This is a genomic window from Actinoplanes sp. NPDC051494 (assembly GCF_044454705.1).
GTDB lineage: Bacteria > Actinomycetota > Actinomycetes > Mycobacteriales > Micromonosporaceae > Actinoplanes.
The window spans coordinates 699499-812978 of sequence record NZ_JBITDZ010000002.1 but is presented as its reverse complement, the minus strand read 5'-3'; the positions used below and the strand labels follow the sequence as shown (position 1 = coordinate 812978).

The window sequence follows — 113480 nt, the reverse complement described above, 5'->3', positions numbered from 1 at the left end:
TGCCGTTCCCAACCTCATCGAATCATGCCCGCACTCCGCATAACCGGAGGCCATCGGTGGCACCACCACGACAAAGAGGAAGCGCGGAACCTGAAAACCTGGTCCGGCGATCTTGTTGTAGCTCTCCAGAGCCAACCGAACACGATACTTACCCCCTCTCAGATCAGGCTGGGATTTGGACTTGACCTGGCAGTCCAGCCTGGGTGACCGGTAGGTCCCGGTCGGGCCGGAGGCGGAGATCTGCCAGTCGACGCCGTCCAGATCGAGATTCGGCCGGCTCGCCGTCAGACCGGCTGCGCTGGCAAGCGCATAGATGAATCCCTCACCGTGCAGACCCTGGTGCACGTTCGCGTTCAAAGCTCGAGCCGCCTTCCCCACCGACCAGAGTTCGCTGCCGACGTGAGCTTGCGCCATGACGTCTAGGCATAGGTCAAGCATGCCATGCCTTCACGGCATCGTCCACCCCGCGACGACGGTGCGGCGATCGGCAGCGCACGTCCTGCTCTGCTTGAGTTCTACGACGGGGATGAGGTGGGCCTCGCGGCTGAGCGTTCCCGGGCGGAAGGCTTGGATCAGCGCGTTTCGGTCAGCGGCTGATCGTCGAGGAGCACGGTGAGGGTGTGGCGGGCGGTTTCGGCCATGGCTGGGTTGGTGTCGACGTAATACGGCAGCGCGGTGATGGCCTGGGACAGGGCCCAGCCCCGGCCTCGGCGCCAGGTGGCGTCGTCTGTCCCCAAGGCTTTTCGGTACGTGGCCCTGGCCGCCGCCGGCAGTAGGTTCCAGGCCGGCATCAGGTCCACTGCCGGGTCACCGAGGCAGACCGCTCCCAGATCGATCACCGCGGCCAGCCGGCCCTCGTGGATGAGCAGGTTGCCGGGCATCAGGTCGGCGTGCAGCCAGACGTCCGGGCCGTCATGAACGTCCGCGGCCAGGCAGTCGGCCCAGATGGTGGCCAGGCCGGCCGTGTCGGTGAGGTGGGTGCTCCCGGCCAGGGCGCCTCGGACGTCCTCGTCCCTCGTGTGCAGCGGGCCGCCCCGGGAGCGGCCGTTCCATGCTCCACCCTCGGTGTCCATGGCTTGCAGGGCCAGGACGAAGGCGGCCAGGTCGGTGGCCACGTCGTCGGCCGGGGTGGCGGGGCGGCCGGGGATCCAGCGGTAGGCGGCCCACCAGCCGGGGTAGCCGGGACCGGGTTCGCCCAGGGCCAGCGGTTCCGGGACCCGGCTCGGGACGTGGGGTGCGAGCAGCCTGGCGTGGTCCTGTTCGCGTCGCAGGTCGTCGGGGCCCTCGGGTAGGAGCGGGAAGCGGAGCACGAGGTCGTCGCCGAGGCGGAAGAGGGCGTTGACCGTGCCGGTGGACGCGACCGGGTGGACCGGGAGGGATGCCCAGGCCGGGAACTGGGCGGCGACCAGGGCGGTAACAGCGTCGGGGGTGAGGTCGACCTGACCGGCGTGCATCGTCATGCGCAGATGACCTCGAGCCCGGCGTCGCGGAAGGGCTGGAGGGTGCGGTTGTCGGCGCCGGAGTCGGTGACCAGGGTCTCGACCTTGCCGATGGGGCAGATGCGGGCGAACGCGTGGCCGCCGAGCTTGGAGGAGTCGGCGATGACCACGACGCGTTTGGCCCGGGCCACCATGAGGCTGTTCATGGCCGCCTCGCCCTCGTGGTGGGCGGCCGCGCCGAGTTCCACGTCGAGGGCGTCGACGCCGAGCAGGACGATGTCGAGGGTGACCTCTTTGAGCAGTGCCCCGCCGAGCGGGCCGACCAGCTCGAAGGACTGGGGGCGGACCACGCCGCCGGCCACCACGATTTTCATCCGGGAGCGGACCAGCAGCTCGTTGGCGATGTTGAGGGCGTTGGTGACGACGGTGAGCTGTGCGCCCTCGCCGCTGGTGTTGAGGTCGGGGCGCACGGCCAGGGCCCGGGCGACCTCGGTCATGGTGGTGCCGCCGTTGAGGCCGACCACCGTGCCGGGGGTGACGAGGGTCGCCGCGGCCTCGCCGATGCGTTGTTTCTCGGCCGAGTGCTTGGCGCTCTTGTAGCGCAGCGGCAGGTCGTAGGAGACGCCGTTGGCGACCGCGCCACCCCGGGTCCGGGTGATCATCTGCTGCTGGGCGAGCTGGTCGAAGTCGCGGCGGATGGTGGCCTGGGAGACGTCCAGGCGGGCGGCGGCGTCCTCCACCGTGACGCGGCCGCTCTCGGCCAGGAGCTCGAGCAGGGCATTCCAGCGCGCATACCGGTCCACCGCGAACTCCCTGCTCGTTTCATGCTAGGTGGGTGCACATTAGTGCGCGAAACCTTGCCTAGCAAAGAGGCTAGCTGCGCGAAGGTTGCGGCCGAGCCGGTGTTCCACGCAGAATGGCGCTCGAAAGACCCGCCTAGCGAGCGCTTATGCGCAGCACGACGCTCTGATGAGGGACCGCATGAGTCACGTCAAGGTGGAGATCGCCAGCCAGCCGGACTGCTGGCGACTGGCCGCCGAGATGGCCGGCGCGGCGGGCCTGCCGGAACGCGGCGAGCGGGTGGCGGTCGCCGGGTGCGGCACGTCGTGGTTCATCGCCCAGGCGTACGCGAACCTGCGCGAGCGCGACGGCCACGGCGAGACCGACGCGTTCCAGGCCTCGGAGTTCCCGGCCGGCCGCGGCTACGACCGGGTCATCGCCATCACCCGCTCCGGCACCACCACCGAGATCCTCGACCTGCTGACCGCGCTCGACGGCCGGGTGCCGACCACGGTGATCACCGCGGACCGCGACGCCCCGGCCCTCCCGCTGGCCGGCGAGTCCATCGTGCTCGACTTCGCCGAGGAACTGTCGGTGGTGCAGACCCGGTTCGCCACCAGCACGCTCGCGCTGCTGCGGGCCCACCTCGGCCACGACATCGAGGCGGTCGCGGAGGACGGGGACGCGGCCGTACGCCTGCCGTTGCCGGTGCATCCCGCGCTGGCCGAGCAGATCACGTTCCTCGGCCGCGGCTGGACCGTCGGCCTGGCCCAGGAGGCCGCGCTCAAGTGCCGGGAGGCGGCCGGCTGGTGGGCCGAGGCGTACCCGGCGATGGAGTACCGGCACGGGCCGATCGCGATCGCCCGGGCCCGGCGGGTCGTCTGGGCGTTCGGCGAGGTTCCGGACGGCCTGTCCGCCGAGGTCGAGGCGACCGGTGCGACATTCGTGCACAGCCAGCACAACGGCGGCTACTGGGGCGCGGGCAAGGACTTCGACCCGATGGCCGACCTGGTGGTCGCGCAGCGCGTGGCGGTGCTGTTCGCGACCAGCCAGGGTCTCGACCCCGACCACCCGAGAGGGGTAACACGATCGGTGGTCCTGCCATGAACACGAACGCCGTCGTGGCCCTCGACGTCGGCGGCACCGGCATGAAGTGCGCGCTGGTCGGCACCGACGGCACGGTGCTGCACACCGAACGGCATCCCACGCTGGCCCAGCGGGGCCCGGAGGCCGTCACGGAGAACATCCTCGAGGTGGCCGCCGGTCTGGCCGCCCGGGCCCGCGCCGACGGGCTGGTACCCGTGGCCGCCGGGGTGGTCGTGCCGGGAGTCGTCGACGAGGACAACGGCATCGCGGTCTGGTCGAGCAACGTGGGCTTCCGCGACGTACCGCTGCGGCGGCTGGTGGAACAACGGCTCGGGCTCCCCGCGGCGCTCGGCCACGACGTACGCGCCGGGGGTCTTGCCGAGGCCCGCCTCGGCGCCGGGCGCGACGAACGGCACGTGCTCTTCATCGCGATCGGCACCGGCATCGCGGCCGCGCACGTCGTCGACGGCAAGGCGGAAGCGGGTGCGCACGGCGCGGCCGGCGAGGTCGGGCACATCGTCGTGCGACCCGGCGGAGCCTCCTGCCCGTGCGGCGGGCGGGGCTGCCTGGAATCGGTGGCGTCGGCGTCCGCGGTCGGCCGGCGCTACGTCGAGCTCTCCGGCGAGGCCGGGGTGACCGCCCACGACGTCGCCACCCGGGCCGCGGCCGGCGAGGAACTCGCCAACCGGGTGTGGACCGAGGCGGTCGAGGCGTTCGCGGACGGCCTGCTCACCGCGCAGGCGCTGTACGACGCCGGCATCGTCGTGCTCGGCGGCGGGCTCGCCGAGGCCGGGGAGGCGCTGCTCGCCCCGCTGCGGGAGGCCCTGAGGTCCCGGGTGACGTTCCACCGGATGCCCGCCATCGTGCGCGCGGGACTCGGCGACACCGCGGGGTGTCTCGGCGCCGCCCTGCTCGCCCTCGACTCCTTGGAGACCGACCTGTGAAGATCCACGGCCGCATCGTCCGGCCCGGCGCGGTGGCGCCCGGGTACGTCGAGGTGGACGGCCCCACGATCCGGTCCGTCGAGGAATCCGGGCACGCCGGTGACGACATCGTCATGCCGGGCTTCGTGGACCTGCACTGCCACGGCGGCGGTGGGCACACCTTCACCCGCGGTGACGTGGACGACGCCGCGAAGGCCGCCCGCTTCCACCTCGGGTACGGCACCACGACCATGCTCGCCAGCCTGGTCAGCTCGCCGTGGGAGCTGATGCGGGACGCGACCGTGGCCTACCTGCCGCTGGTCGAGAAGGGCGCGATCGCGGGCCTGCACTTCGAGGGGCCGTACCTGAGCGCGGTGCGCTGCGGCGCGCAGAACCCGGAATTCCTCCGCGATCCCGCGCTCGAGGAGCTCTCCGCCCTGATCAAGATCGGCGGGCGGGCGATCCGGATGGTCACCATCGCCCCGGAGCTGCCGGGCGCACTGGAGGCCATCCACTACCTGCGCGAGAACGGGGTGGCTCCCGCGATCGGGCACACCGATGCCTCGTACCAGCAGACCCTGGCCGGGGTGGCGGCCGGCGCGACCGTCGGCACCCACGTCTTCAACGGCATGCCCCCGGCCCACCACCGCGAGCCGGGCCCGGTCGTAGCGCTGCTCGACTCCCCCGGCATCGTGTGCGAACTGGTCGCCGACGGCATCCACCTGCACGACGGGACGCTGCGGTTCGCCGCGCACGCCACCGGGCCGGGCCGGTCCGCGCTGATCACCGACGCGATGGACGCCGCCGGGATGCCCGACGGCGACTACGAGCTGGGCGGCCAGGCGGTCACCGTGTCCGGGCGGGTCGCGCGGCTGGCCCGCAACGGTTCGATCGCCGGCAGCACGCTGACCATGGACGCCGCGTTCCGGCAGGCGGTCGGCGCCGGACTGGACCTGCCGGCGGCGTCGGCGATGGCCTCGGCGACCCCGGCCCGGGTGCTGGGTCTCGGCGACGAGATCGGCACGCTGGCCGCCGGGATGCGCGCCGACCTGGTGGTTCTTTCGCCGGAGCTGCGGGTCAAGCGAGTGCTTCGGTCCGGCTCCTGGATCTGAGAAAGGCCTCCCACGGTACGCGGGAGAGCAGCCGCGCCAGCAGCAGACCGAGCAGGAGTCCGGCGATCGAGTCGGTGATCCAGTGGAACGCCAGGTACGTCGTCGTGATGAAGACGACGACCGGCGGCACCACCCGCAGCGTCAGATACACGCGGGGCGACAGCGGCGCGAACAACAGCGCGTTGAGCAGCACCGCGATGATGAAGTACCAGGCCAGAGCATTGGCGACGTGGCCCGACGGATAGCTGACCGAATACTGCCCGGACGCCGCCGGGTTGAACAGGATCTCGCGGTCGGGTCCGACGAAACCCGGCGCGGCCCGGTCCAGCCAGATCTTCAGCGGGCCGATGGTGACGTAGGTGAGCACGAACACCGACGCGAACGGCACCAGCGCCCGCCACGAGCGCATCCGCCAGAACAGCAGAGCCGTGAGCACCAGCGCCACCGGCATCAGCACCTGGCCGCCCTGGCCGAGGTAATTCAGCACCCGCAGCGTCCAGTAGAGCGGCGCGGGCCGGTGCGCGGACACCCAGTCGGCGATCGCGACGTCGGTGGCGAGCAGATGCCCCCGGGCCAGCGCGACGGTCAGCGCGACGAAGCCCGCCACCAGCAGGACGTCCGGCCACCACCCACGTAAGCGCATGGGCTCAAGCTACAAGGTCAGAGAAAGTTCTTGAGCTTGCTGTAGAGCAGGTCGGCGCGGACGCCGGAGTTCGGGCAGCCGCCGAAGTGGTGCAGCGCGACCACCTTGTTCGTCCGGCGGGACAGCACCGGGCTGCCACTGGAACCACCCTCGGTGTCGCAGTAGTACGAGACGTCCGAGCCCTTCGCGTAGCCGTCGAACCCGTTGCTGGCGACCGCGCAGGTGCCGGCCTTCTCGCCGAGCCGGCCGGCGATCCGGGTCGGCTCGCCCGCCGGGTGCTGTGGGACGTACAGCTCCTGCCCCTTCGCCGGGCGGGCGGTGTCGAGCGTCAGCGAACCGAACTTCTGGACCTGGTCGAAGTCGTCGACGGTGAACAGCGTGTAGTCGTACACCCGGTTGGTGGCCAGGACCCGGTCGCCCCAGACCTTGGTCGGCCGGAAGACGTCGTACCCGCCGCACTTCGCGCACTGGTAGTTGAACCAGACCTCGGTCTCGTACGCGTCACCCGAGGTCGCGAAGCAGTGATTGTTCGTCACCATGCGGTTCTTCTTGCCGACCCGCCAGCCGGTGCACAGCTCGGTGCCGTTGATCAGGAGCCGGGCGATCGCCTTGGACCGGGTGAACGCCACCGGGTCCACCGACTTGTAACAGACCGCGTCGCGGCTCTCGTCCCCGCCGCAGACCGACTCCTCCCGGCCCGTACGCCCCGGGGGTCGCAGCAGGCCGTCCGGCGCCCGGGTCTGTTCCTGGCGGGTGAAGCCCTTGGCGACCTTGTCGATGTGCACGCCGAGCCGGCCGAGCACGGCGCGGGTCAGGACACCCCCGCCGCGGTGCAGTTCCACCACGGCGGTGTCGCCGGTGACCGACATCGCCCATTTGGCGCTCGGGCCGGTGGCGAGCACGCCGGGCGCGTCGTAGCGGTACGACTCCGTGCCCGAGGTGTCCGAGACGGTCAGGTAGTCGCCTGGGAACATCGTCATGCGGCTGAAGTGCAGCTTGACGTACGACGCCTGCGGGTATCGCAAGACCTGGCGCGCCGGGGCACCGTACCCGAGTGGTCTGTCCAGGCCGAGCACCTCACCGACCCGCTGCTTGCCGTCGTCGGCCGGTTCGGTCTGGGCGGTCCCGGTCTGGGCGGCCTCGGTCTCGGCGTCCGCGGGGCGGGGCAGCAGGGTGGTGTCGACCGGGGCGGCCTCGTGCCAGGTGCCGATCTCGCGTCCCTCGCCGCCGGACCGGGTCCACGCCACCGCGCCGGCGGTGCCGACCAGGGCCAGAGCGGCGACAGCCCCGACGACAATGCTCATCGAGCGGCGCACAATCACTCCCGTCCCTCGAGTTCCTCTGCGTCTCGCTTGTGTGTAACGAGCCACGTGCGGCAGCGACGCGCCGATGGAAGGGGGCACACTGGGGTCCGTGCGCATCACTTCCGCCCTCATCGACCCGGCACTGCTCGAGCTGCCGTGGAACATCCCGCTGGAAGAATGGCCCGCCGACCACCTCGTCGCCCTGCCGCAGGGCATCTCGCGGCACATCGTCCGGTTCGTCAAGCTCAACGAGACCGTCTACGCGCTGAAAGAGACGCGCGAGAAGATCGCCGAGAAGGAATACGACCTGCTGCGCGCGCTGGAGCGGATCGACTTCCCGGCCGTCGAGGCGGTGGGCATCGTCACCGACCGGATCGACGACGCCGGCGAGCCGCTGGAAACCGTGCTGATCACCCGGCACCTGCAGTTCTCGCTGCCCTACCGCGCGCTCTTCTCGCACGTGCTGCGCCCCGAGACGATGAACAGGCTGCTGGACGCGCTCGCCGCACTCGTCGTGCGGATGCACCTCACCGGCTTCTCCTGGGGTGACTGCTCGCTGTCCAACACGCTGTTCCGCCGCGACGCCGGGGCGTTCGCCGCCTACCTGGTCGACGCCGAGACCGGCAACCTGTACCCCAAGCTCTCCGAGGGGCAGCGGTCCGAGGACATCGAGATCCTGCGGCTGAACATCTTCGGCGAGTGCCTCGACCTGGAGGCCGCCGAGCTGCTGCACCCGTCGATCGACCCGGAGTCGGTGGTCGACGACATCATCGCGCGCTACGAGCAGCTGTGGCACGAGGTGACGTATGAGCAGGAGGTCCCGCGCGACGCCCGGGACGCCCGGCACGACATCGAGGGCCGCATCCGCCGGCTCAACGAGCTCGGCTTCGATGTGGCCGAGGTGGCCATGTCCACCGTGGACAGCGGTTACCGGGTCCGGCCCAAGGTCGTCGACGCGGGTTACCACACCCGCCGGCTGATCCGGCTGACCGGCCTCGACGCCGAGGAGAACCAGGCCCGGCAGCTGCTCAACGACCTCGACACGTACCGCGCCGAGAGCGACCTGACCGACGAGCAGCAGGCCGCCCACCGCTGGCTGACCGAGGTGTTCGAGCCGGTGGTCCGCGCGGTCCCGGCCCACCTGCGGCACAAGCTCGAGCCGCAGGAGATCTTCTCGCAGATCATCCAGCACAAGTGGCTGCTCTCCGAGCGCGCCGGACGCGACGTCGGCATGGCCCCCGCGGTGCAGTCCTACCTGACCGACGTCCTCGCCCACAAACCCGACGAGCAGGCCGTCCTCGGCATCGAGATCAACGCCTAGAGCGTCTCGTCCGCGAAGATCAGCGGTTCGCTGGCCTGCTCGACCAGGGCGCGCAGGCCGGCCCGCCGTGCGACGACCACGACCCGGTCGTCCGCGGACAGGATCCGGCGCGGGTCGGGGCTCCAGTCGACCCACTCGCTGCCCGCGGCGGCCAGGCCGATGACGCGTACGCTCACCGCACGCTCGGCCACGCTCAGCGCCGCGCCGTCCAGCGGGGAGCCGGCGACCACCCGTACGTTCGCGATCAGCACCGCGTGCCGGTCGACCGGGATCGTCGCGATCACGTCGCGTTCCAGCATCGCCGCGGCGAACGCGGGCGCGACCATGCGGGACACGCTGCGGGAGATGTCGATGTTGAACGCGGTCTGCACCCGCTGCGCGAAGTCGTCGTCGAACAGCCGCAGCACGACCCGGATGTCGGCCCGGGCCTCCCGCGCGTTCAGGGCCGCCTGCAGGTTGGTGACGTCGTCGGTGGACACCACCACCAGGGCCCGGCTGGTCGCGATCGACGCCTGAGCGAGCGTCTCCTCCGCCGCGCCGTCCCCGATGATCAGCGGGATGCCCAGCTCCTCGGCCACCTTGACGCCGCGCGCCTCCCGGCTGAGGTCGATCGCCACCACCTCGAACCCCAGGTCGTGCAGCTGGCGGATGACCCGGGCGCCGACGTTGCCGAGCCCGACCACCACCACGTGGTCCTCGCGGTGCCCGGCGAACCGCCCGCCCGCGAGCGCGAGCCGGGCGCTGACCACGCCCTCGACCACGGCGGCGGTGATCAGCGGCAACAGCGCCAGGCCGGCGATCGTCAGGACGAGCTGCGCGGCCTGGGCGAGCCCGTCCCGCTTGTCCTCCACGTCGGACGAGCCGACCACGGTCATCAGGGTGACGTAGATGGACGTCCAGAAGCCGTGATAGTCGAGGCTGACGGCCAGCACCGTGCCGGACACCGCGGTCACCACCAGCGTGACCGCGACGGCCACGCCGAGCTTGCGGCTCAGCGCGGCCCGCAGCGCCCGCCCGAGCCCGGACAGCGGACGCCGCCGCCGGGGGCGCCGCAGCGGGGCCGGGGTCTTGCCGCTCGCCTCGGCCAGCACCAGGTCGGACGCACGCTGGGCGGCCGGCGCCGGCTCGGCGGGCAGCACGGCCACATGCCCGACCCCGTCGGCGGCGGTCAGGGTGCAGACGATCCGGTCCGGGTCGACCTGCGCCCGGCGGGCGACATGGACGGTACGGCCGGGAAGCCGCACGTGGGTGGGCATGACCTCGCCCAGCGCGGCCGCCACGAACGCCGGGGCGGCCATCGACGCGTCCGAGAGCACCGCGCAGTCCTCGAACAGGCGCCGCACGCCGTACCCGAGGCCGGAGTTGAACATCCGGATGACCAGCCGCAGCTCCGGCTCGACCGCCTGGGCGCACAGCGCGGCGTGCAGATTCACCACGTCGTCCGGCATGACCAGGGCCAGCGCGGTGGCACCGGCCAGGCCCGCCGCACGGAACGTCCGCTCGTCGAGCCGGTCGGCCCGGATGACGCGGACGCCCCGCAACCCGGCCAGATCCGGCACGTCGCGCCGCAGCCGGGTCGGCACGATGACGGTCAGCCGGACCCGGTGCCCGGCGTTCGACAACTCCTCGGCCAGCGTGTACACCAGCGCGTCGGCGCCGCAGACCACGAAGTGCGGCCGGGGATCACCGTTGCGCGGCAGCAAGCGCGACACCAGCGACCGGCGGATCCCGGCGCGGAGCGGATCGACGGACATGGCCGCATCGTAGCCACCCGCCACCGCTCCGGCGGCCCGTCATGTCCCAGGAGAGGTCACGTCCCAGGAGAGGAGCAGGAACGGCTCCTCGTCGTCGGCGCCGGCCCTGCGGTACGTCCGCTGGGCGGCCTCGTTGTCGATCTCGGTGCCGACCCACATGCCGTAGCAGCCCCGCTCACGGGCGATCGCGGCCAGCGCCTCGACCAGGGCCGTCCCGACGCCCTTGAGCCGGGCGTGCGGTGCGACGCCCAGTTCGTACAAGAACATCTCGGTGCCCTTGTCGGGGTGGGTCATCTCCACCCCGGTGACCATGCCGACCGCCCGGTCGTCCTCGTAGGCGAGCAGCAGGTGATGATCCGGATGCGCGAGGAATTTCTCCGTCGCGGCGACCAGCGGCGGGCCGTCGAACAGATCGGCGGCAGCAAGGACGGCCGCGGCATCCGCGACCCGCTCTATACGCATAGAGCCCCCGGTCGGAATCGAACCGACGACATCCTGTTTACAAGACAGGTGCTCTAGCCAACTGAGCTACAGGGGCGCGCGGACAGCATACCGGGTGGCCCGGGACGTACCGAAACGGTCGTGACCTTGGCAGAACATGAAAAAAGATTTACCGTTGCCAGGCGTGTGGTCTTCCACACGCTGTTCCTCCACTCGGATCGTCCGGCACGTTCCTGCCGGTGGAAAGGAAGTTGTCTCCGCATGGCTACCGTGACTTATGACAAGGCCTCCCGGATCTACCCCGGTTCCGAGCGCCCCGCGGTCAACGAGCTCAACCTCGAGATCAACGACGGCGAGTTCCTCGTCCTCGTCGGCCCCTCCGGTTGTGGTAAGTCGACCAGCCTGCGCATGCTCGCCGGCCTCGAGGACGTCGACAAGGGTCGCATCCTCATCGAGGGCAAGGACGTCACCAACCTGCCCCCGAAGTCCCGCGACATCGCGATGGTCTTCCAGAACTACGCTCTGTACCCGCACATGTCGGTGTACGAGAACATGGCGTTCGCGCTGAAGCTGCGCAAGACCCCGAAGTCGGAGATCGACCGCCGGGTCAAGGAAGCGGCCCAGCTGCTCCAGCTCGACGAGTACCTCTCCCGCAAGCCGAAGGCGCTCTCCGGTGGCCAGCGCCAGCGGGTCGCCATGGGCCGCGCCATCGTACGTGAGCCCCAGGTCTTCCTCATGGACGAGCCGCTGTCGAACCTCGACGCCAAGCTCCGCGTCCAGACCCGCTCGCAGATCGCCACGCTGCAGGCCAAGCTCGGCATCACCACCGTCTACGTGACCCACGACCAGGTCGAGGCCATGACGATGGGCCACCGGGTCGCGGTCATGCTCGACGGCGTGCTGCAGCAGTGCGACACCCCCCGGACGCTGTACGACAAGCCCGGCAATGTCTTCGTCGCCGGCTTCATCGGCTCCCCGGCCATGAACCTGAAGACCGTGACGCTGACCGACACCGGTGCCGACTTCGGCCCGCTGGCCATGCCGCTGACCCGCGAGCAGATCGAGGCCGCGAAGACCGGCGACGGCAAGGTCACCGTCGGCTTCCGCCCCGAGGCCACCGACCTGGTCGCCCCGAGCGAGGGTGGCCTGCCGATCGTCGTCGACCTGGTCGAGGACCTCGGCTCGGACGCCAACGTCTACGGTCACGCGACGCTGGACGGCGTGCAGGAGCGCTTCACGGTCCGCACCGACCGGCGCTCGATGCCGAACATGGGTGAGACCGTGTTCATCAAGCCGCAGGCCGAGCAGGCGCACGTGTTCAACGCCGGTTCCGGCCAGCGCATCTGACAGCTGTAGCAACAAGAAAGGGCGGCCCCTGCCGGGGCCGCCCTTTTACTTGCTGAACGTCTGTATCTGGAAGTCCTTCTCACCGGCGCAGGCCAGATGCCGCTCGTCCCACGCACAGCTCGCCGACCGCACGTCGACAAGCGGCCCGAGCTGCACCGGCCCGTCACCCACGTGCTCCCCGGCCAGCGCGGGGTCGTCGGCCGACCCGGACAGCGCCTTCGAGAACTGCAGGATGTTGCCGGCGTCGATCCGCCCCACCACCCCGGCCCGGATCCACAACTCCTTGCCGTCGCCATCGATCAAGGTCACCTGAGCGGGTGACGTGCTCTGGGTGGCGAGCACCGCCTCCCCGACCGGCACCAGGACCTCGGTCGACGCGACGACCCGGTGCCACAGCTGTCCGCCCTTGGCCGCGTCGATCGCGACCACCTGCGCGGTCTTGGCGTCATACCCGGTCTCCTGCACGGCACAGACCCGGTCGGCCCCGCACGCGGTCAGCCCACTGAGCCGGGTGTTCGTGTCCGGCGGCGTGTACAGCACCCGGGGCTCACCGAGCTTGCCCAGGTCGTACGCCAGCACCCGGCGGGCGTCCCCGGACTCGGCCACGATCAGCCGCCCGTTGTGCGCGATCACCTCGTCGTCCGGCTCGGCGACATTCGACTCCGGCCCGGCCACCACGGCCCCCGACGCCGCGTCGATCACCCGGGCGGACCGGTCCACCCCGATCTGCACGATCCGCCGCTCGTCACCGAACGGCTTCGCGAACGGGAGCCCTTCCACGGATGCCGCCCCGGCAAAATCCTCGACCGTGGACGCGACGACGACCTTGGTGGTGCTCAGGCCGTACTGGGAAACCGGGCTCTTCTTCTCCCACCCGACCTCGCCCTTACCCTTGATCTTGAGCCCGACGACCCGGTTCTCGGTCCGGTCGACGAGCACCGCGGTGTCCCCGGTGAACAGAACCTCGTCATCGGACGCGACCCGCCGCTCCCACATCGTCTCGCCGCTCCCCGGATCGACCAGGACCATGAGCCGGGTGCTGCCCGCCGAGGAATCGACGGCGCTGATGGCGACAAGGGCGTGGGGCAGACTGAAAAAGTAGTCCCACTGGCTGTTGAGCCGCCCGACGACACTCTTCCACTCGGTCTTCCCGCTGTCCGCGTCCGCAGCGACGATCCCGAGCTGCCCGTCCTCCTGAGCGGCGGCAAAATACGCCCGCCCGTCCCGCAGCGCGGCCGACGAGAACGACGACGTCACCACCGACACCGGCGCGACCCGTTTCGGGTCGCTCAACGACTGATACTCCAGCGCCGGATACCCCGGCCAGAACCACGCCACCACCCCAGCGGCGGCCCCGAGCACGACCACGGTCAAGGCAGCGACAATCCAGAGACCCTTCCTTTTGTACGCGGGCAGCGGCGCAACCTTGCTGTCGTCCCCTTCGGTCGAGGCGAGCCATGAGGTCGCAGCCGGAGCCGGAGCCCCCGAAACCGGGAACGACCCACCCCCATGGCCGGCGGCCAGCGCGGCGGCTTCCCCGGTAGCCCACGGGTCGACCGGCTCGGCATACTGCGGCTCCCCCGACAAACTCGGCGCGGAAGCAACAGGACCCTCAAATGGCCTGGTAGCAGCCGGCTTGTCCCCCGAATCCGGCGCAGCCCCAGCCGACCGCCCCACCGCAAACGACGCCGCCCCCGCAGCCTGGCTGGCTGCAACGCCCCCCGGCGCCCGGCTCCCGGCAAGCGGGGCCGTGGCGGTCTGCGCCCCCTCGCCGAACGGGGTGGTAGCAGCCAGGTCCGCTCGACCCGACAAATCGGTCACGGCCGACGGGCCGGACGCCGCCGGATCCCCAAGCGCAGACGATTCGGTCTCGGCGGGTGGGCTGGTCGGGACCGGGCGCGCGGCGGTCAAGGTGGTTGCGGAGGGGTCCGCGATGGCGGGGCTGGAACCCGGATCGGGAGCCATGGCCTCTTCTTGGGCGGCGGCGGGCGCAGGGCCCTCCGGCTGGGTCGCTGTGTCTGCTGCCGGAACGACGACGGCGGCCTGGGAATCGCCCGGCGCCGCCTCCGCCGAGGGCTCGGCGGTCCCCGCGGCCGGCACGGCTCCACCCGCACCCGCGCCCATATCGGATTTGTCCGGCAGGTTTGCGGGCTGGGCTGCAGCGGCCAGGAGGGAGCCTTCCGCTGCCGGGAGTTCGGGCTGCTCGAGGACCGTGGGGGCGATGCCCAGTTCGCTGTGCAGGAGGCGGGCCACCAGCGGCACCCGGGACGAGCCGCCCACCAGGAAGAGGCCGACGAGGTCCGCGGGAGTCGTACCCGCGGCTTCGATGATGGTGTTCGCTTCCGCCACTCCCCGGCGGATGAGCGGCGCCGCGACCATTTCCAGCTCTTCGCGGGTCAGCTGCAGCGCTGTCTCGACCCCGGGGACCGGCACCGGGGCCTGGGCGACGCGGGACAGCATCTCCTTGGCTCCGCGGACGTCGTCCCAGAAGCGGCGGCGGGCTCGCCATTGGGCGAGGGTCGTGGGTTCGGATAGGGCGGCCCAGGCCTGGGGTTCCTCCCGGCGCAGCGTGGTGCCGAGGTGGTCGACCAGGGCCGCGTCCAGGTCCAGGCCGCCGAGGTCGTCGAGACCTCCGGACGCGGCCACCTCGAAGGTTCCGCCACCGGTGTTGCGGACCACGGCGATGTCGAGGGTGCCGCCACCGAAGTCGAAGACCGCCAGCGCTTCGCCGACCGGCACCGGGCGGCGCAGGACCTCGGCGAAGTAGCGGGCCGCCGCGACCGGTTCCGGGACCAGCGGGGTGCCGGGCGGCCAACCGGCCCGGGACAGCGCGGTGACCAGCACTTCCTGGCGTTGGGTGCCCCAGGCCGCGGGGTATGTCACGACCGCCGGCGGGAGGTGGCCGACCGTGGCCACGGCTTCGCGGGCGACGGCGCCGAGCAGGGCCGCGAAGAGGTCGGCGACCGGGACCTCGGCGCCGCCGAGCAGGATCGTGCCGGCGTCGATGTGGCGTTTGGGGTTGGGTTCGAGGCGGGCCGGTTCGGCGTACCCGAGGCGGACCGCGTCCCGGCCGACGTGCAGGCGGCCGGTGGTGTCGAGGTAGACCGCCGACGGGAGCAGGGGCTGGCCGTCGAAGAGCAGCGGCCGCACCCGGCCGTCCGGGCGGCGCACCATCGCGACCGTGTGGGACGTGCCCAGGTCAACACCGAGCATGTAGCTGCCTCTCCGCCCACGGACCGTTCGGCCCGTCACGTTACCCGGCGGCGGCCCCCACCGCTTACCAGCTCAGGCGGTGGGGACCGGGCACATCGCGGCGATCAGCCGTGGGTACGGCGGCGGCTGACCTCGGCGAGGGTCACCGCTGCGGCGACGCTGGCGTTGAGGGACTCCACGTCGGAGGCCATCGGGATACTGACGCGCAGGTCACAGGTCTCGCCGACGAGGCGGGACAGGCCTCGGCCCTCGGAGCCGACGACCACGACCAGCGGGCCGACCGCCGCTTCGAGGCTGTAGAGGTCGGTCTCGCCGTCCGCGTCGAGGCCGATGACGGTGAAGCCGGCCTGCTGGGCGGCCTTGACCGCGCGGGTCAGGTTGACCACCTGGGAGACCGGCACCCGGGCTGCCGCGCCGGCGCTGGTGCGCCAGGCGGTGGCGGTGATGCCCGCGGCTCGGCGTTCCGTCATGAAGACGCCGTGCGCGCCGAACGCGGCCACCGAGCGGATCACCGCGCCCAGGTTGCGGGGGTCGGTGACGCCGTCGAGGGCGACCAGCAGCGGCGCGGTCTGCTCGAGAGCCGCGGCGAGCAGGTCGTTGAAGTCCTCGTACGCGAACGGGGGCACCTGGAGGCCGAGGCCCTGGTGCAGCACGCCGCCGGTCATCCGGTCGAGTTCGACCCGGCTGATCTCCAGGATCGGGATGCCCCGGTCACCGGCGGTGCGGTAGGCCTCGTTGACCCGGTCGTCGACGTCGATGCCCTGCGCTACGTACAGCGCGGTGGCCGGGATGGCGGCCCGCAGTGCCTCGACCACCGGGTTACGGCCGAGCAGCAGCTCGGGGCCTTCCTTGGTCGGGTTGGAGCGGCGCCCGGGGGCGACGCGTGGCCCGCGGCTGGGCATGCGGGCACCGCCGCGCTGGGCCGGGCGGCCGGTGGCGGACGTGCCGCGCCCGCCGCTGCGACCCCAGGTGGTGTCCTTGGAGCCGGGGATGCCGACCTTGGGCGCACGGCCCTCGGCGGCGGCCGCTCGGCGTTCCTTGTCCTGCTTGCGGGCCGTCTTGTCGGGGAGCTTCTCCGTGCCGGAGTAGCCCTTGTGCCACGGACGCTCGTCGGCGGGCAGGGTCTTGCCCCGGCCCTTGAGGCTGCCGGTGCGGTTCTTGCCGCCGGAACCGGCGGTGGCACCCTTCTTGTTGGTCGCGCGCTTGCTCGCGTTTCGGGAATTTCCTGGCATCAGTGCTCTCCTACCGTCCAGCGCGGCCCGGCCGGAGTGTCCTCCACCTGAACTCCCGCGTTCTTGAGCTGGTCGCGGACCGAGTCGGCCGCCGCCCAGTCCTTGCGTCCCCGGGCCGCGGCGCGCTGCTCCAGCGCGAGTGCCACCAGTGAGTCGACGATCGGTTTGAGGTCGCCGCCCGGCTCACCGCCGCCCCAGGTCTCGTCGAGGGGGTCGAGCCCGAGCACCCCGAGCATGGCACGCACCTCGGTGAGCGCCGCCCGGACCCCGGTCTCGTCCTGCGCCGCGAGGGCGGAGTTGCCCTCGCGGATCGTGTCGTGCACGACGGCCAGCGCCGCCGAGGTGTTGAAGTCGTCGTTCATGGCCGCGGCGAATGCCGGCGGCACGGTCTTGGGCCGGCCGTGGCCGACCACCTCGACCGCGCGTTCCACGAAACCTTCGATCCGCTTGTACGCCGTGGCGGCCTCGCCCAGCGCGTCGCCGGAGTAGTCGATCCGGGAACGGTAGTGCGGGACGCCCAGGTAGTAGCGCAGCTCGACCGGGCGGATGCCCATCGCGCGCACCGCCTCGACGTCGATGACGTTGCCCAGCGACTTGCTCATCTTGGCCTCGCCGAGGTTGAGCAGCGCGTTGTGCACCCAGTAGCGGGCGAACGGCAGGCCGGCCGACCTCGACTGGGCGATCTCGTTCTCGTGGTGCGGGAACGTCAGGTCGAGGCCACCGCCGTGGATGTCGAACTCGGCGCCGAGGTAGCGCCGGGCCATCGCGGAGCACTCGATGTGCCAGCCCGGGCGGCCGCGGCCCCACGGTGACGGCCACGACGCGTCGGTGGGTTCGTCCTCCTTGAGGCCTTTCCACAGCGCGAAGTCGGCGGGGTTGCGCTTGCCGTGCTCGGCGGCCTCGCCCGCGGAGAGCATGTCCTCCGGCTTCTGCCCGGAGAGCGAGCCGTAGTCGGCCCACGACGCGACGTCGAAATAGACGTCGCCGTTGCCGGCCGAGGACGCGTACGCGTGACCGCGCTCGATCAGCTCCCCGATCAGCTCGTGCATCTCGGGGATGTGCCCGGTGGCCAGTGGTTCGTACGTCGGGGGCAGCACGTTGAGCGAACGGTAGTCGGCGTCCAGCACGAGCTTGTTCGCGTAGGCGATGGCCCAGAACGGCTGACCGGTCTGCTGCGACTTGACCAGCAGCTTGTCGTCGACGTCGGTGACGTTGCGGATGAACGTGACCTCGTAGCCGGAGTGCAGCAGCCAGCGGCGCATGATGTCGTAGTTGACGCCGCTGCGCAGGTGGCCGATGTGCGGCACGGACTGCACGGTGAGCCCACACACATAGATGCCGATCTGCCCCGGCGACCTCGGGACGAAGTCGCGGACGGATCGGGTCGCGGTGTCATGCAGCCTCAGCGTCACCGTCCAAGGGTACCGACCTCCCCAAAATGGCGACCGCCCCGCCCGAGGGACGGGCGGGGCGGTCATCCACAGGGTTATCCACAGGCTGAGGTTACTTACGGCCACCGACCGCGGCGTACGCGTCGACGATGCCGTGTCCGTAGAAACCGTTGAACGACTTCGAGCCGGAGCAGTACGCGTCGTACGCCGTGGTGTAGCCCTCCTGCACGTAGCTGCGCAGTCGGGGCTCCGGGCACGCGGTCTCGTGGGCACTCCGGAACAGCCGGGCGGCGACCAGGTCGGGGTTCATGGTCAGACCGCCGCGCCACAGGTCCCGGTGGCCGTACTTACTGATGATCAGCGCCGCGACGCCGGCCGCGTGCGGTGAGGCCATCGAGGTGCCCGCGAGGTACGTGTAATACCCGCACTTGCCGGCCGCGGTGCAGTCCTTGAACACGGTGGGGACCGTCGGGTTGCCGTCGGCGTCCACCCGGCCGTTCGCCTGCAGCACCTTGAGCGGGTACGTCGACAGGATGTTGTTCGCGGCCTGGTTGTACTGCGGGGTGCCGAACAGGTCGCGGGTGAATCCGCCCGGGGCGGCGACGTTGATCTGCTCGGTGCCGTAGTTGGAGTAGACCGCCTTGGCCGTGGACGGGCCCACCGACGAGACGGCGATGACGTTCGGGCCCTCGGCCGGCAGCGTGAAGCAGGTGGCGTTGTCGATCGGCCGGTAGTACGGGTCGCTGCCGTAGTCGGGGCTGGTCACGTCCTCGGCCGGGTCGTTCAGGTTGTCGTACTGGTTGCCGGCGGCGGCGACCAGCGTGACGCCGCGCTTGTGGGCGTAGTTCAGCGCCCGGCTGATCCCGGCGATGATGGCCCGCTGTTCGGCCTGGGCCTCGGGGGCGTCGGCCGGGTTGGCCTTGCAGTTGTACAGCCACGGGTCGACGTAGAACGACATGTTGACCACGTCGAGGCCGGCGTCGCCCGCGTAGGTGAGCGCGTTGACCACCGGGTCGAGGAAGAAGTAGCCGGAGTCCTGGCCGCCCTTGAGCTCGACCAGGGTGACGTTCGGCGCGACGCCGGAGACGCCGGTGCCGTTGGCCGCCGCGGCGATGGTGCCGGCCACGTGGGTGCCGTGCCCGCCGTCGTCGGTGCCGGTCGGGTCGACGCAGCTCGCGACCTCGCACGGGCCGTCGATCTCGGCGATGTCCGGGGCGAAGTTGCGGGAGAGCCGGCTGCTGTAGTTGGCCGCGAGGTCCGGGTTGCTCGCGTCGAGGCCGGTGTCGAGGACGCCGACGGTGACGCCGCGTTCGCCCTTCTCGATGGTGCGGGCCTTGTCGGCCCGGACCATCTGGAGGCCCCACAGCTTGTCGTCGAGGGTGTCGGCCTTGGGGACCCCGGGCTTGGAGCCACCGTGCCTACCGTCGGTGACCGGCTGCTCGAGCGGCGAGAGCTTGGGGGCGTACCCGACGGGTTTGCGGGCCGCGGCGCCGATCAGCTTGCCGGAGCTCGCGGCCCGGGCCCGGAAGTCGGCGGCGGCCGACGAGACCCGGAAGGTCCCGACGGCCGCGTTGCCGCTGACGACCGTGCCACCGGCGGCGGTGATCGCCGCGATGGCGTCGTTGACGGAGACCCCGTCTCCGGCGACGACGGTGTAGTCGGTGGTGGCCGTGGACGGTGCGGCGCCGGCCGAGGTGCTCGGCAGCCCGACCAGGAGGGCGAGGCCCGTCGCGGTGGCGACGGCCCCGGCCGTGAGGCGTCTTCTCATCCTCGCATTCGATCGAAGTTCATGATCATCCACAAGGGCCGGTGTGCGGCAGTTTGTTCAGGGGCGCGTCATCCGGAGGACATCAAGCGCCGAATCCAGCTGATCTTCGGTCAAAGTGCCGTTGGCGACATGTCCCCGTTCGATGACTACCGCCCGGATGGTCTTGTCTTCCTTCAGCGCCTGTTTGGCGATCGCGGCCGCCTCGTCGTAACCGAGGACGCGGTTGAGCGGGGTGACGATCGACGGCGAGCCCTCCGCGTACGCCCGGACGACCTCCTCGTTGACCTCCAGCCCGGTGATGCAGCGGTCGGCGAGCATCCGGGCCGCGTTCGCCAGCAGCTTGATCGACTCGAGCACGTTGCGGGCCATCACCGGCAGCATCACGTTGAGCTCGAAGTCGCCCTGGGTGCCGGCGAACGCCACTGCCGCGTCGTTGCCGATGACCTGGGCGGCGACCTGACGCACCGACTCGGGCACCACCGGGTTCACCTTGCCCGGCATGATCGACGAGCCCGGCTGCAGGTCGGGCAGGCGCAGCTCGCGCAGGCCGGCCCGGGGCCCGGAACCCATCCAGCGGATGTCGTTGACGATCTTGTACAGGCCGACCGCGACGACGCGCAGCTGCCCGGACGCCTCGACCAGGGCGTCGCGCGCCCCCTGCGCCTCGAAGTGGTTGCGGGCCTCGCTCAGCGGCAGGCCGGTCGCCTCCCGGAGCCGTTCGATGACGGCCGGGGCGAACCCGGGCGGCGTGTTGACCCCGGTGCCCACCGCGGTGCCACCCAGCGGCAGTTCGCCGAGGCGGGGCAGGGTGGCACCGAGCCGTTCGACGCCGTAGCGCACCTGGGCCTCGTACCCGGAGAATTCCTGGCCCAGGGTGACCGGCGTCGCGTCCATGAGGTGCGTGCGGCCGGATTTGACCACCGCCGACCAGGCGGTGGCCTTAGCGCCCAGCGTGCCCGCCAGGTGTTCGAGCGCCGGGATCAGATCGTTGGTGACCGCCTCGGTCGCGGCCAGGTGGATCGACGAGGGGAACACGTCGTTGCTCGACTGCGACGCGTTGACGTGGTCGTTCGGGTGCACCGGCCGGCCCAGCCCGCTGGTCGCGAGCGTCGCGATGACCTCGTTGGCGTTCATGTTCGACGACGTGCCCGACCCGGTCTGGAACACGTCGATCGGGAACTGGTCGTCGTGCCCGCCGTCCGCGACCTGGGCCGCCGCGGTCACGATCGCCTTGGCGAGATCCTCGTCGAGGACGCCGAGATCCGCGTTGACCTGCGCGGCCGCACCCTTGATCCGGGCCAGCGCCCGGATGTGCGAGGACTCCAGCCCCCGCCCGGAGATCGGGAAGTTCTGCACCGCCCGCTGCGTCTGCGCCCGCCACAGGGCATCGGCCGGCACCCGGACCTCACCCATGGTGTCCCGCTCGATCCGGAAAGAGCCGTTCTCGTCAGTCGTCGTCACGCTTCCATCCTGCCCCCGTCCTGGACGGCCTGCAGTTGATCCATGCCACTTTCCAGCTGCTCGAAGATCACCTCCGCCTGCCGCCGGTAGCGGCCGGCGGCGAGCGGGTCCGCGTCCAGCAGGCAGATGCCCAGGCCACGAAGCGCCCGGGCCTTCTCCACCGCGTAACCCGTCTGCTGGGCCAGTTCGAGGGCGCGGCGATACAGCGCGACGGCACCGTCGAGATTCCCCATCGAGAACAGGACCGCGCCGAGTTCGTTGGAGGCCAGCACCGTGGCCGGCACCTGTCCGAACCGGCGGGAGAGATCGATGGCCGAGAGGTACCACTCGACCGCCTTCTCGTGCTGCCCGCGCCGGTTCTCCAGCAGACCCATGGCCCGCCGGAACTCGATCTCCCGGTACGCCGGCCCGAACCTGCGCAACATCGTCTGCGACGCCCGGAGCAGCCGCTCGGCCATGTCGAACCGGCCCAGGTGCACCCGGATCTCGCCGAGCTGCTGCAGGATGCTGAGGACGAGTTGCGGGAATCGCAGCTCCACCGCGGACTGCAGAGCGATCCGGTTCATCCGGGTGGCCTCTTCGTACCGGCCGAGACCGATCAGGAACAGACCCGACTCGGTGTGCGAACGTGCCACCGCCAGGTTCATCCCGAGCAGCCGCCAGTCCCGGCGGGCGAGCTCGGCATGGTGCAGGCTCTCCCCCGTGCGGCCGAGCCGGTTCAGCACACCGGCATAGTTCGCCCGGGCCCGGGCGACGCCTTCCCGGTTCCCGATCCGCTCCTGATGGCGCAGCATGATCGACATACATTCCAGGGCCTCGGCGGTACGGCCACCGCGGTACAGCGCCGACGCGAGGTAGTTGTTCATCAGGGCCACACCCTGCTCGTCGCCGGCCTCCTCGGCGGCCGTCAGCCCCGCGGTCATCACGGCCTCGACGTCGTCGAGATAGCTGCTGTCGTAGAGATAGCGCCAATTGACCCGGGCCATGAGCCACGCCTGCCCCGGACCGCGGTGGGCGGCCGCGAGCCGGACCAGCGCGACGAGGTCGGGTCGCTGTTCCTCCAGCCACGCCGGTTCGGCCACCGCGGCCGCGACCAGGTCCGGACGCAGCGCGGAGCCCCGCGGGAAGTCGTCCACCGCGGTGCCGGCCGCCTCCCGGCCGATGTTCAGCGCGCTGGCGACGTGCACGTACAGATCCACCAGGGCGGCGACCGCGGTCCGGCGCTCCATCTCGGGCACGCCGTCCGCGAGTGTGACGGCATACTGCCGGACCAGGTCGTGCAGGCGGTAGCGGCCAGGATCGGGCTCCTCGACGAGGTGCACGTCGACCAGCTCGTCGATGATGTCCCGGGCGTCCGCCAGCGGCAGGCCGGTCAGCGCGGCCACCGGGACGTCCCGGAAACGCTCGCCCGGGAACAACCCCAGGAGCCGGAACAGGCGTTGCGCCGCCTCGGGGAGCTGGCCGTAGGACAGCGCGAACGCGTTCGCCACCGTGCGGTCCTCCGCCGCCAGCGCCGGCAGCGCCGATTCCCCCAGTCGCTGGACCAGGTCGGCCACCGCCCACCGGGGCCGGTGCGCCAGCCGGGCACCGGCCAACCGGACGGCCAGTGGCAGGCAGCCGCATCGCCGGACCAGGTCGAGGGCGGCCACGGGCTCGGCCGCCACCCGCGCACCGACGATCCGGCCGAGCAACGCCACCGCCTCCGGCTCGTCCAGCACCTCCAGCGACTCCAGGTGACCGCCGTCGAGGCCGGCCAGCCGGCGCCGGCTGGTGACCACGCAGAGGTTGGTGGGGGAAGCCGGCAGCAGCCGGCGCACCTGGGCACTCGACGCGGCGTTGTCCAGCACCACCAGCGCGCGCCGGTCGGCGAGCTCGGACCGCCACATCCCGGCCCGGTCCTCCAGATCAGCGGGGATCCGATCCGCCTCCACCCCCAACTGCCGCAACAGCGACACCAGCGCCACTCCGGGCTCCAACGGCTCACCCTCGCTGTGACCCTGAAGATCAAGAAAGAGCTGCGCATCCGGGTACGCGTCCCCGACAAGTTCCGCCACCCGCAGAGCCAGCGTCGTCTTACCGCTGCCCGCCATCCCGTCGATACTCAGCACGGTCGTCGTCGCGGCCGCGCCGAGCAGCCGGGCGACCACCTCGTCGCGGCCGGTGAAGTCGCCGACCGAGCGGGGCAGGCGCCGGACCGGCGAGCGGGCCGGGCCGGCCGGGGTGACCTCGCCGGTGAGGATCCGCCGGTGCAGGTCCTGCAGCTCGGAGCCGGGGTCGATGCCGAGCTCGTCACGGAGCAGCTCACGGGCGCGGGCGTACTCGGCCAGCGCGTCGGCCCGGCGGCCGACCCGGTACAGCACGAGCATCAGCTGCACCCGCAGGCGCTCGCGCAACGGATGGCTCTCGACCAGGCCGGCGACGTCGGCGACGATCTCCCGCTCGTGGCCCGCGTCCAGTTCGAGGTCGATCCACTCCTCGACCGCGGTGGTGTACTGCTCGTCCAGGACGGTCGCGGCCCGCCGGATCCCCGGGGCGTCCAGACCGGCCAGCGCGGCCCCCCGCCAGATCCCGAGCGCCTCCCGGAACAGCTTCGTCGCCTGGTCCGGTGGCACGGCCGGCTCCCGGGCCCGGGCGGTCAGCCGGGCGAAGACCGCCGCGTCGAGGTCGCCGTCGCCGGCCACCACGGCGTACCCCGCGGGGTCGGTCCGGATCGTGCCCGGCGCCAGCAACCGGCGCAGCCGCGACACACAGGTCTGCAGCTGGCCCCGGGCGGTCGCCGGCGGATCGTTCTCCCACATCGCGTCGACCAGCTCGTCAGCGCCGACGACCCGGCCGGCGTGCAGCAGCAACATGGCCAGCACGATCCGGTCCCGGCCGGCACTGATCGCCACCTCGTGCCCGTTCTCGGTCACCACGAGCGGGCCCAGGATGCCGAACCGTACCTCTACCACGTACATCTTCCTCTACATTGCTCGGTTCTTCGGCGAGAGCGGCTCGACAGCGGATCGAGAGCGCACCCGCGCACACTGGGCTCGGCCGTTCCGCTCCTGTGAACCCCTCACGCCCCAGCGGAGCGGAGCGGCCGCTCCGGCACCCCGATCCGCTGGAAGATCGCCTCAGCCTGCCGCCGGTGCCGCCGGGCGGTGACCGGGTCCGCCCACGCGACGCAGGCGGCGAGACCGCTCAGCGCCCGCCCCTCCTCGATGAGATGCCCGGTGCGCCGGGCTATGGCGAGCGCCTGCCGGTGCAGCTCGGCCGCGCCCGGGACGTCCCCCATCTCCAGCAGCACCACCCCGAGCTCGTTGGAGACCACCGCGACCGCCGGTTCCTGGCCGTACTCCCGGGCCATGCCCAGCGCCGACAGATACCACTCCACGGCGGGGCCGGGCCGCCCTCGCCGGGCCTCGAGGAGGCCCCTGATCCGCAGCAGGTCGATCTCGCTCGCCCGGACCTCCATCCGGCGGATCATCCGGTGCGCGGCGACGAGCAGGCGTTCCGCGACGGCGAACCGTCCGAGATGGGTCTGGGCCTCGCCGACGTCCTTGAGGCAGTAGGCGACGATCAGCTCGTAGTCCGACTCCAGTGCGGTCTGCAGGCCCAGCCGGGCGTGCCGCAGGGCCAGCTCGTGCTGGCCGATCTCGATCAGATACCCGGCCAGTTCGGTGTGCCGGCCGGCGATCGCCCGCGGGAAGCCGAGCCGCCGCCAGTCCCGCAGCGACTGCCGCACGTACTCCAGGGCCTCGTGCGGACGCCCCAGCCGGTACAGCACCCCGGCGTAGTTCGACCGGGCCCGGGCCGCGGCGGCCACGTCCCCGGTCCGGACGTGGTAATCGAGCATGACCCGGATCAGGACCAGGGCCTCGTCGTGCTGACCGGTGCGGTACAGGCCGGAGGCGAGATAGTTGCTGATCAGGGCGACCCCACGGCCGTCACCGGCCCGCCGCGCCACGTCCAGCGCCAGCCGCATGACCGCGATGAGGTCGTCGAAGTAGCTGCGGTAGAAAAGGAAGTTCCAGTTGACCCGGGCCAGCAACCAGGCCGCTTCGGTCGCCCCGATCGCGTCGGCGGCCTGGATCACCCCGCTCAGCGCCGGGCGCTGTTCCTCCAGCCAGCCGGGCTCGGCGACCGCGATCGCCACCAGGTCCGGGCGTGCGGGCGTGCCGGTGGGGAAGTCGCGCCCCGCGCCCTCGGTCATCCACGAACCGTTCAGCGTCGCTCCGACGTACAGGTAGAAGTCCACCAGGCCGGCCAGCGCGGACCGGCGTTCCGGCCCGGGCAGCGCGTCGGCGAGCATCCCGGCGTACTGCCGGACCAGGTCGTGCAGGCGGTAGCGGTCGGGATCCGGCTCCTCGACGAGGTGCACGTCGACCAGATCGTCCAGCACGTCCTGCGCCCGCGCCGGCGACATCCCGGCGAGCGCGGCCACCGACACCGCCCGGAAGCGTTCCGCCGGATACATGCCGAGCAGCCGGAACAGCCGCTGGGCTGGGGCCGGCAGCTGCCCGTACGACAGGGCGAACGCGCTCGCCACCGTACGGTCCTCGGCCGCCAGCTCCGGCAGCGCGGACTCCCCCAACCGCCGCACCAGATCAGCCACCGCCCACCGCGGACGATGCGCCAACCGCGCCCCCGCCAACCGGATGGCCAACGGCAGGCAACCACACCGCCGCACCAGCTCGAGCGCGGCATCCGGCTCCGCAGCCACCCGCTCACCGGCGATCCGGCCGAGCAGGGCGACCGCCTCGGACTCCGCGAGCATCGGCAGCGATTCGGGATGCCCGCCGTCCAGCCCGGCCAGCCGCCGTCGGCTGGTGACCAGCGTGCGAGCTGTCGGCGAGGCGGGCAGCAGCCGGCGCACCTGGGCACTGGACGCGGCGTTGTCCAGAATGATCAGGGCGCGGCGCCCGGTGAGCTCGGACCGCCACATCCCGGCCCGGTCCTCCAGACCCGCCGGGATCCGGTCTGCCTCCACGCCGAGCTGCCGCAGCAACGACAACAGCGCCACCCCCGGCTCCAACGGCTCACCCTCGCTGTGACCCTGAAGATCAAGAAAAAGCTGAGCATCCGGGTACGCATCCCCGAGCAGCTCCGCCACCCGCAGAGCCAACGTCGTCTTACCGCTGCCCGCCATCCCGTCGATACTCAGCACGGTCGTCGTCGCGGCCGCCCGCACCAGCCGTTGTACCGCCTCCTCGCGACCGGTGAAGTCACCGACCGCCCGCGGCAAATTCCGGACCGGCGGCAGCGGGCCGGCCAAGACCATGGGCGCGGCCACCTCCCCGGTCAGGATGCGCCGGTGCAGATCCTGCAGCTCCGGACCGGGTTCCATGCCGAGTTCCCCACCCAGCAGCCGCCGGGCCCGCCTGAACTCGGCCAGCGCGTCGGCCGGCCGGTGCAACCGGTGCAGGGTGAGCATGAGCTGCCCCCGGAGCCGTTCCCGCAGCGGATACCGCTCGACCAGGCCGGTCAGCTCGGCGACGATCTCGCGTTCGTGGCCCGCCGCCAGCTCGAGATCGATCCAGTCCTCGGCGGCCGCCCCGCGCCGCTCGTCGAGCACCGCGGCGAGCCGGCGGACCGCGGCGGTCTCGATCCCGGACAGCGCCGGGCCCCGCCACAGCGCCAGCGCCTCCCGGAACAGCTTCGCGCCGTCCTCCGGTGCGACGCCCGCGAACCGGGCCCGGTCGCTCAACCGGGTGAAGGTCTCCGCGTCCAGTTCCTCCGGCCCGATCACCAGCCGGTAACCGGCCGGATCGGTCCGGATCACGCCGGGAGGCAGCTGCCGGCGCAGCCGGGAGACACAGGTCTGCAGCTGACCCCGGGCGGTGGCCGGCGGACTGTGCTCCCACACCGCGTCGACCAGCTCCTCCACGCCCACGATCCGGCCGGCGTGCAGCAGCAGTATCGCGAGCACGATTCGGTCCCTACCCGCACTTATCGCCAGTTCACGCCCCTGAACGCGCACGGTGAGCGGTCCCAGAACGCCGAAGAGCACCAACTAACCCGCTTCCGTGTACGGCCGGTGGTGCCGTCGACGATAGCCGGTGACAGCGGCTCGACAGAGACGTGAGAGCGCCCGCGGGCAAGCTCTTTCACCAGGCCGTTCCGTTGCCGCATCAGGGACACGCACCCGCGGCGCGGAGCGGCCGTAACGGGGGGTGTTCAGCTCGTCCACGGCGTGGTGGACGAGCTGATCGCTGTCACGCTGGTTGGACGCCACCCGGCCACGGACGTATGGTCGGCGAGGTTTCAGGACTTCCCCGACGAAGAGGATCTCTCATGCGACGCGCCCTGATCGCCGCGACCCTCGGTGGCCTGCTCCTCAGCGGGACGGCCTGCAGCAGCGGCGACGCGGACACCGCCGCCGACACTCCCCGGATCGTGGTCCCGACCTCGGCGGCCGCCACGACCAGCCCGGCCCCGAACTACGCGGCCAACAGCAAGAAGGTCTGCGGCAACGTCGAGAAGATCTACAACGACGGCATCGAGGACTTCGGTGCGCAGATCGGCCGCATGATCGCGTACAAGGAATCCAAGGCCGACGACAGCGCCAAGGACGCCGCGACCGCCGAGAAGGCCGCCGGCAAGGAGCTCAAGGACACCGCCGCCGGCATCCGCAAGGAAACCGCCGCCGCCGAGGACCCCGAGCTGAAAGAGGCCGGCGCCGTCTCCGCCACCAAGTTCAGCAAGAGCGCCGCCGACAGCGCCCTCTTCGACAAGATCAAGACGACCAAGGACTTCGACAAGGTCCTCCAGGCCAAGACCGCCGACTGGCTCAACCCGGTAGCCGGCTACTGCGCCTCCCGCAGCTGAGAAGCATTGGCCTCAGATTGAATGCTGACCGCCGAGGAAAAACTGCATTCCATAATTGGTGACTGACCAGGCTCGCCGTAACTTCTGCGCACCTAATTTGTCATAAATCCGTCAGAGCGCCTCTATGGCAGTATTTGAGTGTTGCGGCCCGATATTGTTGACACCCCATCAATCGGCGCTCCTCTCATCTGTCCTGAGGTATACATGTCCTCGCTCTCTCCGAAACCTCCGACCAAGAGCCAAGTGAACAAGTGCGGCAAGCTGCTCAAGCGTGTCGCCTACGAAGACTTGGAAGGCATCGACGAGACGGCGATCGATCACGCCATTGAGGTGATCGGCCTTTTTCGCGCTGCACATGCATACCCCATGCTCAAAATTCGGCAGGGCTTGACCAGCATGGTGCGAACGGAGAATGCGGACGAGGCCGTCACTCAGCGGCTGAAGCGCATCCCCCGAATAATTCGCAAGCTTCACCGCATGCCCAATATGCCCTTAGCCAGCCTGGAGGACGTGGGTGGCGTCCGAACGGTTCTCGCCGACGGCCCGGAGTTGGAACGCGTCCGTAACCGCGTCATGCGGAACTGGCGTACGCAGTTGACTCGTGACCCTCGGGACTACATCGCCTTCCCGAAGGATATCGGCTATCGCGCCGTGCACCTCGTCGTGGAGCGGGATGGCCGCGCGATCGAGGTGCAACTTCGCACGCGCGGTCAACAGCAGTGGGCCGACGCCGTGGAAGCCGCGGACGCGCGGCTCGGTTTGACCCTCAAGGACGGAACGGGGCCGCCCGAGATGATGGAGTACTTCTCCGCTACCGGCGAGCTGATCTTTTTGCGCGAGTATGGTAGGGAGGTTCCAGCCGCGCTGGCCGAGCGCTTCAACCTCGCGCGCAGGGCCGTCATCGAAGCCGGGTACTACGCCAGCTAACAGGGAGGACCCAGATGGACAGGCAACAGCACACTGTCTACTTCCTGCTTGTATACAGCTTCGATGAGGGCAGACTCATCGACCAGGAAGAGTTCACCGACAGTAACACCGCAACGGCGGCGTATGGTGACGCTGAGGCCCGACACCGGGGCAAACTGGACAAGTTCGAGATTGTCCTGGTGGGCGCGGACAGCATCGAGACCGTGATGAAAACACACGGTCATTACTTCCACAGCTCGGACCGCAGCCTGTTTTCGGATTTCCTGACCGAGGGACTTGTCGCTTAAATCTTCCCGTCAGCGCCGGCCGATGCTCAGGACGGGTTTGGTGACCTCGGCGAAGAAGTCGTCGCCCTTGTCGTCGACGACGATGAAGGCGGGGAAGTCCTCGACCTCGATGCGCCAGACCGCTTCCATGCCCAGCTCGGGGTATTCCAGCACCTCGACGTGACGGATGCAGTCCTGGGCGAGACGGGCCGCCGGGCCGCCGATGGAGCCTAGGTAGAAGCCTCCGTGCGAGCGACAGGCGTCGGTCACCTGCTGGGAGCGGTTGCCCTTGGCCAGCATGACCAGGGAGCCGCCCGCGGCCTGGAACTTCTCCACGTACGCGTCCATCCGGCCGGCGGTGGTCGGGCCGAACGAGCCGGAGGCGTAGCCCTCGGGGGTCTTGGCCGGGCCCGCGTAGTAGACCGCGTGGTCGCGGAGGTACTGCGGCATGGGCTCGCCGGCGTCGAGGCGTTCGGCGATCTTGGCGTGGGCGATGTCGCGGGCCACGACCAGCGGGCCGGTGAGTGAGAGGCGGGTCTTGACCGGGTATTTCGACAGCTCCGCGCGGATCTCGTCCATCGGGCGGCGCAGGTCGACCCGGACCACCTCGTCGGTCTCCAGGCCCTCGTCGGTGACGTCGGGCAGGAAGCGGGCCGGGTCGGGTTCGAGGCGCTCCAGCCAGACCCCGGACGGCGTGATCTTGGCCAGCGCCTGACGGTCGGCGGAGCAGGACACCGCGATCGCCACCGGGCAGGACGCGCCGTGCCGGGGGAGGCGGATGACGCGGACGTCGTGGCAGAAGTAGCGGCCGCCGAACTGGGCGCCGATGCCGAAGTCGCGGGTCAGCTCGAGGACCGCCGCCTCCAGCTCGACGTCGCGGAAGCCGTGGCCGGTCATCGAGCCGCTGCGGGGCAGGTTGTCGAGGTATTTCGCGGAGGCCAGCTTCGCGGTCTTGAGCGCGTGCTCGCCGCTGGTGCCGCCGATGACCACGGCCAGGTGGTACGGCGGGCAGGCGGACGTGCCGATCAGCCGCAGCTTCTCGTCCAGGAACTCCATCATCCGCGCCGGGTTCAGCAGCGCCTTGGTCTCCTGGTAGAGGTACGACTTGTTGGCCGAGCCGCCGCCCTTGGCCATGAACAGGAATTTGTACGCGTCGGGTTGCCCGCCCGGGTCCTCGGCGAACAGCTCGATCTGGGCCGGCAGGTTGGAGCCGGTGTTCCGCTCGTCCCACATGGTGAGCGGTGCGAGCTGCGAATACCGCAGGTTCAGCCGGGTGTAGGCCTCGTAGACGCCACGGGCGATGGCCTCCTCGTCCGTACCGTCGGTCAGCACGTGCCGTCCGCGTTTGCCCATGACGATCGCGGTGCCGGTGTCCTGGCACATCGGCAGCACGCCACCGGCCGCGATGTTGGCGTTGCGCAGCAGGTCGAGCGCCACGAACCGGTCGTTGGGCGAGGCTTTGGGGTCGTCGATGATGGACCGCAGCTGGGCGAGGTGGGCGGGGCGCAGGAAGTGCGCGATGTCGTGCATGGCCTCGGCGGTCAGCAGCGTCAGCAGCTCGGGCTCGACGGTCAGGAACCGCCGGCCTCCGGGCCCCTCGACGACGTCCACGCCCTCGTCCGCGAGCAGTCGGTACTCGGTGGTGTCGTCGCCCGTGGGCAACAGTGGCGAGTACGAGAAAGCGGCGGCTCTGCTCATGACCGGAAAGCCTAGGCCAGCACCCGCCGTCGCCGCGAACCAGCTCGGGTCATCTGGCGGTTGCCGTCCGGTATGCGAGGTATGCCATGTCCCGGCCGGACACCAGGATCAACCCCTGCGGGCCGGCCGCGAAGACCTTCGCGTCCGTCTTCGCCTCGGTCAGAACCTCTCCGGTGCGCGGGCTGAGCGCGGTGACGCGGGCCGGTTCCGGGTCGGCCACGAGGGCCGCGTACGGCGTGAGCGCGGCCGACGCCCCGTCCTTGAGCCCGCGCTTCCACGCCGTCCTGCCCCGGCTGAAGGACCGGGAGGTGAGCGTCTTGCGGTCCACACTGCGGATCAGCGCGTAGGAATTGTTCACCGCCAGCACGGCCTGCCCGTCGTCGCCGTGCCACAGATCGCGGCCGTCATGGGCGGCGATCAGCTCGGGCCGCCCGTACGGATCGACGCCCAGCACCACGTCGGAGCCACCGACCGGGTCCCGTTCCTGGGCGCAGTCAGAGCCGTTGTCGGCGGTCCGCAGATTGAGCCCGTCGCGCTCCCACACCGCCCGCCCGCTCGGCGGGTCGTGGGCGACCACGCTGTAATAGCAGGTGCCGTCGCGGGCCACCCCGGTCACCGTGAGCACCCGGCTGCCGACCACCGAGACCCGCTGGTCCCGGGCCGGGGTCCGGGTCTGCACCACCCGGCCCTGGGCGGTGTCGACGATCTGGACCTTGCCGTCGCCGGGCAGCCCGATCAGGTTCGGCAGCGCCCGCGGGCCGGCCGCGTGCGCGTCGACCCCGGCGGCGGCGAGCGGCTGGGTGTCCGGCAGGTCCGGGTTCGAGGCGTTCAGCACGAAACCGATGCCGGGCGTGGGCACGATCCACATCGGCTTGCTGCCGTGCGGCTCCCACGCGCTGAGCTCGCATTCGCCCCCCTTCGGGCAGCGCAGGTCGAGGATCGCGTCCGCGTACGTCCAGACCGCCGTCGCCGCGGTGTCCCGGCGCCGGACCACGCCGGTGGCCGGGTCGAGCACCTCGTAACCCTTGGTCAGCAGCCGCCCGGTCACCACCACCGCGTCGCCGTCACCACCGGCCACCCCGGCCCAGTCGGCGTCGGACTTCCAGAGCTGCACCCCGGCGGTGATGCCGTACGCCTCCACGGACGTGCGGTACTCGACCACGACCGTCCCGCCGGTGATCGTGACGCTCTGCGGGGAGCCGCCGATCGGGGTCTGCCAGGTGGCCGCGTCCGGGGCGATCGGATCGCTCTCGGTGATCCAGGACCAGACGTTCGGCCAGGGATTCCACACACCGGTGGTGGCCAGCACGACGACGGTCACGACGCCGATCAGGCCCCACGTCTTCGCACTCGGACCCCCAGCCACGCGGACACGGTAACGAGATCGGCACGGCGAGGGAATCAGCCCGATTAGAGCGTGTTGATCTCTTATGCCCCGCTCGCCGCCCTGACCAGGGGCATCGTCCGGTACGGGATCTGCTCGGCGAGAGCCACGATCGTGGAGGCGCGGACGATGCCCGGATAGCCGACGATGTGGTCGATCACCCGCTGCAGGTCGGGGTTGGAGCGGGCCACCACCCGGCACATCAGGTCGCCGCTGCCGGTGATCGTGTGCGCCTCGAGCACCTCGGGGATGTCGGCGAGATGCGCGGTGACCGCCGCGTGGCCGTACCGCTGGGAGATCTCCAGGGTCACGAAGCTCAGCACCCCGAAGCCGATGACCGCGGGCGAGACCTCCGGGCCGAACCCCCGGATCGCTCCGCGGGCGAGCAATTTGTCCAGCCGGGCCTGCACGGTCCCGCGGGCGACCGCGAGACGCCGCGACATTTCGAGTACGCCGATCCGGGGCTCGTCGGCGAGCAGGGTCAGCAGCCGGCCGTCGAGCTCGTCGAGATGGACATCCTGTACAGCCATAGTGCTCCGGGACTCTACCGAATGCGCATACTGATCAGCCGAAATTCGGACTGTTGCCCAACGCTGTGACCTGGGTCAACCATCCTGGAATGACGCAGACAACTCCCGACGTCTTCCCCGTCAAGGGCGTCGACCACCTCCAGTTCCTCGTGGGCAACGCCAAGCAGGCCGCCCACTACTACTCGACGGCGTTCGGGATGACCTGCGTGGCCTACCGCGGCCCCGAGCACGGATACCGCGACCACGCCGAATACGTCCTGGTCAGCGGCTCGGCCCGATTCCTGATCACCGGCGCGGTGCACGCCGGCGCCCCCGGCAGCGAGCACGTGGTCAAACACGGCGACGGGATCCGCGACATCGCCCTGGCCGTGCCGGACGTCGACCGGGCCTACGCGCACGCGATCGCAGCCGGCGCCCGCGGTGTCACCGAACCCCACGACCTCAAAGATGAGCACGGTACGGTCCGGATCGCGGCCATTGCCACGTACGGCGACACCCTGCACACGCTGATCGACCGCTCTGGATACGACGGCCCGTTCCTGCCCGGCTTCGTCACCCGCGGCCCGATCGTCGACCGGCAGCCCGCCATCGAGGCCGGCCTGCAGCCCAAGCGCTACTTCCAGACGGTCGACCACGTCGTCGGCAACGTCGAACTCGGCCGGATGGACGAATGGGTCGAGTTCTACGGCCGTGTGATGGGATTCACCAACATGGCCGAGTTCATCGGCGACGACATCGCCACGGACTACTCGGCGCTGATGAGCAAGGTCGTCGCCGACGGCACCCGTAAGGTGAAATTCCCGCTCAACGAGCCGGCCGTCTCCCAGCGCAAATCCCAGATCGACGAATACCTCGAGTTCTACGGCGGCCCCGGCGCCCAGCACGTGGCCGTGGCCACCAACGACATCCTGGCCAGCGTCGACGCCATGCGCGCGGCCGGCCTGGAATTCCTCGACACCCCGGACTCGTACTACGACGACCCGGAGCTCAGGGCCCGGATCGGCGAGGTCAGGGTCCCGATCGAGGAGCTGAAGTCCCGCTCGATCCTGGTCGACCGCGACGAGGACGGCTACCTCCTGCAGATCTTCACCAGGCCGGTCCAGGACCGCCCGACGGTATTCTTCGAGCTGATCGAGCGACACGGGTCACTGGGCTTCGGCAAGGGAAATTTCAAAGCCCTGTTCGAGGCCATCGAGCGGGAGCAGGAGCTGCGCGGGAACCTGTAACACTGTTCGGGTGACCGCAGCCTTCCACAGACCGCCGCCCCCGCTCCACGGCCCGATGCAGCCCTTGAACGCCAAGGCCACGGGGACAGTCGTGATAAAGGTTGCGCCATGAGCTCCCTCCCCGCCGGTTGGTACAAGGACCCGGCCGACCCGTCCACCCAGCGCTGGTGGGACGGCGAGGGCTGGCTGGGCACCGCGATCCCGGCGGACCAGACCCCACCCGACGGCCCACCCCCGGCCGAGGAACCCCCCGCGGCCGCCCAGCCCACCGCTGCCCAGCCCACCGCTGCCCAGCCCACCCCAGGCCAGCCCACCCCAGGCCAGGGCGGCGCGGGCCAGGGCGGCGCGGGCCAGACCGGTTCCGGTCAGGCATCGGGTGATCAACAGCCCGGGGGAACCCCGAATGCCGGCTGGGGCGCCCCGCCCCCCGGCTGGGTCCCGCCCGGCTGGCAGCCCGGCCAGCCTCCCACCGGGTGGCAGCCACCCGCCGGGCAACCGCCCACGGGTCAGCCGCCCGCCGGTTGGTACCCAGGCCAGCCCGCCGGTGGTCAGCCCTCCGGTGGTCAGCCCTCCGGTGGCCAAGCGCCCGCTGGGCAAACGCCGGCCGGCCAGCCTCCCACCGGGTGGCAGCCACCCGCCGGGCAAACGCCCGCGGGTCAGCCGCCCACGGGCTGGCACCCCGGTCAGCCGCCTGCCGGGCAGGCGCCGGCTGGGTGGCAGCCTCCGGTGGGATATCCCGGTGGGCCCGGGCAGCCGGGTGCACAATCAGGACAATTCGCCCCAGGCCAGTTCCCCCCAGGCCAATTCCCCCCAGGCCAATTCCCCCCAGGCCAGTTCCCCGCAGGGTGGCAGCCGCCGCCCGGGTGGCCGGTGGGGGCCTACCCGTTCCCGTATCCGGTGCACGCCCGGCCGCACGGGTTCGCGCTGGCCGGGCTGGGCCGGCGGCTGATCGCCCGGCTGATCGACATCGTTGTCGTCTTCGTGCTGAACGTGCTGGTCAACGGGTGGCTCGCGTACCAGTGGTGGCAGGAGGTCTCGCCGGTCTTCCGGGCCACGATGGAAGACCCGCTGGCCACCCCCGAGGCCGTGTCCGCCCGGTCCAGCTACATCATGCTGACGATGCTGGTGGTCGCGACCGCGCTGTGGTTCGCCTACGAGGTCCCCGCGCTCGCTAACAGCGGGCAGACGCTCGGCAAGTGGCTGGTCCGGGTCAAGGTCGTGAAGGTGGAGGACACCACGCCGCTCGGGTTCGGGCGGGCGTTCCGGCGCTGGGGGCGGCTCGGCATGTGGACGCCGCTGTGGAGTTGCTACGGCGTCGGATTCCTGGCCCAGCTCATCGACGCCGGGTCGGTGCTCTTCGACCAGAAGCTGCATCAGGCCCTGCACGACAAGTCTGCCGGCACCGTCGTTGTCGAGGCCCCGCCCGGGCCCCGCCGGCCGGTCGCCGAGGTGAAGCCCGAGACCGAGAACGATCCGACCGGAGGACGACGATGACCAGGTTGACGCGCGCGGATCTGGACGCGCTTCCCGCGTACGTGCCGGGGCGCAATGTCGCGGACCTGGCCCGCGAGCTCGGCATCGCCGAGGCGATCAAGCTGGCCAGCAACGAGGTGCCGTTCGGCCCGCTGCCCGGGGTCGCCGAGGCGGTCATGGCGGCGGTCGGCCAGACGCACCGGTATCCCGACCTGGGCGCGGTGGCCCTGCGGGACAAGCTTGCCGGCCGGCTCGGGGTGGACGCGGACCGCCTCGTCACCGGCTGTGGGTCGGTGGCGCTCGCGGAGCTGCTGGCCAAGGCGACCTGCCTGCCGGGCGACGAGATCGTGTACTCGTGGCGGTCGTTCGAGGCGTACCCGATCATCGCTTCGGGGGTCGGCGCGACCAGTGTCCGCGTACCCAATGATGCCGGGCACGGGCACGACCTGACGGCGATGGCAGAGGCTGTCACCGATCGGACCCGTCTGGTCCTGGTCTGCAATCCGAACAACCCGACCGGGACCAGTTCGCGCAAGGCCGACCTGGACCGCTTCCTGGACGCCGTGCCGGATGACACGCTCGTGGTGCTCGACGAGGCGTACCGCGAATTCGTCACCGACGACGACGTGCCGGACGGCCTGCGGACGTATGGTGATCGGCCGAATGTGGTCGTGCTTCGCACCCTGAGCAAGGCCTGGGGACTGGCCGGTCTGCGGATCGGTTATCTGGTCGCCCAGCCGGAGGTGGCCGCGGCGGTCCGCAAGGTGCTCACCCCGTTCTCCACGAGCACGGTCGCCCAGGCCGCCGCGCTGGCCGCCCTGGACGCCGAGGCCGAGGTCGAGCGCCGCTGTGCCGTGGTGATCAGCGAACGGGACCGGGTCACCACCGAGGTCCGCAAGCTGTTCCCGGACGTCCCGTCGAGCCAGGCCAACTTCGTCTGGCTGCCGCTCGGTGACCAGGCCGTGGCGTTCGGCGCCGCGTGCGAGCAGCAGGGCGTGATCGTCCGGCCGTTCGCGGGTGACGGCGTCCGGGTCACCATCGGTACGCCCGAGGAGAACGACGCGTTCCTGGCGGCGGCGGAGTTCGCGGCCAAGTCTCTCTGATCCGTCGCTCGCCGCCCGCGCCGACCGGAGGTCTCAGCCTCCGAGGAGGTCGGCGCGGGCGGCGAGCGCGGCGAGGTCACGCTTCTTGGCCCAGTATTTCCCGGCCGGCTCGGCGAAGACCTGCGTCACGTGGTCGGCGATCCCACCGGTGCGTGGCAGGCCCAGCCGGGACCGGAGCGTCGCCCGGGCGAGCCGCCCACATGGCACCCCGGCGTCGACCGTGGCCGCCACCATCAACGCTTCCGCGGTGAACCGGGTCCGCATGTCCGAGATCTTGGGCACCCGCCCGCCGGCTTCCAGGTCCAGGATCACCACCCGGTCGGGAGCGGTCGCCGCCAGCGCGCGGCGGCACTCGTCCCGGAACGCCTCGACGGCGTAACCGGCCTGGTCCCCGGCGAGCAGTTCGAGACCGGCCGGCTCGGTCTCCAGCGCTCCCCCGTCGTCGACCAGGCAGAACCACAACTTGCCACCGACCGCGTTGACACCCAGCACCTTCGTCATCACGGCCGAGTCTAGGCGGGCACGAGCTCCCGCTCGGGTGCGGCGTGTGCCGGGAACGTGTCGCGGGAGCGCAGGACGACCGCTCCCGCGATCAGCGCGAGCACCGCCGCCATCGCCGGGAGCCAGGCCAGGTGCCCACTGCTGACCAGGCGTTCGCCGACGAAGGCGCCGCCGCCGATGCCGATCTGGAACGCGACCACGTAGACCGCCGAGGCCGCGTCCCGGGTCGTCGGCGCCACCCGCAGGATCGTGGTCTGCAGGACGACGGGCAGGGCGGTGAACGCTCCACCCCAGGCGAGGACCGCGATCACCGTCGGGGCCGGGCCCAGGACCGGCACCAGCAGCGCGAGCGCGACCACGATGACCCCGATCAGTACGGTGACCAGCGGGCGCGGGCGGCTGTCGACGTGCCGGCCGACGAGCCAGTTGCCGATCAGGCCGGCCGCGCCGTAGCCCAGCAGCAGGGCCGTCAGCCCGGCACCCTCGAGACCGGCGTCCCGGCGGACCAGCGGCGCGAGATAGGTGTACGCCGCGAAGTGGCCGATCACGATGGTCATGGTGAGCAGGCAGACGAGCGCCACCGAGCGGTTCCGGAGCACCCGCACGGACGTACGCAGCTGGGCCCCGGCTTTGATCGCAAGGTCTTGCGGCAGTGGGGGAAGCTTGGGCAGCACGAGTATCAGGGCCACGACGCAGCCGGCGCCGATGACGGCCAGCACGACCAGCGCGACCCGCCAGCCGAGCCACTGACCGAGCGCGGTGCCGAGCGGGACCCCGAGGACGAGAGCGAGCGAATTGCCGAGGAAGACCATCGCTGTCGCCTTGCCCGCGCGGCCGGGCGGAGCGAGCCGGGCGGCCACCGGAGCGATCGTGGACCAGAACACGCCGTGTGATACCGCGCAGATCAGGCGGGACAGGGCGAGGATGAGGAAGGTGGGTGCGAAAGCGGCCACCAGCTGGGAGATCGCGAAGATCGCGAGGGCGGTGGCAAGCAGGATGTGCCGCGGGATCCGCATGGCGAGCGCGGTCAGCGGGACGGTGGTCAGGCCGGCGACCAGGGCGTAACTGGTCAGCAGCAGCCCGACGTCCGCTTCGCTGACCGACAGGCCGGAGGCGATCTGCGGGAGCAGCCCCACCGGGATGGTCTCCGCGGTCACGTAGGCAAAGCAGGACGCGGCGAGCACGACGAGTGCACCACGGTGGTTCATCTTCACCACCAGAGAATAAGCTCAAGATACGAGCTTAAGAAGGGGGAACGGTGTGACGACGCGCGCAACCGAGCTGCTCCGGGTGGTCCACGCCCGCCCCGGGGTCACCCGGGCCGACGCCGCCCGGCTGATCGGCGTCGGCACCGGCGCCACCACCGAGCTCGTCGGCCGGCTGGGCCAGGCCGGCCTGCTGGCGGAAGCCCCGGCGGCACCGAGCGGCAGCCGGGGCCGGCCCACCACCGCCCTCATCCCGCACCCGCGCGGACCCCTCATCGCGGCCGCCTCGATCACCCACGAGCAGTGGCGGGTCGACGTGGTCGAGCTGGGCGGCGGCACCCTGGCCACCGCCCAGGAGGACCTGGCCGGCCGCTCCGGTGACGCCGTGGTCGCGGCCGTCGGCGACGCGGTCACCCGGCTCCGGCGCGAATACGGCGACCGCATCCGCGGCATCGGCGTCTCCGCCCCCGGCACGGTCTCCCGCGACCTCATGCTGGACGCCACCAACCTCGGCTGGCGCGACGTCGACCTGGCCGCGGCCTGGCCCAAGGCGGAGATCTTCGTGGCCGGCAACGACGCCACCCTGGCCGCCAGCGCCGAATCCCACCGGGGCACCGCGGTCGGCGCCTCGGTCGCCCTGCACCTGCGGGTCGAGGCCGGCCTCGGCGGCGCGGTCGTCGACGGCGGCAAGGTCCTGGTCGGCGCGCTCGGCGCGGCCGGCGAATTCGGCCACATGCCGTTCGGCGACCCGACGATCGCCTGCCCCTGCGGCGCCTACGGCTGCTGGGGCACGGCCGTCGACGGTTCCGCCCTGGCCCGCCTGCTGGGCCACGATCAACCCCGGGACCCCATCTCGTACGCCCGCCGCGTCATCGCCTCCCCGGACCCAGGACCGGCAGCCGCGACCGCAACGGTGGCAACCGCCCTCGGCCGTGGCATCGCCGGCCTGGTCAACGGCCTCGACCCGGACCTGGTGACCCTCGGCGGCCTCGGCGTCGACCTGCTGGCCGCAGCCCCCGACCGCATCGAGGAGGCATACCGGGCCGGTCTCATGGGCTTCCGCCGGGAATCCCCGCCCCCGGTCCTCGCTTCCAACCTGGGCGACGAAGGCCCCCTGCTGGGCGCGGCCGAGGAGGCCTGGACGGCCTTGCTCACGACCCTGGTCTGAGACCCCACCCTCGCGTACAGTTTTCTGTACGCGGAAGGAGTTTGCAGGATGAAGGTTGTGAGCTTTACCGAGGCCCGACAGAACTTTGCCCGGACGCTCGACGCAGTGGTCGACGACGCCGAGGAGACGGTCATCCACCGATCAGGGCATGATGCCGTCGTGATCATCTCACTGGCCGAATGGAACTCGATCAAGGAGACCGAACACCTGCTGTCGAACCCGGCGAATGCCGCCCGGCTGCGTAAATCACTGGAGCAGGCACGTCGCGATGACAGTTTGGTCGAACACGGCCTGGACGAGCTGGACGACCTGTCCGCCGAGGAGTCCGACGTCGCGTGAAACGAATCGCATGGACGCTCGACGCCTGGGATGAATACCTGTCCTGGATCGCCGACGACAGGCAGATGGCTCGACGCATCAACACGCTGATCAAAGACATCGTGCGAGCCGACGGCGATAGCGGAATCGGCAAGCCGGAGTTACTTCGCGGTGATCTCGCAGGCTGGTCCTCGCGACGGATCAACCAGGAGCACCGACTCGTCTACCAGGTTGTCGACGACGAATTGGTCATCGGCTCCTGCCGATACCACTATCGATAGTCGCGGGCCGTCGTGATCCGCCGGACGCACCCTAGAACGCGGCGAGGATGACCGGGTCGACGGTGTAGAAGTGGTTGGGTTCGTGGGGGTCGGTGCCGGCGTCGATGTGGATGCGTTCGATCGCCAACCAGGTGTCCGTGAGCTGCCAGCCGGTGGGTTTCCACGGTTCGACGCGTTCGTCGTCGACATACAGCGGGAATCTGGCGAGCTGGGCCCCGGTGGTCACGTCGAGGGTCACCAGAGAGAAGTCGGCGGCGAGGAGGGCGACCTTCTGACCCCGTACCCCCAGGATCGTGGCTTCTCCGGGCCAGGTCCAGACGGCCTGGCCCGATGCGGTGACCTTGCCGTCCGCGGTGGTGAGCACCAACCCGCCGCCGGCCGTCGCGGAGGGATCGTCCAGGGCCGGGGTGCGGGTGGGCCGGTTCGTGGCGGTGAGCCAGCCCTGACCGGCCGCGTCGCGCAGGCCGGCGCAGGCGGAGCGGGCCACGTCGCAGCCGACCGGGGTGGACGGGCCGACCGGCCAGGAGCGGGCCGGCTTGCCGGTGGTGGTGTCCCAGGCTCCTTCGCCGCAGACGTAGTTTCCGCCGACGGTGACGAAGCCGTCGACGCAGCCCGCGGGCAGCTCGACGGACCAGAGCTGGGTGCCGGCGGCGGCCTCGTGGGCGGTCAGCGTGCGTCGGCTGTCGACGTCGAGGATCGTGGTGCCCGCGACGTGCAGGCCGGGGGGTGACCAGACCGCGGCCGACCCGGTGCGTCCGTCGAAAGCCTGCGCCGCCGTGCCGGGTGAGCGCCAGCGGATCTTTCCGGTACGCGCGTCGAGCGCGACCAGCTCGGCGTTGTCCCAGCTCGTGACCACCGTGGTGCCGGATGCCACCACGCCGGTCAGTTTCTCCGGCCAGCGGCGGTATGACCAGAGCGGCGTGAACATGGTCTCCGCGTCGACCGGGGCGTCCGCCTTGACAAGGCGTTCCCCGGCGTAGACCCGCAGCCGGCCGTCGACGATCAGCGGAGCCATGGTGATCTTGCCGAGCACCCCGGCGGCGGGCGCGGTGCGGGCCACCGGATAGGGCTCGGTGGCGGTCTCGACGACCTCGGCCGGGCGCAGCACCCGGTACGCGATCAGGGCCGAGACGACGAGCACGACAACCGCGGCCAGCGCGCTGAACAGTTTGCGGGTCACCCAGGGGAGGCTAGTTCAGGCGGCGGCGGCGAGGTCGTCCAGGTCACGGCGGAGAGCGCCTTCGACGGTACGGGCGGCGAGCCCACCGAACACCAGCGCCAGCAACCGGCCGGCGGGGGCGGTGGGGTTGCCGTCCTGCACGACCGTGACCATCGTGCCGCCGCGGTGCCGGCCCTCGATGACCGGCGTGAACGTGTACGACATCCGGTAGTCCGCCCCGATGCCGGGGGACGTGACGATGAAGCGTTCCGGGACGGCGCATTCGCGTACCAGGAATTCCTCGGTGATCTCGCCGCCGTCGGCCATGGTCCGGGTCTCGCGCCAGACCGTGCCGGCCCGGAACGGGCCCCGGGTGAGCATCTCGACGTGGGTGACCGTGGACAGCCAGTCGCGGCGGCGGGGCAGGTCGGTGAAGACGTTCCAGACCGTGACGACCGGTGCCTCGACCAGACGTGTCACCGCAACCGTGGACATTCGTGCCTCCCGCCCTACACCGTACGGGGAGTGGGCTTTCAAGGACAGACAGTTCCGGTGACCGAACCGAGGCCGATCGTGGTGCCGGCCGCCCCGGTCGCGGTGGCGCTGATGGTGACCGTGTCGCCGTCGAGCAGGAACCCGCGCACCGAGCCGTCCGCGAGCTTCACCGGCTCGGTCCCGTTGCTGGTCAGCTCCAGGAAGGAACCGGCTTCACCACGGGACGGCCCGGACACGGTGCCCGACGCGTACAGGTCGCCGGTGCGCACCGACGCGCCGTTGACCGTGAGGTGGGCGAGCTGCTGGGCCGCGGTCCAGTACATCTGCGCGTACGGCGGGGTGCTGACCTCGGTGCCGTTCCACTCGACGCGCAGCTGGACGTCCAGGGCCGGGCCGGGCGGCAGCAGGTACGACACCGGCCGCGGCTCCTGCACGACGGCGGGGAACGTCGCGAACGCGTCCAGCGGCACCACCCAGGGCGACACCGAGGTGGCGAACGACTTGGCGAGGAACGGGCCGAGCGGCTGGTATTCGAACGCCTGGATGTCACGGGCCGACCAGTCGTTGACCAGCACCACCCCGAACACGTGCTCGGCGAAGCGGCCGGTGGGGATCCGGCGCCCGGGCACGCCGACCACGAACCCGACCTCGGCCTCGATGTCGAGGCGCGCGGACGGGCCGAACACGCCTTCCGCGAGCTGGCCGTGCGGGCGCTCGACGGGCGTACCCGAGACGACCACCGTGCCCGACCGGCCGTGGTAACCGATCGGCAGGTGTTTCCAGGCGGCCGGCAGTCCGGGGCGTTGCGGGCGCAGGATCCGGCTGACGTTCGCCGCGTGGTGCTCGGAGGAGTAGAAGTCGGTGTAGTCCGCGACGTCGAACGGCAGGTGCAGGCGGACCTCGGCGAGCGGGATCGCCGGCGACAGCGGGGCCACCTCGGTGATCCGGGAGCGGATCTCCGTCCATCGCGGACGGCCGAGCGCCATCAGGGCGTTCAGCGTCGGCTGTCGCAGGGCGTCGTCGATCGCCGAGACGTCGCGCACGGTGCCACCCAGGCGGACCCCGATCCGGCGTACGCCGTCAGCGGTCGAAAAAACACCGTAGGGCAGGTTCTCGAGCCCGAAGAGGGTCACTCGTAGCCGCCGTTCACCAGGCCGAGCCGGACCAACTCGGTCAGCGGCTCCAGCACGTTGGAGGTGCCGAACCCGACGCAGAGCGGCCGGGGGTGCTCGCGCCGGGACCGGGCCGGTTCGACCAGGGGCACCGGATGGGTGGCCGCCAGGGCCTCGGCGACGTCGGCGACCTCGGCGCCCTCGGCCGCGAGGGCGGACGCGACCAGCACGTTGAGAAAGCCGTGGTGGGTGAAGCCGGTCTCCGGGTCGGTGTGCCGCAGCGCGTGCCGCAGCCCGGCGGCGAGTTTGAACGGCAGGTCCCGGTCCCGGCAGGCGCAGATCACCGCGGCCAGCTCGACCGGGGTGGGGAACAGTTCGGCGGCCAGCCCACCGACCCGGAACTTGGGCCGGACCGGGGACCCGCCGGCGCGTTGGTCGGCGAGCGTGTCGAGGGCGGCGAGCAGGCCCCAGCTGAGCGGGATCTCCGCGTACACCTGGAGGTCCTGGTCCCCGGCGGCGAACTCCCGCAGCGCGGCCAGGCCGGGTTGCGGGTCCTCGCCGCGGCGGGCGACGAGCGCCTCGACCTGGCCGACGACCGCTCCGCTCGCGCGCAGTTTCGAGACCGCGGTGGGCAGCGCCCCGATCGGCCCGTCGTTGACGATGCCGGTCGCCAGGCCCCGGGGCGCCACCTCGAACGCGGCGAGCGAGGCCGGTACCAGCAGCGTGCCCATCATCGGCGCGTACCAGGCGGCCTGGTGTTTGCGGTGCGCGTCGACAGCGTCGGGCACGCTGACGACACCGGGCGGGAGCACGGACGCGTCGTCCATGAACCCGGCGAACAGCGGTGGCACCAGCGTTGACACGAAACTGAACCTAATGGACGCTGCGAGAGCCGGACAACACCGTCCGTAATGTCAGTTTCCCGAGGGTGGTGGCGACGATGCCCTACTACCGCGCTGTTGGGGAGATCCCCCGCAAGCGGCACACCCAGTTCCGCCGGCCGGACGGCGGACTCTATGCCGAGGAGCTCATGGGGCAGGAGGGCTTCTCCTCCGACTCGTCCCTGCTGTATCACCGGCACCCGCCGACCGCGATCACCGCGGCCGAGACGTACACCCCGCCGAGCGGCGGTCAGACCCCGAATCTGCCGCTCAAGCCCCGGCACCTGCGTACCCACAAGCTCGATCCCGGCCCGGCGGACGCGGTCCTGGGCCGCCAGGCGCTGCTCGCCAACAACGACGTCCGGATCGGTTACGCGATCGCGGACCGGCCCTCGCCGCTGTATCGCAACGCGGTCGGCGACGAGTGCCTGTACATCGAGAACGGCCGGGCCACGGTAGAGACGACGTTCGGTTCGCTGGACGTCGGCACCGGCGACTACGTCATCATTCCGACCTCGGTCGTGCACCGGATCGTGCCCGACGGGCAGGTCCGGATTCTCACCGTGGAGGCGACCGGGCACATCGGACCCCCCAAGCGGTACCTCTCGGTCCGCGGCCAGTTCCTGGAGCATTCGCCGTACTGCGAGCGTGACCAGCGCGGCCCGGTCTTCACCGAGGCCGTCGACGGTACGGACGTCGAGGTGTACGTGAAGCACCGCGCGGGCTGGACCCGGCACGTGTACGCCCACCACCCGTTCGACCTGGTCGGCTGGGACGGCGGGTTGTACCCGTGGGCGTTCTCGATCCACGACTTCGAGCCGATCACCGGCCGGGTGCACCAGCCGCCACCGGTGCACCAGACGTTCGAGGGGCCGAACTTCGTGATCTGCTCGTTCGTCCCGCGCAAGGTCGACTACCACCCGCTGTCGATCCCGGTCCCGTACAACCACCACAACGTCGACTCCGACGAGATGCTGTTCTACACCGGCGGCAACTACGAGGCGCGCCGCGGTTCGGGCATCGAGCAGGGGTCGATCTCGCTGCATCCGTCCGGCTTCACCCACGGGCCGCAGCCGGGCGCGGCCGAGCGGTCGATCGGTGCCGACCATTTCGACGAGCTCGCCGTCATGGTCGACACCTTCCGGCCGCTCGACCTCTGCGACGCCGGGCTCTCCGTGGAGGACACCGGCTACGCCTGGACCTGGAACAGGACGGTCTAGTTGATGTGGAACGGCTGCTCGTAGACGGCGAAGTCGAGCGGCGTGTTCAGGTCGAGGTTGCCGTTGCGCAGGAAGACCCGCTGGGCGGTGTCGACCCGTGAGGTGTCCTCGTGCGCCGCTTCCTTCTTCATCTCGATGACCCGCTCGTCCAGGAAGGCGTTGAGCCAGGCCGTCTCCGTGCCACCCTGGGCGGGCGGCTTGGCCTTCTTCAACGCCTGGGTACGAATGGAACGCATCCCCTCGTAGCCGTGCATGACCGCGGCGTCGTAGTAGATGAACTGTCCGAGTGCGCGGATGCCGTCACTCTTGCCGTCGCGGACGGACGGGTTGAAGTAGACCCGGTCCCGTTCGGACTCCTGGGCGGCCCTGAAGACGGAGTCCGCGGCAGCCGTACGCCAATCGGCCTGGTAGTTCGGGTCGAGCCCGGCGTGCGAGTCGGTGCCGTCGACGTTGCGCAGGGCCGGCAGATACTTGGCGAGCACGTTGCCCGGCTTCGTGGCGGTGTACGCCTCGACCAGGTCCAGCATGTCACCGGTGCCGGAGCAGAACCCGATGATCCCGGCGGTGTACCCACGGCCGTCGTTGATGTCCTCGATGTACGCGAACTGGGCCCGCCAGTCCAGCGACGAGTTCTCCGCGGCGGAGACGATCTGCATCGCCACGTCCTTCTTCGCCGCGTTGTCCAGCCCGGCGCCGGTGGTCGGTGGTGTGGTCGGCGTGGTTCCTCCTCCCGGCAGGGTCCACTTCTGGTTCGCGGTGGTGCCGCAGGTCCAGATCTGCAGCCGGGTGCCGTTGGCCGAGCTCTGGCCGGTGGCGTCGAGGCACTTGCCGGAACCGGTGTTCACCAGGGTGCCACCTGTGCCGGCCGTCCACTTCTGGGCAACACTGTTGTTGCAGTCCCACAATTGGATTTTGGCGCCGTTGGCGGTGGACGCGTCGGTCACGTCCATGCACTTGCCGAGCACCTTGAGAGAGTTGTCGGTGTTGCCGGTCGTCCAGGTCTGCGCGTTCGTGCCGTTGCAGTCGTACAGCTGGATCGCGGTGCCGTTGGCGGAGCTCGCCGACGCCACGTCGACACATTTGCCGGCGATGCCGGTGATCGGCCCGGCGGTGGCGGCACTGGCCGGGAGCAGGCCGTACGCGATCGCGGAGGTGGGGATCAGGACCGCGCCCAGGGCATAGGCCAGTCTTCTCTTACGGATCATGGCGCTCCTCGTGGGGGGATAGAGGAATCCATCGATGGGGATGGTTGGTGAACCTAAGACAGTTAAATCGTTTAATCAATAGATGACGGTCTTGACTTAGCCCCGGCCGTCCGCTAATCGTTAAAGAGTTTTTCAATCTCTCTGGGGGCCCGATTGACACGCCTGGCGGGTTCGTCCAAGCTGCTGCGCGCCATGAACGCCAGCACCGCCCTCGCCCACCTGCTGGAGGCCGGCGGACTCACCCGCGCCGACCTGCGCAAGCTCACCGAGCTCTCCACCCCGACCATCTCCGACGTGCTGCGCCGGCTCACCGACGCCGGACTGGTCACCGTCGTCGGGCACAACAGCGGACGCCCCGGACCCAACGCGGAGATCTACGCAGCCGACCCCGACGCTGCGTACGTGGCAGCCGTGTCCGTCCGCGACATAGGCCCCAGCGGAGCGCCCTCGGTGGTCGCCGCACTGTGCGACCTGACCGGCGAGATCCGGGCCCGCATCGAACGCCGCGTCGACTTCCTGCACACCGACCCGAAGACGGCACTCGTCGACGTCGTCGCGGACCTGCGCGCGGAAGCCGGCATCCCCGCCGCGAGCGTCCACCACGTCCAGCTGGGCATCGCCGGCTCGTACGACGCCAGAGCCCACACCATCCGCCACGTCGACGTCCCCGGCTTCAGCCGCCCTGGGCTGGTCCCGGAGATCGCCGATGCCCTGGCCACCCACATCGGCGTCGACAACGACGTCAACCTCGCCGCGGTCGCCGAACGCCGCCGCGGAGTGGGCCGCGACGCCGACGGTTTCGCCCTGCTCTGGCTCGGACAGGAAGGTCTCGGCCTGGCGATCGACATCGGCGGCACACTGATGCGCGGCGCCCGCGGCGGGGCCGGCGAGATCGGCTACATGCCCCTGTACGCCCCCGACTCCACCCACCGCAAAATCGACCTCCAGCACCTGGTCGGCGGCGCAGCCGTCCTGGCCCTCGGCCACGACCACGGTCTGACCGGCCGAACCCCGCTCGACGTGGTGACCACCGCGGCCGCCGACCCGGCCGCCGCCGGCGAGTTCTTCGTCCAGCTCGCGGACCGCATCTCGGTCGGCCTGGCCGCGGTCATCGCGGTGCTCGACCCGTCCCTGGTCGTCCTGGCCGGCCCGATCGCCCGGGCCGGCGGCGAAACACTGCTGACCGCGGTCAACACCGCGGTCGCCCGGGCTGCCCCCTTGGAAAGCACCATCGCCGTAACCACCATCGACGACGACGCGGTCCTGCTCGGCACCCTCGACACCGGCCTGACCGCGGTCCGTGAATCCCTGATAGCCACCATCCGAGACAGCTGACCCACCCAGCCCCCGCCGCGACGCTCCCGCCGGGCCGCTCCCCCAGGCCCCCGGGTCGCTCCCCGCAGCGGCTGGCTCAGCGCGGCTGGCTCAGCGCGGCTGGCTCAGCGCGGCTGGCTCAGCGCGGCTGGCTCAGCGCGGCTGGCTCACGCTCGCTGGGTCAGGATCACCAGTTCGGCGACGGCGGCCACGACCAGGGCCGCGATCAGTGCCACCAGGCCGCCGACCAGTGCGTGGGTCACCAGGAGCAGCGGGGCGATCGCCGCCGCGGTGCCGGCGAACGCCAACCGCCGGTCGGTCCGCCGGACCAGCGTGAGCGCCGCACCGAGCGACCGCGGGCGCACCTGCCGGGCCAGCCAGGCACCGACCGCCACCAGGACGGTCACGCCCATCACACCGGCCCACATCCGGGCCACCCCGGGGCTGGCCAGCGTCATGACCGCACTGAGCACCGCGGCAACCACCACGCCGTTGCTGACATAGAGCGTCGCCTGCCGCACCGCGTGCGCCACAGCTCCCGAGGTATCCAGGACGGAACCGGCCGGCCGGCTGATCGCAAACCCCCCACCTGAAGGCTCAGCCGGAGGCTTCTTCTCGGCCCGGCCCCGCCCCGCCCGCTCGGCGCCCAGCCGCCCGTCACCCGACCGCCCACCACCCGACCGTCCGTCACCCGACCGCCCGCCACCCGACTGCCCGTCACCGCGCCGCGGGTCACCCAACCGCTCGTCGCCAACCCGATCGTCATCCAGCGGCCCATCACCCAGCCGGCCATCACCCAGCCGATCGTCGCCCGGTCGCCCATCGCCGGGCCGCCCATCGCCGGGCCGGCCGTCGCCGAGCTGGTCGTCGGCCTTGTCGCCGGCTGGGAGGCGGTCACCCGGTGCCATCTGGTCGGGGGCCTGCGGGCCGAGGGTGGCCTCGTCCGCCAGCGACTCCAGGGCGAGCGCCCAGCGGCGGCGTTCGAGGCGGACGATACCCACGTCGCGCTGGGCGTCGGCGATGGTGGGTTCGAGTTCGAGCGCTTCGCCGTACGCCCGCTGGGCCAAATCGAAGAGTCGCAGCCGGGCCGCGACCACCGACAGCACCAGGTGCGCCTCGGCCTCTCGCGGCGTCAGGCGTACGCCGTTCCAGGCCGCGTTGAGTGCCTCCTGACCGTTGCGTGACTCGCTGAGCAGGGCCGCGCCGGTCCGCTGGGCGACCGGGTCCTCGGGCCAGCGGGTCAGGATCTCGCCGGCGACCCGGGCCGCCTCGGCGTAGCGCCGGTCGTCGGTGAGCGCCATGGCCCGGACCACCATCGGCTCGATCGCTTCCGGGGCGGACGCGGACGCCCGGTCCGCGGCGGTCAGCGCCTCGACCGGCTGTGCGGCGGCGACGTGCACCCGGGCCAACGTGGTGAGCAGGCGTGGGTCGGCGGGCGCGGCGGTCAACCCGGCCGCGAGCTCACCGGTGGCTTCGTCGTAGCGGCCGAGATCGGCGAGCAGCAGGGCCCGCTGGCGATACTCCTCGGGGGTCGTCTCGGGCTCGGACTGTGAGGTGGGCTCGCTCGACACCTGTCGAGCCTAGCGCCCGGGATCAGCCCCGATGGATCAGCGCGGTGGCGATGGCGGCCAGGCCCTCGCCGCGGCCGGTCAGCCCCAGCCCGTCGGTGGTGGTGCCGGAGACCGTCACCGGGGCGTCCACCGCCGCCGACAGCACCCGCTGGGCCTCGTCCCGGCGCTTCCCGATCTTGGGCTTGTTGCCGATCACCTGGATCGCGATGTTGCCGACCTGCCAGCCCTCGGCGCGCACCCGCCGCACCGTCTCGCCGAGCAGGGCCACGCCGGAGGCTCCCGCCCATTGCGGCTCCGAGGTCCCGAAGTTGCTGCCCAGGTCGCCGAGACCGGCCGCGCTGAACATCGCGTCGCAGGCGGCGTGCGCGGCGACGTCGGCGTCGGAGTGCCCGGCCAGGCCCGGCTCGCCCGGCCACCTGAGCCCGGCCACCCAGCACTCCCGGTCGGGGTCGAAGGCATGCACGTCAGTTCCGATCCCGATGCGCTGATCCACGCCGTCAGGCTAGCGGGAGCAGCGCCTCGGCGATCACCAGGTCCAGCGGGCGGGTGATCTTGAGCGCGAGTTCGGAGCCGGGCACGCAGACCACCGGGATGCCGGCTTTCTCCACCATGCCGGCGTCGTCGGTGTGCGCGGCCGGCGCGGCCCGGTGCGCTGCCGCCAGCACCTCGTGCCGGAACCCCTGCGGCGTCTGGACACCGCGCAGCACGGTGCGGTCGACCGTGCCGAGCACGATCTCGCTGCCGCCGGGGGCGGGGTCGACCTCTTTGATCGTGTCCACGACGGGGAGCGCGGGGATCACCGCGGGGTGCCCGGAACGGACCGCCGCGGCCACGGATTCCACCAGCTCGGGCGGGGCGAGGGCCCGGGCCGCGTCGTGGACCAGCACGATCGCGACGTCCGCGGGGACCACGGCCAGTGCGGCCGCGACGGAATCCTGGCGTTCGGCGCCGCCGGCGACCACGATCACCGGGGCCACGGGGGCGAGGAGCTCCCGGACCGCGGCCAGCTCGGCGGCGGGTGCGGCGACCACGATGGTACGGACGGAAGGTGCCGCCGCCACCCGCCGGACAGCGTGCACGAGCAGGGGCTCACCGGCGAGCAGGCGCAGCGCTTTGGGCGCACCGGGCCCGAGGCGCACCCCGGAGCCGGCCGCCGGGACGAGCACCGCGACGTCGCCGTCGGCGTTGAGCTGGGCGGTCATCCGCGGGTCCCCGTTCCGATGTGAGCACAGAAGGTCCCTGACCTTACCCAGGCACAGCAAAGGACCGCGACGTCACCGCGAGCATTAAGCGTCGCGGTCACGTCGCGGTCCTCGGCCGTTCTGGTGCCGGTGCTGGAGAGGCCGGATCAGGCCTCGGTGAGCACCTTGTCGAGCAGGACCTCAGCCTCGTCCTTCGTGCTCTTCTCAGCGAGGGCCACCTCGCCGACAAGGATGTCGCGGGCCTTGGCGAGCATGCGCTTCTCCCCTGCCGAGAGACCGCGCTCACGCTCGCGGCGCCAGAGGTCGCGGACGACCTCGGCGACCTTGAGCGGGTTGCCGGAGGCAAGCTTCTCAAGGTTGGCCTTGTAACGCCGGGACCAGTTCGTCGGCTCCTCGGTGTGCGGAGCGCGGAGGACGTCGAAGACCTTGCCCAGGCCTTCCTCGCCGACCACTTCGCGCACGCCGACGATCTCGGCGTTCTCAGCGGGCACACGGACCGTCAGGTCGCCTTGGGCGACCCGCAGGACGAGGTATTTCTTCTCCACGCCCTTGATAGTTCTAGTCTCGATTGCCTCGATGAGTGCGGCCCCGTGGTGGGGGTAAACAACGGTCTCGCCGACACTGAAAACCATAGGTTCGAAACCCCTTTCGCTGTGTCTAGGGTAACACGCCAAGACAGCGATGTCCCACCCTGGCCGTAACTGTTAGTGCAGCTCAGGGGGCATGTGAGGCGTCTTTCTACCGCTTGACATGCGGGCCGCGAACTGCCTCTGTAACGGAAAGTGATGAAGCAGTTACCACTCGGCCTAGCGAGTCGGATATTTCGGACCTGGTGTCTTTGTGAGGTCAAGCTTATCGCTAGTGACCGGAACGGCGCACCACTGGCGGTCGGTGCCCCGGTTGGGGGAGGCTGGGTGCAAGGTCCCCGCAGCACGTGAGACTCTGCGGCAGAGGGGAGGGTGAGTCATGGGCAGCCTCAGTGACAATGGCGACAACGGCGGCACCGGCGGCAACTGGCCGGGCGACGGCGGCTCCCCCGAGGGCTTGCCCGACCTCCCCGCCGAGTGGGGCGTCATCGTCGTGCCCGACGACCTCTCGACCCTGTCCGACGAGGTCACCGAGGTCCGCGCCGAGCTGCGCCGCGTGCACCGGCAGGACCGCTGGCGGCGCCTCACCGACCGGCCCGGCCTCCGCACCCTGCGCCGCATCGGGGCGGCCGGCCTCCGCGCCCCGGTGCTGATCATCTCGATGGCGGTCCTGGTCACGGTGGCCAGCCTCTTCGCCTCCGCCTGGCCCGGGCCGGCCCGCTCACCGGCCACCCAACGCACCGCGAACACCACGGACGAGGCCGTCGGCACCCTCCCGGCCCTGGAGCTGCTCGGCATGGACGGCCACACCGCGCCGCTGCGCGGCAGCCTGCCCGCGGTGGTGCTGCTCACCGACGGGTGCGACTGCGACGCCCTGGTGGCGGCCACCATCGCCGCCGTGCGCCCGGAGATCGCCGTCATCACCGTCGTCTCGGGCAAGGCCACGGCATCCACGCCGGTGACCGCACCGACGCCGCCGACCAGCAACACCCCGCAGGCCCAGGGCAAGACCGTGCGCGCCTTGCAGGACCCCACCGGCGAGCTCCGCAAGAACCTGCGACTCGGCGACCCCGACTCCACCGCGGCGGTCGTCCTGGTCGGCAAGAACGGTCAGATCGTGCGCAAGATCCACCACGCCGCGTCCGTCGACGCGTACGCCCCCGATCTCGCCCGGCTCTGATTCACACCTCGCACCATGAGTGAGAAACGACAGGTCAGAACGTGGTCGCCCGGGTCAGGCGCCACCGGAAGGCAACCTCCCGCTCCGACTCCGAGTTGACGGTCAGGAAGAACATGCCCGCCGGGGTGACCGTCAGCTCCACCGGTGCCGGCCGGGCCGCGCACGGGATCACCCGGCCCGGGTCGGTGGTCGTCGTGCTCAACCGCAGCCGCAGCCGGCCCTCGCCGGCGCACGCCACGACCAGCGCGTAGGCGCCGCCCCGGACCGCCGAGCTGCGGTCCGCCATGCTGCCCGGCCCGATGACCAGGGTCTCCGCGTCGGCCTGCAGCGGCAGCTCCGGGATGAGACGTTCCAGGGCCCGGCGCCCGTCGGTGAGTGCCGGGTCCTCGCCGATCCGTGGCACCGCGGTGAAGAACCAGGACGCGCCCGCGGCGAGGAGCAGCACGGCGAGCGCGTACAACGTCACACCCAGGGCGCGGTCCTGCGTCACGCCGACAAGGGTACGGCCGGATCCGGGCTCAGACGTACTCCAGCAGCACCCCGTACAGCGTCAGGCCGGGACCGAACGCGAGCAGGACCGTGCGGCGGGGCGGGACCACCCGGCGGCGCAGCTCCTCGAGAACGAGCAGGACGGTCGGGGACGAGCAGTTCCCGTACGACGAGAGCACCCCGCGGGACGCCCCCAGATCCTCGTCGGTGAGGCCGAGCCGCTCCTGGACCACGTCGAGGATCCGTGGACCGCCGGGATGGACCGCCCAGCCGTCCACGTCCGCGATGCTCAGGGCGTTGCGGCCGAGCAGCTCCTCGACCAGGTCCCGCACGTGCAGCGCGAGGACGTCCGGCACCTGGGGCGACAGGCCCATCCGGAAGCCCAGGTCGGTGACGTCCCACGTCATGTGGCCGGCCGTGGAGGTGTCGGTGAGGGCGGCGACGTCGCTCACCGCGTACCCATGGGCTGGTTGCGGAGTGAGCACGACGGCGGCCGCGGCATCGGAGAAGAGCGCGTGGGAGACGATCTGCTGAATGTCGGTGTGGGTGTCCGGGGGTTGCAGGTGCAGGCTGGTGAGCTCGGCGCAGAGCAGCAGCGCGGGCCGGCCGCGGGCCGCCACGAAGTCCGCCGCCATGCCGATGCCGGGCAGCGCCGCGTAACAGCCCATGTGGCCGACGAACACGCGCTGGACCTGGGGTGACATGCCCAGGTCCCGGGCGAGCAGGATGTCCAGACCGGGAGTGGCGTAACCGGTGCAGGAGCAGACCGCGAACAGACCGAGGTCGTCGGCGGCGAGACCGGCATCGGTGAGGGCCCGGCCGATGGCCTCTTTGCCGAGCGGGATGGCCTCGATCTGGTAGCGGCGCATCCGGCGTTCGGTCGACCACGTGGAGACGTCCTCCAGCAGCGGGCTGACCGCGGCCTGCCGGGTCCGCACGCCGGAGTTCTCGAAGAGGCGTTTTGCCAGCCCACGGCGACCGCCCTGGGCGTAGTGGGCGGCGAAATAGCGATCCCACAACTCGCTCTGCTCCGTCGAGGGCGGCAACGCCACCCCGAGCCCGGCGATCACCGCCCGACTGCTTCCCTGCACTCTGCCTCCCCAGGCCGACCGTTCGTGAACCCGCGCCGGACCGTTACCAGCGTGGGGCGGTGCCTTGCGAGTCGGGATCGCCGCCGAGGGCCTCGACACCGAGCCAGTCGGCGCAGACGTCGGAGGTGGCCGGCTGCAGGGAGCCGGCCCGGGCGTCGCGGTACAGGCGTTCCAGCGGGTGGCCGCGGCGCATCGCCGAGGTGCCGGCCGCTTCCAGCATCGACGCGGCGACCTCGGCGGCCGTGGTGCCGGCCAGCAGTTTCGCCCGCCACACCCAGCGGGTCGTCTCCGCTTCACCGGGCTGCTCGTCGACCCGGCGGGCGGCTTCCATGACGGCCAGGTGGGCGGCGGCGGCCGCCGCGTCGGCCCGCCCGATGCGGGCCCGGACCGCCGGGAGGTGTCCCAGCTTCCGCGCGTTGACGTGCTCGACCGCGGCGTCCACCGCGGCCCGGGCGACTCCGGCGTAGACGGCCGCGTAACTGGCCACCATCCAGTGCGGAGCGATCTGGGCGACCACGAGCGCGAGTCCTTCCATGCCGCCGAGCAGCGCGCCCTCCGGGACCGTCACGTCGACGTGGACGTCGTGCGAACCGGTGGCCCGCATGCCGAGCGCGTCCCAGGTCGGTTCGACGGTCAGGCCGTCACCGGCCGGGACCAGGAAGTGCGAGACCTGCGACGGGTCCGCCGCGCTCCGGGCCGCCACCAGGTACGCGTCCGCGTGCCCCGCCCCCGAGCAGAACGTCTTCGAGCCCTTCAGGTGGAAGCCGCCGTCGACCTTCTCGTACCGGGTGGACATCTCGGAGAGCCGGGAGCCGGCCCCGCGTTCGCTCATCGCCACCGCGTACCAGCTGCCCTCGGCCGCCGCCCGCAGGTAGTCGTCGCGGGCGGTCAGAGCCTCCGGCGGCAGTCCCAGCGCGTCGGCCAGCTCGTCGGTGACGCCGCTGAGCGCGCCGGTGACCGAGGCGTGCATGTTGAAGACCAGCGCGGTCGCGCCGTTGCCGCGGGCCAGCTCGTAGGCGATCGCCGCATAGTCGGCGAAGCCGGCACCCGCGCCGCCGAGCCGGGCCGGCGCCATGAGGCCGAACAGCCCGGACCGCCGCAGGTCGGCGAAGTCCTCGGCCGGGAACGAGCCGTCCCGGTCGTGCCCGGCCGCCCGGGCGGCGAACCGGGGTGCCAGCCGTCTGGCCTCGTCGACGCTCACTGCGTGCCCTCCTTACGGCCGATTCCCTGATAGAGCACCTGTGTCGAGCGGGTCGGGATCATCCGCCCGTGCGCCGGCACCCGCAGGAAGAGCCAGCGGACCAGGCCGGGCACGCTCGGGCGTACCCCACGGACCTTGAGACGTACGCCGTGCGCGGAGCAACAGGTGGTGAGGTCGCCGGGATCGACGAACAACGCTGGGTCATGAATGCCCACCGGTGCCGCGGCAAACCTCTCGCCGACCGTGATCGACACGAACCGGCCCAGCCAGGTGGCATTGATCGTGTCGAGCACGAGCAGGCCGCCGGGTCGCAGCACCCGGCAGAGCTCCGCCACCGTGCCCGGCAGATCGCGGACGTGCTCGAGGATCTCGCCGGCGGCCACGACGTCGGCGGACCCGTCGGCGAACGGCAGCGCGGTCACGTCGCCGTTGACCGCGGTGACCCCTCGCCGCGCCGACTCCGCCAGCCCGGGCCGGCCCAGGTCGACGCCGATGTGCCGGTAGCCGAGGTGAGCGACGTGCGGGGCGAGCAGGCCACCGCCGCATCCCGCGTCGAGCAGCACCGCGCCCGGACGGGTCGCGGGCGGCACCAGCGCGCCGCGGGCCGCCGCCAGCCAGTGCAGCAGCTCGAAACCGCCGCCCGGGCGCCACCACTCGCCGGCCAGGTCCTCGTACTGACGGGGATCGTTGCGGGGTAGCGGCATGTGATCGACTGTGGCACGGTCCGTGCACAACCACCACACTGCTTTCATGTCCGATCCCATCGTTCTGCTCAAGGCCTCGCATCCCGAACCGGGCGGTGCGGTGACGCTCGCCATGGCGCTCCTCGCGATCGGCGTGGGGCACAGCGCGTGGGGTGTGGTGGGGGTGGCCGCCGCGATCGGTGCCACCCAGCTCTCCGTGGGCTGGGTCAACGACTGGCTCGACGCCGATCGGGACAAGGTCACCGGGCGGACCGACAAGCCCGTGGCCTCGGGCGCCGTCTCCCGGCGTACGGTCGGCACCGCGGGTCTGCTCGCGTCCCTGGCCGTGCCCCTGCTGGGCCTGCCGTTCGGGCTCACGGCGACCGTCTGCGTCACCCTGGTCGCGCTGTCCGCGCTCAGCTACGACTGGCCGCTGAAATCGACCCCGCTGTCGGTGCTTCCCTACCTGGTGGCGTTCGGGCTGATGCCGGCGTTCGTGGTGATCGCCCTGCCGGGGCATCCGTGGCCGCCCGCCTGGCTGGTCGCCGCGGGATCGCTGCTCGGCGGCGGCGCGCACTTCGCCAACGTCCTGCCCGACCTCGCCGACGACGCTGCCACCGGCGTGGCCGGGCTGCCGCACCGGCTCGGCGCCACCGGATCCCAGCTGGCCGCGGGCGGATTCCTGCTGGCCGCGACGCTCACCCTGGTCCTCGGACCGTCCGGACCGCCGTCGTGGTCCGGCATCGCGGCCGCCGCTGCCGCCGCCGTGGTCCTGCCCCTGGGCTGGTACGCGGGCCGCGCCGAACTCGCTCGCGGAGCCCGCCGGGTCGCCATGTTCCGGGCGGTGATCGTGGTGGCGCTCATCGACGTGATCCTGCTCGTGTTCAGCGGGGCCGTGGTGTGAATGGACGGGTCGGCGTACGCACCCGATCTCCGCCTACTAGGCTGACCGCGGAGGTTTCTCGACCCGTCGGCTTGACCTGTTGTCTTGGAGGACTGTGATGCGCACGCTGGGATCCCGCCGCGCGATGCTGGCTACGGGAGTTGCAGCGGTGGCCTCGATCGCGCTCGCCGGTTGCAGCGCCGGACAGGTCGCCGAAACCGCTCTGAAGCGACCGTCGACCCCGGGTGTGAACGCCGACAACGCCAACCGCTCGGTCTTCATCCGCAACCTCTCGGTGGCCTACCCGGGCACCAAGGGATACGCGCGTGGGGCGACCGCGACGCTCGAGGTCGGCCTCTACAACCAGACCACCGAGCCGGTCACCGTGCTGATCAGCAGCCAGCCCGCCACCGGGGTCTCCGCCGGTGACGACGTCGTGGCCGCGCGACTGGTCGCGCTGATCGGCGGCGGTTCGGCCTCCCCCGCGGTCCCCGCCGCGGCGCCCTCCTCCTCGGCCACGCCGACCCCTTCCCCGGCGGAATCCTCCGCCGCTCCGTCGGAGTCGGCGTCCCCTGAAGAGTCCGCGTCGCCGTCCGCGTCCCCGTCGCCGTCGGTGCCGGGTCCCAAGGTCGAGCCGGCCCGGATCGAGCTGCCCCCGCTGGGCGGGGCCACGTTCCTGCCCGACGACGTCCAGAAGCTGCAGGCGCTCAACCTCGACGGCAAGCTGGTCCCGGGGGCCGCGCTCAACCTGACGTTCGAGTTCAGCAACGGCACCGACGCGCTGGTCGTGCAGGCCCCGGTCAGCACGCCGCTGGCACCCGCCTCGCGCGGCGCCGCCGACATCGCCGAGGACCACGAGTAAGACCGGTCCGCTGCCGGGCGTCGATGCTCGTTTGTCACACCCGCGGGCTAGCGTTGCGCTGTGACCACATCCCGTACCCGTAGCGAGCCGCGCCCCACCTATCAATGTGATGCGTGCGGGCACCAGCCGCCCAAGTGGCTGGGCCGCTGTCCGGAGTGCAACGAGTGGGGCTCGGTCATCGAGGCCAAGACCGGCCCGCTGATCTCGGGCCGGGTGGTCGCCACCCGCAAACCGTCCGAGCCGGCCCGTCCGATCGCGACGATCAGCGCCGCACCCGCCAAGGCCGTGCCGAGCGGGGTCAGCGAGCTCGACCGGGTGCTCGGCGGCGGCCTGGTCCCCGGCGCCGTGATCCTGCTCGCCGGCGAGCCCGGGGTCGGCAAGTCCACCCTGCTGCTCGACGTCGCCCAGCAGTGGGCGGCCGGCGCGGGCAGCCCGTCGCTCGTGGTCAGCGGCGAGGAGTCGGTCAGCCAGGTGCGGCTGCGCGCCGAACGCCTCGGCGCCCTGCACGAGAAGCTCTACCTCGCGTCCGAGAGCGACCTCGGCGCGGTGATCGCCCACCTCGACGCGGTCAAGCCGGGGCTGCTCATCATCGACTCCGTACAGACCATCTCCGCCCCGGGCACCGAGGGCGTTCCGGGCGGTGTCACCCAGGTCCGCGCGGTCACCGCGGCCCTGGTCAGCGTCGCCAAGGAGCGTGGCGTGGCGACCGTCCTCGTCGGTCACGTCACCAAGGACGGCTCGGTGGCCGGCCCGCGCGTGCTGGAGCACCTGGTCGACGTGGTGCTGCACTTCGAGGGCGACAAGCATTCCTCGCTGCGGCTCGTCCGCGGCGTCAAGAACAGGTATGGAGCGGCGGACGAGGTCGGCTGCTTCGAGATGCACGAGAGCGGCATCATCAGCCTCGCCGACCCGTCCGGGCTGTTCCTCACCCGATACAACGAGCCGGTGCCCGGCACCTGCGTCACGGTCGCGATGGAGGGCCGCCGGGCGATGGTCACCGAAGTGCAGGCGCTGATCGGGGCACAGGTCCAGGGGTCGCCCCGGCGCACGGTCTCCGGCCTCGACAGCGCCCGGCTCGCGATGGTGCTGGCCGTGCTCCAGCGCCGGATGGAGAAGATCAAGCTGCACGACCGTGAGGTGTTCGCCGCGACGGTCGGCGGCATCCGGGTCACCGAGCCCTCGGCCGACCTGGCCATGGCGCTCGCGGTGGCCTCCGGCGCGCTCAACCTGGCGATGGCCCCGCACCTGGTGGCCATCGGCGAGGTCGGGCTGACCGGCGAGGTGCGCCGGGTCGGTGCGGTCGGCCGGCGGCTCGCCGAGGCCGCCCGGCTGGGTTTCAAGGTCGCTCTGGTGCCACCGGGCTGCGGCCCGGCCGAGGGCGACACCCCGCCCAAGGGCATGCGCGTCGTCGAGGTCGGCGACCTGCAGTCCGCCGTGCAGTGGGCCGCCCGGGTGTCGGCGGAATGAGCGCCACCATGACCCGGTTCAACCGTATTCGTCCCACCCGACGATCACCCAGGGTGAGTGATCATTACGCTGCGGAGCATGATTCGCACCGCGGGTCGTTGACCTGGATGACAGTCCGTAGAATGTACAGGTGCCGCACGACCGCGATGCTCCGTCCGACCGCAACGCCCACGGGTCCCCTCACCACGCCAACGGGTCCGACCCCGGCGTCAATGGATCGGCAGCCGGCTCGATGACACCTCCCTCCCCCGGCCTGACCGGCAGCACCCCGACCGGCGACCCGCTGCGCGCCAACCTCGCCCTGATGGCCCCGGGCACCGCGCTGCGCGACGGCCTCGAGCGGATCCTGCGCGGGCGCACCGGCGCACTGATCGTGCTCGGCCACGACGACGTCGTGGAGCACATCTGCACCGGCGGCTTCCCGCTCGACGTCGAGTTCTCCGCCACCCGGTTGCGCGAGCTGTGCAAGATGGACGGCGCCGTGGTCATGTCCAGCGACGGCACCCGTATCGTCCGGGCCAACGTGCACCTCATGCCCGACCCCGGCATCCCCTCCGAGGAATCCGGCACCCGGCACCGCACCGCGGAACGGGTCGCGAAACAGTCCGGCTACCCGGTGATCTCGGTCAGCCAGTCCATGCACATCATCGGCCTCTACGTGAACGGCCAGCGACACGTCCTCGACGACTCCGCGGCCATCCTCTCCCGCGCCAACCAGGCCCTCGCCACCCTCGAGCGCTACAAACTGCGCCTCGACGAGGTCTCCGGCACCCTGTCCGCCCTCGAGATCGAAGACCTGGTCACCGTCCGCGACGCCGTCGCCGTGGTCCAGCGCCTCGAAATGGTCCGCCGGATCGCCGACGAGATCTCCGGCTACGTCGTCGAACTGGGCACCGACGGCCGCCTCCTGGCCCTCCAGCTCGACGAGCTCATGGCCGGCGTCGACGCCGACCGCACCCTGGTCATCCGCGACTACCTCCCCACCGGCCGCAAGGCCCGCACCCTCGACGAGGCCCTGGTCGAGCTCGACCTGCTGACCGCCACCGAAATGATCGACCTGGTAGCGGTAGCCAAAGCCATCGGCTACCCGGGAGCCTCCGACGCCCTGGACGCGGCGGTCAGCCCCCGAGGCTTCCGGCTCCTCGCCAAGGTCCCCAGGCTGCCCACCCCGATCGTCGAACGCCTGGTCAACCATTTCGGCAGCCTCCAACGCCTGCTGGGCGCCACCGTCGAAGACCTACAGGCCGTGGACGGCGTAGGCGACGCCCGAGCCCGAGGCGTCCGGGAGGGCCTGTCCCGCCTGGCCGAGGCCTCCATCCTCGAGCGCTACGTCTGACCCGGAGCCGGGTAACGGGAGCTCAACACGCCAGCCGAGCTCCCACACCCCGGCCATTAGCCTGGCCCATGCCCGAGCGGTCCACCTTCTTCGCCCGGATCACCGAGCGGGCCGCCCAACGAGGTAGACCCGCGCCCGGCGGCGGCAAAACCGGTTACCAAGGTACGACGACCCGGCGGGGGAACCCATTCACCCTGACAGAGCCGGCTGCCCCCCGGAAGTGAAACCGCGCCTGCCCGAGGTCGACCTTGACGGCGGGTGGGGGTGGGGGTCAGGCGCTTACGTTCAGGGTTACCGGGTTGCTGACCTTGTGGTCGAGGCGAGCCCGGACCTGGTACTGACCGGCGGCCGGGGCGGTGCCGGCGGCCAGGCCCGCGGTGCACTTGGTGGACTGGTGCCCGTTCCACGTCACGTTGAACTCGCGTTCGCTGTTCGGCGCCAGCTGCTGGACGTCCGAGCCGCGGACCGTGCTGCAGGTGTCGGAGGACCAGATCTTCTGGGCTCCGCTCTCGATGTAGATCTCCTGCAGGTCGGCGCCCAGGTCGCGCTTGCAGGCGCGGGCTGAGACGTTCTTGATCTTCAGCCGGATCTCGACCGGGGCTCCTCGGCCGACCGTGGTCGAGGCCGGGATCGGGGTCAGGGAGATCTCGGTGTCGCCGCACGAGCCGTCGGCCGGCTGGGTCACGGCGGTGTTCGCGCCGTCCGCTGTGCCAGCACCCGCGCTCGCCGGAACGCCTTCGGCGCCGCCGGTGTCCCCGCCGGGGCCGGCGCTGGCCGCTCCCACCGAGGGGGTGCTGCCGGGGGCGGTGGTCTGCAGGTCCTCGGGGTCGGGCCGCGAGGGGTTGCCCGCGCCCGGCGGCGGGTCCACGAACGACGGGGCGTCCTCCGGGGAAGCGGAGGCCGGAGCCGGGGTGGGTGCCTGCGAGGAAGCACCGGTGCCGCGCTTGCTGTCGTCGTCGCCACCGGAGCAGGAAACGAACAGCACGATGACGCCGAGGAGCAGCGCGCCGAGCACGACCGCACGGCGTCGCCAATACACGGCGGAGGGGAGGGGACCTACCGTCGAACGCATGATGTGAAGAACCGTATCCTCGCGACACCCCGGACACGGGTACGACGCGCCGGTTACGCGATACCGGCTCGTTTACTGATCGTCAGAGATACACCTTGCGCTGGTAGACGGCGTGGGCACCGGCGACACGGTCGAGGAAAAGTTTTCCGGCGCAGTGATCGATCTCGTGTTGCAGCGCGCGCGCCTCGAACGCGTCGGTCACCAGTCGCACCTCGGCGCCCGTACCCGGAAGGACGGCCTCGACCACGACGCGGCCGGCCCGTTTCACGTCTCCGGTCAGATCCGGCACGGACATGCAGCCTTCCCGGCCGGGCCGCCAGCGACTGGCCTCGACCACGCGCGCGTTGCAGAGCACGAACGTCCCGTGCGTGGTGGCGGTCTTCGGGTGCTGGGTGACGTCGAGCGCGAACACCTGCACCCCGACGCCGACCTGCGGGGCGGCCAGTCCGACGCAGCCGGGTGCGACCCGCATGGTGGCCACCAGGTCGGCGGCCAGCCGGACGATCGCCGGGTCGGTGGGGTCGACCTCGGCGCCCGGGGTGCTGAGGACCGTGGCCGGCGCGGTGACCACGGGGAGCACGGTGCCGTCGACGCCCAGGAGTTCGGGCTTCCAGTCGGCCAGTTCCTCGTTCACAGGACGTCCGACTCGGCCCGGCGCAGGGTCACCTCGACCCCCAGGTCCCGGGCGGCCTCGTCCAGCCGTACCGAAAGATCGGCTGCCGCACCCGGCGGCAGGTCGACCTCCGCGACCAGGACGTAGAGCGGCCCGGTGAGCCGGGTCGTGAGGTCGGTGACATTGCCGCCGGCGGCGGCGACCACCCGGGTGACGGCGGCGACGATCCCCAGCCGGTCCGCGCCGTGCACACTGACGAGGTACGGCTCCCCGGGCTCCTCAGCGGCCGACGGCTCGACCGCCCGGACGGTGGCGAGCATCCCACCGAGCGGCAGCAGCGCCTTCTCCACGTCCTCGACGGAGGCTCCGGTGCAGATCAGGGTCATCGCGAAGTGACCGCGCAACCGGGTCATCGTCGAGTCGGAGAGGTTGGCCCCGGCCCCGGCGAGGGCGGTCGTGACCTCCGCGACGATGCCGGTCCGGTCGGGTCCTATGACGGTGATGGCTAGCTCGTTCACCCGGGCATCTTAAGCTTGTCGGCCTATGACTCTCGCCGACTCCGCCATCCAGTGGTACGAGGAAAACGCCCGCGACCTGCCCTGGCGGCAGCCCGGCACCACCGCGTGGGCGGTGCTGGTCAGTGAGGTGATGCTGCAACAGACCCCGGTCGTCCGGGTCGAACCCGCCTGGCGGGCCTGGATGAACCGCTGGCCGACCCCGGCCGACCTGGCCCAGGACCCGCCGTCGGAGGCGATCCGGATGTGGGGCCGGCTCGGTTATCCGCGCCGGGCGATGCGCCTGCACGCGTGCGCGGTGGCCATCGTGGAACGCCACGGCGGTGAGGTGCCCGATGACCTCGACAAACTGCTCGCACTGCCCGGTGTCGGCACCTACACCGGACGGGCGGTGGCGACCTTCGCGTACGGCCAGCGGCACCCGGTCGTGGACACGAACGTGCGCCGGGTGGTCTCCCGCGCGGTCGAGGGCAAGCCGGACGCGGGTCCCACCACGACCGCCGCCGACCTGGTCGCGACCGAGGAACTGCTGCCACCTGACGCGGGGCGCGCGGCGAAGGCCAGCATCGCGTTCATGGAGCTGGGTGCGATCGTCTGTGTCGCTCGCGCCCCACGTTGCACGATCTGCCCGTTCGAGCACGTCTGCGCGTTCCGTCTCTCCGGCGAGGCGGTGCCGGCCGGGCCGAGCCGCAAGCCGCAGAAGTACGCGGGAACCGACCGTCAGGTCCGTGGCCTGCTGCTGGAGGTGCTGCGGCACGCCACCGGCCCGGTGCCCCGGCAGCGGCTCGACGTGGTGTGGGGCGACGAGGTGCAGCGGGCCCGCGCGCTGGCCGGCCTGGTCGAGGACGGCCTGGTGGAGCCGCTGGACTCCGACGCCGACCGGTTCGTGCTGGCCGGCGACCATCCGGCCCGCTATCCCACCGTGGGTTAGGTCGAGACGTGCAGGGCCGCGGCGATCGCGGCGGGCAGTGGGTACGGGCGTTCGTCCGGCAACATCTGCTCGGCCCGGAACTGATCGCCGCGGCGCACCATGTCTCCGATCCGCCGGGCCTCGTGGGTGATGTCGGTGATCCCGACCGTCCATTCCTGCACGTATCTGTCAATCGCGTCCAGGCCGAGGCCCACCTGCAGGGCCCGGTACGGCAGCGGCTTGAGTTCGATGGAACGTTCCGGCTCCCACTGGACCCGCACGGGGCTCTGGCTGAGCATGGCGGTCCAGTGTTCGCGGTCGGGGAAGAACTTCTGGTCATACTGGGCGAGTACCGAGTGGGCCAGCGCCCATTCGAAGCCTTCCCGGGTCATCTCGACCGCGAGCACCCGTTCCTGGTTGTCCGGGCTCGCCCACTGGGAACGGAACATCATCCACAGGAACGACGGCTTCAGCCAGGTCATCCGGTCCCGCTTGAACGGCGGCACGAACCGGCCGGCCTTCGCCGCGGCGAGCGCGATCGGCACCGGATACGCCTGGTACACGGTGACCGTCTCGGGCGTGTAGACCGCCCGTACCTGCCGCGCCGGGACCTGATACACAGCTCGATGATCACGCGGCCGGGCCCTCCGTGGGGCCGTTTCCCGGGTAAGGCCGCTCCACGGGTACCAACTCGGGGTCCCGGCTCGCCGCAACCGCCCGGGCCAGGGCGGTCACATCGGTGATGGAGACGATCCACTCCTCGGTGTAGAGCCGCGCGGCCTCCCCGGCGAGCCCGAGCTGAAGGGAGCGGTACGGCAGCGCGCCGAGCTGCAACGACCGCTCCGGATCCCACTGCACCCGGACCGGGCTGCGCTTGAGCCGCCGTGACCACTCCTGCCGGGTCTCGCCGCTGTGCCGGTCGTAGTCGCTGGGGCAGGCCGCGGCGAGTGCCCGGTCGAAGCCGTCCCGGGTGATCTCGATCGCCAGGATGTGCTCCTGACCGGGCTTGGTGGCCCAGCCCGAGCGGTACATCATCCACAGGAACGACGGCTTGACCCAGGTCATTCGCCCGGGGCCAGCCCATTAACCGGAAACGGCCCGGCGCTTTCGCGCCGGGCCGTTTCCGAAAGGTTCTAGCAGGTCACTCGTCGGCCGCGGCCGCGCCGAGGTCGGCGGGGACGGCATCCGGGACGGTGGCTCCCCGGTCGGCACCGGTGAAGGTCAGCTTGGCCTTCTCGATGTTCTCCGGGTCGCCCTCGCAGTCCACGACCACGATCTGGCCCGGGCGCAGTTCGTTGAAGAGGATCTGCTCGGACAGGGTGTCCTCCAGGTCGCGCTGGATCGTGCGACGCAGCGGACGGGCACCCAGGACCGGGTCGAAGCCCTTCTTCGCGAGGTACTTCTTCGCGTTGTCGGTCAGCTCCAGACCCATGTCCTTGTTCTTCAGCTGGCCTTCGATCCGGGCCGTGAAGATGTCCACGATCTCGAGGATCTCGTTCTGGCGCAGCTGGTGGAACACGATGGTGTCGTCGATCCGGTTCAGGAACTCCGGGCGGAAGTGCTGCTTCAGCTCGTCGTTGACCTTCACCTTCATCCGCTCGTAGTTCGACTCCTCGGCCTCCGAGGCCTGGAAGCCCAGCGACACCGCCTTGGCCACATCCCGCGTGCCCAGGTTGGTGGTCAGGATGATCACCGTGTTCTTGAAGTCGACGATGCGGCCCTGACCGTCGGTCAGGCGACCGTCCTCCAGGATCTGCAGCAACGTGTTGAACACATCCGGGTGAGCCTTCTCGATCTCGTCGAACAGCACCACCGAGAACGGCTTACGACGGACCTTCTCGGTCAGCTGGCCACCCTCGTCGTAACCGACGTAGCCGGGAGGCGCACCGACCAGACGCGACACCGTGTACCGGTCGTGGAACTCCGACATGTCGAGCTGGATCAGGGCGTCCTCGGAGCCGAACAGGAACTCGGCGAGCGCCTTGGAGAGCTCGGTCTTACCGACACCGGACGGACCGGCGAAGATGAACGAGCCCGAGGGGCGCTTCGGGTCCTTGAGGCCGGCCCTGGTACGGCGGATGGCCTTGGACACCGCCTTGACGGCGTCCTCCTGGCCGATGACCCGCTTGTGGAGCTCGTCCTCCATGCGCAGCAGGCGGGACGTCTCCTCCTCGGTGAGCTTGTAGACCGGGATACCGGTCCAGTTACCCAGGACCTCGGCGATCTGCTCGTCATCGACCTCGGACACGACGTCCAGGTCGCCGGCCTTCCACTCCTTCTCCCGCTGCGCCTTCTGGCCCAGCAGTTGCTTCTCCTTGTCGCGGAGCTGCGCGGCGCGCTCGAAGTCCTGCGCGTCGATCGCGGACTCCTTGTCACGACGCACCTGGGCGATGCGCTCGTCGAAGTCACGCAGGTCCGGCGGTGCGGTCATCCGGCGGATCCGCATCCGCGCGCCGGCCTCGTCGATCAGGTCGATCGCCTTGTCCGGCAGGAACCGGTCGGAGATGTAGCGGTCGGCCAGCGTCGCCGCGGCCACGAGCGCCGCGTCGGTGATGCTGATCCGGTGGTGCGCCTCGTAACGGTCGCGCAGGCCCTTCAGGATCTCGATGGTGTGCGCCAGCGACGGCTCACCCACCTGGATCGGCTGAAAGCGGCGCTCGAGTGCGGCGTCCTTCTCGAGGTGCTTGCGATACTCGTCGAGGGTGGTCGCACCGATGGTCTGCAGCTCACCACGGGCGAGCATCGGCTTGAGGATGGAGGCGGCGTCGATCGCGCCCTCGGCGGCACCCGCACCCACCAGGGTGTGGATCTCGTCGATGAACAGGATGATGTCGCCGCGGGTGCGGATCTCCTTGAGCACCTTCTTGAGGCGCTCCTCGAAGTCACCGCGGTAGCGGGAACCGGCGACCAGCGCACCGAGGTCGAGGGTGTACAGCTGCTTGTCCTTCAGCGTCTCGGGCACCTCACCCTTGACGATGGACTGCGACAGCCCTTCCACGACGGCGGTCTTGCCGACGCCCGGCTCACCGATGAGCACCGGGTTGTTCTTGGTGCGACGGGACAGCACCTGCATGACCCGCTCGATTTCCTTCTCCCGGCCGATGACCGGGTCGAGCTTGCCCTCGCGGGCGGCCTGGGTCAGGTTGCGTCCGAACTGGTCGAGCACCAGGGACGTCGACGGGGCGGCCTCGCCCGCGGCGGCACCGGCTGCGGCCGGCTCCTTGCCCTGGTAACCCGAGAGCAGCTGGATGACCTGCTGACGCACCCGGTTGAGGTCGGCACCGAGCTTCACCAGGACCTGGGCGGCGACGCCCTCACCCTCGCGGATCAGGCCGAGCAGGATGTGTTCCGTGCCGATGTAGTTGTGGCCGAGCTGCAGAGCCTCGCGAAGCGACAGCTCCAGCACCTTCTTGGCCCGCGGCGTGAACGGGATGTGCCCGCTCGGCGCCTGCTGGCCCTGGCCGATGATCTCCTCGACCTGCTGCCGGACCCCCTCGAGGGAGATGCCGAGGCTCTCCAGAGCCTTCGCGGCAACGCCTTCGCCCTCGTGGATCAGGCCGAGCAGGATGTGCTCTGTCCCGATGTAGTTGTGGTTGAGCATCCGGGCCTCTTCTTGGGCCAGGACGACAACCCGTCGCGCTCGGTCGGTGAACCGCTCGAACATGCCCTCGTGCTCCTCACGTGCCGTGCGCCAATGAACTGGCGGGGCCAGCGCCCGGGCATCGGTGATACCCGTGCTGTGACTACTCTATCGCCGCTGGAGGACTCTGCCGGGCCCTCGAGCCCGGCCGGGACGTCCCGCACCGATGATTTCCCCAACTTCGCACGCTCAGCGGCTGTTCCCCACCCCCGCGGAGTACGCGCACAGCGAAATCCCGCTTCGTCCACAGCCTGTGGACAACGGCGTCCGCCCCTGTGGATAACTTACGCAACCCGAGCGAAGTACGAGCGAAAAGCAGCAGGGTCCGCCGCACGGGAGTGCGACGGACCCTGTGGAGAACGAGGGGAACGGCTCAGCGGCCGGGACCCTTGGCGTGGAACTCGTCCACGATCTCCTGCGGGATCCGGCCCCGGTCGGAGATCTCCTTGCCACTCTTCTTGGCCCACTCGCGGATGGCCTTGTTCTGCTCGCGGTCGGCGGTCGCGCCGCCACGGCCCCTGGCAGCCCGGCCTCCCACGACCACCCCGCCGCGGGCGACCTTCGCTCCGGACGCCACGTACGGCGCGAAGAGGTCACGCAATTTCGACGCGTTCTTGTCGGACAGGTCGATCTCGTACTGAATGCCGTCGAGCGCGAACTTGACGGTCTCCTCGGCATCACCGCCGTCGAGGTCGTCGACAAGCTTGTGAATGATCTGCTTGGCCACGGGCCGTTATCCTCCCGAACACAGGGTCTCTTGTCAGGCAATCCCCGAGAACAATAACGCTGCGCCCGCGTGATCCGTCAATGCGGGGTTCGATATGGGACCGACGGAGGGTACGAAGGGGAACGGTGGCGTTTCGACGAATGTCCCCGCGGACCGTTTCCATTCCCGGTGCAGAATCCATCCTGGCCTGCCGGATTCACCGCCGGGCGCCGCCCACCGGGTGGACTGTCGCGCGTGTACACGTGTCGGCCGGGAGCCGGGCCGAGAAAGGCGAAGGGTGTGACAGATCGTTACTCCAGCGAGACGGATACCGGGCAATGCCATCGAAGCACGTCGCGCCCGGCACGGGTGGCCACGGCGCGGCGATGACGTTGCCCGGCCCGCGCTCCGGCGATCCGCGGAATCGAATGCGGGTCGCCGGAGAAAAGCCCGCCCACGATAGGCGGATAAAGATCTATGTCCAGCACGTCGCACAGAGTCACAAAATCGTCCGCCGTTTAGCACGCCGGAAAATCAGCCGACATTCCGCTCATAAACCATACGCAACCCGATCAGAGTGATCATGGGCTCGTACGCGGTGATGGTCCGGCAGGCGTCCTTGACCAGCCCCGCGAGCCCGCCGGTGGCGATCACCGCCCGGACCTGCCCGAGCTCCTCGGTCATCAGGTCGACGATCCGGTCCACCTGACCGGCGACGCCGAAATAGAGCCCCGACTGCAGGCACTCGACGGTGTTCTTGCCGATGACCGAACGCGGCCGGGCCGGCTCGACCTTGCGCAACTGGGCGGCCCGGGAGGCCAGCGCATCGAACGAGATCTCGATCCCGGGCGCGAACGCGCCACCGAGGAACTCACCACGTTCGCTGATGACGTCGAAATTGGTGGTCGTGCCGAAGTCCACGACGATCGACGGGCCGCCGTAGAGGGCGTGCGCGGCCAACGTGTTCACCACCCGGTCGGAGCCCACCTCCTTCGGATTGTCGATGGCGAGCTGTACCCCGGTCTTCACGCCGGGCTCGACGACGACATTCGGCAGATCCCGGTAATAACGGCCCAGCATCGTGCGCAACGTCCGCAACGCGGCCGGCACGGTGGAACAGGCCGCCACCCCGGTGATCTCGACGGCATCACCGGCGAGCAACCCCCGCAGAATCAGCCCCAGCTCGTCGGCGGTCGACCGGGCATCGGTCTTGATTCGCCAGTTGTGGACCAGTTTGTCGCCGTCGAACGTGGCGAGAACCGTGTTGGTATTGCCGATGTCGATGCACAAAAGCACGAGCAGCACCTTAAATTCAGGACACCCGGAGGTCCATCGCGATGTCGAGGATCGGGGAGGAGTGGGTCAGGCCGCCCACCGACAGATAGTCGACGCCGGTGGCCGCGTACGCCGCGACGGTCTCCAGGGTCAGGTTGCCGGTCGCCTCGAGCTCGGCCCGGTCGCCGACCGCCGCCACGACCTCGACGAGCAGGCCGGGCGTCATGTTGTCGCAGAGCAGGAAGTCCGCGCCGGCCTCGACCGCCTCGACCGCCTCCGCGACCGTGGTGACCTCGACCTGGACCGCCACGTCGGGGAACTTCTCGCGGACCAGCCGGTAGGCCGCGGTGATGCTGCCGGCCGCGAGCTTGTGGTTGTCCTTGATCATCGCGACGTCGTACAGGCCCATGCGCTTGTTGGTGCCACCGCCGGCCCGGACCGCGTACTTCTCGAGCGCGCGCAGGCCGGGGGTGGTCTTGCGGGTGTCCAGGACCGTCGCCTTGGTCCCGGCCAGCTCGTCGGCCCACCTGCGGGTGTGGGTGGCCACGCCGGACATCCGGCACAGCAGGTTGAGCGCGGTGCGCTCCGCGGTGAGCAGCGACCGGGTCGGCCCGGACACCACGGCCAGCACGTCGCCGCGCACCACCCGGGCACCCTCCGGGACCCGCTGGTCGAACGTCGCGGTGCCACCGGAGGTCGCCGCGAAGACCTGGGCCGCCACCGGCAGCCCGGCCACCACGCCCGGGGCCCGGGCCACCAGCTCGGCGGTGTCCACCTGGTCGCCGGGGATGGTGGCCTCGCTCGTCACGTCCCGGGGCGGGTCACCGAGATCCTCGGCCAGCGCCGTATAGACGATCCGCTCGACCTCGGCGAGATCCAGTCCGTCACTCACGTAGGCATTCCCGTTCACGGTGGAATCGTCGGTCATGGCATCTCCTCGAAGGTCTGGGCGAGGCGGCCACGCTGGTCGATGGAGCCCAGCAGGTGGCCACGCCACTCGTCGGCGGCGTTGGGGTGATCCTCGCGCCAGTGACACCCCCGCGTCTCGCGGCGCTCCGCAGCGGAGGCGACCAGCGCAGCGGCGACCGTGAGCAGGTTCGTCGCCTCCCACGAGGCGTTGCGCGGGGTGCCGTGCTGCTCGCCGAGGCGGGCGAGCTCCTTCGCGGTGGACGCCAGCGAATCCGCCGAGCGCAGGACCCCGGCCCCACGGGTCATCGCACGCTGCAGTTCACCGCGGATCTCCGGGGACACCACCCAGCCGGGCGCGGCGGGTGCACGGCCGGAGGTCAGCGCCGGGGACGGATCGGCCTGCGCGGGCAGATCACGGGCGATGTCGTCGGCGATCCGCCGGGAGAAGACCAGGCCCTCGAGCAGGGAGTTGCTGGCCAGCCGGTTGGCACCGTGCACACCGGTGCAGGCGACCTCGCCGCACGCGTACAGGCCGGGGATCGAGGTGCGGCCGTGCAGGTCGGTGCGGACCCCGCCGGAGGCGTAGTGGGCCGCCGGGGCGACCGGGATCAGGTCGGTCGCCGGGTCGACCCCCGCCGCCCGGGTGGACGCCATGATCGTCGGGAAGCGCTGCTCCAGGAACTCGCGGCCGAGGTGCCGGGCGTCGAGATAGACATGGTCGGCGCCGGTGGCCCGCAGGACCCGGTGGATGCCCTTGGCGACCACGTCGCGCGGGGCCAGCTCGGCGAGCTCGTGCTGACCGACCATGAAACGCGTCCCGGCCTCGTCGACGAGATGGGCGCCCTCACCGCGCAACGCCTCCGAGATGAGCGGCCGCTGCACCGAGGTCACGCTCGCGGTGACGAACGAGGTGGGGTGGAACTGCACGAACTCCACGTCCGTGACGACCGCGCCGGCCCGCAACGCGAGCGCCACACCGTCGCCGGTGGAGACCGCCGGGTTGGTGGTGGACGCGAAGACCTGGCCCATGCCTCCGGTGGCGAGCACGACCGCGCGGGCCAGGATCGCACCGACACCGTCCTCGTCGCCCTCACCGAGCACGTGCAGCGTGATGCCACAGGCCCGGCCGTCGGCCGCGCGCAGCAGGTCGAGCACGAGCGCGTGCTCGACCAGACGGATCCACGGGTCGCGGTGCACCGCCTCGTGCAGGGCGCGCTGCACCTCGGCACCGGTCGCGTCCCCGCCCGCGTGCACGATCCGGTCGGCGCGGTGGCCGCCCTCGCGGGTCAGCATCAGCGACCCGTCGACGTTGCGGTCGAACTCCGCACCGATCCGGATCAACTCACGGATCCGGGCCGGACCCTCTTCGACCAGGACGCGTACGGCGGCCGGGTCGCAGAGCCCGACCCCCGCGATCTCGGTGTCGAACGCATGGGCCTCGGGGGTGTCCAGCGGATCGAGCACGCCGGCGATCCCACCCTGCGCCCAGCGGGTGGACCCGTCATCGATATTGACCTTGGTGACCACGGTGACGTGCAGGCCCTGCTCGCGCAGGTGCAGCGCGGCGGTGAGGCCGGCCACGCCCGAGCCGACCACCAGCACGTCGGTGGACTCGGTCCAGCCCGGCTCGGGGGCGGCCAGGCGGCGGGGGAGCACCGGAAGGTCGGCGAGATGCGACATGGGATCAGTCAACCCCGCGGGTGCGTCTTTTTCACCGTCGGGGCGCCGCAAAGTGCGAAGGGTTACTGGTACTGGACAGGAAGGGCTTTCTGGCCCTTGCCCTTGAGCGACGACGTCAGCGTGGCGGTGTCCACCCACAGGTAGCAGCGCACGCCACGATCACCCATCGCCCAGACGTCCTCACCACCGGGCAACGACACCACGCCGGCCCGGTACTCGAGGTCGGCGTCGTCGGGCACATCCACGTACGTGGCGATCAGCGCGCGGCAGCCGTCATGGAACTCGTCCCAGTCCTTGCTGCTGTCCGGATAGGCCACGTCCGCACCGGTCTCCCAGATCCCGACGAACTCGGCGTTGTGCCCGGCCGCGCACGAACTGGCCGGCATCGAGCTGATCTTGCCGTCCTTGTCCAGCTGCACGCCGTAACAGGTGAGCAGCAGCGGCGACCTCGGCTCCTTCAACGCGTCACGCAGGCTGCCGACCCGCTGCACCAGCCCCGCGTCGTCCTCGACCGAGCTGCTGACCAGCACCTCACAGCGATACCAGCGGGCACCCCCGGCCCACGCGGCCTTGGTCGGCTGGGTCACCCCGATCCACAACCGGGCTGTGCGCCAGGGACCGCCGACATAGGCGGTGGTCTTGCTGTCACAGATCTGGTACGCGGCCCGCTGCCCCGCCGAATCGTTCGCGGGCGGGTCGTCGGCCTCGGCGGCGGGACCCGGGTACTCCCCGACGTAGACGGTCTCGGTGCGGTGCTTGATCTGACAATCGACCTCCTCGTACGAGGAGCGGGCCCCGGACGTCGAGAAGTTCGCCAGATGACAGGTCTCGGCCACCGGGGTGAAGCCGGCGGGGGCGCCGATCGCGGCCCAGCCGTTGGTGAGGTTCCCATCGACGCCGGGCGGGTTGCCGCAGCCCGCGACGAGCAACGTGAGACCCAGCATCGCGGCCATGCCCCACCCGCGGCGGCCGAGGTGACGCCGACTGAAGTGCCGCATGACCTTGCCCTCCGAGATGCCACTGCCGCCCGTTTTGCCCATCGTATGGCAAATGCCCCCGGGCTGGGAGGGAAGCGCAAGGAGGGCGGTGGGTGAGGGAGTGGCTGGTTGCAGCCGTGGGCGTCAGTGGGCCGCAACCGTGAGGTCGCCGCGTACCAGATCGCCGGCCATGCCCGGCACCGCAGCCGCCGGGTCCGTGCCCAGCTCGATGATGGTGTTGGTGGGGTCGACGTGGACCACCCGGGGGCGGAAGGTGCGGGCCTCGGCGTCGTCCATCTGGGCGTAGGCGATGAGGATGACCAGGTCACCGGGGTGGATGAGGTGGGCTGCCGCGCCGTTGATGCCGATCACGCCGGTGCCGGGGGTGCCCTCGATGACGTAGGTCTCGAGGCGGGCCCCGTTGGTCACGTCGACGATCGCCACCTGCTCGCCGGGCAGGAGGTCGGCCGCCTCCATCAGGTCGCGGTCGACCGTCACCGACCCGACGTAGTGCAGGTCCGCCTGCGTGACCGTGGCTCGGTGGATCTTGGATTTGAGCATCGTACGGAACATCAGGCGGTCTCTCCGAGGTGCAGCGGGATGTTGTCGATCAGCCGGGTGGTGCCCACCTTGGCCGCCACCAGCAGCCGGGCCGGGCCGGTGGCCGGGGCGGGGCCGAGCAGCGGGTCGGTGAGGGCGAGGTAGTCGACGCGTACGCCGGGTTCGTCTTCGAGGATCTTGGTGGCGACCTCCAGGACCCGGCCGGGGTCGTTCTGGAGGGCTCCCTCGCGCAGGGCGTGGGAGAGCGCGAGCGCCGCCTGCCGCTGCTCCGGGCCGAGGAAGCGGTTGCGGCTGGACAGGGCCAGACCGTCGGTCTCGCGGACCGTGGGCACACCGATGATCTCCACGCCGAGTTCGAGGTCGTGGACCATGCGCTTGATCAGGGCGAGCTGCTGGAAGTCCTTCTCGCCGAAGAACGAGACGTCGGCGTGGGTGAGCCGGAGCAGCTTGGCGACCACGGTGAGCATGCCGGAGAAGTGGCCGGGGCGGCTGGCGCCCTCGAGGATCTCGCCGAGCGGGCCGGCGTTCATCGTCACCGAGGGGGCGCCGCCCGGGTACATCTCGTCGCGGTCGGGGGCGAACACCACCGCGACGCCCTCGGCGCGACAGGCCTCGAGGTCGGCTTCGAGCGTGCGCGGGTACTTCGCGAAGTCCTCGTTCGGGCCGAACTGCAGCGGGTTGACGAAGATCGTGACGATCACGAACGCGGAACGGGCCCGGGCCTCGCGCATGAGCTGCCGGTGCCCTTCGTGCAGCGCGCCCATGGTCAGCACCACCGCGATCTCTCCCGGTGCGGCGGCGGTCGCGGCGGCCAGCTCGGCCCGGGTGTGGACGAGGTCGGTCATGAGAGGCTCCCCACGGTCGCGTCGGCAAGGACGTCCAGCAACAACACCGCGTCCTGGGGACGCAGCCGCCCGGCGGCAACTGCTCTATCGGCAGTCCGGCGCGCCAGCGCGAGATATGCCGGCGCGGACTCCGGCGTCAGGCGGTCAAGATGCTTGCGTACGGTGCCCGCGTCGCCCCTCGACACCGGCCCGGTCAGAGCGGCGTCCCCGAGCGTGAGCGCGTTGTCCAGCGCCGCGTGCAGCAGGGGCGAGAGCACCGCGTCCGGCCGTTCGACACCCGCCGCCCGCAGCAGGTCGGCGGCCTCGTTGACGAGCGTGACCAGGTGATTCGCGCCGTGGGCGAGCCCCGCGTGGTACAGCGGGCGGGCGTCCTCGGCGATCCACTCGGGGATGCCGCCGAGGTCGGTGACCAGGCGGGCGGCGAACGCCCGGTCCCGCGCGGTCACCCCCCACGCGATGCCGGGCAGCCGGTCCAGGTCGCCGTCGGCGCCGGTGAACGTCATCGCCGGGTGCAACGCGATGCCGTCGACCGCGCCCAGGACAGCGACGCCGTGCGCTCCGGAGGTGTGCGCGACGACGGTACGGGCGGAGAGCGCACCGGTAGCGGAAAGCCCCGCCACGACGGCACGCAGCGAGTCGTCCGGCACGGCCAGCAGGAGAAGGTCGGTGGCGGCCCGGGCCACGTCGTCCGCGGGCAGGATCGCCGCCCGGGGCAGCAGTCGCCGGGCTCGTTCCTGGGAGGCGTCGGAGACCGCCGCGGTGGCGACGACGTCATGCCCGGCGGCGTCGAGGGCGGCACCGACAACGGCACCGACCCGGCCCGCGCCGACAATGCCGACGACCAGGGGGTTCGCACGCAGCATCGCGCTCATGTCCAGATCCAGTCCTCGATCAAGGGGTACCGGTCGAGGCAAAGTATGCGCCCGCGTAACACGCCTGTGACAAGAGCCTGTGACTAGATTGACTCCCATGACGAGGCCGATGTGACGAGGCTGGGCTGGCGGGACGCCATGGGCCGGGCGCTCTACGGGCCGGGCGGGTTCTTCACCGGCGCCGCCGACCGGCCCGCTGATCACTTCCGCACCAGCGTGCACGCCTCACCGCTGTTCGCCGGGGCCCTGCTGCGGCTGATCGACGCGGTCGACGAGGCGCTCGGCCGGCCCGCGGAGCTGCAGATCGTGGACGTCGGCGCCGGGCGTGGGGAGCTGCTGGCCGCGCTGCGGGCCCTCGGCGCGGACCACGGGCGGTTCCGGTTGACCGGGGTCGAGGTGGCGCCCCGGCCGGCCGGGCTGCCCGCCGAGATCGGCTGGCGGCCGGACCTGCCCGAGCCGATCACCGGGGTGCTGCTGGCCACCGAATGGCTCGACAACGTGCCGCTCGACGTGGCCGAGGTCGACGCCGGCGGCCGGATCCGGCGGCTGCTCGTCGACCCCGGCACCGGGCTCGAGTCACCGGGCGCCGACATCGACGCCGCCGACCGGTTCTGGCTGGCCCGCTGGTGGCCGCGCGCCCGTCCCGGCGACCGGGTCGAGATCGGCTGGCCCCGCGACGTGGCCTGGGCGGACGCCGTCGCCACGGTGCACCGGGGGGCGGCGCTCGCGATCGATTACGGACACCTGCGCGGCGATCGGCCGGGGCTGGGGACGCTCACCGGGTTCCGGGACGGGCGGCAGGTTCCGCCGGTGCCGGACGGCAGTCGCGACCTGACGGCGCACGTGGCGTGGGACTCGGTCGCGGCGGGGCCCGGGTACCCGTACCGGATGAGGGGTCAGCGGGAGGCGCTGCGAGCGCTCGGGGTCGACGGCGGACGACCACCGCTCGACCTCGCCCGCACCGACCCGGCGGCCTATCTGCGCGCCCTCGGCGCGGCCGGCGCCGCCGCCGAACTGACCGACCCGGACGGACTCGGCGGACATCGGTGGTTGCTGCACGAGATAGGCGTCGAGCTTCGTGGGACGATCTGAGCCGTGAGTGACGCGCGGGAGATGACCGTCGGTACGGGTGCCGGGCTCGACACCGCCGACATGGTGCTCAACATCGGCCCGCAGCACCCCTCGACCCACGGGGTGCTGCGCCTCAAACTGACCCTCGACGGCGAGCGCGTGACCACCTGCGAACCGATCGTCGGCTACATGCACCGCGGCGCCGAGAAACTGTTCGAGGTCCGCGACTACCGGCAGATCCTCGTGCTGGCCAACCGGCACGACTGGCTCTCCGCGTTCTCCAACGAACTCGGCGTCGCCCTCGCCGTCGAACGTCTCATGGGCATCGAGGTGCCGGAACGCGCCACCTGGCTGCGGATGGCGCTGGCCGAGCTGAACCGGGTGCTCAACCACCTGATGTTCCTCGGCTCGTACCCGCTGGAGATCGGCGCGATCACACCCATGTTCTACGCATTCCGCGAGCGCGAGACGCTGCAGACGGTCATGGAGGAAGTCTCCGGCGGCCGCATCCACTACATGTTCAACCGGGTCGGCGGCCTCAAGGAGGAAGTGCCGGCCGGCTGGACCCGCCGCGCCCGCGAGGCGATCGCGGAGGTCCGCGCCCGGATGCCGGACATCGACAACCTCATCCGCAAGAACGACATCTTCATGGCCCGTACGGTCGGGGTCGGGGTCCTCACCGCCGAACAGGCTGCCGCGTACGGGGCGTCGGGCCCGGTCGCCCGGGCCAGCGGGCTCGACATCGACCTGCGCCGTGACGAGCCGTACCTCGCGTACGACCAGCTCGACGTGCCGGTGGTGACCCGCACCGCCGGCGACTGCCACTCCCGCTTCGAGGTGCTGCTCGACCAGGTCTACGTGTCCCTCGACCTCGCCGAGGAATGCCTCTCCCGGGTCGACCGGATCGGCGGACCGGTCAACGTGCGGCTGCCCAAGGTGGTCAAGGCACCCGAGGGACACACGTACGCGTGGACCGAGAACCCGCTCGGCATCAACGGCTACTACCTGGTGTCCCGCGGCGAGAAGACCCCGTGGCGGCTCAAGTTGCGAACGGCTTCCTACGCGAACGTCCAGGCGCTGGCGACGCTCATCCCGGGCTGCCTCGTGCCGGACCTCATCGCGATCCTGGGCTCGATGTTCTTCGTCGTCGGCGACATCGACAAGTAGGCCGCGCTACCAGCGATTCTGCTCTTCCTGATCGTCCCGCCCGTACCCGTACCCGGTCGGGCCGCCGTAGTCGTAGCTCCCCGCCGACACGAAGTCACTGCTGTCGTAGTCGTCGTTGCCCCCGGCCGCGGAATGCTGTGCCCCCCGGCCGTATGTGTACGTCCCGACCTCGTACGACTGGTTCGCCCCACCGTAGGTGGTCCCCGAGTAGGTCCCGTCCGGCTCGGCCTCGGCGTAGTTCGCGGCGGGCTGCCAGTACTCGGTGCCCTCCGCCTCCTGGCTCGTGGCTTCCGTGCCGTGGTACCCGGGCCGGGGACGGGCCGCATCCCGCGGGATGCCGCCGGTGGTGAGCCCGTAACCATGGTCGCCGAACTGCTCGGCGTCGGCTTCCGGACCGGAGCCGGCCAGGTCGGTGCTGGTGTCCGGAGCGGCATGCCGCCGGCGAGGCCTGGGCTCCGGCTCCACGGCACCCGGCCCCTCGTCCACGATCGGCCGGCCGTACTGCCCGTACCGTGGCGCGGGTGGCGGCGCGGAAGCGGTTCCATACTGCCGGGGCACCGGGCTGACCGACGCGGCGGCTGACCCGCTCGCGGGAGTTCCGCCGTACACGGACGGACCAGGGACCCTCGCGGAACGCGGCGAGTCCACCAGGCCGGACAGGTCAGATTTGTCGCCCGAGCTGACAGGCCGAGCCGCCCCCACCGCACCGGAACTGATCGGGGCGGACAGCATCGGCGGCACCGACGCGGAGCCGACCCGGGCCTGCCCGGAACGGACACCAGCCGGACCGGCGCTTCCCCTCGGGGCTCCGACCGTGGCACGACCACCGCCGGCGGGGGCGGGTGCCGCACCCGGCAGTTGGGCCGGGCGCTGGTTCGGATCAGCAAATCGCCGGTTCGGACCGGCCACCCCGGACCGCGGCCCCGGTCCGGGCGGCAAGGCCCGCTGTCCCGGCCCCACCGATACCGGCCGCTGCCCCATCCCGGGCGGCGCAGGCCGCTGCCCCGGATGCCGGCCGGCACGATCACCCAGCGGGTCGGCGTCGTCGTCCCGACTCTCCGGCCACGCGGATGCAGCTCCGGACCGAGCGGGCTCGGACCACGCCTGTTCCCGCTCGGACCACGCCTGTTCCGGCTCGGACCCTGACCGCCCGGACTCGGACCCTGACCGCCCGGACTGGGACCACGTCGGCTCCGGCTCGGACCACGGCTGCTCGGGAGCGGACCAGGCAGCCTCGGCCCGCACGGGCTCAGGATCGGACCAAGCAGTGTCAGCCCGCACCGCCTCAGGCTCAGACCAACCAGCCTCAGCCCGCGCCGCCTCAGGGTCGGACCAAGCATCGTCGGCCCGCGCGGCCGCAGGCTCCGACCAGGCCGGCTCGGACCAGGCCGGCTCGGACCAGGCCGGCTCCGACCAGGCCGGCTCGGCATCGGACCGCACCGGTTCGAGTCGTCCGGGTTCTGGCCATGATTGTTCCGGCTCAGACCATGATTGTTCCGGCTCTGACCAGGACTGCTCGGGTTCGGACCAGGACTGTTCGGGCGTGGCGCGGGCGGGTTCCGGCACCGACCAGGCCGGCTCGGGCTCCGACCAGGCCGGCTCGGTCCAATCGCCCAGCTCCGGCCGGTCGTCCGGGGCCGGATCCGAGCGCCGGCCGGAAACCGTTCCGGCGCGCCGGCCCGAAACGGTGCCCGTGCGCTGGGCCGGGATGGGCTCCGAGCGCTGGACCGGTGCTGAGAATTGCGCAGCCTCTGAGCGTGGGGCCGGGACGGGGTCTGAGCGCTGCCCTCGGACCGGCTCCGGGCGTCGGCCCTGGGCGGGTGGGGCCGGGCGCCGATTCGGCCCCTGCGGCGCCCTGGGCGCCGGGACCACCGCACCCCCGGCGGCGGGATTCTGGACAACCTGGCCCGGAACGACCTGGCCGTGACCAACCGCGCCCTGAACGACCTGGCCGTGGCCAACCGCGCCCTGAACGACCGCGCCATGAGCAACCGGACCCTGGCCAACCGCGCCATGAGCAACCGGACCCTGGCCAACCGGGCCCCGGGCAACCGGACCCTGACCAACCGCGCCATGAGCGACCGGGCCTCGGCCAATCGCGCCCTTAGCAGCCGGGCCTTGGGCAGCCGGGCCTTGGGCAACCTGACCCTGAGCGACCGCGCCCTGCACGACCGCGCCCTGGGCGACCGGCTGGTGGGCGGCCGGGGCCGGGGATGCCGGCTGCGGGGTGGTCCGGAGGCGGTCGAGTTCGTCCTCCACGGCCTGGACCCGGTGGCCGGTGGCGCGGGCGGTGGCGGCGATCTCGTCGCGGAGGTTGCCGCGGAGGGCGTCCACCTCGGCGGCGACGCGGTCCTCGACGTCCATTTTGTGCAGGACCGGGTCGGTGCGGATCAGCATGGCCGCGCCGATGAGGACGACGCAGACCGCGGTGAGCAGTACCGCGAAACGGGCCGCTCCGGTGCTGCCGGCGACGAGCACGATGAGGGCCGCGATCGGGGCGAGGCCGATGCCGGCCCAGATCAGCCCGGTGAGCAGGCGTGGGCGCTGCTTCACCTCGGGGTCCCGGTCCGACATGGGGGCTGATGTTATCGAGACTGTCTGTTTACCGAAACAGCAGAACGTCCGATGCCATCGTGCCGGCACCCGGTGTGCGGAATGTATGAGCAGGTGGTCCGGCAACGGGACCCGCTGAGAAAATCTCGGCGGAAACCCCGAAACGGACCGATCAGGCGGCCGTGGCGACCGGGAGGGGCCGGCGCCGGGTCCGCAGCGCCCGGGGCGTCACCAGCCACTGCAGAAGTGCGAGCAGGGCTTCGACGAGCAGGGCCAGGGCCGCCACCGCGATGCCCCCGGCGACGATCTGCCCGCCGCCGCCACGGTTGATCCCGATCCCCAGACCGGAGGAGATGAGCTGGCCCAGGCCGCCGCCGCCGGCGAACGCGGCGAGTGCTGTCACTGCCACTACCTGCACTGCGGCCGTACGCAATCCTGCCGCGAGCGAAGGCACCGCGAGTGGGAGTTCCACCTGGCGCAGGACCTGGCCGGCGGAGAGTCCCATGCCCCGGGCCGCTTCGCGGGTTTCCGGGTCGATCCGGCGCAGCCCGTCGCAGGCGTTGGCGAGCAGCGGCGGCACCGCCAGGACCGCCAGCGCGAGCACCACGGCCGGCTGGCCGAAACCGAGCGGCGTGAGCGGGAGGATCGTCAGCAGGGCCAGGGCGGGCAGTGCCGGCGTCAGGTTGGCGATCGTGACCGCCGCGCCGCCGCCCCGCCCGCGGTGGCCCAGCCAGATGCCGAGCGGCCAGCCGATCGCGCAGCCCAGCAGCAGGGCCCACAGGCTGATCATGACGTGTTCCTGGAGCCGGTCGAGCAGGCCGCCTCGGGTGGTCCAGTTGTCCGGGTCGTTGAGCCAGGCTAGGCCTTCCTGGACGTGGTTCATGTGCGGGCCCACGGGGTCAGGAGCCGGCCGAGACCGGCCAGTGCGAGGTCGAGCACCAGGGCCAGGGCCACGCAGAGCAGCGCGCCGGTCAGGATCTCGGCTTTGAGGAAGTTGTCCCGGAAGCCGCCGAGGATCATGTCGCCGAGACCACCCTGACCGATCAGGGAGCCGACCGTGACCAGGGCGACCGTCGACACGGTGGCCAGCCGCAGGCCGGTGAGGATGCCGGGCAGGGCCAGCGGCAGTTCGATGCGCAGCAGGCGGCCGAGGCGGCTGTAGCCCATGCCGGTGGCGGCGTCGCGCACCGCGGCGGGGACCCGGGTCAGCCCGGTGAGCACGCTGCGGACCAGCACCAGCAGCGCGCACAGGGCGAGGGCGATCAGGACCGAGGTGTCCCGGGCCGCGCCGACCGCCGGGGCGATCACGGTGAGCAGGGCCAGCGCCGGGACCGTGGAGAGGGCGCCGGAGAGCGCGAGGACCGCGGTGGTCAGCGGGCGCCACCGGTACGCGACGACGGCGAGCGGCAGCGCGACGGCCAGCGCGAGGAGTACCGCACGGGCGGTTAGTCCGGCATGGAACTGCACGGCGGAGAGAATTTCGGCAGAGTTGTCGTGGACATACCGCCAGGAAAGCCACGGGTTGTCGGACTGGAGGGGCACAAATGGACGTTACCCCTATAACGGACGTCGGGGCGGGCAGGACGGCCGCCTCGATCACGCTCGAGAACCTGGGAAAGGTCTATCCCGACGGCAGCGTCGCGGTCGGCGACATCAGCTTCGAGGTGCCGGCCGGCGAGCTCGTCGTGCTCATCGGGCCGGCCGGGTGCGGCAAGTCGACGATCCTGCGGATGCTCAACCGGCTGATCGAACCGTCCAAGGGCCGGGTCCTCATCGACGGCGAGGACGTGACCCGGCAGGATCCCGACGCACTGCGCCGCACGATCGGGTACGTCATCCAGGACGTGGGGCTGTTCCCGCACCAGACGGTCCGTACCAACATCGGCACTGTCCCGAGGCTGCTCGGCTGGGACCGCAAGCGGATCCGGGAGCGCGCCGACGAGCTGCTCGATCTGGTCGGTCTCGACCCCGAGCGGTATGCCCGGCGCTATCCGCACGAACTCTCCGGCGGTCAGCGGCAGCAGGTGGGGGTGGCCCGGGCGCTCGCCGCCGACCCGCTCGTGCTGCTGATGGACGAGCCGTTCTCGGCCGCCGACCCGCTCGTCCGCGCCCATCTGCAGGAGGAATTCCTGCGCCTGCAGAACACCGTCCGCAAGACGATCGTGCTGGTCACCCACGACATCGACGAAGCCGTACGCCTCGGCGACCGGATCGCGGTGCTCGGCGACGGCGGCCGGCTGCTGCAGTACGCCACCCCCGCCGACCTGCTCGGCAATCCGGCGTCCGAGCAGGTCAGGGAGTTCGTCGGGGAAGACCGCGGGGTGCGGCGGCTGGCCGTGACCAAGGTCCGCGAGTCGATGCGCCCGATCGGCCGGGTCGAGCAGATCGAACGACTGCCGACCGTCGACGCGGAAGGGACGCTGTACGACGCGCTCTCCGCGATGCTCACCAGCGATTCACTGAACGTGGTCGTGCTCGAGGACGGGAAGCCGGTCGGCAGCATCTCCCGGTCGCTGCTCTTCGACGTACCCGTCAAGTCTTGAGGGTCCGTCGCTCCAGGGCGACGGACCCTCAGAAGCCGTTATCTGGTCCCTCGGCGGGCGCCGAGGGTGGCCAGACCGATGATCCAGCCGACGAACAGGCCGTAGCCGGCGCCTTCGCTGGCCGACCGGAACGCGCCGAGCAGCGAGGGGTTGGCCAGGAACAGCGTGGTGAGCAGCGCGGCGAAACCGCCCGCGAAGATGTAGGCGCCCCAGCCGGCGAAGAACTGGCTGAGCGTGCCCCGGGCCCGGGCCAGCTGGGAACCGGGCAGCAGGTAGAGGAACAGCGCGGTCATCACGACGACCAGGATCGCCTTGAGGTCCGTGATCAGGATGTTGCGCAGCGAGTCGTCGGAGTCGAAGCGCCAGTGCGGCCAGGCCAGCAGCCGGAGCCACCAGCCACCCGCCGTGTTGGGATTCGTGTTGTCGGTCGCCCAGTCGGCGTACCACGGGCTGCCGAAGACAAGGACAAGTATGAGCGCGGCGAGGGTACCCGTCCCCGTCGCGGACCGGTAGCGGTTGGTGAGAGCCATGGGCCGCTAATTCCCAGCCCACCTACCGTTTCAAACGACAGGAATGAATGCCCCAGAGACTAGCTCTTCTGGAGATAGTCGATAAAAGCGGCACGAAGCAACGGCTCCTGCTCGCCATACCCGTGGCCGGTCAGTTCACGCCAGAGCGCGACGAATTCCTCGACGGTGGGTCCGACCGTGTTCGGCGCGCCGTCCAGCGAGGCGGCCTCGTCGGCATCCGGCAGGTGCTTGAACACCGACCAGAAGAAGCCCAGGTCGTGTCGCTCCCGCGCCTTCGCGAACGCGCGCTCGCGCAGGTCCTCGGTGGGCAGGGCATCCAGCTCGGCGAAGGTCGCGTCGGTCATGCGGCCAAGCATAGGTCGACGCTCAGCGCCCGCTGCCCCACGGGCCGAGATCCCACTGCCCACCGGCCCGGCCCTGCTGCGGCGCGGGCTCCCCGGTGGTCGGCGACCAGGTCTCGGGCAGGTCCGGCGACCAGGTCGTCCCGGTCGACGCCGCGGCGTTCCAGTCCTCCCCGGAGTCCACCGGGATCGGCCGGCCGTACGTCTCGACCAGCCGGGTCACCAGCAGTCCCCCACCGACCGTCGCGGCCGCGACGGCGAACAGGGCGATCTCGAAGTTGCGCCGGTCGGCGTAGTCGAGGAAGAGCGTCAGCCCGGCGACCGCCAGCAGGGTGCCGAAGATCCCGCCGCGGCGGCCGTACGCGCTGGTGCCGGCGAGCAGGGCCGCGCCGAACGCGATGCCGGTCCATTCCAGGCCGGTGCCCGGCACGATCGGGGTCTGCGACCGGGCGGCCAGCAGGATGCCGGCGACGACCGCGAACACCGACGACAGGATCAGCGACGCGACGATCGGCAGGGCGGCGATGCCACCGCGGCGTTCGGCCGGATCACCGTACGGGCGCATGCGGCCGACCAGCCGGCGGATCGGGCCGATTGTGCCGAGGGCCCCACCGAACACCGCCAGCAGGGCGAACGCGCCGAACAGGTAGAACGCGTGATCGGACGGGTCGTAGGTGCCCTGGACGACGACCGGGCCGGTGCGCAGCTGGTCGTACACGATGACGCCCATGGCCGCGCCGAGCGAGGCGACCCAGCCGGGCACGTGCAGCATCAGCACGAGCAACGCGACCACCAGGCCACCACCGGCGGCGATGCCCAGCGCGGGCACGGCGGCCTGGACCAGACCCTGATCGCCGTTCTCGGCGTAGTGCAGCGACGCCGCGAGGGCGATCGGGCCGACCGCGAGATTGGGTACGCCGGCCCGCAGCGTCAGCCCCGCGCCGAGCGTGAGCAGGCCGATCGCGGCACCCGAGATCAGCAGCGTGTCGAGTGCGGGCCGCTGGAGCGCCGCCGGGTCGAGGCGGTAGAGCAGGTACGCGATCGCGGCCACGGTCAGGAGCAGCACGATCTCCCAGCCGATGTGGACGCCGAGGCGGTCCCTGCCCTCGGGCTGGACGTCCGGACGCCCGTAGTCGCTCAGCGACTCGGTGACCCGGATGCCCCCGGTGTCGTCGGCATCGAGACGCCGGCTCCGGAAATCCGTGGCCGCCACTCCCGCCCGATACGCCGAGGGACCGCCCGGCGTGTCCGCGCCGGCGTCACGACGGTACGAAGCGTCGTCGTAGGCCATCTCGTCACCTCCTCGTCACCGCGGCCCAGCATACGGATGTGAGGGGGGTTCGGTTCAAGCCCGCGAGCACGTCGGATCAGGAGCGCCCGGCGCGTCTGTCCGAGTCGTCCCCGTCTTTCTGGTCCGGCTGGTCGGGGACCTGGCAGGCCCGCTCGAGCCAGAGGGCCGCGCCGATCAGCGCGAGCGAGGCGACGACCCCGGAGACCGCGGCCGGTACGTCGTCGCGGGCGGCCCGGGTCGGCTCCAGCGCCAGCCAGGCCAGCAGCCCCGCGGAGAACCCGCCGAACAGCGCGCCCAGCAGCGCGGAGGCCTTGGCGAGCACCACGTAGCGGGCCACCGCGAGCGGGTCGACCCGGCCCGCGCCGACCTTGTGCTGGATGCGGGCGCTGGTGTTCTGGGCGAGATAGGCCTCGCCGACCGCCAGCGCCACGAGCACGATGATCGGCAGCCAGGGCAGCCGGGGCATCTGCGAGTAGAACGCGCTGAGCAGGAGCCAGCCGACGGCGGCCGCGGCCAGTGCCGCGACGGCCAGGGCCGACACGCTGGTCGGCCGCATCGACGGATCGGGTGCGCCACCGCCGGGATTGCTGCTCACCCCTGAGACTCTATCCGCCGGCGCCGGATCCGCCGTCGGCGGCTTTCCGGAGATCGGCCACCGGTCCCCGGCCCGGGAGGGTCGCGTCCGGCTGGATCTCGAGCCACGGCTCCAGCACGAACGCGCGCACGTGGGCGCGCGGGTGCGGAAGGGTCAGTTCCGGATCGTCGCTGATCACCGGCGTCCCGTCCGCGTCCCAGACCATGATCACGTCGACGTCGAGCGTCCGCGGGCCGAAACGCCGCTCCGGGTCCCGTACCCGCTCCGCCGCCGTTTCCAGCGCCCGGGCCCGATCGAGCCAGGCCCGCGGGTCCGCCGCCGGGTCGGTCACGAGCACCACGGCATTGAGGTACGCGGGCTGGTCGGCATCGCCCCACGGAGGGGTCTCGGAGATCCCCGAGACAACCACGACGCTGTCACCCAGGCCGTCGAGGGCGCCTTTCAGGTACGCCGACCGGTCGCCAAGATTGCTGCCGAGCGACAGCAGCGCCCTGGTCACCGGACCCGCCGGATGGTGACGGCCACGTCGGAGAACTCGTGCGGGATCGGGGCCTGCGGTTTGTGCACGGTGACCGTGGCGGCGGCGACCCTGGGGTCGGCCAGGCAGACCCTGGCCAACCGGTCGGCCAGTGTCTCGATGAGGTTGACCGGCTCCCCCGCGACGACCCCGGCCAGCTGTCCGGCCAGCTCGCCGTAGTGGACGGTGTCCCCGACCTGGTCACTGGCGGCGGCCGGGGACAGGTCGAGTTCCAGCTCGACGTCGATCACGAAGTCCTGCCCGTCGCGGCGCTCGAAGTCGAACACGCCGTGGTGGCCGCGCACCTTGAGGCCGCGCAACTGGATCCGGTCACTCACTGCTGTTCCTCCTGATACTGGGGCTTCCGGATACTGGGGCTTCCGGTCGCCTGCCAGACAGCCAGCGCGTCCGCGGTGGCGCGGACGTCGTGGACGCGGACGCCCCAGGCCCCGGCGGCGAACGCGAGCAGCGAGGTCGCCGCGGTGGCCGCCTCCCGGCCGGGCACCGGGCGGGGCTCCCCGTCCGGACCGGCCAGCAGCCGGCCCAGGTAGGTCTTGCGCGAGGACGCGAACAGCACCGGGAACCCGAGGTCGACCAGTTCCCCGAGGTGGGTGCTCAGCGCCCAGTTGTGCTCGGCCGTCTTGGCGAATCCGAGGCCCGGATCCAGGATCAGCTTTCCCGGATCCACGCCGCCCGCGACCGCGTCGTCCACCCGCTGCAGCAACTCGGCCCGGACCTCGGCCACCACATCGTGGTACACGGCGAGGTCGGCCATCCGCCGGGAATGCCCGCGCCAGTGCATCAGCACCCACGGGCAGCCCGCGTCGGCGACCACCCGGGCCATGTCCGGATCGGCGAGGCCCCCGGAGACGTCGTTGACGATCGTGGCGCCCGCGGCCAGGGCGGCGGCGGCGACCGCGGCCCGGCTGGTGTCGATGCTGAGCGGCACCCCGGCCGCCACGAGTTCCTTGATCACCGGGAGCACCCGGGCGATCTCCGTCGCCGGATCCACCCGGTCGGCGCCCGGACGGGTGGATTCCCCGCCGATGTCGACAAGATTGGCACCCGCGTCGCTCAGTGCCACGCCGTGTTCGACGGCGGCGTCCAGACCGGCGTAGCGCCCACCATCCGAGAAGGAGTCGGGAGTGACGTTCAGCACCCCCATCACGACCGGGTGACCCGGGCGAATCAGCAGGTCGCCAGTGAGCTGGGAGGTCGTGGCGCCGCGGGTCGACTCATTCACGGGACGACGGTACCGGGCGCAGGTCATTCGAACACATGTACGATCCGAGATGACTCACGTTCAGTCACGTCTTTACCTTCGGTAACGAATCAGGCAGCTTGTAGGTAAGAAGTGCGGCCCGTACTCTTCGGAGCTAGGCATCATTAATGAACCGAAGAGAGCAGAGCGGTCGTGTTGAGGACAGCAGTGCCCTTACGGTCTTACTCGACGTGGTGAGCGGGAAGTAGCACCATATGGGCGTCGCCGTCAGGCTTCACTACTGCAGCGTGTCCGGCGCCCTCACGCTGGCCACCCGGGAGGTTTACCGATGATCGCCACAGAGCTCGCCGCACAGGTCTCGTCAGCCCTGCAGCACGGCGCCCTCCTCGCCGCCGAGGAGCAGCCGAAAGGCCTCAACACCTCAGGTGTTGTCTCCTTCTTCGCGACCAACATCGCCCCGATCCTGCTAGCCGTCCTGGGCGTCATCTTCATCGGGCGCGCCAGCCGGGGCGAGATCTCCAAAGTGCTGACCAGCTCCGCGATCGCCATCGTGGGCCTGGCCTTCATCGCCGGTGCCGCGTCTTTGTTCTTCCTCGGCGACTTCATCATCGACCTCATCTTCAACTGAGGCCAGGGGTCCATGCGCCTGCGCACCGATGACGACATCTACCGGGCCCGCCTTGTCTACCTGGGCCCGCCCGGATACACGCTGCCCATGCACCTGCCGTACGCGCAGTACGGAATGTTCGTCCTGCTCGTCCCGGTGTTCGTGTTCCTGCACTACATGATCACCTGGGAGTTCGACGCGTTCCCCGCCTGGGAGATCGCACTGGCCATGGTGACGACGTCCTACGTCTTCCGTCACGTCGATCCCGACCGGCCGGCCCGCATGGTCATCCGCACCGCCATGACCGACTGGCGACGGACCCGCGAGCCGTCCGTCGAGCAGCGGGACTCCAGACTTGTCGCCACTCGCATCCGGGTTCGGGAGGAGTTGGTATGACCAGTTTCGCCGCTCTCGCTGCATGCCCGAACGGGGCCCGCGCATGACCGCTTCCCCACCGCCCGGGAGTTCCCGCGCGGACTCGAATCGTCAGGGCAGGCAAAGTAACGGTGTGCGCTCATCCGACTACGCTCCGGACGAAAGTCTCGAGCCGGTAGCCGGTCCCGGGCACGGCGCCGTCGCGGTCTTCCAGGCACCCCAGCCGGTGCGCCCCCGGGGCAACGGCAACCCGCCTCCGGTCGACCCGATGGACATCGACTCACCGTTCCTCGACCTCTTCGGCGGCACCGCGCCCAAGCCCACCCAGCCCGGCGACGAGCACCAGCCCCCACCGGACGACCCGGACGCCGATTTCGACTACGGCTTCGACTTCGAGGACAGCCCCGGCGGGACGACGCCGACTGCCGCCACATCCACTTCGGACTCGCTGGCCGAGGCGGATGCTCCGCTCACGCGACCTGACGGCTCCGCGGCGATCACGTTGTCCGGTAGCCCCGATTTGTCCGCCGGATCGCCGGGTGTCCGGTCCGCGCCGCAGCCCTCATCTGCGGCGCAGGCTCCCCGGGATGCCACCGGCGAGGGACCCGGTTCCGGGCTCGCCCGGACTCCGTCGGGGGAACCGCTGGTCACGCCGCCGCCGACACTGCCGCCAACCGTTCCCGTGCCGCCAACCGTTCCCGTGCGGTCAACCACCCTGCCCCCGGCCACCGCCCTGCCCGCCGCCACCGCGCTGCCACCGGCCACCGCTCTGCCTGCCGCCACCGCTCTGCCCTCGCCGGGACGGCCCGCGGACGCGGCGGTCTCGCCCTTCCGCAGGGCGCCGCACGGGCCGGAGGCCGACTTCTACGACGAGACCGACGACGACTTCGCGGACTGGCCGGCCGACTCCCAGCCTGACAACTCCAGGCCCGGGGACACCCGGCTCGCTGTCGCACCCGTGCCGCCGGACCAGCTCCCGGCGCAGGCCGCACCGTCGTGGCAGCGGGTCGCCGAGCCACTGCCGGCCGTGGCGCCCGGCGTGCATCCCGTCGCGCCCGTGGAGGCGTACCCATCGACGCTGGACGGCCCGGAGCGGCCCGCCGACCTGGCCCCGATGCCGGAGAAAGCACCCGCGAAGCGACGGGGCAGGGCCCCGGCCAAGCAGCGCAACCCGAAGGCGGACCTCATGGTCCCCAAGGAGACGAAAGCCTCCGCGCTGCGCCCGCACAAGCTGAAGTTCAGCGACCGGGACCCCTCGATCGAGCTGGAGATCAGTGAGATCGCCGGGCACCTGACGTTCACCCAGAGCACGGTGACCGCCTGGTATTCCCTGCCCGAGGTGCGGTGGGCGTTCCGGCCGGATGCCGAGCGGGAAGCACTGCTCTCCGCGATCTCCGAGCAGTACGCCGGCCTCGCCGGGTTCCGGCTGCACCTGCGCCGCACCAACCGGCCGTTCCCCGCGGACGAGTGGGCCCGCACGGTCGACTCGTTCACCGCCAAGCCGCTGCCGGACGTCACCGGTGCCACCTCGTGGAGCGACCACCTGGTCGCCGCGCAACGGCACCTGCTCTCGGTCAACCACGCCGAGGGCCAGACCTACCTGGGTGTCACGTTCGCGCGGCGGTCGCTCGGCGACACGTTCTCCGAGCGCGTCCTGCGGGTCTTCGGCAAGGGCACCACCGACGGGGAACGCAAGAAGCTGGGCCGTACGGTCGAGCAGTTCGACGAGGTGCTCAACGCGTTCGGCATGCGTGGGCGCCGGGTCACGCCGCAGGAGCTGGAGTGGCTGCTCTTCCGGTCGGTCGCGCTCTGCATGGCCCCGCCCGGCCCGCTCTCCCCCGTCTCCAACGGACACTGGGAACGCGGCGACCTGCTCGCGCTCACCGAACAGGTCGAGCGCTACCGGACCCCGTACGGATCGACGGTCAAGCTGGTCAACCGGATGACCGGCGAGGAGCGGCACGTCGCCGTCCTCTCCGTCGGCCGGATGGAACCGCTGGAGATCCCGGAGAAGCACGAGCCGTGGATGCACTTCCACGAGCGGCTGCCGTGGCCGATGGAACTCTCGTCCCGGATCGACATCCTCGGCTCGAACAGCTCGTTCAAGAACCTCGAGCACCGGCTCCGGATGATCCGCTCCCAGCAGCTCGACTACGCGGAGCACGGCATCGACGCCCCGCCCGAGCTCGAACGGCTCGCCAAGCGGGCCCTGGTCATCGGCGACGAGATGACCACCGGACTGCCCGTCGAGTCCGCCCGCGCCCACGGCTGGCACCGGATCGCGGTCGGTGGGCGGACCCGGGAGGAATGCCTGGAACGGGCCCGCCGGCTCATCCAGCTCTACTCCCGCGAGCTGCGCATCTCGCTGCAGCACCCGAAGAACCAGGACCAGCTCGCCCGCGAGTTCATCCCGGGCGAGCCGATCGCGAACACCGGCTACGTGCGGCGGATGCCGGTCAAACTGCTGGCCGCCGCGCTGCCCCAGGCCGCGTCCACGGTCGGCGACCGCCGCGGAGACCTGATCGGCCGTACGGCGGGAACGTGCCGCCGGCCGGTCTTCCTCGACCTGCACTTCCCCATGGAGGTCCGGGAACGTTCCGGCCTCGGGGTGTTCGTCGCCGAGCCCGGTGGTGGCAAGTCGACGCTGATGGGCGCGCTCGGCTACCTCAACGCGCGGCGCGGCGTCCAGGTCACCCTGCTCGACCCGTCCGGCCCGCTGGCCCGGCTGTGCCAGATGCCGGAGCTGCGGCCGTACTCGCGGGTGCTGAACCTGACCGGTTCGGAACAGGGCACGCTGGCGCCGTACGCGCTGATCCCGACGCCGGTGCGCACCGAGTTCGCGACCGGGCCGGGCGGTGACCGGGAGTACGAGATCGCGGTCTCGAACGCCCGGGCCGAGCGCCGCATGCTGGTCCAGGACATCTGCTCCATGCTGGTGCCCCCACAGGTCGCCAAGGAGGCCTCGACCGCGACCCTGCTGCGCCACGCGGTCCGCCAGGTCCCAGCCGAGGAGACCTCGACGCTCGACGACGTCGTGGCCACCCTGCAGGGCCTCGACGACGACGGCAAGGAGCTCGCCAACCTCCTGCTCGACACCGCCGAGATGCCCCTGGCGCTGCTCTTCTTCGGCCGGCCTCCGCAGCACCTGCTCGGTGCCGACTCGGCGCTCACCGTCATCACCATGGCGGGCCTGCGCCTGCCCGACCTGAAGATCGAGCGCGAGTACTGGTCGGCGGAGGAGTCCCTCGCCCTCCCGATGCTGCACACGGCCCACCGGCTCGCGGTCCGCCGCTGCTACGGCGGTTCGATGTCGTCGCGCAAGATGGTCGGGCTCGACGAGGCCCACTTCATGGAGGGCTGGCGCTCCGGCCGTTCCTTCCTGGTCCGCCTCGCCCGGGACTCCCGCAAATGGAACCTCGCGGCGCTGGTGGCCTCCCAGAACCCCCGGGACATCCTCGGCCTCGACGTCCAGAACCTGGTGTCGACGGTCTTCGTCGGCCGCATCGCCGAGGACCAGGAGATCGCCTCGGAAGCGCTGCGCCTGCTCCGGGTGCCGGTGCACGACGGTTACGAGGCGACCCTGGCCTCCCTCTCCCAGGCGGACGCCAGCTCGTCGTCCCGCCTCGGCTTCCGGGAGTTCGTGATGCGCGACGTCGACGGCAGGGTCCAGAAGGTCCGGGTGGACGTCTCCTACGTGGACGGCCTCCTGGAATACCTGGACACCACCCCGGCTCAGGCCCAGGCAACCCACACGGCAATCCCCTCGTTGTCCGACCTGGAGGTCTGACATGCTCCGCCGGGCCTGCGCATCGATCCTGACCATGGCCGTCGCGATGGTGGCCAGCATCGCCTGGGCGGTGGCAGCACCGTCCCCGGCCGTGGCCGGCCCCCTCAAGGCCCCCGGCGGCGCCTGCAGCACGGACGAGTGGAAGCAGGACTTCAAGTCCTGCGTGTCCCGCCTGGCCGACAAGGGGACCGAGAAGGTCCAGTGCCTGGTCCCCCCGGATCCGAACACCCCCGACTCCGGTCTGGCCGGCTGGTTCGCCGAACGGCCGAAATCGTCGACCCTCAACGGCCCGCAGGGCATCTACAGCCAGTACGGGTACGCCGGCTACGGCTACAGCACCTACGACATCGAGGGCGGCTGCGCGTCCACGCTGATCGATCCCGAGTACAAGTTCGAGACCACGGTCGCGAACGGCGAGTTCATGGTCGCGACCGCGGTCATCGGTGCCTCGAACGCCCTGCGGGAGCGGGCCTGGGATCCGTCCGCGCTGTGGGGCTGGGCGGACCCGCTGGTCGACCAGGCCACCAAGGCGGTCTACGAGAAGGTCTTCAGCGTCTTCGGGGTCATCACGCTCGCGGTCATCGGTCTCTACCTCATCTGGCGCTCCCAGCAGGCCGACATGGGCGCTGCGACCACCACGGCGGGGTGGGCCATCCTGGTGATGGTGGCGGTCACCGCGATCGCCGCCTGGCCGGTCAGGTCGGCGAACCTCGCCGACCAGAGCCTCATCACGACCCTCGGCGTGGTCCACGACGCGGTCGGCCCCCGGGCCCAGAACACTCCGGACGGGCAGTGCGACGACCCCAGTCCAGGGGCATGTGACGACAACCGTCCGCCGGCGGTCCGTGCGAGCGATACCGCGACCGACACCATGCTCTACCGGAACTGGCTTCGCGGCCTGCTCGGATCGGCCGACAATCTCACCGCGCAGAAGTACGGCCGGGCTCTGTACGACGCACGTTCGTTCACCTGGGACGAGACGCAGAAGATGCGCGACAACCCGGAGACCCGGCCCGGGACGATCGAGGCCAAGAAGTCGCAGTGGCGAGCGGTCACGAAACTGATCAAGACCGAGGATCCCGAGTCGTACCGCTACCTGACCGGCGTCAACGGGATGGATCGGATCGGGGCCGGGTTCATCGCGGTCCTGGCGGCCATCCTGTTCGCGATGTTCGACCTCACCGCGTCCATCCTGGTCCTGCTCGGCTTCCTGATCTTCCGGTGGGCGGTGATCGCGGCGCCGATCCTCGGCACCGTCGGTCTGCTCCGGCCGGCCAGTTCGGGGATCCGGCGGCTCGCGAACGCCGTGGTGGCCGCCGTCTTCAACATCGCCATCTTCGGTACCGGCGCCGCCATCTACCTGTTCGCCGTCGATCTGATCATGAATACTGCGAGCCTTCCGGGCTGGCTCCAGGTCGTCCTGGTCTGGCTGGTGGGGGTCGTCGGGTGGCTGCTGCTGCGGCCGTACCGGCGGATCACCCAGCTCGGCGGCAAGGACAACACCGCGGCGATCAGCTCGGCCGGGTCGTGGCACCGGCGGTTCTTCCGGGACATGCGGGAGGCGGCCAAGCTGGACGTGGCCGACGGTGGCGGGACGAACGAGCCCCGGATCGGCAAGGGCCGCACGATCTTCGCCGAACAGACGAACCTGCGGCCCGAGGCCCGGCTCGAGGATCCGGCGCACTCCGCCGCCGGCCGGTCCGAGGCGAACCGCACCCTGGCCCCGGTCCTCGGCGGCGCCGGGACCAGGCAGAGCAGACCGGACGGGTCCGAGACGGTGCCGGACGAGCGGCCGGCCGTCAGCCGTCGCCCGGCCACGGCTCCGCCCGGGACCGTGGAGTCCACCGAGTCCAGGGAACCCGCCGAGGCCACCGCGCCGGCCGCACGGCAGCGCCGGAGCGGCACCTCCACCTGGACCGAGCCGGACGTCTCCGACACCGCCTCGTCCTATGCGATCTATCGCCCCGAGACAGGCAGCACCACCCGGGAGCCCGCGACGCCCCGGGTCCGGACCGAGGCTCGGTGACCGGCCATGCCCTCGCCGATCCTGGAACGTGGTCTCACCGGGCTCTTCCGCTCCCGCTGGGGCGTCGCGTTCGTGATCGCGCTGCTCGTGCTCGCGGTGGTCGGTCTCGGCCGGCTCTTCTCGGACGGGGACGACAAACGGCAGCTGCTCGACCCGGTGCCGCCGGCCGCGACCGTGAGCGTCGACCCGAGTCTGGACAACGACAGTGTCGTCGTGGACGACGACCCACCACAGGAACCGGACACCAGCCCGGGGACGGCCAAGCCTGAGGCGGTCGCCTACGCCTTTGCCTCGGCGTGGGTCGACCATAAGAATGTCTCCGCGAAGGCGTGGCACGACGGGATCGTGCCCAACGCCACCGAGGACCTCAGCGCGGAGCTCGACGGGGTGGACCCGGCCGACGTCCCGGCCGACCGGGTGACCGGACGGCCGGAGATCACGCCGACCGGGGACGGTCTGGTCGACGCGATCGTCACGGTCGACTCCGGCAAGCTCACCCTGCAGTTGGTTGCCCCGGACGGGCGGTGGCTCGTCGACGGCGTGGATTGGGAGGGGGCGTGATGCGCTGGAGACCGAAGCGGCTCGCCCTGATCGTCGCGCTGGTCGCGACGCTCACCCTGCTCTGCTGCGGGGGCACCGTCAGCGCCCTGCTGCTCGGCGGGGTCGCCGACGACAGCGGCACCATGACGCTGTCCTCCACCGGTTGCGGCGTCGGCGGCCCGGTCGATCCGAACGCGAAACTGCCGCGACTCCAGTCCTACGGCACGGCCCAGATGAAGAATGCTGCCATCATCATCAACGTGGGTGCCGAGCTGAAGCTGCCGCCGCGAGCCTGGGTGATCGCGGTGGCGACCGCCATGCAGGAATCCCGTCTGTCGAATCTCGGCTATCTCGGCGAGAACAACGACCATGACTCCCTCGGCCTGTTCCAGCAGCGCCCGAGCAGTGGCTGGGGGAAGCCGTCGCAGGTGACCGATCCCGAATACGCGGCGACGAAGTTCTACAACAAGCTGAAGACCGTCAAGAACTGGGATCACCTGCCCCTCACCCGGGCCGCCCAGCGGGTGCAGATCAGTGCCTACCCGAACGCGTACGCGAAGCACGAGCTCGTCGCCACCCAGATCGTGAACGTGCTCGCGGACGGCGCGGCCAACGCGGCCGGCAGTTCGGTGTCGATGGTGTGCGCGTCGCCCGCGGACGTCGCGGCTTCCGGCTGGACCAACCCGCTGGCGGAGAAGGGGCCGGACGCGCACAAGTGGGACGTCGGCTCCGGCTTCCGCACTCTTGACCGCCCGAAACACCAGGGTGTCGACCTGATCGTGGACACCGGCACCCCGGTCCGGTCGGTGGCCAGCGGGGTCGTGTCGCGGGTCAAATGCGACGAGACGTTCGCCGGCGTCAAGGACTGTGACCATGCCGGTTACCCCGGCAAGGGCGGCTGTGGCTGGATGCTGGAGATCCAGCACCCGGGCAACATCATGACCCGGTACTGCCACCTGGTCGAACGGCCGAACCTGAGGGCCGGCCAGCAGGTCGCCGCCGGCGAGGTTGTCGCCACCAGCGGTACGAGCGGCAACTCCTCGGGTCCGCACCTGCACTTCGAGGTCCACCTCAACAACGGCCGGTCCAGCGCGAGCGCGGTGGACCCGGTGCAGTTCATGGCCCAGCGCGGGGCACCGCTGGGAGGCTCGCAATGACCGGCGGAGCTATGCCGGACCCGTTCGCGGGGCACCCGGACTGGGCGCCGGAAACCCCACGGCCGGTCGTGCCGACGCCGGCCACGATGGGCGGTCAGTTGCGCGGGCGGCGGGTGCTGGTCGGGCTGCCCGGCCACGGCTGGCGGGCCGACCTGCGCGCTGACGAGAAGGTGGTCCAGGGCAGCCGTACCTATGTGCCGGTGATGCCCGAGTCGGAGTGGTACCGCGCCGAGGCTGAGCAGACCGAGGTCTTCGCACCGCTCGTACCGGTGGAACGGGTCTGGGTCGAAGAACTGGGCATGGCGGGACTCGGGTCGAGGAAGCCGGCCGACGCGGTGTCCAAGCTGGTGTCGCTGGACCAGCCGCAACGGCGCAACCCGGTCGCGGCGCTGGACGCGGACGCCCTCACCGGCCGCCGGGTGGTGCAGCTGATCGAGGACGGCGGTGAGCGCCGGGACCTACGCGCGGTGACCGAACTGCACACCAGCGACAGCGGTGACATCTGCGCGCGGGTCGCGACGGAGCTGGACTGGTATCGATGGGCCTGGAGCGGCAAAGCGCCCCGGACCCTGGAGGTCCCTGTCCATCTCCTCTGGGCCGAATGATGCGTTAGGACGTCTTGCTCGCCGCACAGACCCGCCAACCGTCGTCCTCGACGAGGGCGAAGGTCCAGTTCTCGACCCGGCGGCTGATCGAATTTCCGTTGGATGAGCCCCCGATGACGAGGTCTGTCGAGACGGATCTCGCGGTCTCGCCCGTCCCTGAGATCGCGAGGCTGCGCCAACTGATGGTCACGGAGACACTGAACTTCTTCTCGCGGTCGACGGCCTCGGTCCGCAACGCGCTGACGTCGCCGAGGTCTGGCCCGGACTTGCAGGTGAAGAGGGAGGCCTGCTGGTCGTCGCGGTTGACCAGGTAGGCGCGGAGGAAGCTGTCCACCACGGCGTCCGGGGCTTCTCGCTCGATTTTGGTGGCTTCGTCGTAGAACGAGACGAAGATGCCCACTCCACCCAGGCACAGGAGGGCCAGGACTCCGCCCACCATGGCCAGGATGAGACGGGTGCGGCGGGTCTTGGCGGATACGGGCGCAGCGGCCGGGGGCGGCGGGACCGCCGGCTGGGCGGGTGGGTTCGTGGGCTGCACCCCTACCAGGTTAGTGGTTTCCGCTGTGGACGCGACCGGATGAACGGGCGCGTGGACAATCTGACAGCCCCGCTCGTCACCCCGTCGACCCCGCACTGGGAAGATTGACCATCGGCTGCGCGTCGCGGGGTGCGCGGCCGGTGCAGGGTACGGTTTGAGCGCACAGATGGAGGTGGGGCGGTGGAGTTCACGGGTCGCACCGGTCAGGCCGCTGCCCTGCATCGACAGGCGGAGGCTACCGCGGTGGCGGCCGCTGCCGCGCTGGGTGCGCAGGCGCTGCCCGCCGCCGACGCGCTGGAGCAGCATCGGCTGGCCGAGGAGTTGCGGGCCGCCGCCGCCGAGCTCGCCCCCGGGTGGCTGGGGTCGCCGCTGGACGCGCTGTCCGCGAATACGCCGCTCGGAGGGTCGTACCCTCCGCAGTTTGTTCGTCTCGGGGTCGCCCAACCGCTCGATGACGCCCGTTTTCCGGCGATTGTCCCGCTGCTCGGCAGCGGGCACCTGACCGTCGACGCCGACGCCCGCGACCCTCGGGTCTCCGGCCTGCTCCGCTGCCTGCTGCTTCGCTTGCTGGCTGCCGCGCCGGCGGGTTCGTTGCTGGTCAGAGCGGTTGACGGTACGGGTGGTGGCGCCGTCTTCGCCCCGTTCGAGGTGCTGGCCGACGCGGGTCTGCTGTCGCCGCCCGCAACCGACCGGGCCGGGCTGCGTGACGTGCTCACCGAGGCCGAGAAGTGGTTGCGTCCCGTTCGTGGTGGACAGCGGCGTCGCGAGCGGATGATGGTGCTGGTCGTCGCTAGCCTGCCGGAGCTGACCGAGGGCGCCGATCTGGTGCGGATCGCCGCGCTGGCCCAGCAGGGCCCGGAGTCGGGCCTGCACCTGATCGTGGCGGGCTGGCCGCCGCCGCCGTTGACCGCGGAGACCACCCAGCCGCCGCTGCCCCGCACCACGCAGGTCTCGCTGCGCAACCCGTACGCCGTGGTCGGTGACCCGCCCGGGGCGACGTTCGGGTCGATGCCGGAGGCGGTGTGGCTGAACGCCCCGGTGTTCCTCGACGAGGATCCGCCGCCGCATCTCATCGACGCGGTGTGCCGGGAGCTGGCCGCTTCGTCGGCGGCCGCGTCCGAGGTGCATCTCGCGCATCTGCTGCCGGAGCCGACCGGGGAGCTGTGGGGTGGCGACGCCGCCGACGGGGTGGGCACCACGGTGGGTTTCGACGGGGAGACCCCGGTCGTGCTGCTCTTCAACGATCTCACCCCACACTGGATGGTCGGCGGGCGGTCCGGCGCCGGCAAGACGGCCTTCCTCATCAACGTTCTGTACGGCCTGTGCACGCGCTACAGCCCCGACGAGCTCAACCTGTACCTGCTCGACTTCAAGGAAGGCATCTCGTTCGCCGAGTTCGTGCCGACCGCCCGGGACCGCACCTGGTTGCCGCACGCGCGGGCGGTGGGGGTCGAGTCCGACCGGGAGTACGGCCTGGCGGTACTGCGGGAGCTCGACGCGGAGATGAGCCGGCGGTCGGTGGCGTACAAACGGGCCGGCGTGACCCGGTTCGCGGATCTGCGCGCGGTGGCGGCCGAGGAGGGGCGCGGCAAGCCGATGCCCCGGGTGCTCTGTGTCATCGACGAGTTCCAGGTACTGCTGGCCGGTAACGACCCGATGGCGACCGAGGCGGTGCAGCTGCTGGAGTCGCTGGCGCGCAAGGGCCGGTCGTACGGCATCCATCTGGTCCTGGCGAGTCAGACCGTGCTCGGGGTCGAGGCCCTGTACGCCAAGCGCGACTCGATCTTCGGTCAGTTCCCGGTCCGGGTCGCTCTGCCCGGCGGCGGTGACGTGCTGGAGCCGACGAACGATTCCGCGGCGGGCCTGCCCCTGGGCACCGCGGTGATCAACACCGCGGGTGGGCTCGGCGGCCCCCGGGGCGCGACCCGGGGCCATGAGCGGATCGTGCGTTTCCCCGATCCGCACGCCGACCGTACGGTGCTCAACGACCTGCGGCACAAGCTGTGGGGCGCCCGCGACCCGGAGTCCGTACCCCCGCGCATCTTCGCCGGGTACGCCCACCAGCACCTCGCCGACGATCCGACCTACCGCGCGGCGCTGGCCGGGCGGGCCGGGCGGCCCGCGGCACTGCTGGGCCGGGTCATCGACGTGAACCTGTCCACGGCCGCTTTCCCGCTGGACGCCTCCCCGGGCCGGCACCTGGCGATCTTCGGCTCGCAGGCGGTGGGCGCTGAGGTCCTGGCGGCCGCCGCGCGCGGTGTCGCCGCGTTCCACCCCCCGCGGACCGCCCGTTTCGTGCTGTCCTCACTGGTGGCCGAGGGCGACGAGCTCGTCAAGGAGCTGGCCGTGGAGATCGGTCACCGGCAGGAGGTCGTCGTGGTCGACGCCACCGGCCTGGCCGCGGAGCTCGACCCGGCCCGCCCCGGTTACCGGATCGTGTTCGGCATGGACGCGGCCGCTCCCGGCGCGCTGCCCGGCCTGCGGCAGCTGCTGCGGGAGGGCCCGAGCCGGGGCGCGCACCTGCTGTCGTGGTGGCGTGGTCTGCGCCGCTTCAACGAGGAGACCGGCGGCAGCACCGGCCGCGAGGACGTGGCCGGGCTGGTCTTCCTGAACGTTCCCGGACAGGACGTGTCGATGCTGCTCGGCAAGGCACTCGACTGGTATCCCCGGGAGAACAGGGCGCTGCTGCACGACCGGCACGCCGACCGCACGGTGACCATGGTCCCCTTCGTACAGCCGGAGGACGACCGATGAGCGACGAGTCAGGGCCCTGGGCGGACTATCTCGCCGCGGCCCAGCGCCTGGACGCGGTGCGCCGCGCGGCCAGTTCGGCCGCGGGTGAGCAGGCCGCGACCATCCAGGCCGCCCAGCAGGAGCTGACGGCCGTACGCGCCCGGCTGGCACCTCAGCGGGCACGCCTGATGCAGGATCTCGGCGTACCCGAGATGGGTCTGCTGCCACAACCGGCCGAGCAGGCTCTCGCCGCACAGGCGATGGCGGGCGGCCCGGCGGCGATCCTGACAGCCCTGCGACAGGCCCGCGCGACAGCCGACGCCGCCGACGCCGGCATGCTGGGCCCGGGTCCGGCATCACCACTGCGGCCCTGGGCCCGGAACCTTCTGGTGTACGGACCGTTCGCGGCGGCCGTACTCATCGTCCAGATCGTGCTCTACCTGGTGGTCCCCAACGGTTCGGTGCCGACATACGCGCTGTTGTGCGGCCTGAGCCTGCCGTTGCTGGCTTTCGGCCTGGGCTGGCTGACCATCGGGTTCGTCTACGGCGGGGCGGGCAGCAAAGTTGACCGCACCCCGATCGTCGGCGCCATCGCCTGCCTGACGCCGGTGCTGCTGACCTGCATGGGTGTCGGCCTACTCGCGTTCATCCAATAGGGGATCACAATGGCCAGTGTCGAAGAGGTCAAGGCAAACGTGGCGGCCTCGGTGGACGGGGCCGGCCGGGCAGTGACCGGCATCCAGCAGATCAACGATCAGCTCGACGACGCTCTGGCCCGGCTCCGCATCACCGCGGTGGGCTCGTTCCACCCGTCCATCGCCATCGCGATAGCCCACCTCGAACAGGCCCGTACCCGCCTCGACGAGGCCGGCACCCTTACCCGGGCCGCCATGGACAGCGCCGACACCTACCGCATGATCATCTGACCCGAACCCGAGCGATGGAAAGATCCTTGATCGCGGCGGGACCGGACGGAGCGCAGACCGGCGAGCCCACGGAAGCTAGTGCCATCAGGGTCCGCGACGATCGCGGACGGGCCTCGGGTCCGTGTCCTCCGCATAGCTGACCTCAATGCCCGGCAGCTCGTTCTGCAACTCGTAAGCGAGCGCCAGCCCTTCCTGCCGCCAGCTTCGCTCCTCATCAACGCCGGTGAACTCGAAGTCCGTCAGCGCGATGCCGTTGAACCGCTCGTTCCATGCCCGCAACCGCTGGACAAGCTGCGTGCTGACACCGAGATCCTGGAGAACGACCGGACCCATGTGGTCAAGGTCCGGGTCCCAGACGGGGTCGTCGCTCATGTACTCAGCCATCACGCGAAGAGCGTGCGGGCGGTACGCCTCCTCCATTTGGTGATCATGGCACGCTCGCTGCCGACTGGTGCAACTCCCGGCCGGCCGGGACCGCTACCCGCGCTCAGAACCACGAACCCTCAGCGCGCATCCCGCTCGCGCTTGTGTCCATGACCTGTCGCACCGCCGAGCGGGCCAGAGACGCCGTGACGGTCACGTTCACCGCCCATGCCGACGTTCCGGGCCATCCTGGTGGAGACACTCGTCCGGCCGTACAGCGATGATGAGCGTCATGGAGGATCAGCAGGCTCCGCGATCCGCCGAGAGTGCGGTGAAGGTCATCACGCTCTGCGGCTCGACGACGTTCGAGGCTGAGTTCGTGGACGTCAACCAGCGGCTCACGATGGACGGTTGCGTCGTCATCAGCCTCGGGATGTTCAGCCTCCCCGACCTGCCGGGCTACGACTGGACAACCGACAGCTCGGACCTGAAGGGACGGCTCGGCCGCGTGCACTTCCACAAGATCCGCATGGCTATCGCCTACGCGGAGTCGCTCGGCAAACCGGTGCGGCATCTGAGTCGCGAGCGCCTGACTCGAACGGGAGACGCCCACCAGGACCCTAGTCGCTCAGGGCCGCGGTGAGGTCGACCTCGATGAGTTGCCCGCTGTAGCCGAGCGCCGTCACGCCCAGCAGCGTGCTCGCCGTCGTGAAGGCCGGCGCCAGTTCGGAGTTGTTGAGGTGGTCCCAGACGGCGGAGAGCACCGTGCTGTCCGGGCTCGTCACGTAGACGATGGAGCGGACCACGTCGGACGGCTCGGCGCCGGCCGCGGTGAGGGCGGCCAGGCAGTTGGTGATGACCTGGTCGGTCTGGGCGAGGTAGTCGCCCGGGGCTCCGACGACCTTGCCCGCCAGGTCGAGGGGGCATTGGCCGGCCAGGTGGGCGATCCGGCCGGGGGCGGAGATCGTCACGTGGCTGTAGCCGGAGGGTTCGTGGATCGTCGGCGGGTTGAGCTTTTCGAGCATGGGATCACCTGGCGTTGATCAGCATCATGGCTTCGGCGCGGACTTTGCCGTCACGCTGGAAGGCACCACGGACGGCGGAGGTCACCGTACGTGCTCCGACCTTGCGGATGCCACGCATTTCCATGCACAGGTGTTCGCATTCCAGCACGACGATGGCGCCGCGCGGGACGAGTTTCTCCATGAGCAGGTCGGCTATCTGCGAGGTGAGCCGTTCCTGGACCTGGGGACGCCGGGCGAAGACCTCGACGAGCCGGGCGAGCTTGGACAGCCCGGTGATCCGGCCGTCGGCGCCGGGGATGTAGCCGACGTGGGCGACACCCTTGAACGGCAGCAGGTGGTGCTCGCAGAGGCTCATCACTTCGATGTCGCGGACGAGCACGAGTTCCTCGTGGTTCGCCTCGAACGTGGTGGTGAGGACCTTGCCGGGGTCGACGCGCAGCCCGGCGAAGAGTTCCGCGTAGGCCCGGGCGACCCGGGCCGGGGTGCGTTGGAGACCGTCACGGTCCGGGTCCTCACCGATCGCGATGAGGATCTCCCGGACCGCCTTCTCGATGCGCGCCAGGTCGACGGTGCTCTCGACCGGTGACCCGGTGAGTTTGCCGTCGACCAGACGCGCCGCAAGATAGTCGAGCTCGCCGTCGGTGCTCAGTGCCCCTCCACGTTTCCGTTCGGGTTGATGTCCGACGACGTGGTGTTGCTGCCGCCACCGACGGCGACCTGGCCGTCGGCCTCGGCCTGCACCTTGAGCTTCTCGCGCTCGGCCGGCGAGAGGATCGGGGGCGCCTCGGACGGGAGCCGCTTGCCGAAGCCGTTGAACGGCGACATCGGCGCGCGCTTGGCCACCCGGACACAGATCCGGTCCATGTCCTCGCGGGTGATGGTTTCCTTCTCCATCAGCTCGAGGACCATGCTGTCGAGCACGTCGCGGTACTCGACGAGGATTTCCCACGCCTCGTCGTGCGCCAGCTCGATGAGCGCGCGCACCTCGGCGTCGATCTCGGCGGCGACCGAGTCGGAGTATCCCCGCTCGTGCCCCATCGAGCGGCCCATGAACGGCTCGTCGTTGTTCGAGCCGTACTTGACCGCACCCAGCTTGGTGCTCATGCCGTACTGGGTGACCATGGCGCGGGCCAGGCCGGACGCCTTCTCGATGTCGTTGCCGGCACCCGTGGTGGGCTCGTGGAAGACGAGCTCCTCGGCGGCGCGGCCACCCAGCGCGTACGCCAGGGTGTCGATCATCTCGGCGCGGGTCTGGGTGTACTTGTCCTCGGTCGGCAGCACCAGCGTGTGGCCCAGCGAGCGGCCACGCGGCAGGATCGTCACCTTGTGCACCGGGGCCGAGTGCGGCAGCGCGTAGGCGACCAGCGCGTGTCCACCCTCGTGGTACGCGGTGATCTTCTTCTCGCTGTCGCTCATGGCCCGGGTCTTGCGCTCGGGACCGGCGATGACCCGGTCGATCGCCTCTTCGAGCGCCTCGTTGGCGATCGCCCGCTTCTCGTGCCGGGCGGTCAGCAGCGCGGCCTCGTTGATGACGTTCGCGAGGTCGGCACCCGAGAAGCCCGGGGTCCGGCGCGCGACCGAGTCGAGGTCGACGTCGGGCGTGAACGGCTTGCCCTTGGCGTGCACCCGCAGGATGGCCTTGCGGCCCTCCATGTCGGGGTTGTCCACCGGGATCTGCCGGTCGAAGCGGCCCGGGCGCAGCAGCGCCGGGTCGAGGATGTCCGGCCGGTTCGTGGCGGCGATCAGGATGACCCCACCCTTGGTGTCGAAGCCGTCCATCTCGACGAGCAGCTGGTTGAGCGTCTGCTCGCGCTCGTCGTGCCCGCCGCCCATGCCGGCGCCGCGGTGCCGGCCGACGGCATCGATCTCGTCGACGAACACGATGGCCGGGGCATTCGCCTTGGCCTGCTCGAACAGGTCGCGGACGCGGCTCGCGCCGACACCCACGAACATCTCGACGAAGTCGGAACCGGAGATCGAGTAGAACGGCACCCCGGCCTCGCCGGCGACGGCTCTCGCGAGCAGCGTCTTACCGGTACCCGGCTGCCCGAAGAGCAGGACGCCCTTGGGGATCTTGGCGCCGAGTGCCTGGTACTTCGCCGGGTTCTGCAGGAAGTCCTTGATCTCGTGGAGCTCCTCGACGGCCTCGTCGGCCCCCGCCACGTCGGCGAAGGTCGTCTTGGGCATGTCCTTGGTCAGCATCTTGGCCTTGGACTTGCCGAAGTTGAGGACCCGCGAACCGCCACCCTGCATCTGCGACATGAACAGCAGCAGCAGGATCACGAGGATCGCGATGGGGAGCAGGTTGACGAGCAGACTCAGCAGAATGCTGTCGCCGGAGACCGTGGCGTTGACCGTGCCGGTGACCCGGCCCGCGGTCTTCGCTTCCTGGACCTCGGCCCAGACCTCATCCGTGAGTTCGTACGGATACTGGGTCTCGATCTTGTCCGTGGTCTTGCCGTCGAAGCGCTCGGGGGAAGCCAGTTCGAGTTGGAGCGTCTGCTCCTTGTCTTCCTGGATGACCTTCTCGATCCCAGGCTGGTTGAGTCGCTCGAGGACGACGGAAGTATCAACTCGCTGGTAGCTCGGACCACTGGTGAAGAATGAGCTCAGCGCAATCGCACCGATGATCACCAGAATGATCCAGACCACCGGGCGGCGGAAGAAACGCGTACGTTCCATACTGTTGTCGAGCGCTCACGCGCCCGGACCCTCCTGATCGGCGTCCTGGTCACCTGGGATTGACGAGCCCCCGTCACCACCACCGGTAGGCGGGTAGGCGACGGAGACACTGCCGGATCGGATAACCCCGGGGCCGCGGGGCAAACCCCCGGCGGCCCGTCCGTTACCGGTCCAGCCCCTCCGGCGCTGTGAGACGGCGCCATCGGTCACTCGACCGTACACCGTGGGTGCCTGTCACAACTCTGTGAGCCCGCCCCGCCGAGGCCCTCCCGTTACTGGCTGTTCCCCCCAGGGGCACCTGATAAGCGGCACAAAGTCGGACAATACCTGCCGCTTCGGGACCGGGTATCCGATTCCTGAGAGTCGCCTGGGAGAACGTTCAGCTACGGGCGTAGACCTCGGGCTTGAGCACCCCGACGTACGGAAGCTCGCGGTAGCGCTCCGCGAAGTCGAGGCCGTAACCGACCACGAACTCGCTCGGGATGTCGAAGCCGACGTACTTGGTCGGCACCGGCACCTTGATCGCCTCGGGCTTGCGGAACAACGCCACCACCTCGACGCTCTCCGGGGCGCGCGACTGCAGGTAGCGCATCAGCCAGGAGAGGGTCAGGCCGGAGTCGACGATGTCCTCGACGATGACCACGTGCCGGCCCGCGATGTCGCTGTCCAGGTCCTTGAGGATGCGCACCACCCCGGAGGAAGTGGTGCCGGAGCCGTAGGACGAGACGGCCATGAACTCCATCTCGATGGAGGGACCGGTGCGGCCCAGCGCGCGCGCGAAGTCGGCCATGAACATGACCGCGCCCTTGAGCACACAGACCAGGAGAACGCCGCCCTCAGCGTCCGCGTAATCCGCGGCGACCTGCTTCGCGAGCTCTTCGGTCTTCTCGCGGATCTGCTCCTCGGAGATGATCACGCGGTCGATGTCAGCGTCGTACCAGGAGCCATCTGCCATGGGGTCTAGCCTGCCGCATGAATGGTGCAGCGCGTGGGCGGGGGCAGCGGTCCGTGCCCAAAGAACCGCAGGTTATGGGGTGAATCCGCCCGAGCCGCCCGCCCGGACGCCACACACCGTGACAACTGTCACAGGGGCACCCGCAGAAGATCATCACCTCGCCGCGCGACCGCGATCCCGCCCGGCAACACGGCGTAGCCCTGACCATGCCAATCCGTGACAAGTGCGTCAAGCGCGGCAACGTGCCGGTGCGACAGCGCCGACCCCGGCGCACCCAGTTCGAGCGCCCACGCGTGCAGCACCCGGCCCCGAACCGCCAGTGGCAGATCAGACAAATGCGAAATGTTCAAGCCGGGAGAGGACCGGGCTGCCGACAAGGCACCCACGGCAAGGTCATCGAGGTATGCCACATCGGCGGCAACCAACGAAGCAGTCCGAGCCAGATTGGCCACTACCCCGTCCCCGAGCGTGGCGACCAGCGCCGGCAGGGCATCGGCACGCACGCGCGACCTCGCGTACGCGGGATCGGTGTTGTGCGGGTCTTCCCAAACGCCGAAGCCGAGCGCGGCACAGGCCTTGCGGGTGTCGGCGCGGGCAATGTCGAGCAGCGGCCGGACGAAGATCCCCCGGCGCCGCGGCATCCCGGCCAGCCCACGCGGGCCGGAACCCCGGGCGAGCGCCAGCAACACGGTCTCCGCCTGGTCGTCCCGGGTGTGCCCGAGCAGCACCGACGCCGCCCCGACCCGCCCGGCGACCCCTGACAACGCCTCGTAGCGGGCGTCCCGCGCCGCAGCCTCGGGACCGCCCGCACGCCCGCCGACGTCCACCGCCTCGACCGAAACAGGTGAGAGCCCCACCGACCGGGCCCAGTCGGCCACCGCGGCCGCCCGAGCCCCGGAACCGTCCTGGAGCTGGTGGTCGACGGTCACCAGGCCGGCCCGCACACCGAGCCGAGGCGCCACGAAGGCGGCGGCCGCGGCGAGGGCCATCGAGTCCGCACCCCCCGAGCAGGCGACCAGCACCGGGCCCGGGGCGGACGCCAGCACGCGCCGGACCGCCACACGGATGGTCGCGACCGGTGCCGGGATGCGGGCCATCGACGTTACGAAACCAGGCCCACCGGGCCGTGCACCCGCGCCACCCAGGCATCCGGGTCGCCGAGTTCCTCGAGCCGGGGCAGGGTCAGCGGCGAGCTGAAGATCTTGTTGAAGCCCTCCATGCCGACCCGTTCCACGACCCCGTGCACGAACTTGCGGCCCTCCGCGTACTGACGCATCTTGACCTCGATGCCGAGCAGCCGCCGGATGACCTTCTCCAGCGGGTTGCCGCTCTCGCGGCGCTGGTTGAACTTGGACCGGATGGACTCGACCGACGGGACGATCTCCGGGCCGACCCCGTCCATCACGAACTCGGCGTGGCCCTCCAGCAGCGTCATCAGCGCGGTCAGCCGGTCGAGGACGGCCTTCTGACCGGGTGTCTGCACGATGTCGAGGACCGACGCACGGCTGTCCTCGTCGCGCAGGACGTCGGACAGCGACGCGACGCCACGACGGATGCGCTCCAGGATGTGCTCGGTGCTCTGCGAGGCGTCGACGAACGCCTGGACCTCGCCGAGGAAGTAGCCCCGCATCCAGGGCACGGCCTGGAACTGGGTCAGGTGGGTGACCTCGTGCAGGCACACCCAGAGCCGGAAGTCGCGCGGGTCGGCGCCGAGCTTGCGCTCCACCTCGACGATGTTCGGCGCGTTGAGCAGCAACTGGCCGGGCTCCGCGGAGAAGACCTCATACTGCCCGAGGACCCGCCCGGAGAGGTAGGCCAGCACGGTGCCGGCCTGCACCCCGGTGACCCGGGACCCGATGGCGTCGGCGAGCGCGCCCGGCTGGTTGTCCCCGGAGAGCCGGCTGACCAGCGGGATGATCACTTCCTTGAGGCCGGCGATGTTCACCGCGGCCCAGTCCTTGCGGTCCACGATGCGTACCGGCGGACCCTCGACCTGCGGGGTCAGCCCGGTGTATTCGGCGACGTGCCGCCGGGCCTCATCGGTGAGCTCGCGCAGTTGCGCGACCACCTCCGTAGCTTCCTCGTAGGACACCGCGGGTCCGGATTTCGACAGCGCGCCCGCGGTGGCGGCGGCCAGATCCCAGTCAACGAACTGCGCCATGCTGACCACCGTACCCGCGGGGGACCAGCCGCCCACCCTGAGAAAACCCTTACTGGCAGCCGCAGGTCACCAGCTTGGCGGCGATCCTGTCCAGCGCCTGCCGCGCCGCCCCCGACTCCCCGGTCGCGTCGGCCAGCACCGCGAACACCAGCAACCGGCCGTCCGTGGTCACCAGCGCCCCGGAGATCGCATTGACCCCGCTGAGCGACCCGGTCTTGGCCCGCACCAGCCCCTGCCCGACCTGATTCGGCGCGGGCGTGACGAACCGGGTCCGCAGCGTGCCCGACCAGCCGGCCACCGGAAGACCCCCGAACAGGCTGCTGACCTCGGGATTTGTGCCATTGGCGGCCAGTGTCAGCACCTCGGTCAGCAGCGCGGGACTGATCCCGTTGTGCCGGGAGAGCCCGCTCGCGTCGTACAGATTGGCCTCGTCGGAGGAAAGTCCCAGCTCGAGCAGTTTGTCCTGCATGGCGCCGGCGGCGCCGTCGAACGAGGCCTCCTTGCCGGCAGCCAGCGCGACCTGCCGTCCCATCGCCTCGGCGAGCACGTTGTCACTCTGTTGCAACATCCAGTCGACCACGTGCACCAGCGGCGGCGACTGGACCTTGCCCAGCTCAGACCCGGCAGCAACCCCCTCAACCGGAGCCGAGGACGATGCGGCGGCCGGCGCCTTACCCTTCGAGACCGAGGAAATCCCGAGCTGTTTCGCGAACGCCTTCCCGGCCGCCAGCGAAGGATCGGAGAACCGAGGATCGCCTCCGACATCGTTGTGCACCGGCTTGACCCGCCCGGCGTTGGTCATCAGCGCCTGGATCCGGGCAACCTGCCCGGCACCGATCAGGTCGCTGTCCCACCCCGTCGCGGTCTCCGGTCCGGTGAACAGCGAATTGTCGACAACGACCCTGGTGGGAGCCTGCCCCCCGAGCGCCTTCTTCACCTGCGCGGCCAGCCGATCAAGCCGCGCGGCCCCGGGAAACTGCCCGCCGGCATCGACCGACAGCGTCGGATCACCCCCGCCGACCAGCACGACCACACCGGGTTCGGCACCGGCGACAGCCCGGGTGACCAGCCGATACGCCGGACCGCGGGCAGCCAGCACGGTAGCCGCGGTGAGCACCTTCGTGGTCGACGCGGGCGTGGTCATGAGATCAGCGTTCTTCGCGTACAGCGAATCACCGGTAGCCGCGTCGACCACGGAAACGTTCACCTGGCTGCCGAGCGCGGCCGCCCCCACCAGCGGTCCGATCGCGGCCTTGACCCCGTCAGCGCTGGGCACGCCCCCATCGACCCCGACGGCGGCCAGCACCGGCGTAGGCGTGGGATCAGGCGTAGGCGCGACACTCGGTGCCACCGACGGCTCCGCCGACAGCCAGCCCTCGACCGGTCCCGGCCGGACCACAAAAACCGCCCCGACCACCAGGACCAAGAGCAATACCGACAAACCAGACACCACATAGGTACGGCGGAGCTTGCTGCCGGGAGACGCCGTCGACGGCGAACCCCCGCCGGCAACCCCGGTCCCGGAGCTGCCGGGACCGCCGGGCTGACCTGCCGGGAGATCCAAGGGCACAAAAGCAGCCCCCCGAACCCCCGCAGCCTGAGCACCGGAGGCCGGACCACCCACGGCCGGACCACCCACGGCCTGACCACCCACGGCCTGACCAACCTCGGCCTGACCGCCGGAGGCCCGTGCACCCGGCGCCGCGCTTTCCGGAGCCGAGGCGTCCGGAGCCGAGGCGTCAGTGGCCTGAGGAGTGGCCGGCTGACCGGACGGCTGACCGCCGTGCTGGACGATCGGCGGCTGCGGTTGCGGAGTGGCCAGATTCAGCGGCACGGACGCCCGGCCGTACGTGTTGCCCGGCGGCCGTACGGGAATTAGGGCATTATTGGACAAACCATCATGCCCTACCGGAGAATCACCAGTTCGCGGCCGCGACACGCCGTCATACTCAGGAGTGTTCTGTGAATCTTGCCTCCCCACACGCCCCTCCTCAGGATGTAGCGGCAGACTTAGGGGAGACTACAAACATCCGGCACACCGGTGCGCACGGATCCGGCGAGCCGCAGGCAGCGCCCCCGTCTATCGGAATGCAGCCGGTTCTCCAGGCCGGGCGAACAAGGGAGCGAACGATGGATTTCGACGTACTGGTTGAGATCCCCAAGGGCCACCGAAACAAATACGAGGTCGACCACAAGACTGGTCGCATCCGGCTCGACAGGACGCTCTTCACCTCGACGCAGTATCCGGCCGACTACGGCTTCATCGAGGGAACCCTCGGTCAGGACGGCGACCCGCTGGACGCACTGGTCCTGGTGCCGGAGCCGACCTTCCCCGGGTGCTTGATCCGCTCCCGCGCGGTCGGCATGTACCGCATGTCCGACGAGAAGGGCCGCGACGACAAGGTCCTCTGCGTCCCCTTCGAGGACCCGCGCCAGGAGCACCTGCGCGACATCCACCACGTGGCCGAGTTCGACCGCATGGAGATCCAGCACTTCTTCACGGTCTACAAGGACCTGGAGCCGGGAAAGTCCGTCGAGGGCGCGACCTGGACCGGCCGTATGGAGGCGGAGGAGGAGATCCGCGCCTCCTTCAAGCGCGCCGAGGCAGCCGAGGCCGCCGAGCACGGCGAGGCCCACTGAGCAACTCCGGCCCCCGCCAGCCGGGAGCCTGAGAAAAACGAATAAAGAACGACGGCCGAGCAAAAGCCCGGCCGTCGTTCTTTTGCGTCCCCGCCGCAGCCCAGCCACCAACGCCAAGCCGCGCAATCAACGCCAGGCCGTCACCCAAGCCAGGCGGAGCATCCACCACCAGGCCGGCCGGTCAAGCCCGGCCCGGCGATAAAACCCGGCCCGGCGGCCAAGCCAGGCGGTCAAGCCAGGCGGTCAAGCCAGGCGGTCAAGCCAGACCAGCGATCGAGCCAGACCAGCGATCGAGCCAGACCAGCGATCGAGCCAGGCCCTGGCTGGTCGAGCCGGATCGAACGGTCAAGCTAAGTCAGATGATCAAACACCCGGCCGCACCGTCAACGCCGGCCCGCCGTCAACGCCGGCTCGCCACCCAAGTCAGGCCGCCATCCAAGCCAGGCCGCATCCACACCCGGCCGAGCGGACAACGCTGGGCCGAGCGGAGAGCGGGCCATTGCCACCCCGGGCCGAGTCGGATCGGACTGGGCCGGGCCGGGCGGCCCGGGCGCGGGTTGTGCGCGCCTCGGAGCGTGCCCGACGCTGCCAGCGCGACTCCAGCAGCGCGACTCCAGCAGCGCGACACCGGCAGCGCGACACCGGCAGCGCGACGCGAGGGCAGGGGGTCAGGCGATGCTGATGTTGCTGACGAGGCTGTAGAGGCCGACCACCGAGCAGGCCACCGGGATCACCGCGATCACCGCGAGGCTGTCGAGCAGGTCAGCCGCCCGGCCGAGGTACGGCGAGGGTGCCCGTTTGGTCCAGGTTGCTCCGGCCGCCACCGTGGCCATCGCGACCAGGAGGCCGGCCACGCTCAGGCCGAGCAAGGTGGTCGCTCCGGCGCCCCAGAGGAGGTCGATGCCGAGGGCGAATGCTCCGAACAAGCCGGCCGTGATGAGCGGCACCCGCTGGCGCAGGGTCACGAAGAGGCGGGAGCGCAGCAGGAGGGCGGCCACGGAGAGGGCCATCAAAATCTGGGCGGCCACGCCTCCGGTGGCGGCCAGCACCACGAACGCTCCGGCGGCCAGGACCGCGTGGCCGGTGAGCATGCCGGTGAGGAGTTCCTCGGTGCGGCTGACCGCGGCGAAGACCCGGGCCCGGGAGGGGCGTTCGCGCGCCGCGTCGAGGGTGTTGCCTCGGGCTCCGGTGAAAGTCTGCTCAGCCTCGGCGCCGGTCGGGAGTGTGACCGGCGGGGTGGGCATCTTGCCGAAGCGGATCGCGACCAGGGGCAGCACGCCGATGCCGCAGACCAGGAGCGAGATGAGGACCGCGGCGGCTCCCGCGGCCGAGGTGACGAAGCTGACCAGGGCGGCCACGGCGCCGAGGACGCCGGTCATCGCGCCGGCCGCGAAGATGCGCAGGGAGGCTGCCACGCCGACGCCGCCGAGTGCGGCCAGCAGGAGCAGGGCTACCGAGCCGGCGAGGAGTTCGGCGCCGCCCAGCCAGGGGAGCAGCGGGAATGCGCCGACCTTGTCGACGGAGCCCTGGGTGACGAGCACCGCTCCGCCCGCGAACGCGTACGGAAGGGCCATCCCGCCGAGGGCCGCTCCGGCGCGCGCGTCGCCGTACGCGCGGGAGGCGGTGATGCCGGAGAGCGAGAGCATCAGTCCCACGCCGAGTCCGACGTAGGCCGCGCCGTCCCAGGCCGGTCCGGCCGCCAGGACGGCGATCAGGCCGAGGGAGAGCAGCACCGCCGCACCGGCGAGGGTGGCTGTGCGGGTGGAGGCCGGGGACCAGACGGCGCCGCGGCGACGGGCTCCTTCGGCGATGGCTTCGACCACGTCGTCGTATTCGAGTTCGGGCCATTCCTCACGGGCCGGGACGAGGTGAAGAACCTCACCGTCACGCACCCCCTGCGGGAAAAGGCCCTGGGCGGTGACCAGCGCCACACCGTCCGTACGCCTCAGCACCCAGCCGCCGTGCCGTTCACCGTCGTCGGCCAGGCCTTCTCCGGCGTGCCTCAACACTTCCGGTAGCAGCTCGGCCAACGGAACGTGTTCAGGCAGCGCGACATCGACCCTGCGCTGAGGGGCGCTGATCGTGACCCGAGCAAGACCGACGCTCATTGCCTAATTTCCTATCGATGGTGACGAGGCTGCGGAACTGAGGGGACTTTACCTATCCTGGGCCCTGCATGGTGCCCGGTCACGGGCGTTGTGGACGGGGAGCCGCCATCGGTCCGAGTGGACTATCCACTCAAAAGCGATGGTTGCGAAGGAAAGGGACGGAAGCGTATGAGCACGGTGGTGATCAAGCGGGCGGCACGGCGCCCGGCTCCTGAGATCCCGGCCGGTGAGCTCGCCGTCGACGCACCGCCCGAGATCCCGCAGGCGGTGGGTGGTCGCTGGCAGCAGGCCTTCATGGCGCTGCCGATGCTCGGCGGTTCCGTCGCCATGGCCATGATGATGGGCCGGGGCAGCGGGCCCATGTCCTATGTGATCGGCGGGCTGTTCGGCGTCTCGTCGCTCGCCATGCTCGCCACGTCCTTCGGCGGCGGTGGCACCCCCAAGAAGGCCGAGATGATGGCCGCCCGCCGGGAGTATCTACGCCACCTCGCCGGCCTGCGCAAACGCGTCCGTGACACGGCGAGCCGCCAGCGGACCGGCCTCTACTACCGGCATCCCGATCCCGGGCAGCTCTGGTCGACCGCGGGCAGCCACCGGGTCTGGGAGCGCCGCCCCGCCGATCCCGACTTCGGTGTCGTCCGGCTCGCGGTGGGCCCGCAGACGCTGGCCACCCCACTCATCCCGCCGGTCACCCGGCCCCTCGAGGACCTCGAACCGATGACCGCGGGGGCGTTGCGGCGCTTCCTCGACGCGTACTCGGTGGTTCCCGATCTTCCGGTGGCGGTCTCGCTGCGCGGTTTCGCCCGGGTGTTCCTGCGCGGTCACGGCGCCAACGGCGAGACCGAGGCGCGGGCGCTGACCCGGGCCGTGCTCACCCAGCTCGCCGTCTTCCACGCCCCCGACGACCTGATCATCGCGGTCTGCGCCGGCCCCGAGCGCCGGGCGATGTGGGAGTGGGTGAAGTGGCTCCCGCACAACCTGCACCCGTCCCGGACCGACCGGCTGGGTCAGGTCCGCCTGGTCGCCAGCGCCGGCGGTGACCTGGAGAAACTCCTCGAGGATGTGATCGGCAACCGGCCGCGGTTCAACCCGGCCGGAATGTCCGGGTCAAGCCCGCACGTGGTGATCGTGCTGGACGGCGCCGATCTCAAGGGCGCCACCCAGCTCGACGACGGCATCGACGGCGTCACCGTGCTCGACCTCGACGAGATCCCGCCGCGGCTGCTCGACCGGTCGCTGCTGGTGCTCGAGGTGCGCGGCGCGGGCACCCAGCGCGAGCTGCACACGTACGCGATGGACCACGCCTCGGAGGTCGGCCGTCCCGACCACCTCAGCGAGGAGGAGGCCGAGGCCGTCGCCCGGCGGCTGTCCCCGCTGCGGCTGGGCGCGATGTCGAAGTCCACGGACACCCCGCTGGCCACCGAGATGGGCCTCGCCGAGCTGCTGAACCTGGGTGATCCCGAGTCGTTCAGCGTCGCGCAGGCCTGGCTGCCCCGGCCCAACCGGGACAAACTGCGGGTGCCGATCGGCCTCGGCGCCGACGGCTCCGCGATCGAGCTCGACCTCAAGGAGTCGGCGCAGGACGGCATGGGCCCGCACGGCCTGCTGATCGGTGCCACCGGTTCCGGCAAGTCCGAACTGCTGCGTACGCTCGTGCTCGCGCTCGCCGCGACGCACTCCTCCGAGGTGCTGAACTTCGTCCTCGTCGACTTCAAGGGTGGCGCGACGTTCTCGTCACTGGACCGGCTCCCGCACACCGCCGCCGTCATCACCAACCTCGCCGACGAGTTGCCGCTGGTCGACC

At 71.0% G+C, this 113480-nt stretch carries 105 protein-coding genes, 1 tRNA gene and 1 pseudogene (2 of these 107 only partly in view); 40 read left to right on the top strand and 67 right to left on the bottom strand.

What is annotated here, in order from left to right:
- From ACIA6A_RS10365 to ACIA6A_RS10355, 3 genes are all read right to left on the bottom strand, one after another.
- Positions 1-414 carry the 5' portion of a DUF4365 domain-containing protein gene (locus tag ACIA6A_RS10365; protein WP_396097206.1) on the bottom strand. Its footprint begins 153 nt before the window's first position, so only the first 414 of its 567 coding nucleotides appear in the window; its start codon is at positions 412-414; its stop codon lies beyond the left edge, outside the window.
- Between the two features lie 158 nt (positions 415-572).
- Positions 573-1460, bottom strand: coding sequence for an aminoglycoside phosphotransferase family protein (locus ACIA6A_RS10360; RefSeq protein ID WP_396097205.1), 888 nt, complete (start codon positions 1458-1460; stop codon positions 573-575).
- On the bottom strand, positions 1457-2242 hold the full coding sequence (locus tag ACIA6A_RS10355) for a DeoR/GlpR family DNA-binding transcription regulator (RefSeq protein WP_396097204.1): 786 nt from the start codon (positions 2240-2242) through the stop codon (positions 1457-1459). The genes ACIA6A_RS10360 and ACIA6A_RS10355 overlap by 4 nt, the downstream gene beginning before the upstream one ends.
- 178 nt (positions 2243-2420) lie before the next feature.
- On the opposite strand from ACIA6A_RS10355, the gene ACIA6A_RS10350 reads away from it, so the two are divergent.
- From ACIA6A_RS10350 to nagA, 3 genes are read left to right on the top strand one after another with little or no spacing between them, the layout of a single operon-like run.
- Positions 2421-3326: an SIS domain-containing protein gene (locus tag ACIA6A_RS10350; RefSeq protein ID WP_396097203.1), complete on the top strand. Its 906-nt coding sequence runs from the start codon at positions 2421-2423 to the stop codon at positions 3324-3326.
- Positions 3323-4249, top strand: coding sequence for an ROK family protein (locus ACIA6A_RS10345; protein WP_396097202.1), 927 nt, complete (start codon positions 3323-3325; stop codon positions 4247-4249). The genes ACIA6A_RS10350 and ACIA6A_RS10345 overlap by 4 nt, the downstream gene beginning before the upstream one ends.
- Positions 4246-5340 carry an N-acetylglucosamine-6-phosphate deacetylase gene (gene nagA / locus ACIA6A_RS10340; RefSeq protein WP_396097201.1) on the top strand — a complete coding sequence of 365 codons (1095 nt, stop codon included), beginning with the start codon at positions 4246-4248 and terminating at the stop codon, positions 5338-5340. Before ACIA6A_RS10345 ends, nagA begins: the two co-directional genes overlap by 4 nt.
- On the opposite strand, the gene ACIA6A_RS10335 is transcribed toward nagA, so the two are convergent.
- The gene (locus ACIA6A_RS10335; RefSeq protein ID WP_396097200.1) at positions 5306-5983 is read right to left on the bottom strand and encodes a phosphatase PAP2 family protein; all 678 of its coding nucleotides are present in this window, start codon (positions 5981-5983) and stop codon (positions 5306-5308) included. The genes nagA and ACIA6A_RS10335 overlap by 35 nt on opposite strands.
- 17 nt (positions 5984-6000) lie before the next feature.
- Positions 6001-7287 (bottom strand): trypsin-like serine peptidase, encoded by a 1287-nt coding sequence (locus tag ACIA6A_RS10330; protein ID WP_396097199.1) that lies wholly within the window; start codon positions 7285-7287, stop codon positions 6001-6003.
- 85 nt (positions 7288-7372) lie between these two features.
- Here ACIA6A_RS10330 and ACIA6A_RS10325 point away from each other — a divergent pair, with 85 nt between their 5' ends.
- Positions 7373-8608, top strand: coding sequence for a DUF4032 domain-containing protein (locus ACIA6A_RS10325; RefSeq protein ID WP_396097198.1), 1236 nt, complete (start codon positions 7373-7375; stop codon positions 8606-8608).
- Here ACIA6A_RS10325 and ACIA6A_RS10320 read toward each other — a convergent pair.
- The 3 genes from ACIA6A_RS10320 to ACIA6A_RS10310 all read right to left on the bottom strand — a co-directional run bounded on the left by ACIA6A_RS10320 (position 8605) and on the right by ACIA6A_RS10310 (position 10900).
- Complete coding sequence (locus ACIA6A_RS10320) at positions 8605-10362, bottom strand: potassium channel family protein (protein WP_396097197.1); 1758 nt, start codon at positions 10360-10362, stop codon at positions 8605-8607. The genes ACIA6A_RS10325 and ACIA6A_RS10320 overlap by 4 nt on opposite strands.
- 39 nt (positions 10363-10401) lie before the next feature.
- The gene (locus ACIA6A_RS10315; protein ID WP_396097196.1) at positions 10402-10824 is read right to left on the bottom strand and encodes a GNAT family N-acetyltransferase; all 423 of its coding nucleotides are present in this window, start codon (positions 10822-10824) and stop codon (positions 10402-10404) included.
- A gap of 2 nt (positions 10825-10826) precedes the next feature.
- Positions 10827-10900, bottom strand: a tRNA-Thr gene (locus tag ACIA6A_RS10310).
- A 164-nt stretch (positions 10901-11064) separates the two neighbouring features.
- On the opposite strand from ACIA6A_RS10310, the gene ACIA6A_RS10305 reads away from it, so the two are divergent.
- Complete coding sequence (locus ACIA6A_RS10305) at positions 11065-12150, top strand: ABC transporter ATP-binding protein (protein ID WP_396097195.1); 1086 nt, start codon at positions 11065-11067, stop codon at positions 12148-12150.
- A 45-nt stretch (positions 12151-12195) separates the two neighbouring features.
- Here the strand turns inward: ACIA6A_RS10305 and ACIA6A_RS10300 are convergent, their stop codons facing one another.
- The 7 genes from ACIA6A_RS10300 to ACIA6A_RS10270 form a co-directional block, all read right to left on the bottom strand.
- On the bottom strand, positions 12196-15363 hold the full coding sequence (locus ACIA6A_RS10300) for an Hsp70 family protein (protein WP_396097194.1): 3168 nt from the start codon (positions 15361-15363) through the stop codon (positions 12196-12198).
- Between the two features lie 104 nt (positions 15364-15467).
- Positions 15468-16595: a 23S rRNA (guanosine(2251)-2'-O)-methyltransferase RlmB gene (rlmB, locus tag ACIA6A_RS10295; protein ID WP_396097193.1), complete on the bottom strand. Its 1128-nt coding sequence runs from the start codon at positions 16593-16595 to the stop codon at positions 15468-15470.
- Positions 16595-18007, bottom strand: coding sequence for a cysteine--tRNA ligase (cysS, locus tag ACIA6A_RS10290; protein ID WP_396097192.1), 1413 nt, complete (start codon positions 18005-18007; stop codon positions 16595-16597). The genes rlmB and cysS overlap by 1 nt, the downstream gene beginning before the upstream one ends.
- A gap of 91 nt (positions 18008-18098) precedes the next feature.
- A complete protein-coding gene (locus ACIA6A_RS10285) occupies positions 18099-19754 on the bottom strand; it encodes a S8 family serine peptidase (protein ID WP_396097191.1) in 1656 nt (551 codons plus the stop codon).
- A 57-nt stretch (positions 19755-19811) separates the two neighbouring features.
- Positions 19812-21215, bottom strand: coding sequence for a class II fumarate hydratase (locus ACIA6A_RS10280; protein WP_396097190.1), 1404 nt, complete (start codon positions 21213-21215; stop codon positions 19812-19814).
- Positions 21212-24172, bottom strand: a complete 2961-nt coding sequence (locus ACIA6A_RS10275; protein WP_396097189.1) for a BTAD domain-containing putative transcriptional regulator — start codon at positions 24170-24172, stop codon at positions 21212-21214. The genes ACIA6A_RS10280 and ACIA6A_RS10275 overlap by 4 nt, the downstream gene beginning before the upstream one ends.
- 101 nt (positions 24173-24273) lie before the next feature.
- Entirely contained in the window at positions 24274-27126 is a 2853-nt protein-coding gene (locus ACIA6A_RS10270; RefSeq protein ID WP_396097188.1) for a BTAD domain-containing putative transcriptional regulator, read from the bottom strand.
- A gap of 365 nt (positions 27127-27491) precedes the next feature.
- On the opposite strand from ACIA6A_RS10270, the gene ACIA6A_RS10265 reads away from it, so the two are divergent.
- From ACIA6A_RS10265 to ACIA6A_RS10255, 3 genes are all read left to right on the top strand, one after another.
- Complete coding sequence (locus tag ACIA6A_RS10265) at positions 27492-28025, top strand: hypothetical protein (RefSeq protein WP_396097186.1); 534 nt, start codon at positions 27492-27494, stop codon at positions 28023-28025.
- Between the two features lie 204 nt (positions 28026-28229).
- Positions 28230-28952 carry a RelA/SpoT domain-containing protein gene (locus tag ACIA6A_RS10260; protein WP_396097185.1) on the top strand — a complete coding sequence of 241 codons (723 nt, stop codon included), beginning with the start codon at positions 28230-28232 and terminating at the stop codon, positions 28950-28952.
- A 14-nt stretch (positions 28953-28966) separates the two neighbouring features.
- On the top strand, positions 28967-29239 hold the full coding sequence (locus tag ACIA6A_RS10255) for a hypothetical protein (RefSeq protein ID WP_396097183.1): 273 nt from the start codon (positions 28967-28969) through the stop codon (positions 29237-29239).
- A 9-nt stretch (positions 29240-29248) separates the two neighbouring features.
- On the opposite strand, the gene ACIA6A_RS10250 is transcribed toward ACIA6A_RS10255, so the two are convergent.
- The 3 genes from ACIA6A_RS10250 to ACIA6A_RS10240 all read right to left on the bottom strand — a co-directional run bounded on the left by ACIA6A_RS10250 (position 29249) and on the right by ACIA6A_RS10240 (position 32830).
- Positions 29249-30916: a fumarate hydratase gene (locus ACIA6A_RS10250; protein WP_396097181.1), complete on the bottom strand. Its 1668-nt coding sequence runs from the start codon at positions 30914-30916 to the stop codon at positions 29249-29251.
- Between the two features lie 49 nt (positions 30917-30965).
- Positions 30966-32282: a hypothetical protein gene (locus ACIA6A_RS10245; RefSeq protein WP_396097180.1), complete on the bottom strand. Its 1317-nt coding sequence runs from the start codon at positions 32280-32282 to the stop codon at positions 30966-30968.
- Between the two features lie 62 nt (positions 32283-32344).
- Positions 32345-32830 (bottom strand): Lrp/AsnC family transcriptional regulator, encoded by a 486-nt coding sequence (locus ACIA6A_RS10240; RefSeq protein ID WP_396097179.1) that lies wholly within the window; start codon positions 32828-32830, stop codon positions 32345-32347.
- A gap of 89 nt (positions 32831-32919) precedes the next feature.
- Between ACIA6A_RS10240 and hppD the strand changes: the two genes are divergently transcribed.
- The 3 genes from hppD to hisC all read left to right on the top strand — a co-directional run bounded on the left by hppD (position 32920) and on the right by hisC (position 36632).
- Positions 32920-34056: a 4-hydroxyphenylpyruvate dioxygenase gene (gene hppD / locus ACIA6A_RS10235; protein ID WP_396097178.1), complete on the top strand. Its 1137-nt coding sequence runs from the start codon at positions 32920-32922 to the stop codon at positions 34054-34056.
- Between the two features lie 870 nt (positions 34057-34926).
- Positions 34927-35550: an RDD family protein gene (locus tag ACIA6A_RS10230; protein ID WP_396097177.1), complete on the top strand. Its 624-nt coding sequence runs from the start codon at positions 34927-34929 to the stop codon at positions 35548-35550.
- Positions 35547-36632: a histidinol-phosphate transaminase gene (gene hisC, locus ACIA6A_RS10225; RefSeq protein ID WP_396097176.1), complete on the top strand. Its 1086-nt coding sequence runs from the start codon at positions 35547-35549 to the stop codon at positions 36630-36632. The genes ACIA6A_RS10230 and hisC overlap by 4 nt, the downstream gene beginning before the upstream one ends.
- 33 nt (positions 36633-36665) lie before the next feature.
- Here the strand turns inward: hisC and ACIA6A_RS10220 are convergent, their stop codons facing one another.
- Together ACIA6A_RS10220 and ACIA6A_RS10215 are read right to left on the bottom strand one after the other, a co-directional pair.
- Positions 36666-37133, bottom strand: a complete 468-nt coding sequence (locus ACIA6A_RS10220) for a hypothetical protein (protein ID WP_396097175.1) — start codon at positions 37131-37133, stop codon at positions 36666-36668.
- 11 nt (positions 37134-37144) lie between these two features.
- Complete coding sequence (locus ACIA6A_RS10215) at positions 37145-38341, bottom strand: MFS transporter (protein WP_396097627.1); 1197 nt, start codon at positions 38339-38341, stop codon at positions 37145-37147.
- Positions 38342-38393: 52 nt separating this feature from the next.
- Here ACIA6A_RS10215 and ACIA6A_RS10210 point away from each other — a divergent pair, with 52 nt between their 5' ends.
- The 3 genes from ACIA6A_RS10210 to ACIA6A_RS10200 are packed head-to-tail and all read left to right on the top strand — an operon-like array spanning position 38394 to position 40105.
- Positions 38394-39506, top strand: a complete 1113-nt coding sequence (locus ACIA6A_RS10210; protein WP_396097174.1) for an ROK family protein — start codon at positions 38394-38396, stop codon at positions 39504-39506.
- A gap of 48 nt (positions 39507-39554) precedes the next feature.
- Positions 39555-39845 (top strand): type II toxin-antitoxin system Phd/YefM family antitoxin, encoded by a 291-nt coding sequence (locus ACIA6A_RS10205; protein ID WP_396097173.1) that lies wholly within the window; start codon positions 39555-39557, stop codon positions 39843-39845.
- Entirely contained in the window at positions 39842-40105 is a 264-nt protein-coding gene (locus tag ACIA6A_RS10200; protein ID WP_396097171.1) for a Txe/YoeB family addiction module toxin, read from the top strand. The genes ACIA6A_RS10205 and ACIA6A_RS10200 overlap by 4 nt, the downstream gene beginning before the upstream one ends.
- A gap of 31 nt (positions 40106-40136) precedes the next feature.
- On the opposite strand, the gene ACIA6A_RS10195 is transcribed toward ACIA6A_RS10200, so the two are convergent.
- From ACIA6A_RS10195 to ACIA6A_RS10180, 4 genes are read right to left on the bottom strand one after another with little or no spacing between them, the layout of a single operon-like run.
- Complete coding sequence (locus ACIA6A_RS10195) at positions 40137-41285, bottom strand: PQQ-binding-like beta-propeller repeat protein (protein ID WP_396097170.1); 1149 nt, start codon at positions 41283-41285, stop codon at positions 40137-40139.
- A gap of 15 nt (positions 41286-41300) precedes the next feature.
- Complete coding sequence (locus tag ACIA6A_RS10190; RefSeq protein ID WP_396097168.1) at positions 41301-41759, bottom strand: SRPBCC family protein; 459 nt, start codon at positions 41757-41759, stop codon at positions 41301-41303.
- A 38-nt stretch (positions 41760-41797) separates the two neighbouring features.
- Positions 41798-42892: a fumarylacetoacetate hydrolase family protein gene (locus ACIA6A_RS10185; protein ID WP_396097167.1), complete on the bottom strand. Its 1095-nt coding sequence runs from the start codon at positions 42890-42892 to the stop codon at positions 41798-41800.
- Complete coding sequence (locus ACIA6A_RS10180; RefSeq protein ID WP_396097166.1) at positions 42889-43734, bottom strand: hypothetical protein; 846 nt, start codon at positions 43732-43734, stop codon at positions 42889-42891. The genes ACIA6A_RS10185 and ACIA6A_RS10180 overlap by 4 nt, the downstream gene beginning before the upstream one ends.
- Positions 43735-43811: 77 nt before the next feature.
- Between ACIA6A_RS10180 and ACIA6A_RS10175 the strand changes: the two genes are divergently transcribed.
- Entirely contained in the window at positions 43812-44972 is a 1161-nt protein-coding gene (locus ACIA6A_RS10175) for a homogentisate 1,2-dioxygenase (protein ID WP_396097165.1), read from the top strand.
- Here ACIA6A_RS10175 and ACIA6A_RS10170 read toward each other — a convergent pair.
- Positions 44969-46177 carry a chitosanase gene (locus ACIA6A_RS10170; protein WP_396097164.1) on the bottom strand — a complete coding sequence of 403 codons (1209 nt, stop codon included), beginning with the start codon at positions 46175-46177 and terminating at the stop codon, positions 44969-44971. The genes ACIA6A_RS10175 and ACIA6A_RS10170 overlap by 4 nt on opposite strands.
- A gap of 153 nt (positions 46178-46330) precedes the next feature.
- On the opposite strand from ACIA6A_RS10170, the gene ACIA6A_RS10165 reads away from it, so the two are divergent.
- A complete protein-coding gene (locus ACIA6A_RS10165; RefSeq protein ID WP_396097163.1) occupies positions 46331-47512 on the top strand; it encodes an ROK family transcriptional regulator in 1182 nt (393 codons plus the stop codon).
- Positions 47513-47658: 146 nt separating this feature from the next.
- Here the strand turns inward: ACIA6A_RS10165 and ACIA6A_RS10160 are convergent, their stop codons facing one another.
- The 4 genes from ACIA6A_RS10160 to ACIA6A_RS10145 all read right to left on the bottom strand — a co-directional run bounded on the left by ACIA6A_RS10160 (position 47659) and on the right by ACIA6A_RS10145 (position 50896).
- Positions 47659-49062, bottom strand: a complete 1404-nt coding sequence (locus ACIA6A_RS10160) for a tetratricopeptide repeat protein (RefSeq protein ID WP_396097162.1) — start codon at positions 49060-49062, stop codon at positions 47659-47661.
- Between the two features lie 22 nt (positions 49063-49084).
- Positions 49085-49555, bottom strand: coding sequence for a 2-C-methyl-D-erythritol 2,4-cyclodiphosphate synthase (gene ispF, locus ACIA6A_RS10155; RefSeq protein WP_396097161.1), 471 nt, complete (start codon positions 49553-49555; stop codon positions 49085-49087).
- Between the two features lie 4 nt (positions 49556-49559).
- The gene (gene ispD, locus ACIA6A_RS10150; RefSeq protein ID WP_396097160.1) at positions 49560-50264 is read right to left on the bottom strand and encodes a 2-C-methyl-D-erythritol 4-phosphate cytidylyltransferase; all 705 of its coding nucleotides are present in this window, start codon (positions 50262-50264) and stop codon (positions 49560-49562) included.
- 146 nt (positions 50265-50410) lie between these two features.
- Positions 50411-50896, bottom strand: a complete 486-nt coding sequence (locus ACIA6A_RS10145) for a CarD family transcriptional regulator (RefSeq protein WP_023562842.1) — start codon at positions 50894-50896, stop codon at positions 50411-50413.
- Positions 50897-51230: 334 nt separating this feature from the next.
- Between ACIA6A_RS10145 and ACIA6A_RS10140 the strand changes: the two genes are divergently transcribed.
- Positions 51231-52031 (top strand): hypothetical protein, encoded by an 801-nt coding sequence (locus ACIA6A_RS10140; protein WP_396097159.1) that lies wholly within the window; start codon positions 51231-51233, stop codon positions 52029-52031.
- A gap of 34 nt (positions 52032-52065) precedes the next feature.
- Here ACIA6A_RS10140 and ACIA6A_RS10135 read toward each other — a convergent pair whose 3' ends face one another.
- The 4 genes from ACIA6A_RS10135 to ACIA6A_RS10120 are packed head-to-tail and all read right to left on the bottom strand — an operon-like array spanning position 52066 to position 55516.
- Positions 52066-52521 carry a DUF6023 family protein gene (locus ACIA6A_RS10135; protein WP_396097158.1) on the bottom strand — a complete coding sequence of 152 codons (456 nt, stop codon included), beginning with the start codon at positions 52519-52521 and terminating at the stop codon, positions 52066-52068.
- Positions 52522-52549: 28 nt separating this feature from the next.
- Positions 52550-53611 carry a type III polyketide synthase gene (locus ACIA6A_RS10130; protein WP_396097157.1) on the bottom strand — a complete coding sequence of 354 codons (1062 nt, stop codon included), beginning with the start codon at positions 53609-53611 and terminating at the stop codon, positions 52550-52552.
- A 43-nt stretch (positions 53612-53654) separates the two neighbouring features.
- Positions 53655-54812 carry an acyl-CoA dehydrogenase family protein gene (locus tag ACIA6A_RS10125; RefSeq protein ID WP_396097156.1) on the bottom strand — a complete coding sequence of 386 codons (1158 nt, stop codon included), beginning with the start codon at positions 54810-54812 and terminating at the stop codon, positions 53655-53657.
- The gene (locus ACIA6A_RS10120; protein ID WP_396097154.1) at positions 54809-55516 is read right to left on the bottom strand and encodes a methyltransferase domain-containing protein; all 708 of its coding nucleotides are present in this window, start codon (positions 55514-55516) and stop codon (positions 54809-54811) included. Before ACIA6A_RS10120 ends, ACIA6A_RS10125 begins: the two co-directional genes overlap by 4 nt.
- Before the next feature lie 46 nt (positions 55517-55562).
- Between ACIA6A_RS10120 and ACIA6A_RS10115 the strand changes: the two genes are divergently transcribed.
- The 4 genes from ACIA6A_RS10115 to disA all read left to right on the top strand — a co-directional run bounded on the left by ACIA6A_RS10115 (position 55563) and on the right by disA (position 60043).
- A complete protein-coding gene (locus ACIA6A_RS10115; protein ID WP_396097153.1) occupies positions 55563-56399 on the top strand; it encodes a UbiA family prenyltransferase in 837 nt (278 codons plus the stop codon).
- A gap of 97 nt (positions 56400-56496) precedes the next feature.
- On the top strand, positions 56497-57240 hold the full coding sequence (locus tag ACIA6A_RS10110) for a hypothetical protein (protein ID WP_396097152.1): 744 nt from the start codon (positions 56497-56499) through the stop codon (positions 57238-57240).
- Positions 57241-57300: 60 nt separating this feature from the next.
- Positions 57301-58707 carry a DNA repair protein RadA gene (gene radA / locus ACIA6A_RS10105; RefSeq protein WP_396097151.1) on the top strand — a complete coding sequence of 469 codons (1407 nt, stop codon included), beginning with the start codon at positions 57301-57303 and terminating at the stop codon, positions 58705-58707.
- A 232-nt stretch (positions 58708-58939) separates the two neighbouring features.
- Positions 58940-60043: a DNA integrity scanning diadenylate cyclase DisA gene (gene disA, locus ACIA6A_RS10100; RefSeq protein WP_396097150.1), complete on the top strand. Its 1104-nt coding sequence runs from the start codon at positions 58940-58942 to the stop codon at positions 60041-60043.
- Positions 60044-60314: 271 nt separating this feature from the next.
- Here the strand turns inward: disA and ACIA6A_RS10095 are convergent, their stop codons facing one another.
- The 3 genes from ACIA6A_RS10095 to ACIA6A_RS10085 form a co-directional block, all read right to left on the bottom strand.
- A complete protein-coding gene (locus tag ACIA6A_RS10095; RefSeq protein WP_396097149.1) occupies positions 60315-61115 on the bottom strand; it encodes an adhesin in 801 nt (266 codons plus the stop codon).
- 82 nt (positions 61116-61197) lie between these two features.
- Positions 61198-61749 (bottom strand): peptide deformylase, encoded by a 552-nt coding sequence (locus ACIA6A_RS10090; RefSeq protein WP_396097148.1) that lies wholly within the window; start codon positions 61747-61749, stop codon positions 61198-61200.
- Positions 61746-62246 carry a glycine cleavage system protein R gene (locus ACIA6A_RS10085; protein WP_396097147.1) on the bottom strand — a complete coding sequence of 167 codons (501 nt, stop codon included), beginning with the start codon at positions 62244-62246 and terminating at the stop codon, positions 61746-61748. The genes ACIA6A_RS10090 and ACIA6A_RS10085 overlap by 4 nt, the downstream gene beginning before the upstream one ends.
- Positions 62247-62271: 25 nt before the next feature.
- Between ACIA6A_RS10085 and ACIA6A_RS10080 the strand changes: the two genes are divergently transcribed.
- Positions 62272-63174, top strand: a complete 903-nt coding sequence (locus ACIA6A_RS10080; protein ID WP_396097146.1) for an A/G-specific adenine glycosylase — start codon at positions 62272-62274, stop codon at positions 63172-63174.
- Here ACIA6A_RS10080 and ACIA6A_RS10075 read toward each other — a convergent pair.
- From ACIA6A_RS10075 to ACIA6A_RS10025, 11 genes and pseudogenes are all read right to left on the bottom strand, one after another.
- The gene (locus ACIA6A_RS10075) at positions 63171-63773 is read right to left on the bottom strand and encodes a DUF4291 domain-containing protein (protein ID WP_396097145.1); all 603 of its coding nucleotides are present in this window, start codon (positions 63771-63773) and stop codon (positions 63171-63173) included. The genes ACIA6A_RS10080 and ACIA6A_RS10075 overlap by 4 nt on opposite strands.
- Positions 63774-63783: 10 nt before the next feature.
- Positions 63784-64221: pseudogene (locus ACIA6A_RS10070) on the bottom strand (DUF4291 domain-containing protein); the annotation flags it as partial.
- A gap of 73 nt (positions 64222-64294) precedes the next feature.
- Positions 64295-66817: an ATP-dependent Clp protease ATP-binding subunit gene (locus ACIA6A_RS10065; RefSeq protein WP_396097144.1), complete on the bottom strand. Its 2523-nt coding sequence runs from the start codon at positions 66815-66817 to the stop codon at positions 64295-64297.
- A 349-nt stretch (positions 66818-67166) separates the two neighbouring features.
- Positions 67167-67520 carry an Lsr2 family protein gene (locus ACIA6A_RS10060; RefSeq protein WP_396097143.1) on the bottom strand — a complete coding sequence of 118 codons (354 nt, stop codon included), beginning with the start codon at positions 67518-67520 and terminating at the stop codon, positions 67167-67169.
- 513 nt (positions 67521-68033) lie between these two features.
- Entirely contained in the window at positions 68034-68795 is a 762-nt protein-coding gene (locus ACIA6A_RS10055) for a type III pantothenate kinase (RefSeq protein WP_396097142.1), read from the bottom strand.
- A 16-nt stretch (positions 68796-68811) separates the two neighbouring features.
- A complete protein-coding gene (gene nadC, locus ACIA6A_RS10050; RefSeq protein WP_396097141.1) occupies positions 68812-69702 on the bottom strand; it encodes a carboxylating nicotinate-nucleotide diphosphorylase in 891 nt (296 codons plus the stop codon).
- Positions 69699-71363, bottom strand: coding sequence for an L-aspartate oxidase (locus ACIA6A_RS10045; protein WP_396097140.1), 1665 nt, complete (start codon positions 71361-71363; stop codon positions 69699-69701). Before ACIA6A_RS10045 ends, nadC begins: the two co-directional genes overlap by 4 nt.
- A 62-nt stretch (positions 71364-71425) precedes the next feature.
- Positions 71426-72361, bottom strand: coding sequence for a septum formation family protein (locus ACIA6A_RS10040; RefSeq protein WP_396097138.1), 936 nt, complete (start codon positions 72359-72361; stop codon positions 71426-71428).
- Positions 72362-72484: 123 nt separating this feature from the next.
- Complete coding sequence (gene panD, locus ACIA6A_RS10035) at positions 72485-72913, bottom strand: aspartate 1-decarboxylase (RefSeq protein WP_396097137.1); 429 nt, start codon at positions 72911-72913, stop codon at positions 72485-72487.
- The gene (gene panC / locus ACIA6A_RS10030) at positions 72913-73746 is read right to left on the bottom strand and encodes a pantoate--beta-alanine ligase (RefSeq protein WP_396097136.1); all 834 of its coding nucleotides are present in this window, start codon (positions 73744-73746) and stop codon (positions 72913-72915) included. Before panC ends, panD begins: the two co-directional genes overlap by 1 nt.
- The gene (locus ACIA6A_RS10025; protein ID WP_396097135.1) at positions 73743-74618 is read right to left on the bottom strand and encodes a Rossmann-like and DUF2520 domain-containing protein; all 876 of its coding nucleotides are present in this window, start codon (positions 74616-74618) and stop codon (positions 73743-73745) included. The genes panC and ACIA6A_RS10025 overlap by 4 nt, the downstream gene beginning before the upstream one ends.
- 138 nt (positions 74619-74756) lie before the next feature.
- Here ACIA6A_RS10025 and ACIA6A_RS10020 point away from each other — a divergent pair, with 138 nt between their 5' ends.
- Positions 74757-75710 carry an SAM-dependent methyltransferase gene (locus ACIA6A_RS10020; RefSeq protein WP_396097626.1) on the top strand — a complete coding sequence of 318 codons (954 nt, stop codon included), beginning with the start codon at positions 74757-74759 and terminating at the stop codon, positions 75708-75710.
- Positions 75711-75731: 21 nt separating this feature from the next.
- Entirely contained in the window at positions 75732-76856 is a 1125-nt protein-coding gene (locus ACIA6A_RS10015; RefSeq protein ID WP_396097625.1) for an NADH-quinone oxidoreductase subunit D, read from the top strand.
- A gap of 6 nt (positions 76857-76862) precedes the next feature.
- Here the strand turns inward: ACIA6A_RS10015 and ACIA6A_RS10010 are convergent, their stop codons facing one another.
- Positions 76863-77414, bottom strand: a complete 552-nt coding sequence (locus tag ACIA6A_RS10010) for a hypothetical protein (RefSeq protein ID WP_396097133.1) — start codon at positions 77412-77414, stop codon at positions 76863-76865.
- A gap of 1365 nt (positions 77415-78779) precedes the next feature.
- Here ACIA6A_RS10010 and ACIA6A_RS10005 point away from each other — a divergent pair.
- On the top strand, positions 78780-79439 hold the full coding sequence (locus tag ACIA6A_RS10005) for a hypothetical protein (protein WP_396097132.1): 660 nt from the start codon (positions 78780-78782) through the stop codon (positions 79437-79439).
- 142 nt (positions 79440-79581) lie between these two features.
- On the opposite strand, the gene ACIA6A_RS10000 is transcribed toward ACIA6A_RS10005, so the two are convergent.
- Positions 79582-80292 carry an ABC transporter permease subunit gene (locus ACIA6A_RS10000; RefSeq protein WP_396097131.1) on the bottom strand — a complete coding sequence of 237 codons (711 nt, stop codon included), beginning with the start codon at positions 80290-80292 and terminating at the stop codon, positions 79582-79584.
- Positions 80289-80951: an ABC transporter permease gene (locus tag ACIA6A_RS09995; RefSeq protein ID WP_396097130.1), complete on the bottom strand. Its 663-nt coding sequence runs from the start codon at positions 80949-80951 to the stop codon at positions 80289-80291. The genes ACIA6A_RS10000 and ACIA6A_RS09995 overlap by 4 nt, the downstream gene beginning before the upstream one ends.
- Positions 80952-80953: 2 nt before the next feature.
- Here ACIA6A_RS09995 and ACIA6A_RS09990 point away from each other — a divergent pair, with 2 nt between their 5' ends.
- Positions 80954-81952 carry an ABC transporter ATP-binding protein gene (locus ACIA6A_RS09990; protein ID WP_396097128.1) on the top strand — a complete coding sequence of 333 codons (999 nt, stop codon included), beginning with the start codon at positions 80954-80956 and terminating at the stop codon, positions 81950-81952.
- A gap of 38 nt (positions 81953-81990) precedes the next feature.
- On the opposite strand, the gene ACIA6A_RS09985 is transcribed toward ACIA6A_RS09990, so the two are convergent.
- The 7 genes from ACIA6A_RS09985 to folP form a co-directional block, all read right to left on the bottom strand.
- The gene (locus tag ACIA6A_RS09985; protein ID WP_396097127.1) at positions 81991-82482 is read right to left on the bottom strand and encodes a hypothetical protein; all 492 of its coding nucleotides are present in this window, start codon (positions 82480-82482) and stop codon (positions 81991-81993) included.
- Positions 82483-82541: 59 nt separating this feature from the next.
- Positions 82542-82826, bottom strand: coding sequence for a hypothetical protein (locus ACIA6A_RS09980; RefSeq protein ID WP_396097126.1), 285 nt, complete (start codon positions 82824-82826; stop codon positions 82542-82544).
- A 22-nt stretch (positions 82827-82848) separates the two neighbouring features.
- Positions 82849-84114, bottom strand: a complete 1266-nt coding sequence (locus tag ACIA6A_RS09975; RefSeq protein WP_396097125.1) for an ABC transporter permease — start codon at positions 84112-84114, stop codon at positions 82849-82851.
- A gap of 76 nt (positions 84115-84190) precedes the next feature.
- Complete coding sequence (locus ACIA6A_RS09970; RefSeq protein WP_396097624.1) at positions 84191-84670, bottom strand: DUF3180 domain-containing protein; 480 nt, start codon at positions 84668-84670, stop codon at positions 84191-84193.
- A gap of 49 nt (positions 84671-84719) precedes the next feature.
- Positions 84720-85208 carry a 2-amino-4-hydroxy-6-hydroxymethyldihydropteridine diphosphokinase gene (gene folK / locus ACIA6A_RS09965; protein ID WP_396097123.1) on the bottom strand — a complete coding sequence of 163 codons (489 nt, stop codon included), beginning with the start codon at positions 85206-85208 and terminating at the stop codon, positions 84720-84722.
- Positions 85205-85564 carry a dihydroneopterin aldolase gene (gene folB, locus ACIA6A_RS09960; RefSeq protein ID WP_396097122.1) on the bottom strand — a complete coding sequence of 120 codons (360 nt, stop codon included), beginning with the start codon at positions 85562-85564 and terminating at the stop codon, positions 85205-85207. The genes folK and folB overlap by 4 nt, the downstream gene beginning before the upstream one ends.
- Positions 85561-86391: a dihydropteroate synthase gene (gene folP / locus ACIA6A_RS09955; protein ID WP_396097623.1), complete on the bottom strand. Its 831-nt coding sequence runs from the start codon at positions 86389-86391 to the stop codon at positions 85561-85563. Before folP ends, folB begins: the two co-directional genes overlap by 4 nt.
- Before the next feature lie 385 nt (positions 86392-86776).
- Here folP and ACIA6A_RS09950 point away from each other — a divergent pair, with 385 nt between their 5' ends.
- The 7 genes from ACIA6A_RS09950 (at position 86777) to ACIA6A_RS09920 (ending at position 95545) form a co-directional block, all read left to right on the top strand.
- Positions 86777-87076 carry a hypothetical protein gene (locus ACIA6A_RS09950; RefSeq protein WP_396097121.1) on the top strand — a complete coding sequence of 100 codons (300 nt, stop codon included), beginning with the start codon at positions 86777-86779 and terminating at the stop codon, positions 87074-87076.
- Positions 87077-87088: 12 nt separating this feature from the next.
- Complete coding sequence (locus tag ACIA6A_RS09945) at positions 87089-87451, top strand: hypothetical protein (protein WP_396097120.1); 363 nt, start codon at positions 87089-87091, stop codon at positions 87449-87451.
- Between the two features lie 112 nt (positions 87452-87563).
- A complete protein-coding gene (locus ACIA6A_RS09940; RefSeq protein ID WP_396097119.1) occupies positions 87564-91217 on the top strand; it encodes an ATP-binding protein in 3654 nt (1217 codons plus the stop codon).
- A gap of 1 nt (position 91218) precedes the next feature.
- Positions 91219-93243: an MFS transporter gene (locus ACIA6A_RS09935; protein WP_396097118.1), complete on the top strand. Its 2025-nt coding sequence runs from the start codon at positions 91219-91221 to the stop codon at positions 93241-93243.
- Positions 93244-93249: 6 nt separating this feature from the next.
- On the top strand, positions 93250-93804 hold the full coding sequence (locus tag ACIA6A_RS09930; protein WP_396097117.1) for a hypothetical protein: 555 nt from the start codon (positions 93250-93252) through the stop codon (positions 93802-93804).
- A complete protein-coding gene (locus tag ACIA6A_RS09925; protein WP_396097116.1) occupies positions 93804-94940 on the top strand; it encodes a M23 family metallopeptidase in 1137 nt (378 codons plus the stop codon). Before ACIA6A_RS09930 ends, ACIA6A_RS09925 begins: the two co-directional genes overlap by 1 nt.
- Positions 94937-95545 carry a hypothetical protein gene (locus tag ACIA6A_RS09920; protein WP_396097115.1) on the top strand — a complete coding sequence of 203 codons (609 nt, stop codon included), beginning with the start codon at positions 94937-94939 and terminating at the stop codon, positions 95543-95545. The genes ACIA6A_RS09925 and ACIA6A_RS09920 overlap by 4 nt, the downstream gene beginning before the upstream one ends.
- A gap of 4 nt (positions 95546-95549) precedes the next feature.
- Here ACIA6A_RS09920 and ACIA6A_RS09915 read toward each other — a convergent pair whose 3' ends face one another.
- Complete coding sequence (locus tag ACIA6A_RS09915; RefSeq protein WP_396097114.1) at positions 95550-96083, bottom strand: hypothetical protein; 534 nt, start codon at positions 96081-96083, stop codon at positions 95550-95552.
- A 180-nt stretch (positions 96084-96263) separates the two neighbouring features.
- On the opposite strand from ACIA6A_RS09915, the gene ACIA6A_RS09910 reads away from it, so the two are divergent.
- From ACIA6A_RS09910 to ACIA6A_RS09900, 3 genes are read left to right on the top strand one after another with little or no spacing between them, the layout of a single operon-like run.
- Positions 96264-98837 carry an FtsK/SpoIIIE domain-containing protein gene (locus tag ACIA6A_RS09910; RefSeq protein WP_396097113.1) on the top strand — a complete coding sequence of 858 codons (2574 nt, stop codon included), beginning with the start codon at positions 96264-96266 and terminating at the stop codon, positions 98835-98837.
- Positions 98834-99472, top strand: a complete 639-nt coding sequence (locus ACIA6A_RS09905; protein WP_396097112.1) for a hypothetical protein — start codon at positions 98834-98836, stop codon at positions 99470-99472. The genes ACIA6A_RS09910 and ACIA6A_RS09905 overlap by 4 nt, the downstream gene beginning before the upstream one ends.
- Positions 99473-99481: 9 nt before the next feature.
- Complete coding sequence (locus ACIA6A_RS09900) at positions 99482-99742, top strand: hypothetical protein (protein WP_396097110.1); 261 nt, start codon at positions 99482-99484, stop codon at positions 99740-99742.
- A gap of 84 nt (positions 99743-99826) precedes the next feature.
- Here the strand turns inward: ACIA6A_RS09900 and ACIA6A_RS09895 are convergent, their stop codons facing one another.
- A complete protein-coding gene (locus tag ACIA6A_RS09895; RefSeq protein ID WP_396097109.1) occupies positions 99827-100162 on the bottom strand; it encodes a hypothetical protein in 336 nt (111 codons plus the stop codon).
- A 235-nt stretch (positions 100163-100397) separates the two neighbouring features.
- On the opposite strand from ACIA6A_RS09895, the gene ACIA6A_RS09890 reads away from it, so the two are divergent.
- Positions 100398-100748 carry a hypothetical protein gene (locus ACIA6A_RS09890; RefSeq protein WP_396097108.1) on the top strand — a complete coding sequence of 117 codons (351 nt, stop codon included), beginning with the start codon at positions 100398-100400 and terminating at the stop codon, positions 100746-100748.
- Here ACIA6A_RS09890 and ACIA6A_RS09885 read toward each other — a convergent pair.
- The 7 genes from ACIA6A_RS09885 to dacB all read right to left on the bottom strand — a co-directional run bounded on the left by ACIA6A_RS09885 (position 100726) and on the right by dacB (position 108123).
- On the bottom strand, positions 100726-101130 hold the full coding sequence (locus tag ACIA6A_RS09885) for a RidA family protein (RefSeq protein WP_396097107.1): 405 nt from the start codon (positions 101128-101130) through the stop codon (positions 100726-100728). The two genes, ACIA6A_RS09890 and ACIA6A_RS09885, sit on opposite strands and share 23 nt — an antisense overlap.
- A gap of 4 nt (positions 101131-101134) precedes the next feature.
- Positions 101135-101779, bottom strand: coding sequence for a GTP cyclohydrolase I FolE (gene folE, locus ACIA6A_RS09880; RefSeq protein WP_396097622.1), 645 nt, complete (start codon positions 101777-101779; stop codon positions 101135-101137).
- Positions 101776-103812 (bottom strand): ATP-dependent zinc metalloprotease FtsH, encoded by a 2037-nt coding sequence (gene ftsH, locus ACIA6A_RS09875; protein WP_396097106.1) that lies wholly within the window; start codon positions 103810-103812, stop codon positions 101776-101778. The genes folE and ftsH overlap by 4 nt, the downstream gene beginning before the upstream one ends.
- Before the next feature lie 379 nt (positions 103813-104191).
- The gene (hpt, locus tag ACIA6A_RS09870) at positions 104192-104767 is read right to left on the bottom strand and encodes a hypoxanthine phosphoribosyltransferase (protein ID WP_396097105.1); all 576 of its coding nucleotides are present in this window, start codon (positions 104765-104767) and stop codon (positions 104192-104194) included.
- A 128-nt stretch (positions 104768-104895) separates the two neighbouring features.
- Positions 104896-105864, bottom strand: a complete 969-nt coding sequence (gene tilS, locus ACIA6A_RS09865) for a tRNA lysidine(34) synthetase TilS (protein WP_396097103.1) — start codon at positions 105862-105864, stop codon at positions 104896-104898.
- Between the two features lie 5 nt (positions 105865-105869).
- Positions 105870-106928 (bottom strand): zinc-dependent metalloprotease, encoded by a 1059-nt coding sequence (locus ACIA6A_RS09860; RefSeq protein ID WP_396097101.1) that lies wholly within the window; start codon positions 106926-106928, stop codon positions 105870-105872.
- A 49-nt stretch (positions 106929-106977) separates the two neighbouring features.
- Positions 106978-108123: a D-alanyl-D-alanine carboxypeptidase/D-alanyl-D-alanine-endopeptidase gene (gene dacB, locus ACIA6A_RS09855; protein WP_396097621.1), complete on the bottom strand. Its 1146-nt coding sequence runs from the start codon at positions 108121-108123 to the stop codon at positions 106978-106980.
- Between dacB and ACIA6A_RS09850 the strand changes: the two genes are divergently transcribed.
- Complete coding sequence (locus ACIA6A_RS09850) at positions 108038-108385, top strand: hypothetical protein (protein WP_396097658.1); 348 nt, start codon at positions 108038-108040, stop codon at positions 108383-108385. The genes dacB and ACIA6A_RS09850 overlap by 86 nt on opposite strands.
- 673 nt (positions 108386-109058) lie before the next feature.
- A complete protein-coding gene (locus tag ACIA6A_RS09845; protein WP_396097100.1) occupies positions 109059-109568 on the top strand; it encodes an inorganic diphosphatase in 510 nt (169 codons plus the stop codon).
- Positions 109569-110236: 668 nt separating this feature from the next.
- Here ACIA6A_RS09845 and eccD read toward each other — a convergent pair.
- Positions 110237-111676: a type VII secretion integral membrane protein EccD gene (gene eccD / locus ACIA6A_RS09840; RefSeq protein WP_396097099.1), complete on the bottom strand. Its 1440-nt coding sequence runs from the start codon at positions 111674-111676 to the stop codon at positions 110237-110239.
- A gap of 168 nt (positions 111677-111844) precedes the next feature.
- On the opposite strand from eccD, the gene eccCa reads away from it, so the two are divergent.
- Positions 111845-113480 carry the 5' portion of a type VII secretion protein EccCa gene (gene eccCa, locus ACIA6A_RS09835; protein WP_396097098.1) on the top strand. 2336 nt of this gene lie beyond the right edge of the window, so the window shows 1636 of its 3972 coding nt (coding positions 1-1636); its start codon is at positions 111845-111847; the stop codon falls past the right edge of the window.

Bases quoted from the DNA above. Each gene is read 5' to 3' on its own strand.
- ACIA6A_RS10360 (WP_396097205.1), bottom strand. From the start codon at position 1,460: ATGACGATGCACGCCGGTCAGGTCGACCTCACCCCCGACGCTGTTACC.
- ACIA6A_RS10350 (WP_396097203.1), top strand. From the start codon at position 2,421: ATGAGTCACGTCAAGGTGGAGATCGCCAGCCAGCCGGACTGCTGGCGA.
- ACIA6A_RS10345 (WP_396097202.1), top strand. From the start codon at position 3,323: ATGAACACGAACGCCGTCGTGGCCCTCGACGTCGGCGGCACCGGCATG.
- ACIA6A_RS10335 (WP_396097200.1), bottom strand. From the start codon at position 5,983: ATGCGCTTACGTGGGTGGTGGCCGGACGTCCTGCTGGTGGCGGGCTTC.
- ACIA6A_RS10330 (WP_396097199.1), bottom strand. From the start codon at position 7,287: ATGAGCATTGTCGTCGGGGCTGTCGCCGCTCTGGCCCTGGTCGGCACC.
- ACIA6A_RS10325 (WP_396097198.1), top strand. From the start codon at position 7,373: ATGGAAGGGGGCACACTGGGGTCCGTGCGCATCACTTCCGCCCTCATC.
- ACIA6A_RS10320 (WP_396097197.1), bottom strand. From the start codon at position 10,362: ATGTCCGTCGATCCGCTCCGCGCCGGGATCCGCCGGTCGCTGGTGTCG.
- ACIA6A_RS10315 (WP_396097196.1), bottom strand. From the start codon at position 10,824: ATGCGTATAGAGCGGGTCGCGGATGCCGCGGCCGTCCTTGCTGCCGCC.
- ACIA6A_RS10305 (WP_396097195.1), top strand. From the start codon at position 11,065: ATGGCTACCGTGACTTATGACAAGGCCTCCCGGATCTACCCCGGTTCC.
- ACIA6A_RS10300 (WP_396097194.1), bottom strand. From the start codon at position 15,363: ATGCTCGGTGTTGACCTGGGCACGTCCCACACGGTCGCGATGGTGCGC.
- rlmB (WP_396097193.1), bottom strand. From the start codon at position 16,595: ATGCCAGGAAATTCCCGAAACGCGAGCAAGCGCGCGACCAACAAGAAG.
- ACIA6A_RS10285 (WP_396097191.1), bottom strand. From the start codon at position 19,754: ATGAGAAGACGCCTCACGGCCGGGGCCGTCGCCACCGCGACGGGCCTC.
- ACIA6A_RS10275 (WP_396097189.1), bottom strand. From the start codon at position 24,172: ATGTACGTGGTAGAGGTACGGTTCGGCATCCTGGGCCCGCTCGTGGTG.
- ACIA6A_RS10265 (WP_396097186.1), top strand. From the start codon at position 27,492: ATGCGACGCGCCCTGATCGCCGCGACCCTCGGTGGCCTGCTCCTCAGC.
- ACIA6A_RS10260 (WP_396097185.1), top strand. From the start codon at position 28,230: ATGTCCTCGCTCTCTCCGAAACCTCCGACCAAGAGCCAAGTGAACAAG.
- ACIA6A_RS10255 (WP_396097183.1), top strand. From the start codon at position 28,967: ATGGACAGGCAACAGCACACTGTCTACTTCCTGCTTGTATACAGCTTC.
- ACIA6A_RS10250 (WP_396097181.1), bottom strand. From the start codon at position 30,916: ATGAGCAGAGCCGCCGCTTTCTCGTACTCGCCACTGTTGCCCACGGGC.
- ACIA6A_RS10240 (WP_396097179.1), bottom strand. From the start codon at position 32,830: ATGGCTGTACAGGATGTCCATCTCGACGAGCTCGACGGCCGGCTGCTG.
- hppD (WP_396097178.1), top strand. From the start codon at position 32,920: ATGACGCAGACAACTCCCGACGTCTTCCCCGTCAAGGGCGTCGACCAC.
- hisC (WP_396097176.1), top strand. From the start codon at position 35,547: ATGACCAGGTTGACGCGCGCGGATCTGGACGCGCTTCCCGCGTACGTG.
- ACIA6A_RS10220 (WP_396097175.1), bottom strand. From the start codon at position 37,133: ATGACGAAGGTGCTGGGTGTCAACGCGGTCGGTGGCAAGTTGTGGTTC.
- ACIA6A_RS10215 (WP_396097627.1), bottom strand. From the start codon at position 38,341: ATGAACCACCGTGGTGCACTCGTCGTGCTCGCCGCGTCCTGCTTTGCC.
- ACIA6A_RS10205 (WP_396097173.1), top strand. From the start codon at position 39,555: ATGAAGGTTGTGAGCTTTACCGAGGCCCGACAGAACTTTGCCCGGACG.
- ACIA6A_RS10190 (WP_396097168.1), bottom strand. From the start codon at position 41,759: ATGTCCACGGTTGCGGTGACACGTCTGGTCGAGGCACCGGTCGTCACG.
- ACIA6A_RS10175 (WP_396097165.1), top strand. From the start codon at position 43,812: ATGCCCTACTACCGCGCTGTTGGGGAGATCCCCCGCAAGCGGCACACC.
- ACIA6A_RS10170 (WP_396097164.1), bottom strand. From the start codon at position 46,177: ATGATCCGTAAGAGAAGACTGGCCTATGCCCTGGGCGCGGTCCTGATC.
- ispD (WP_396097160.1), bottom strand. From the start codon at position 50,264: ATGACCGCCCAGCTCAACGCCGACGGCGACGTCGCGGTGCTCGTCCCG.
- ACIA6A_RS10145 (WP_023562842.1), bottom strand. From the start codon at position 50,896: ATGGTTTTCAGTGTCGGCGAGACCGTTGTTTACCCCCACCACGGGGCC.
- ACIA6A_RS10140 (WP_396097159.1), top strand. From the start codon at position 51,231: ATGGGCAGCCTCAGTGACAATGGCGACAACGGCGGCACCGGCGGCAAC.
- ACIA6A_RS10120 (WP_396097154.1), bottom strand. From the start codon at position 55,516: ATGCCGCTACCCCGCAACGATCCCCGTCAGTACGAGGACCTGGCCGGC.
- ACIA6A_RS10115 (WP_396097153.1), top strand. From the start codon at position 55,563: ATGTCCGATCCCATCGTTCTGCTCAAGGCCTCGCATCCCGAACCGGGC.
- ACIA6A_RS10110 (WP_396097152.1), top strand. From the start codon at position 56,497: ATGCGCACGCTGGGATCCCGCCGCGCGATGCTGGCTACGGGAGTTGCA.
- disA (WP_396097150.1), top strand. From the start codon at position 58,940: ATGACACCTCCCTCCCCCGGCCTGACCGGCAGCACCCCGACCGGCGAC.
- ACIA6A_RS10095 (WP_396097149.1), bottom strand. From the start codon at position 61,115: ATGCGTTCGACGGTAGGTCCCCTCCCCTCCGCCGTGTATTGGCGACGC.
- ACIA6A_RS10080 (WP_396097146.1), top strand. From the start codon at position 62,272: ATGACTCTCGCCGACTCCGCCATCCAGTGGTACGAGGAAAACGCCCGC.
- ACIA6A_RS10065 (WP_396097144.1), bottom strand. From the start codon at position 66,817: ATGTTCGAGCGGTTCACCGACCGAGCGCGACGGGTTGTCGTCCTGGCC.
- nadC (WP_396097141.1), bottom strand. From the start codon at position 69,702: ATGACCGACGATTCCACCGTGAACGGGAATGCCTACGTGAGTGACGGA.
- ACIA6A_RS10045 (WP_396097140.1), bottom strand. From the start codon at position 71,363: ATGTCGCATCTCGCCGACCTTCCGGTGCTCCCCCGCCGCCTGGCCGCC.
- ACIA6A_RS10040 (WP_396097138.1), bottom strand. From the start codon at position 72,361: ATGCGGCACTTCAGTCGGCGTCACCTCGGCCGCCGCGGGTGGGGCATG.
- panD (WP_396097137.1), bottom strand. From the start codon at position 72,913: ATGTTCCGTACGATGCTCAAATCCAAGATCCACCGAGCCACGGTCACG.
- panC (WP_396097136.1), bottom strand. From the start codon at position 73,746: ATGACCGACCTCGTCCACACCCGGGCCGAGCTGGCCGCCGCGACCGCC.
- ACIA6A_RS10025 (WP_396097135.1), bottom strand. From the start codon at position 74,618: ATGAGCGCGATGCTGCGTGCGAACCCCCTGGTCGTCGGCATTGTCGGC.
- ACIA6A_RS10020 (WP_396097626.1), top strand. From the start codon at position 74,757: ATGGGCCGGGCGCTCTACGGGCCGGGCGGGTTCTTCACCGGCGCCGCC.
- ACIA6A_RS10015 (WP_396097625.1), top strand. From the start codon at position 75,732: ATGACCGTCGGTACGGGTGCCGGGCTCGACACCGCCGACATGGTGCTC.
- ACIA6A_RS10000 (WP_396097131.1), bottom strand. From the start codon at position 80,292: ATGAACCACGTCCAGGAAGGCCTAGCCTGGCTCAACGACCCGGACAAC.
- ACIA6A_RS09990 (WP_396097128.1), top strand. From the start codon at position 80,954: ATGGACGTTACCCCTATAACGGACGTCGGGGCGGGCAGGACGGCCGCC.
- ACIA6A_RS09985 (WP_396097127.1), bottom strand. From the start codon at position 82,482: ATGGCTCTCACCAACCGCTACCGGTCCGCGACGGGGACGGGTACCCTC.
- ACIA6A_RS09980 (WP_396097126.1), bottom strand. From the start codon at position 82,826: ATGACCGACGCGACCTTCGCCGAGCTGGATGCCCTGCCCACCGAGGAC.
- ACIA6A_RS09975 (WP_396097125.1), bottom strand. From the start codon at position 84,114: ATGGCCTACGACGACGCTTCGTACCGTCGTGACGCCGGCGCGGACACG.
- ACIA6A_RS09970 (WP_396097624.1), bottom strand. From the start codon at position 84,670: ATGCGGCCGACCAGCGTGTCGGCCCTGGCCGTCGCGGCACTGGCCGCG.
- folP (WP_396097623.1), bottom strand. From the start codon at position 86,391: ATGGGGGTGCTGAACGTCACTCCCGACTCCTTCTCGGATGGTGGGCGC.
- ACIA6A_RS09950 (WP_396097121.1), top strand. From the start codon at position 86,777: ATGATCGCCACAGAGCTCGCCGCACAGGTCTCGTCAGCCCTGCAGCAC.
- ACIA6A_RS09945 (WP_396097120.1), top strand. From the start codon at position 87,089: ATGCGCCTGCGCACCGATGACGACATCTACCGGGCCCGCCTTGTCTAC.
- ACIA6A_RS09935 (WP_396097118.1), top strand. From the start codon at position 91,219: ATGCTCCGCCGGGCCTGCGCATCGATCCTGACCATGGCCGTCGCGATG.
- ACIA6A_RS09930 (WP_396097117.1), top strand. From the start codon at position 93,250: ATGCCCTCGCCGATCCTGGAACGTGGTCTCACCGGGCTCTTCCGCTCC.
- ACIA6A_RS09925 (WP_396097116.1), top strand. From the start codon at position 93,804: ATGCGCTGGAGACCGAAGCGGCTCGCCCTGATCGTCGCGCTGGTCGCG.
- ACIA6A_RS09920 (WP_396097115.1), top strand. From the start codon at position 94,937: ATGACCGGCGGAGCTATGCCGGACCCGTTCGCGGGGCACCCGGACTGG.
- ACIA6A_RS09905 (WP_396097112.1), top strand. From the start codon at position 98,834: ATGAGCGACGAGTCAGGGCCCTGGGCGGACTATCTCGCCGCGGCCCAG.
- ACIA6A_RS09900 (WP_396097110.1), top strand. From the start codon at position 99,482: ATGGCCAGTGTCGAAGAGGTCAAGGCAAACGTGGCGGCCTCGGTGGAC.
- ACIA6A_RS09895 (WP_396097109.1), bottom strand. From the start codon at position 100,162: ATGGAGGAGGCGTACCGCCCGCACGCTCTTCGCGTGATGGCTGAGTAC.
- ACIA6A_RS09890 (WP_396097108.1), top strand. From the start codon at position 100,398: ATGGAGGATCAGCAGGCTCCGCGATCCGCCGAGAGTGCGGTGAAGGTC.
- ACIA6A_RS09885 (WP_396097107.1), bottom strand. From the start codon at position 101,130: ATGCTCGAAAAGCTCAACCCGCCGACGATCCACGAACCCTCCGGCTAC.
- ftsH (WP_396097106.1), bottom strand. From the start codon at position 103,812: ATGGAACGTACGCGTTTCTTCCGCCGCCCGGTGGTCTGGATCATTCTG.
- hpt (WP_396097105.1), bottom strand. From the start codon at position 104,767: ATGGCAGATGGCTCCTGGTACGACGCTGACATCGACCGCGTGATCATC.
- tilS (WP_396097103.1), bottom strand. From the start codon at position 105,864: ATGGCCCGCATCCCGGCACCGGTCGCGACCATCCGTGTGGCGGTCCGG.
- ACIA6A_RS09860 (WP_396097101.1), bottom strand. From the start codon at position 106,928: ATGGCGCAGTTCGTTGACTGGGATCTGGCCGCCGCCACCGCGGGCGCG.
- ACIA6A_RS09845 (WP_396097100.1), top strand. From the start codon at position 109,059: ATGGATTTCGACGTACTGGTTGAGATCCCCAAGGGCCACCGAAACAAA.
- eccD (WP_396097099.1), bottom strand. From the start codon at position 111,676: ATGAGCGTCGGTCTTGCTCGGGTCACGATCAGCGCCCCTCAGCGCAGG.